General features: G+C 67.5%; 106 protein-coding genes, 4 tRNA genes and 8 pseudogenes (2 of these 118 cut by a window edge). 82 read left to right on the top strand and 36 right to left on the bottom strand.

Annotated elements, in window-relative coordinates; all coding sequences use genetic code 11:
• The 3 genes in view from K9U37_RS15660 to K9U37_RS20235 are tightly spaced (at most 36 nt apart) and all read left to right on the top strand, a layout consistent with a single transcriptional unit that may run on beyond the window.
• A protein-coding gene (locus K9U37_RS15660) for a hypothetical protein (protein ID WP_243072462.1) crosses the window boundary here: on the top strand, positions 1–243 show its 3' portion. 126 nt of this gene lie to the left of the window's left edge; 243 of the gene's 369 nt are visible here — the last part of the coding sequence; the start codon falls outside the window, past its left edge; it ends in the stop codon at positions 241–243.
• Between the two features lie 36 nt (positions 244–279).
• The gene (locus tag K9U37_RS20240; RefSeq protein ID WP_308197432.1) at positions 280–528 is read left to right on the top strand and encodes an EAL domain-containing protein; all 249 of its coding nucleotides are present in this window, start codon (positions 280–282) and stop codon (positions 526–528) included.
• Positions 489–689 carry an EAL domain-containing protein gene (locus K9U37_RS20235; RefSeq protein WP_308197393.1) on the top strand — a complete coding sequence of 67 codons (201 nt, stop codon included), beginning with the start codon at positions 489–491 and terminating at the stop codon, positions 687–689. The genes K9U37_RS20240 and K9U37_RS20235 overlap by 40 nt, the downstream gene beginning before the upstream one ends.
• Here the strand turns inward: K9U37_RS20235 and msrB are convergent.
• From msrB to K9U37_RS15635, 4 genes are read right to left on the bottom strand one after another with little or no spacing between them, the layout of a single operon-like run.
• A complete protein-coding gene (msrB, locus tag K9U37_RS15650; protein WP_243073406.1) occupies positions 652–1,059 on the bottom strand; it encodes a peptide-methionine (R)-S-oxide reductase MsrB in 408 nt (135 codons plus the stop codon). The two genes, K9U37_RS20235 and msrB, sit on opposite strands and share 38 nt — an antisense overlap.
• Before the next feature lie 5 nt (positions 1,060–1,064).
• Positions 1,065–2,360 carry an arabinofuranan 3-O-arabinosyltransferase gene (gene aftC / locus K9U37_RS15645; RefSeq protein WP_243072461.1) on the bottom strand — a complete coding sequence of 432 codons (1,296 nt, stop codon included), beginning with the start codon at positions 2,358–2,360 and terminating at the stop codon, positions 1,065–1,067.
• Positions 2,361–2,380: 20 nt separating this feature from the next.
• The gene (locus tag K9U37_RS15640) at positions 2,381–3,949 is read right to left on the bottom strand and encodes an alpha/beta fold hydrolase (RefSeq protein WP_243072460.1); all 1,569 of its coding nucleotides are present in this window, start codon (positions 3,947–3,949) and stop codon (positions 2,381–2,383) included.
• A 37-nt stretch (positions 3,950–3,986) separates the two neighbouring features.
• A complete protein-coding gene (locus K9U37_RS15635; protein WP_243072459.1) occupies positions 3,987–4,769 on the bottom strand; it encodes a pyrimidine reductase family protein in 783 nt (260 codons plus the stop codon).
• On the opposite strand from K9U37_RS15635, the gene zapE reads away from it, so the two are divergent.
• Positions 4,768–5,880 carry a cell division protein ZapE gene (gene zapE, locus K9U37_RS15630; RefSeq protein WP_243073405.1) on the top strand — a complete coding sequence of 371 codons (1,113 nt, stop codon included), beginning with the start codon at positions 4,768–4,770 and terminating at the stop codon, positions 5,878–5,880. The genes K9U37_RS15635 and zapE overlap by 2 nt on opposite strands.
• Here the strand turns inward: zapE and K9U37_RS15625 are convergent.
• Positions 5,844–6,101, bottom strand: a pseudogene (locus K9U37_RS15625) (Clp protease N-terminal domain-containing protein); the annotation flags it as partial. The gene zapE and the pseudogene K9U37_RS15625 sit on opposite strands and share 37 nt — an antisense overlap.
• A gap of 133 nt (positions 6,102–6,234) precedes the next feature.
• On the opposite strand from K9U37_RS15625, the gene K9U37_RS15620 reads away from it, so the two are divergent.
• Both K9U37_RS15620 and K9U37_RS15615 read left to right on the top strand, forming a co-directional pair.
• On the top strand, positions 6,235–6,492 hold the full coding sequence (locus tag K9U37_RS15620; protein WP_243072458.1) for a hypothetical protein: 258 nt from the start codon (positions 6,235–6,237) through the stop codon (positions 6,490–6,492).
• Positions 6,493–6,643: 151 nt separating this feature from the next.
• The gene (locus K9U37_RS15615; RefSeq protein ID WP_243072457.1) at positions 6,644–8,482 is read left to right on the top strand and encodes an AMP-dependent synthetase/ligase; all 1,839 of its coding nucleotides are present in this window, start codon (positions 6,644–6,646) and stop codon (positions 8,480–8,482) included.
• On the opposite strand, the gene K9U37_RS20085 is transcribed toward K9U37_RS15615, so the two are convergent.
• Entirely contained in the window at positions 8,479–8,607 is a 129-nt protein-coding gene (locus K9U37_RS20085) for a hypothetical protein (protein ID WP_272888049.1), read from the bottom strand. The two genes, K9U37_RS15615 and K9U37_RS20085, sit on opposite strands and share 4 nt — an antisense overlap.
• Before the next feature lie 145 nt (positions 8,608–8,752).
• Between K9U37_RS20085 and K9U37_RS15610 the strand changes: the two genes are divergently transcribed.
• Positions 8,753–9,229 (top strand): hypothetical protein, encoded by a 477-nt coding sequence (locus K9U37_RS15610; RefSeq protein WP_243072456.1) that lies wholly within the window; start codon positions 8,753–8,755, stop codon positions 9,227–9,229.
• A 102-nt stretch (positions 9,230–9,331) separates the two neighbouring features.
• Here the strand turns inward: K9U37_RS15610 and K9U37_RS15605 are convergent.
• The 3 genes from K9U37_RS15605 to K9U37_RS15595 all read right to left on the bottom strand — a co-directional run bounded on the left by K9U37_RS15605 (position 9,332) and on the right by K9U37_RS15595 (position 9,600).
• Positions 9,332–9,406, bottom strand: a tRNA-Val gene (locus K9U37_RS15605).
• A 22-nt stretch (positions 9,407–9,428) separates the two neighbouring features.
• Positions 9,429–9,499, bottom strand: a tRNA-Cys gene (locus K9U37_RS15600).
• A gap of 28 nt (positions 9,500–9,527) precedes the next feature.
• Positions 9,528–9,600: transfer RNA gene (locus K9U37_RS15595), tRNA-Gly, on the bottom strand.
• Between the two features lie 174 nt (positions 9,601–9,774).
• On the opposite strand from K9U37_RS15595, the gene K9U37_RS15590 reads away from it, so the two are divergent.
• Positions 9,775–9,849 (top strand) — tRNA-Val (locus K9U37_RS15590).
• A 302-nt stretch (positions 9,850–10,151) separates the two neighbouring features.
• Here K9U37_RS15590 and K9U37_RS20595 read toward each other — a convergent pair.
• A complete protein-coding gene (locus tag K9U37_RS20595; RefSeq protein ID WP_243072455.1) occupies positions 10,152–10,391 on the bottom strand; it encodes a hypothetical protein in 240 nt (79 codons plus the stop codon).
• The gene (locus K9U37_RS15580) at positions 10,388–10,660 is read right to left on the bottom strand and encodes a hypothetical protein (RefSeq protein ID WP_243072454.1); all 273 of its coding nucleotides are present in this window, start codon (positions 10,658–10,660) and stop codon (positions 10,388–10,390) included. The genes K9U37_RS20595 and K9U37_RS15580 overlap by 4 nt, the downstream gene beginning before the upstream one ends.
• Here K9U37_RS15580 and K9U37_RS20590 point away from each other — a divergent pair.
• On the top strand, positions 10,553–10,777 hold the full coding sequence (locus tag K9U37_RS20590; RefSeq protein ID WP_372489527.1) for an acyl-CoA dehydrogenase family protein: 225 nt from the start codon (positions 10,553–10,555) through the stop codon (positions 10,775–10,777). The two genes, K9U37_RS15580 and K9U37_RS20590, sit on opposite strands and share 108 nt — an antisense overlap.
• Positions 10,778–10,939: 162 nt before the next feature.
• Here K9U37_RS20590 and K9U37_RS15575 read toward each other — a convergent pair whose 3' ends face one another.
• The gene (locus K9U37_RS15575) at positions 10,940–12,496 is read right to left on the bottom strand and encodes an acyl-CoA synthetase (protein ID WP_243072453.1); all 1,557 of its coding nucleotides are present in this window, start codon (positions 12,494–12,496) and stop codon (positions 10,940–10,942) included.
• A 185-nt stretch (positions 12,497–12,681) separates the two neighbouring features.
• Here K9U37_RS15575 and K9U37_RS15570 point away from each other — a divergent pair.
• The 7 genes and pseudogenes from K9U37_RS15570 to K9U37_RS15535 all read left to right on the top strand — a co-directional run.
• A pseudogene (locus K9U37_RS15570) lies at positions 12,682–12,833 on the top strand (IS110 family transposase); the annotation flags it as partial.
• Between the two features lie 369 nt (positions 12,834–13,202).
• Complete coding sequence (locus K9U37_RS15565) at positions 13,203–14,966, top strand: transposase (RefSeq protein ID WP_243070538.1); 1,764 nt, start codon at positions 13,203–13,205, stop codon at positions 14,964–14,966.
• A gap of 168 nt (positions 14,967–15,134) precedes the next feature.
• Positions 15,135–16,226 (top strand): acyl-CoA dehydrogenase family protein, encoded by a 1,092-nt coding sequence (locus K9U37_RS15560; protein ID WP_243072452.1) that lies wholly within the window; start codon positions 15,135–15,137, stop codon positions 16,224–16,226.
• Positions 16,227–16,399: 173 nt separating this feature from the next.
• Positions 16,400–17,440 (top strand): annotated as a pseudogene (locus K9U37_RS15555) (BtrH N-terminal domain-containing protein); the annotation flags it as partial.
• Positions 17,441–17,689: 249 nt separating this feature from the next.
• Positions 17,690–18,634 (top strand): class I SAM-dependent methyltransferase, encoded by a 945-nt coding sequence (locus tag K9U37_RS15550; protein ID WP_243072451.1) that lies wholly within the window; start codon positions 17,690–17,692, stop codon positions 18,632–18,634.
• 597 nt (positions 18,635–19,231) lie between these two features.
• Positions 19,232–19,939, top strand: a complete 708-nt coding sequence (locus tag K9U37_RS15540; protein ID WP_243072450.1) for a hypothetical protein — start codon at positions 19,232–19,234, stop codon at positions 19,937–19,939.
• A 72-nt stretch (positions 19,940–20,011) separates the two neighbouring features.
• Entirely contained in the window at positions 20,012–20,824 is an 813-nt protein-coding gene (locus K9U37_RS15535) for a site-specific integrase (RefSeq protein ID WP_243072449.1), read from the top strand.
• Here K9U37_RS15535 and K9U37_RS15530 read toward each other — a convergent pair.
• The 6 genes and pseudogenes from K9U37_RS15530 to K9U37_RS15505 form a co-directional block, all read right to left on the bottom strand.
• Positions 20,818–21,258 carry a transposase family protein gene (locus K9U37_RS15530; protein WP_308197391.1) on the bottom strand — a complete coding sequence of 147 codons (441 nt, stop codon included), beginning with the start codon at positions 21,256–21,258 and terminating at the stop codon, positions 20,818–20,820. The genes K9U37_RS15535 and K9U37_RS15530 overlap by 7 nt on opposite strands.
• A 161-nt stretch (positions 21,259–21,419) precedes the next feature.
• A complete protein-coding gene (locus tag K9U37_RS15525) occupies positions 21,420–22,394 on the bottom strand; it encodes a transposase (protein WP_243072448.1) in 975 nt (324 codons plus the stop codon).
• Between the two features lie 92 nt (positions 22,395–22,486).
• A pseudogene (locus tag K9U37_RS15520) lies at positions 22,487–23,437 on the bottom strand (ISAs1 family transposase); the annotation flags it as partial.
• Positions 23,438–23,585: 148 nt separating this feature from the next.
• Complete coding sequence (locus K9U37_RS15515) at positions 23,586–24,884, bottom strand: DUF2786 domain-containing protein (protein ID WP_243072447.1); 1,299 nt, start codon at positions 24,882–24,884, stop codon at positions 23,586–23,588.
• A 133-nt stretch (positions 24,885–25,017) separates the two neighbouring features.
• Complete coding sequence (locus tag K9U37_RS15510; RefSeq protein ID WP_243072446.1) at positions 25,018–25,341, bottom strand: transposase family protein; 324 nt, start codon at positions 25,339–25,341, stop codon at positions 25,018–25,020.
• A gap of 92 nt (positions 25,342–25,433) precedes the next feature.
• Positions 25,434–26,393 carry a tyrosine-type recombinase/integrase gene (locus K9U37_RS15505; RefSeq protein ID WP_243072445.1) on the bottom strand — a complete coding sequence of 320 codons (960 nt, stop codon included), beginning with the start codon at positions 26,391–26,393 and terminating at the stop codon, positions 25,434–25,436.
• Between the two features lie 272 nt (positions 26,394–26,665).
• On the opposite strand from K9U37_RS15505, the gene K9U37_RS15500 reads away from it, so the two are divergent.
• Positions 26,666–27,466: a transposase family protein gene (locus K9U37_RS15500; RefSeq protein ID WP_243072444.1), complete on the top strand. Its 801-nt coding sequence runs from the start codon at positions 26,666–26,668 to the stop codon at positions 27,464–27,466.
• A 7-nt stretch (positions 27,467–27,473) separates the two neighbouring features.
• Here the strand turns inward: K9U37_RS15500 and K9U37_RS15495 are convergent, their stop codons facing one another.
• Complete coding sequence (locus K9U37_RS15495; RefSeq protein ID WP_243072443.1) at positions 27,474–27,854, bottom strand: type II toxin-antitoxin system death-on-curing family toxin; 381 nt, start codon at positions 27,852–27,854, stop codon at positions 27,474–27,476.
• On the bottom strand, positions 27,851–28,048 hold the full coding sequence (locus K9U37_RS15490) for an antitoxin Phd (protein WP_243072442.1): 198 nt from the start codon (positions 28,046–28,048) through the stop codon (positions 27,851–27,853). The genes K9U37_RS15495 and K9U37_RS15490 overlap by 4 nt, the downstream gene beginning before the upstream one ends.
• Before the next feature lie 495 nt (positions 28,049–28,543).
• Between K9U37_RS15490 and K9U37_RS15485 the strand changes: the two genes are divergently transcribed.
• The 14 genes from K9U37_RS15485 to K9U37_RS15420 all read left to right on the top strand — a co-directional run bounded on the left by K9U37_RS15485 (position 28,544) and on the right by K9U37_RS15420 (position 41,167).
• Positions 28,544–29,797, top strand: a complete 1,254-nt coding sequence (locus K9U37_RS15485; RefSeq protein WP_243072441.1) for an MFS transporter — start codon at positions 28,544–28,546, stop codon at positions 29,795–29,797.
• The gene (locus tag K9U37_RS15480; protein WP_243072440.1) at positions 29,790–30,452 is read left to right on the top strand and encodes an ArsR/SmtB family transcription factor; all 663 of its coding nucleotides are present in this window, start codon (positions 29,790–29,792) and stop codon (positions 30,450–30,452) included. Before K9U37_RS15485 ends, K9U37_RS15480 begins: the two co-directional genes overlap by 8 nt.
• Before the next feature lie 228 nt (positions 30,453–30,680).
• Positions 30,681–31,103 (top strand): TIGR02611 family protein, encoded by a 423-nt coding sequence (locus K9U37_RS15475; protein ID WP_243072439.1) that lies wholly within the window; start codon positions 30,681–30,683, stop codon positions 31,101–31,103.
• A gap of 86 nt (positions 31,104–31,189) precedes the next feature.
• Positions 31,190–33,241, top strand: a complete 2,052-nt coding sequence (thrS, locus tag K9U37_RS15470; RefSeq protein WP_243072438.1) for a threonine--tRNA ligase — start codon at positions 31,190–31,192, stop codon at positions 33,239–33,241.
• A complete protein-coding gene (locus K9U37_RS15465; protein ID WP_243072437.1) occupies positions 33,234–33,788 on the top strand; it encodes an ATP adenylyltransferase in 555 nt (184 codons plus the stop codon). The genes thrS and K9U37_RS15465 overlap by 8 nt, the downstream gene beginning before the upstream one ends.
• Positions 33,785–34,459 (top strand): phosphatidylinositol phosphate synthase, encoded by a 675-nt coding sequence (gene pgsA, locus K9U37_RS15460; RefSeq protein WP_308197390.1) that lies wholly within the window; start codon positions 33,785–33,787, stop codon positions 34,457–34,459. The genes K9U37_RS15465 and pgsA overlap by 4 nt, the downstream gene beginning before the upstream one ends.
• A complete protein-coding gene (locus tag K9U37_RS15455) occupies positions 34,456–35,415 on the top strand; it encodes a phosphatidylinositol mannoside acyltransferase (protein WP_372489526.1) in 960 nt (319 codons plus the stop codon). The genes pgsA and K9U37_RS15455 overlap by 4 nt, the downstream gene beginning before the upstream one ends.
• Positions 35,415–36,539 carry a glycosyltransferase family 4 protein gene (locus K9U37_RS15450; RefSeq protein WP_243072436.1) on the top strand — a complete coding sequence of 375 codons (1,125 nt, stop codon included), beginning with the start codon at positions 35,415–35,417 and terminating at the stop codon, positions 36,537–36,539. Before K9U37_RS15455 ends, K9U37_RS15450 begins: the two co-directional genes overlap by 1 nt.
• The gene (locus tag K9U37_RS15445) at positions 36,539–37,576 is read left to right on the top strand and encodes an NUDIX hydrolase (RefSeq protein ID WP_243072435.1); all 1,038 of its coding nucleotides are present in this window, start codon (positions 36,539–36,541) and stop codon (positions 37,574–37,576) included. Before K9U37_RS15450 ends, K9U37_RS15445 begins: the two co-directional genes overlap by 1 nt.
• Positions 37,577–37,633: 57 nt before the next feature.
• Positions 37,634–38,554 (top strand): pyridoxal 5'-phosphate synthase lyase subunit PdxS, encoded by a 921-nt coding sequence (gene pdxS, locus K9U37_RS15440; protein WP_243072434.1) that lies wholly within the window; start codon positions 37,634–37,636, stop codon positions 38,552–38,554.
• Between the two features lie 9 nt (positions 38,555–38,563).
• Positions 38,564–39,409 carry an acyl-CoA thioesterase II gene (gene tesB / locus K9U37_RS15435; protein ID WP_243072433.1) on the top strand — a complete coding sequence of 282 codons (846 nt, stop codon included), beginning with the start codon at positions 38,564–38,566 and terminating at the stop codon, positions 39,407–39,409.
• A complete protein-coding gene (gene pdxT, locus K9U37_RS15430) occupies positions 39,406–39,999 on the top strand; it encodes a pyridoxal 5'-phosphate synthase glutaminase subunit PdxT (protein ID WP_243072432.1) in 594 nt (197 codons plus the stop codon). The genes tesB and pdxT overlap by 4 nt, the downstream gene beginning before the upstream one ends.
• Positions 40,000–40,077: 78 nt before the next feature.
• Positions 40,078–40,833, top strand: a complete 756-nt coding sequence (locus K9U37_RS15425) for a YebC/PmpR family DNA-binding transcriptional regulator (protein ID WP_243072431.1) — start codon at positions 40,078–40,080, stop codon at positions 40,831–40,833.
• 1 nt (position 40,834) lies between these two features.
• Positions 40,835–41,167, top strand: a complete 333-nt coding sequence (locus tag K9U37_RS15420) for a hypothetical protein (protein ID WP_243072430.1) — start codon at positions 40,835–40,837, stop codon at positions 41,165–41,167.
• Between the two features lie 105 nt (positions 41,168–41,272).
• Here the strand turns inward: K9U37_RS15420 and K9U37_RS15415 are convergent, their stop codons facing one another.
• Both K9U37_RS15415 and K9U37_RS15410 read right to left on the bottom strand, forming a co-directional pair.
• Positions 41,273–43,402 carry an amylo-alpha-1,6-glucosidase gene (locus tag K9U37_RS15415; protein WP_243072429.1) on the bottom strand — a complete coding sequence of 710 codons (2,130 nt, stop codon included), beginning with the start codon at positions 43,400–43,402 and terminating at the stop codon, positions 41,273–41,275.
• A complete protein-coding gene (locus K9U37_RS15410) occupies positions 43,399–44,577 on the bottom strand; it encodes a glycosyltransferase family 4 protein (RefSeq protein ID WP_372489525.1) in 1,179 nt (392 codons plus the stop codon). Before K9U37_RS15410 ends, K9U37_RS15415 begins: the two co-directional genes overlap by 4 nt.
• Before the next feature lie 382 nt (positions 44,578–44,959).
• On the opposite strand from K9U37_RS15410, the gene ruvC reads away from it, so the two are divergent.
• From ruvC to K9U37_RS15390, 4 genes are read left to right on the top strand one after another with little or no spacing between them, the layout of a single operon-like run.
• Positions 44,960–45,514: a crossover junction endodeoxyribonuclease RuvC gene (ruvC, locus tag K9U37_RS15405; protein WP_243072428.1), complete on the top strand. Its 555-nt coding sequence runs from the start codon at positions 44,960–44,962 to the stop codon at positions 45,512–45,514.
• On the top strand, positions 45,511–46,104 hold the full coding sequence (gene ruvA, locus K9U37_RS15400) for a Holliday junction branch migration protein RuvA (protein ID WP_243072427.1): 594 nt from the start codon (positions 45,511–45,513) through the stop codon (positions 46,102–46,104). The genes ruvC and ruvA overlap by 4 nt, the downstream gene beginning before the upstream one ends.
• Positions 46,101–47,168 (top strand): Holliday junction branch migration DNA helicase RuvB, encoded by a 1,068-nt coding sequence (ruvB, locus tag K9U37_RS15395; protein ID WP_243072426.1) that lies wholly within the window; start codon positions 46,101–46,103, stop codon positions 47,166–47,168. The genes ruvA and ruvB overlap by 4 nt, the downstream gene beginning before the upstream one ends.
• A gap of 22 nt (positions 47,169–47,190) precedes the next feature.
• The gene (locus K9U37_RS15390) at positions 47,191–47,574 is read left to right on the top strand and encodes a DUF1304 domain-containing protein (protein WP_243072425.1); all 384 of its coding nucleotides are present in this window, start codon (positions 47,191–47,193) and stop codon (positions 47,572–47,574) included.
• A gap of 79 nt (positions 47,575–47,653) precedes the next feature.
• On the opposite strand, the gene K9U37_RS15385 is transcribed toward K9U37_RS15390, so the two are convergent.
• Complete coding sequence (locus K9U37_RS15385; protein ID WP_243072424.1) at positions 47,654–49,090, bottom strand: aminobutyraldehyde dehydrogenase; 1,437 nt, start codon at positions 49,088–49,090, stop codon at positions 47,654–47,656.
• Positions 49,091–49,100: 10 nt separating this feature from the next.
• A complete protein-coding gene (gene gabT / locus K9U37_RS15380; protein ID WP_243072423.1) occupies positions 49,101–50,444 on the bottom strand; it encodes a 4-aminobutyrate--2-oxoglutarate transaminase in 1,344 nt (447 codons plus the stop codon).
• 41 nt (positions 50,445–50,485) lie between these two features.
• On the opposite strand from gabT, the pseudogene K9U37_RS20585 reads away from it, so the two are divergent.
• The 9 genes and pseudogenes from K9U37_RS20585 to K9U37_RS15345 all read left to right on the top strand — a co-directional run.
• Positions 50,486–50,860: pseudogene (locus K9U37_RS20585) on the top strand (transposase); the annotation flags it as partial.
• 909 nt (positions 50,861–51,769) lie between these two features.
• Positions 51,770–51,949: pseudogene (locus K9U37_RS20700) on the top strand (IS5/IS1182 family transposase); the annotation flags it as partial.
• A gap of 3 nt (positions 51,950–51,952) precedes the next feature.
• Positions 51,953–52,309 carry a transposase gene (locus K9U37_RS20695; protein WP_243071381.1) on the top strand — a complete coding sequence of 119 codons (357 nt, stop codon included), beginning with the start codon at positions 51,953–51,955 and terminating at the stop codon, positions 52,307–52,309.
• Between the two features lie 437 nt (positions 52,310–52,746).
• Entirely contained in the window at positions 52,747–53,097 is a 351-nt protein-coding gene (gene yajC / locus K9U37_RS15370) for a preprotein translocase subunit YajC (protein ID WP_243072421.1), read from the top strand.
• Between the two features lie 96 nt (positions 53,098–53,193).
• Complete coding sequence (gene secD / locus K9U37_RS15365) at positions 53,194–55,023, top strand: protein translocase subunit SecD (RefSeq protein ID WP_243072420.1); 1,830 nt, start codon at positions 53,194–53,196, stop codon at positions 55,021–55,023.
• Between the two features lie 4 nt (positions 55,024–55,027).
• The gene (secF, locus tag K9U37_RS15360; RefSeq protein WP_243072419.1) at positions 55,028–56,302 is read left to right on the top strand and encodes a protein translocase subunit SecF; all 1,275 of its coding nucleotides are present in this window, start codon (positions 55,028–55,030) and stop codon (positions 56,300–56,302) included.
• 6 nt (positions 56,303–56,308) lie between these two features.
• Entirely contained in the window at positions 56,309–57,961 is a 1,653-nt protein-coding gene (locus tag K9U37_RS15355; protein WP_243072418.1) for an ABC transporter substrate-binding protein, read from the top strand.
• Positions 57,958–58,491, top strand: coding sequence for an adenine phosphoribosyltransferase (locus K9U37_RS15350; RefSeq protein ID WP_243072417.1), 534 nt, complete (start codon positions 57,958–57,960; stop codon positions 58,489–58,491). The genes K9U37_RS15355 and K9U37_RS15350 overlap by 4 nt, the downstream gene beginning before the upstream one ends.
• Positions 58,492–58,539: 48 nt before the next feature.
• Positions 58,540–60,894: a RelA/SpoT family protein gene (locus tag K9U37_RS15345; RefSeq protein ID WP_243072416.1), complete on the top strand. Its 2,355-nt coding sequence runs from the start codon at positions 58,540–58,542 to the stop codon at positions 60,892–60,894.
• Positions 60,895–60,948: 54 nt separating this feature from the next.
• Here the strand turns inward: K9U37_RS15345 and K9U37_RS15340 are convergent, their stop codons facing one another.
• Positions 60,949–61,953: a peptidylprolyl isomerase gene (locus K9U37_RS15340; protein WP_243072415.1), complete on the bottom strand. Its 1,005-nt coding sequence runs from the start codon at positions 61,951–61,953 to the stop codon at positions 60,949–60,951.
• A gap of 6 nt (positions 61,954–61,959) precedes the next feature.
• Complete coding sequence (locus K9U37_RS15335) at positions 61,960–62,847, bottom strand: peptidylprolyl isomerase (protein WP_243072414.1); 888 nt, start codon at positions 62,845–62,847, stop codon at positions 61,960–61,962.
• A gap of 116 nt (positions 62,848–62,963) precedes the next feature.
• Here K9U37_RS15335 and K9U37_RS15330 point away from each other — a divergent pair, with 116 nt between their 5' ends.
• Positions 62,964–63,617, top strand: coding sequence for an MBL fold metallo-hydrolase (locus K9U37_RS15330; RefSeq protein ID WP_243072413.1), 654 nt, complete (start codon positions 62,964–62,966; stop codon positions 63,615–63,617).
• Positions 63,614–64,873 (top strand): histidine--tRNA ligase, encoded by a 1,260-nt coding sequence (gene hisS / locus K9U37_RS15325; protein ID WP_243072412.1) that lies wholly within the window; start codon positions 63,614–63,616, stop codon positions 64,871–64,873. Before K9U37_RS15330 ends, hisS begins: the two co-directional genes overlap by 4 nt.
• An 81-nt stretch (positions 64,874–64,954) precedes the next feature.
• On the opposite strand, the pseudogene K9U37_RS15320 reads toward hisS, so the two are convergent.
• Positions 64,955–65,059: pseudogene (locus tag K9U37_RS15320) on the bottom strand (urea ABC transporter permease subunit UrtB); the annotation flags it as partial.
• A gap of 80 nt (positions 65,060–65,139) precedes the next feature.
• On the opposite strand from K9U37_RS15320, the gene K9U37_RS15315 reads away from it, so the two are divergent.
• Entirely contained in the window at positions 65,140–65,562 is a 423-nt protein-coding gene (locus K9U37_RS15315; protein WP_243072411.1) for an Rv2576c family protein, read from the top strand.
• A gap of 15 nt (positions 65,563–65,577) precedes the next feature.
• Here the strand turns inward: K9U37_RS15315 and K9U37_RS15310 are convergent, their stop codons facing one another.
• A complete protein-coding gene (locus K9U37_RS15310; RefSeq protein WP_243072410.1) occupies positions 65,578–65,937 on the bottom strand; it encodes a gamma-glutamylcyclotransferase family protein in 360 nt (119 codons plus the stop codon).
• Positions 65,938–65,967: 30 nt separating this feature from the next.
• Between K9U37_RS15310 and K9U37_RS15305 the strand changes: the two genes are divergently transcribed.
• Both K9U37_RS15305 and K9U37_RS15300 read left to right on the top strand, forming a co-directional pair.
• Complete coding sequence (locus K9U37_RS15305) at positions 65,968–66,630, top strand: hypothetical protein (protein ID WP_243072409.1); 663 nt, start codon at positions 65,968–65,970, stop codon at positions 66,628–66,630.
• Positions 66,631–66,672: 42 nt separating this feature from the next.
• The gene (locus K9U37_RS15300; protein WP_372489575.1) at positions 66,673–67,686 is read left to right on the top strand and encodes an Rv2578c family radical SAM protein; all 1,014 of its coding nucleotides are present in this window, start codon (positions 66,673–66,675) and stop codon (positions 67,684–67,686) included.
• A gap of 112 nt (positions 67,687–67,798) precedes the next feature.
• Here K9U37_RS15300 and ypfJ read toward each other — a convergent pair whose 3' ends face one another.
• Positions 67,799–68,680, bottom strand: a complete 882-nt coding sequence (gene ypfJ, locus K9U37_RS15295; protein WP_243072407.1) for a KPN_02809 family neutral zinc metallopeptidase — start codon at positions 68,678–68,680, stop codon at positions 67,799–67,801.
• 71 nt (positions 68,681–68,751) lie between these two features.
• Between ypfJ and K9U37_RS15290 the strand changes: the two genes are divergently transcribed.
• The 3 genes from K9U37_RS15290 to K9U37_RS15280 all read left to right on the top strand — a co-directional run bounded on the left by K9U37_RS15290 (position 68,752) and on the right by K9U37_RS15280 (position 72,539).
• Positions 68,752–70,233, top strand: coding sequence for a carboxylesterase/lipase family protein (locus K9U37_RS15290; protein WP_243072406.1), 1,482 nt, complete (start codon positions 68,752–68,754; stop codon positions 70,231–70,233).
• A 63-nt stretch (positions 70,234–70,296) separates the two neighbouring features.
• Positions 70,297–72,111 carry an aspartate--tRNA ligase gene (gene aspS / locus K9U37_RS15285; RefSeq protein ID WP_243072405.1) on the top strand — a complete coding sequence of 605 codons (1,815 nt, stop codon included), beginning with the start codon at positions 70,297–70,299 and terminating at the stop codon, positions 72,109–72,111.
• The gene (locus tag K9U37_RS15280; protein WP_243072404.1) at positions 72,108–72,539 is read left to right on the top strand and encodes a nitroreductase family deazaflavin-dependent oxidoreductase; all 432 of its coding nucleotides are present in this window, start codon (positions 72,108–72,110) and stop codon (positions 72,537–72,539) included. The genes aspS and K9U37_RS15280 overlap by 4 nt, the downstream gene beginning before the upstream one ends.
• 196 nt (positions 72,540–72,735) lie before the next feature.
• On the opposite strand, the gene K9U37_RS15275 is transcribed toward K9U37_RS15280, so the two are convergent.
• Positions 72,736–73,782, bottom strand: a complete 1,047-nt coding sequence (locus K9U37_RS15275) for a zinc-dependent alcohol dehydrogenase family protein (protein ID WP_243072403.1) — start codon at positions 73,780–73,782, stop codon at positions 72,736–72,738.
• Positions 73,783–74,157: 375 nt separating this feature from the next.
• Between K9U37_RS15275 and K9U37_RS15270 the strand changes: the two genes are divergently transcribed.
• Positions 74,158–75,789: an AMP-binding protein gene (locus K9U37_RS15270; protein ID WP_243072402.1), complete on the top strand. Its 1,632-nt coding sequence runs from the start codon at positions 74,158–74,160 to the stop codon at positions 75,787–75,789.
• 99 nt (positions 75,790–75,888) lie between these two features.
• Positions 75,889–77,025, top strand: coding sequence for a GAF domain-containing sensor histidine kinase (locus tag K9U37_RS15265; protein ID WP_243072401.1), 1,137 nt, complete (start codon positions 75,889–75,891; stop codon positions 77,023–77,025).
• Here K9U37_RS15265 and K9U37_RS15260 read toward each other — a convergent pair.
• Positions 76,997–77,578, bottom strand: a complete 582-nt coding sequence (locus tag K9U37_RS15260) for a response regulator transcription factor (RefSeq protein ID WP_243073401.1) — start codon at positions 77,576–77,578, stop codon at positions 76,997–76,999. The genes K9U37_RS15265 and K9U37_RS15260 overlap by 29 nt on opposite strands.
• Positions 77,579–77,847: 269 nt before the next feature.
• Between K9U37_RS15260 and K9U37_RS15255 the strand changes: the two genes are divergently transcribed.
• The 7 genes from K9U37_RS15255 to groL all read left to right on the top strand — a co-directional run bounded on the left by K9U37_RS15255 (position 77,848) and on the right by groL (position 86,434).
• Positions 77,848–79,389 carry an aromatic/alkene/methane monooxygenase hydroxylase/oxygenase subunit alpha gene (locus tag K9U37_RS15255; protein ID WP_243072400.1) on the top strand — a complete coding sequence of 514 codons (1,542 nt, stop codon included), beginning with the start codon at positions 77,848–77,850 and terminating at the stop codon, positions 79,387–79,389.
• Entirely contained in the window at positions 79,389–80,480 is a 1,092-nt protein-coding gene (locus tag K9U37_RS15250; protein ID WP_243072399.1) for an aromatic/alkene monooxygenase hydroxylase subunit beta, read from the top strand. The genes K9U37_RS15255 and K9U37_RS15250 overlap by 1 nt, the downstream gene beginning before the upstream one ends.
• Positions 80,477–80,794, top strand: coding sequence for an MmoB/DmpM family protein (locus K9U37_RS15245; protein WP_243072398.1), 318 nt, complete (start codon positions 80,477–80,479; stop codon positions 80,792–80,794). The genes K9U37_RS15250 and K9U37_RS15245 overlap by 4 nt, the downstream gene beginning before the upstream one ends.
• 11 nt (positions 80,795–80,805) lie before the next feature.
• On the top strand, positions 80,806–81,837 hold the full coding sequence (locus K9U37_RS15240; RefSeq protein WP_243072397.1) for a 2Fe-2S iron-sulfur cluster-binding protein: 1,032 nt from the start codon (positions 80,806–80,808) through the stop codon (positions 81,835–81,837).
• A gap of 109 nt (positions 81,838–81,946) precedes the next feature.
• Positions 81,947–83,446: an aldehyde dehydrogenase family protein gene (locus K9U37_RS15235; protein WP_243072396.1), complete on the top strand. Its 1,500-nt coding sequence runs from the start codon at positions 81,947–81,949 to the stop codon at positions 83,444–83,446.
• 28 nt (positions 83,447–83,474) lie between these two features.
• Positions 83,475–84,584, top strand: coding sequence for an NDMA-dependent alcohol dehydrogenase (locus K9U37_RS15230; RefSeq protein WP_243072395.1), 1,110 nt, complete (start codon positions 83,475–83,477; stop codon positions 84,582–84,584).
• Between the two features lie 248 nt (positions 84,585–84,832).
• Positions 84,833–86,434: a chaperonin GroEL gene (gene groL, locus K9U37_RS15225; RefSeq protein ID WP_243072394.1), complete on the top strand. Its 1,602-nt coding sequence runs from the start codon at positions 84,833–84,835 to the stop codon at positions 86,432–86,434.
• 23 nt (positions 86,435–86,457) lie between these two features.
• On the opposite strand, the gene K9U37_RS19885 is transcribed toward groL, so the two are convergent.
• Both K9U37_RS19885 and K9U37_RS20570 read right to left on the bottom strand, forming a co-directional pair.
• The gene (locus tag K9U37_RS19885) at positions 86,458–86,706 is read right to left on the bottom strand and encodes a transposase family protein (RefSeq protein ID WP_243072393.1); all 249 of its coding nucleotides are present in this window, start codon (positions 86,704–86,706) and stop codon (positions 86,458–86,460) included.
• Positions 86,707–86,909: 203 nt separating this feature from the next.
• Positions 86,910–87,026: pseudogene (locus tag K9U37_RS20570) on the bottom strand (hypothetical protein); the annotation flags it as partial.
• On the opposite strand from K9U37_RS20570, the gene K9U37_RS15210 reads away from it, so the two are divergent.
• From K9U37_RS15210 to K9U37_RS15195, 4 genes are all read left to right on the top strand, one after another.
• Complete coding sequence (locus tag K9U37_RS15210) at positions 87,009–87,383, top strand: winged helix-turn-helix transcriptional regulator (RefSeq protein WP_372489524.1); 375 nt, start codon at positions 87,009–87,011, stop codon at positions 87,381–87,383. The pseudogene K9U37_RS20570 and the gene K9U37_RS15210 overlap by 18 nt on opposite strands.
• 26 nt (positions 87,384–87,409) lie before the next feature.
• Entirely contained in the window at positions 87,410–88,750 is a 1,341-nt protein-coding gene (locus K9U37_RS15205; RefSeq protein WP_243072392.1) for a condensation domain-containing protein, read from the top strand.
• A 267-nt stretch (positions 88,751–89,017) separates the two neighbouring features.
• The gene (locus K9U37_RS15200) at positions 89,018–89,446 is read left to right on the top strand and encodes an MmpS family transport accessory protein (RefSeq protein ID WP_243073399.1); all 429 of its coding nucleotides are present in this window, start codon (positions 89,018–89,020) and stop codon (positions 89,444–89,446) included.
• Positions 89,443–92,346, top strand: a complete 2,904-nt coding sequence (locus K9U37_RS15195; RefSeq protein ID WP_243072391.1) for an MMPL/RND family transporter — start codon at positions 89,443–89,445, stop codon at positions 92,344–92,346. Before K9U37_RS15200 ends, K9U37_RS15195 begins: the two co-directional genes overlap by 4 nt.
• A 64-nt stretch (positions 92,347–92,410) precedes the next feature.
• On the opposite strand, the gene K9U37_RS15190 is transcribed toward K9U37_RS15195, so the two are convergent.
• Positions 92,411–92,719, bottom strand: a complete 309-nt coding sequence (locus tag K9U37_RS15190) for a hypothetical protein (protein ID WP_243072390.1) — start codon at positions 92,717–92,719, stop codon at positions 92,411–92,413.
• Between the two features lie 108 nt (positions 92,720–92,827).
• Here K9U37_RS15190 and K9U37_RS15185 point away from each other — a divergent pair, with 108 nt between their 5' ends.
• The 7 genes from K9U37_RS15185 (at position 92,828) to K9U37_RS15155 (ending at position 103,875) form a co-directional block, all read left to right on the top strand.
• Entirely contained in the window at positions 92,828–93,358 is a 531-nt protein-coding gene (locus K9U37_RS15185) for a hypothetical protein (protein ID WP_308197388.1), read from the top strand.
• Between the two features lie 4 nt (positions 93,359–93,362).
• Entirely contained in the window at positions 93,363–93,722 is a 360-nt protein-coding gene (locus K9U37_RS15180) for a hypothetical protein (protein ID WP_243072389.1), read from the top strand.
• Between the two features lie 1,068 nt (positions 93,723–94,790).
• Entirely contained in the window at positions 94,791–98,105 is a 3,315-nt protein-coding gene (locus K9U37_RS15175) for a transglutaminase family protein (RefSeq protein WP_243072388.1), read from the top strand.
• Between the two features lie 85 nt (positions 98,106–98,190).
• A complete protein-coding gene (locus tag K9U37_RS15170) occupies positions 98,191–100,860 on the top strand; it encodes a circularly permuted type 2 ATP-grasp protein (protein ID WP_243073397.1) in 2,670 nt (889 codons plus the stop codon).
• 31 nt (positions 100,861–100,891) lie between these two features.
• The gene (locus K9U37_RS15165; RefSeq protein WP_243072387.1) at positions 100,892–101,788 is read left to right on the top strand and encodes a transglutaminase family protein; all 897 of its coding nucleotides are present in this window, start codon (positions 100,892–100,894) and stop codon (positions 101,786–101,788) included.
• Entirely contained in the window at positions 101,781–102,848 is a 1,068-nt protein-coding gene (locus K9U37_RS15160; RefSeq protein ID WP_243072386.1) for a zinc-binding metallopeptidase family protein, read from the top strand. Before K9U37_RS15165 ends, K9U37_RS15160 begins: the two co-directional genes overlap by 8 nt.
• 187 nt (positions 102,849–103,035) lie before the next feature.
• Positions 103,036–103,875: a DUF3097 domain-containing protein gene (locus K9U37_RS15155; RefSeq protein ID WP_243072385.1), complete on the top strand. Its 840-nt coding sequence runs from the start codon at positions 103,036–103,038 to the stop codon at positions 103,873–103,875.
• Between the two features lie 23 nt (positions 103,876–103,898).
• Here K9U37_RS15155 and K9U37_RS15150 read toward each other — a convergent pair whose 3' ends face one another.
• Positions 103,899–104,402: a DMT family transporter gene (locus K9U37_RS15150; protein ID WP_243072384.1), complete on the bottom strand. Its 504-nt coding sequence runs from the start codon at positions 104,400–104,402 to the stop codon at positions 103,899–103,901.
• Between the two features lie 35 nt (positions 104,403–104,437).
• Here K9U37_RS15150 and K9U37_RS15145 point away from each other — a divergent pair, with 35 nt between their 5' ends.
• Complete coding sequence (locus K9U37_RS15145) at positions 104,438–105,763, top strand: replication-associated recombination protein A (RefSeq protein ID WP_243072383.1); 1,326 nt, start codon at positions 104,438–104,440, stop codon at positions 105,761–105,763.
• A gap of 102 nt (positions 105,764–105,865) precedes the next feature.
• On the opposite strand, the gene K9U37_RS15140 is transcribed toward K9U37_RS15145, so the two are convergent.
• On the bottom strand, positions 105,866–106,534 hold the full coding sequence (locus tag K9U37_RS15140) for a hypothetical protein (RefSeq protein WP_243072382.1): 669 nt from the start codon (positions 106,532–106,534) through the stop codon (positions 105,866–105,868).
• 164 nt (positions 106,535–106,698) lie between these two features.
• Here K9U37_RS15140 and K9U37_RS15135 point away from each other — a divergent pair, with 164 nt between their 5' ends.
• The 9 genes from K9U37_RS15135 to aroB all read left to right on the top strand — a co-directional run.
• Positions 106,699–106,884 carry a YjbQ family protein gene (locus tag K9U37_RS15135; RefSeq protein ID WP_243072381.1) on the top strand — a complete coding sequence of 62 codons (186 nt, stop codon included), beginning with the start codon at positions 106,699–106,701 and terminating at the stop codon, positions 106,882–106,884.
• 53 nt (positions 106,885–106,937) lie between these two features.
• The gene (alaS, locus tag K9U37_RS15130; RefSeq protein WP_243072380.1) at positions 106,938–109,685 is read left to right on the top strand and encodes an alanine--tRNA ligase; all 2,748 of its coding nucleotides are present in this window, start codon (positions 106,938–106,940) and stop codon (positions 109,683–109,685) included.
• Between the two features lie 5 nt (positions 109,686–109,690).
• On the top strand, positions 109,691–110,197 hold the full coding sequence (gene ruvX / locus K9U37_RS15125; RefSeq protein WP_243072379.1) for a Holliday junction resolvase RuvX: 507 nt from the start codon (positions 109,691–109,693) through the stop codon (positions 110,195–110,197).
• On the top strand, positions 110,190–111,422 hold the full coding sequence (locus K9U37_RS15120) for an endolytic transglycosylase MltG (RefSeq protein ID WP_243072378.1): 1,233 nt from the start codon (positions 110,190–110,192) through the stop codon (positions 111,420–111,422). The genes ruvX and K9U37_RS15120 overlap by 8 nt, the downstream gene beginning before the upstream one ends.
• The gene (locus tag K9U37_RS15115; protein ID WP_243072377.1) at positions 111,419–112,252 is read left to right on the top strand and encodes a shikimate dehydrogenase; all 834 of its coding nucleotides are present in this window, start codon (positions 111,419–111,421) and stop codon (positions 112,250–112,252) included. The genes K9U37_RS15120 and K9U37_RS15115 overlap by 4 nt, the downstream gene beginning before the upstream one ends.
• Positions 112,253–112,262: 10 nt before the next feature.
• The gene (locus tag K9U37_RS15110) at positions 112,263–112,679 is read left to right on the top strand and encodes a prepilin peptidase (protein ID WP_243072376.1); all 417 of its coding nucleotides are present in this window, start codon (positions 112,263–112,265) and stop codon (positions 112,677–112,679) included.
• Positions 112,680–112,776: 97 nt separating this feature from the next.
• Positions 112,777–113,985 carry a chorismate synthase gene (gene aroC, locus K9U37_RS15105; RefSeq protein WP_243072375.1) on the top strand — a complete coding sequence of 403 codons (1,209 nt, stop codon included), beginning with the start codon at positions 112,777–112,779 and terminating at the stop codon, positions 113,983–113,985.
• Positions 113,986–113,990: 5 nt separating this feature from the next.
• Positions 113,991–114,662, top strand: coding sequence for a shikimate kinase (locus tag K9U37_RS15100; RefSeq protein ID WP_243072374.1), 672 nt, complete (start codon positions 113,991–113,993; stop codon positions 114,660–114,662).
• Positions 114,659–115,343, top strand: the 5' portion of a protein-coding gene (aroB, locus tag K9U37_RS15095) for a 3-dehydroquinate synthase (RefSeq protein WP_243072373.1). Its footprint extends 404 nt past the window's final position; 685 of the gene's 1,089 nt are visible here — the first part of the coding sequence; the start codon lies at positions 114,659–114,661; the stop codon falls past the right edge of the window. The genes K9U37_RS15100 and aroB overlap by 4 nt, the downstream gene beginning before the upstream one ends.

Below are 115,343 nucleotides of genomic sequence, written 5' to 3'. Positions count from 1 at the left end.
GATGCGCACGTCTGGTACGACAGCGCCAAGAAGGACAACTTCACCAGCTACAAGCTGCTGATCGCCGATGTCATCGACGGACAGTTGCGCGCCGTTCCCCGAGGGGTCATGGCCGCCGGCGCCGTCATGCAGGGCTCCCGCGGTGGTGTCGACCTGCCGGATGACGACATCGATCGGGTGAAAAGCCACCTCGCCAAGTACTACGCGAAGATGGGCGACAGTCCGCCGTGGGACAAGGACTGAGCGCTCAGCTACGTTCGCTGCGCGCCTCGGCGCCCGATTCCTCGGCGTCGAGGTCGTCGTCCCCGCTGGCCCCCCAGCACGGTCCTGCAGGACTCGCGGCGGACCGGCATTCGCGTCGCCATCGACGACTTCGGCAGCGGCTATTCGGCGTTGTCCTACCTGCATGACCCGCCGATCGACGAGGTGAAACTGGACCGCACACCTTCATCGAGCCCATCCCGGTCGACAAGCGGGCCGACGCCGTGGTGCGCGCCGTGGTGGGCCTGTGCCATGCGCTGGGCCTGACCACCGTCGTCGAGGGCATCGAGGACGCCGAGACTGCCACACGGGTGCGCGAGTACGGATGCGACGTGGGGCAGGGCTTGTACTTCAGCCCACCGGTCAACTCCGAGCAGCTGCTCGAGCTGCTCAGGCGTCCGGTACCAGTTTCAGGGAAATCGAGTTGATGCAGTAGCGCTGATCGGTCGGGGTGGGGTAGCCCTCACCGCTGAACACGTGGCCCAGGTGACTGTGGCAGTTGGCGCACAGCACCTCGACCCGGCGCATGCCCACGGAGTCGTCGGGGCGCAGGATCACCGCATCGGAGTGAGACGGGTCGAAGAATGACGGCCAGCCGCAGTGCGACTCGAATTTCTCTGTGCTGCGGAACAATTCGGCGCCGCAGGCCCGGCACTGGTAGACGCCCTCGGCCTTGGTGTCGGTGTACTCGCCGGTGAACGGACGTTCGGTGCCGGCCTGGCGCAGTACGTGGTACTCCTGCGGCGAGAGCCGCTTTCGCCACTCGTCGTCGGTGAGTTCCAGCTTCGGGGCGGGAATCGAACTCATGCCTCCACGCTACCGCGCGGGGGCATGAGTTCGAGTTCGCCCATCCACGCCGGATCGATGCCGTCGTCGAGCCGGCCCCCGGCCTTGGCGTCGGAATAGCGGAAGTACAGCACCGTGAAGACCACGACCAGCATCAGCGACCAGCCGTAGGTGATCTTCATGTACTCCAGGAACCGCCCGGTGGTCGGCCAGCGCCACATCAGCCAGCGGTCCATCGTCAGGAAGCCGTAGGTGGCCAGCCACGCCGGCCAGTTGCGGATCACCGAGTTGGGCAGCACCACCGTCATCAGGAACGGGAAGAGCATCATCGAGTAGTAGCCCTGCGCCAGCGAGAGCACCAGCCACGACGAGATCAGCAGCACGCCTGAGGATGTCAGCATCCAGAACAGCGGGTCGCGCTGGTAGTAGTAGCGGTACAGCAGCCACAGGCTGGCCACCGCGAGCGCCAGGAACAGCACCCGCAGCGCCAGGATCAGCCACATCGGCAGGCCGTAGTAGACGCCGTTGCCCAGCACCGAGCTGTTGAAGTAGTCGCGGGTGGAGAAGATGTAGGGCAGCGTGCGCCGCACGAAGTCCATCGGGTCGGCCACCAGCGGCCACGCCGCGACATTGAATGCCAAGGGCACCAGGAACGCCGTCACCAGGGCGCGCCACTGCCGGTTGAGCAGCGGCAGCAGCAGCAACACCGCGAGCACGGGTTTGACCACCAGGGACAGCCCGATCGCCGCACCGGCCCACCACTGGTGGGACACCCGCCCGTCGAGCAGCCACCGGAAGAACAGGACCTCGGCGAGCAGGATGCAGCCGTTGATGTTGGTGAACACCAGCGTGTTGGTCACCGACTCGGTGCAGAACATCGCCAGCAGCAGGGCAGGCAGGGCCACCGAGGTCAGTGAGAACTTGAACAGCCGGACCAACAGACAGGCGGCGACGATCATCGCCACCGTGTTGAAGAACACGAACCAGTTGTGCGAGGCGAACACCGGCACGTACCCGAACGGGGCCATCAGCAGCGTGCCGCCCGGCGGGTAGAGGTAGTGCGGGTCGACGTGGTCGAAGTGTTCGTTGTAGATGTCCACGCCGCGACGGAAGTTCGACACCGCGCGGAACACCGGGCCGAAGTCGTCGGTGATGGAGCCGTTGGAGGACAGCACGTAGCTGCGATGGATGATCGACATGATCGCGAAAGGCCACAGGGCCGAGCGTAAAACCGTCGCCGCGCTGGCCGGTCCGGTTCGGGGACGAAACGCCTTCAGAACATATTCCGCTACCGCCACGACCGCACCGTACACCGGCCGGATACGTCAGCGGATCAGGCGGGGCAGTAGGTGTCGGTGGGCGGCATCTTGCCGCTGTCGAGGTAGCTGATCATCGGCGGCAGCGTGCACGCCGAATAGATGCTGGCGCCGTGTCCGATGCCGTGCCACATCACCCGCTTGCTGGCCGCTCCGGCGTTGATGACGGTGGCCGCCGACGCGGGCACGCCCTGGCCGCCGGCGATCGGGTCGCTCTGCACGCCCATCAACAACACGTTGACCTTCAGGTTCTTCGGATCCTTGGGTGCCGCGCCGCTGGGCCAGTTCAGGCACTTCACCAGGTTCAGCGCCCCGACCGTGCCGAACTGCGGGTAGAGCTTGCCCCAGGCGACCACCAGTTCGCGCACCCGGTCGGGCGTCGGGCGGTTCAGGGCGTCGCTGCAGGAGTTGACGAACTGGCCGTCGCTGTCGCGCATCGCCTCGGCCCGGTTGATCAGGTTGTTCAGCGGGTTCGTGTCGCCGTTGCGGGCCGCGGCCAGGACGTTGGCCAGGCTGACCGTGCTGCCGATCCGGTCGCCGCTGGGGTAGCCCAGCGCGGTGACGATGGCGTTGGCCAGCACCGCCAGCGAGAGGCCACCGGGTCCATTGCCGGCCCGTGCCGCCGCGAGCAGCGAGTCGACGGCCCCCTTGGGATCGGGGCCGAGGGCGCAGTTGACCGCGACGCACTGCGCAGCGAACGCGTCGAGCGCGACCTGCTGGCCCTTGACCTGTTCTTCGGCCGCCGCTTCGGCGCTGACACCGGGCGGGACGGGGGAGTCGAGCACCAGCCGGGCCACCTTGTCCGGGTGCGAGCCGGCATACGCCAGGGCGATCTGGGCGCCGTTGCCCACGCCGACCAGGGCGAGCGCCGGCACATCCCAGGTGCTGCGCAGCCGCTCGATGTCCTCGGCGGCGCGGGCGTTGTCGTAGGCCGAGTCGCCGGGGGCGATCGTGTCGGTGCACCCCGTGGTCGCGGTCATGGTGATCGCGCCGAGGTTGGCCACCGGGTCGTCCCCGGACTCGAACTGGGCCTGGTCGCGCATCTCCTGGCGGTCGAAGGCGTCGCGGCAGTCCACCGGGCTCGACATCCCGATGCCGCGGCGGTCCACCGAGACGATCGGGTGGCTCTTGAGCACGTCGGCTCCCGACCGCGACAGCCACACCGGCAGTTGCAGCGAGGACGGGACGTCGGTGCCGGTGGTGAACACCAGCGGCCCGGCGTCGGGCGGGGTCTGCACCGAGCGGGCCCGCACCACGCCGATGCTGATCGTGCCGGTGGCACCGGCGATCGGGTCGAGGTCGGCGTCGTAGTTGGCGCACTCCAGGATGACTCCGGGCGCGGCGGGCGCGCCGGCGTTGCCGAACACCTTCGACGTGCAGTCCTTCCACGCCAGGTCGTTCTTGGGGACGGCGATGTCCGGCGCGCCGCCGGCCGGCTTGGCGGTAGCCGGGGCGCCGCCGGGGTTGTGCGCCGAATCGCTGGCGAAGTGGGGGTTTGCCGCCAGCCACGGGGCACACCCGGTCAGCGAGGCGGTCAGCGCCGCGGTTGCGACGCTGACCGCGGACAACACCCGGCGATCGCGCATGCCCACCACAGTAGCGACACGTTGCACGCCGGCCCGTTCAGCTCACGCACGTGTAGCGGCCGTAGAGGTAGCCCTCGTCGTCGGAGATCAGGTGCCCGCGCTGCATCCGGGACAGCACCTGGCCGCCTCCGGCGGTGATCCGCGGCGCCGACCCGCCGACCAGCACCGGTGCCGTGGTCAGGCACATCTCGTCGAGCAGGCCCGCCGCCAGGAAGGTGCCCATCAGGCTCGGGCCGCCCTCGCAGAGCATGCGGGGCAGTCCGCGCTCGGCCAGCGCCGCCACCGCCGTGGCGGGGTCGACGTGTGCGGAGTCCTCGGCGGAGCAGTCCAGCACCTCGGCCGCCGCACCCAGCTGGGTGCGCGCCTGCGCCGCGGCGTCGGCGCAGGTCAGCACCAGCGGCGGCACCTCGGTGCGGGTCAGCACCGCAAGGTCGCGGTCGAGCCGCCCGGAGCGGGTCACCAGGGCGATGGGTGGAATCTCGCTCTGGCCGCGGCGCTGGCGGTTGCGGCGCTGGGCGACGGTCATCTGCGCGCCGGAGTAGTTCTCGGCGCGCGCGGTGCCCGCGCCGACGACGATCACGTCGGCCAGCTCACGAAGGATCCGGAACAGGCGGCGGTCGCCGAGGCCACCGAGCCCGCCGGAGGTCCCGTCGGTGGTCGCGCCGCCGTCCAGAGAGATGATGGCGTTGGCGCGCACCCAGCGCGGCGCGTCGGGCGGATAGGCGTAGAGCGTGTAGAGGCCGTCGTCATCGACTGGGCGGCTGTGGCCCAGCAGTGTGAAATGCGTCCCATCCGGGTCGCCGTGACTTGGGCTGGCCATACGGACGATTGCAGCACGTCGTTACAGTTCCCGGATGGACCGCCGCGCGACTGAACGCAACTTGCGTCCCAAGCGTGACCGTCTCGTCGACCGGCATCCCACGGTGTCGCCGGAACGGCTCATCGCCCAGCTGGTTCCGCCGCCCACGTTCGCCGATGTCAGCTTCGACACCTACCGGCCGGATCCGGCGGAGCCCACGCAGGCCGCCGCGGTCGCGGCGTGCCGGCAGTTATGCGAGGAGGCGCTGCGCCGGCGCGCGGGCCGCAGGAAGCTGTTCGGCCGGCGCGAAACACTGCCCGGTGTCGGGCTCTACCTCGACGGCGGGTTCGGCGTGGGCAAGACCCACCTGCTGGCGTCGGCCTACCGGCAACTGCCGGACTCACCTGAACATCCCAGGGCCTTCGCGACTTTCGGTGAGCTGACCCAGCTGGCCGGGGTGTTCGGCTTCACCGAGTGCATCGAGCTGCTGGCCGACTACGTGGTGGTCTGCATCGACGAATTCGAACTCGACGACCCCGGCAACACCACCCTGATCTCGCGGTTGATCTCCCAGTTGGTCGAGCGCGGGGTCTCCATCGCCGCGACCTCGAACACGCTGCCCGAGCAGCTCGGCGAGGGCCGCTTCGCCGCACAGGACTTCCTGCGTGAAATCAACACGCTGGCAAGCATTTTCACCACCGCCCGGGTCGAGGGTCCGGACTATCGGCACCGCGGTCTGCCGCCGGCACCGGTCCCGCCGTCCGACGACGAGGTCGCCGAGCGCGCCGGAGCCACCGCCGGAGCCACCCTGGACGACTTCGGTGAGCTGTGCGCACACCTGGCGACGATGCATCCCTCGCGGTACCTGACCCTGATCGAGAGTGTGTCGGCGGTGTTCATCACCGGCGTTCACCGCATCGACGACCAGAACGTCGCGCTGCGGCTGGTCTCACTGACCGATCGTCTCTACGACGCCGGCATTCCGGTGGTGGCCTCGGGCGCCGAACTCGACACCATCTTCTCCGAGGAGATGCTGGCCGGCGGCTACCGCAAGAAGTATCTGCGGGCCACCTCCCGCCTGCTCGCGCTGACCAGCGCCGCGCAGTCAGGATCGGTGCTGCGGGGCAGGTAGGCGTCGTCGGCTCTGAGATTCGAGATCTTTGGCACGAACCGCTTCTGGGCCGCCTGCTTGGTGACGCCCATGCGCTTTCCGATGTCGCTCCAGGACGCGCCGGAACGGCGGGCTTGGTCGACGAAGTGACCGATCAGGTGGTCGGCGACGTCGCCGAGGTGCTCGGCGGCCAGTGCCGCGTCGAGGCGGACGGGGTGGGCGATGCGGGAGGGATGCTTCATGCGCCACGCCCAGGTGTTGACGCACCAGTGTTCGTCAACGGGAGTTGACGATCGACGCGCCAAGGCTCATTACCTGGCCGTCCCGGCTCGCGGCGATAGGCTCTGCTGGGCTGAGGGGGCAGCAGTGAATTCGATGAGCATCCGGCTGGTGACGGCCGTCGCGGCCGCTGCTGCTCTGATCGCGGGCGCCGGGCCCGCGCCGCAGCTGCGAGCGCAGGACAGCTGCCCCGTCGGCCAGGGCCCTGACGACCAGGACCGCTGGCAGTGCGTGCACGAGTGCCCCTCGGGCCTGTTGTACGACGGCCAGAGCGGCCTGTGCGTTGCCCCGCCCGGCGTGCCACCGCCGACGCTGCCGCAGACGCCGCAGATCCCTCAGATCCCGCAGATCTGACACGCCGCGTGTGATCCCCCGGGCGCCGGGGTACACCCCGCGGTGATACCGACAGACGGGGAGATCAATGCCGACGAGCGTCCGACCAATCGCATCCCCCCGGCTTGCCCATTCCGCCACCGCCGGGGTCGCGGGTTCATAAACTCGCGCCATGGCAGGCCTGCACAAATCCCAAGAACAACTCGACATCAGCAAGATCGAGGACCGGGCGCCGTCGGTGCCGCGGATGTTCTTTGATCGTGTCGCGGCCACGCCTAACGCCGAAGCGTTCCGTTATCCCGACAATGGCGGGTGGACCAGCGTCACCTGGCAACAGGTCGGTGATCGCGCCGAACTGATCGCCGCGGGGCTGGTGTCGCTCGGCATCAATCCCGAGGACCGGGTGGCACTGGCCTCGGCGACCCGCTACGAGTGGGTTGTCGTCGACTTCGGCGTCCTGTCCGCCGGTGCGGCCACCACCACGGTGTACCCGACCACCAACGCCGAGGACGTGGCCTTCATCGTGGCCAACTCGGGCAGCCGGGTGGTCGTCGCGGAGGACCAGACCCAGGTGGACAAGCTGGTGCAGCACCGCGCGGAGCTGCCCACCGTCGAGAAGGTGGTGATCATCGACGGCACGGGTGACGGCGGCTGGGTGATCACCCTCGAGGAACTCGAGCGGCTGGGCCAGCAGCTTCTGGCCGACCAGCCCACCGCGGTGACCGAACGGGTCGACGCGATCCAGCCCGAGCAGCTCGCGACGCTGATCTACACCTCGGGTACCACCGGAAAACCCAAGGGCGTCAGGCTTACTCACCAGGCGTGGACCTACACTGCCGCGGCTCTGGACTCGCTGGGTGTTCTGACCGACAAGGATTTGAACTACCTGTGGCTGCCGCTGGCGCATTCGTTCGGCAAGGTGATGCTGGCGCTACCGCTGGTGATCGGCTTCCCGACGGTGATCGACGGGCGGGTCGACAAGATCGTGGAGAACCTCGCCATCATCCGGCCCACCATCGTGGGCGCGGTGCCGCGCATCTTCGAAAAGGTGCATGGCCGGATCACCGAGATGATCGCCGAAGAGGGCGGCATCAAGAAGCGGCTGTTTGATTGGGCGATCGACGTGGGCCTTCAGGTTTCCCGGGCCAAGCAGGCCGGCCACCGGGTGGGGCCGCTATTGGCGGTGCAGCACAAACTCGCCGACCGGTTGGTGTTCTCGACGATCCGCCAACGCTTCGGTGGCCGGCTGCGGTTCTTCATCTCGGGTTCGGCAGCGCTGGACCGCGACGTCGCCCAGTGGTTCGACGCGGTGGGCGTCGTCGTGCTCGAGGGCTACGGCCTGACCGAGACGTCGGCGGCGTCGTCGCTGAACCGCCCGCACGCCTACCGGTTCGGAACGGTCGGCTGGACGTTCCCCGACACCGAGGTCAAGATCGCCGACGACGGCGAGGTGCTGCTCAAGGGCCCGGGCGTGATGAGCGGCTACCACGATCTGCCTGAGGCCACCGCCGAGGCGATCGACGCCGACGGCTGGTTCCACACCGGGGACATCGGCGAGCTCGATGCCGAGGGCTTCCTGCGGATCACCGACCGCAAGAAGGACATGTTCAAGACCTCGCAGGGCAAGTACGTTGCCCCGTCGGCAATTGCGGCCACCTTCAAGGGCTTGTGCCCGTTCGCCAGCGAGATCATCGTCTACGGCGAGAGCGAGCCTTACTGCGTGGCACTGGTCAGTCTCGACGGCGAGGCGATCCGGGAGTGGGCGGATCGCAACGGCCTGGAGGGCAAGTCATTCTCCGAGATCGCTCGTGACGAGAAGACCAAGGAGCTGATCGGCGGCTACATCGACACGCTGAACAAGCACCTCAACCGCTGGGAGCAGGTGAAGCGCTTCTCGATCATCGACCGCGAATTGACGGTCGAGGCAGGCGATTTGACGCCGAGCCTCAAGCTCAAGCGCAAGGTTGTCGTGGAGAACTTCCACGACAACCTCGATAAGCTCTACGCCTAGCGGGATTCGGAGTTCGCGCGGTGCGCCTTGCGGCGCACCAGGTTGGCGACCACACCGATCTCCACACGCAGCAGGGTGTCCCTGGCGACGATCAGGAACATGATCCACGGCGCGAAGGAGAACAAGCAGCTTCACGAACGACACGATGCCCCCACCATTCGGTTGTGGGCTGGCATCGTAGCCCGTGAAGGTTGCACCGGACGTAACCTTGGAGTGCGCCGACGCGATGGTGAGGGAGTGAAGCCGATGAAATGCCGTGTGGTGGTGCTCATGGCGGCCGCCGCGTTGGTCAGCCCTGGGGTTGCGCACGCTGACTGTCCTGTTCCGCAGGCCGGCGCGGCCTGTGGCGAACGGCTCGCCGACGCGATGACGCAGCGTCCTGGCGGCAGCGAGTTCCTGGTGTGCCGCACCTTGCCGGACGGCTCCCGCGCCTGGGCCGAGGCGCCCGTTCCGTTCGACCCGAGCGACAAATGGTTCAGCTACGGGCCGGGGATCACCCTGCACGGTCAGGGTTTCCGCAATCCCAACCTGTCCTCTGGAAGCTGGACTGCCACGCCGCTGAACCCCGACACGGTCTGCGGCGCAGAGCAGGTCGCCGTGGTGAGTGCGGGAGTCCTTGCAGCACCGCAGAATTCGCAAGGCGAGCCCGGACAGCCGGTGTCGGTGGAGATGCTGCCCAGGCTTTTCACCGTCACGATGACGGGCGACTGCCTGTGGTCCAGAAACCAGACGTTGTTCGACTGGTAGCGCACGGCGTCAAGCGGTTGGGCGGGACCTCGCCGAGGTGGCGTACCAGGGCGCGCGCTGAGCGCGTCGAACTCGATAGCGATTGTGCACTGCATAAAATACTGGTGCGCGATACTGGGATTGAACCAGTGACCTCTTCCGTGTCAGGGAAGCGCTCTCCCGCTGAGCTAATCGCGCGGGGAGATCCGTAGATCCTCGGAGGTGGAGACGGGAATCGAACCCGTGTGCACGGCTTTGCAGGCCGTTGCCTCACCACTCGGCCACTCCACCGTTGGGTTTGATGCCAGTTGCACCTTCGAGCGGATGACGGGATTCGAACCCGCGACCCTCACCTTGGCAAGGTGATGCGCTACCAACTGCGCTACATCCGCACGCCACGGGCGAGATCGTCACCCGGTGCGAAGCAAGACAATAGCCGACGCCATGGAAGCCACACAAATCCCGATGGTCACGTCCGGTGTGACGAGCGCATTCCGGGCCGAACGATCCATCGTGCTAGTGTTCCTCTTCGGCGCAGTTGCCAGTCGACGGTCTGTTCGCCACTTGGTCTCGTAGCTCAGCGGGAGAGCGTCCGCCTCACACGCGGAAGGTCGCTGGTTCGATCCCAGCCGGGACCACCAAGAAAGGCCAGGTAGATGGCAGTTTCTGAACCGTTCCGCCGCGTGGGGAGTCGCAGAGGTGACACAAGTTGACACATCAGCTTCTTTATCCGCCCGATGGGGTGGCCAGTTGGCGGCGTGGATTGTTTGCTGGATACAGGACCGGAATACTCCTGCGGCGGGCTCCACGCTCAACTGGCGAGCATCACCGAGCGCCTCAGCTGTGTTCGGCGGCGGCGAGTCGAATTTTTGATGTCAGCGACGCGACGGGGGTTGCGACACACAACGCGCGAGCGGTGCGGCCGGGACGAACCGGCCCCCGGTTACTTCCCCGGCGAAGCACCGCCACCGGCGACGACTCTGCCCAGCACCGCGGCGGCGTCGGACAGTGCGGTGTCGGTGGAGTGCGTGTAAACCGCCAGCGTGAACCTCGCATCAGTGTGCCCGAGCCACGCGGCGATCACCGCCTCCTCCTCAAGAGTCCCGAAGGCCATCCCGAGACCGGTGCGCCTGGTGGCGCCGATCGGGTGGCCGCGCGCCAGCAGTCCGCCGGACACGTTCACCGGACTCGTGCCGCGCCGACCCCGGCTTCCGGCCCCTGAGCCGGGTCGGGCTGAGCTTCGACGACACGTTCGTCCCGGCCGACCACGAGATCACCGATGGCGGCAGCGGCCTGGCCGCGCAACTGGCCGACTTCGACCTCACGCGGGCGTTGCTGGGTCTGATGGTGCTCGGAGCCGCCCACCGCGCCATGACGACCACCATCGAGTGGGCGCGCCAGCGGGAGGCGTTCGGTGCGCCGATCGCCACCTACCAAGGGGGTGTCGTTCACGCTCGCCGAGTGGGACACCCAGCGCGCCACAGCAGGAGATCGGCCATCGCAGGCTCGCCCGACGATCTGCTCGCGGAGCGACTGATCCGTCCTTCACGGGGGGCGCGGTCGGCGTGATCACCCCCCGGTAGGTGGACACGAAGAGTCCCTCGCCCCGGGCGATTCATCGACTCTGACTCGCCTGCGATGCACGCAGTCGTCCCCGAGGTCGTCGGCGACGAGTTCACCCCCGCGGTCACGCCGGGCTGGAAGCTCGACGTGGATTCTGCCGGAGATGCCTCAGCGCTGGACGACGCCGCCCTCGACACCGGTGAACCGCTTGCGCAGCTCCGTCTTGAGGAGCTTGCCGGTGGCGTTGCGGGGCAGCTCGGGAAGCAGGTGCACCTCGCGCGGACACTTGAAATGCGCCAACCGCTCGCGGCACCACGCGATCAGTTCGTCGGCGCCGGGTTCCTGCTCGGCGGCTGGGTCGGCCACCACCACCGCGACGACGCGCTCACCCCATTTCTCGTCCGGACCGCCGACTACCGCGGCGTCCAGCACGCCGGGGTGACGGAACAGCACCTGCTCCACCTCGATCGGGTACACATTCTCCCCGCCCGAGATGATCATGTCCTTCTTGCGGTCGACCAGCGTGATGTAGCCGTCTGCATCGATCCGACCGAGGTCGCCGGTGTGGAACCAGCCGCCCCGGAAGGCCTCGGCGGTCGCCGCCGGCTTCATCCAGTACCCCACGAACACGTTGGGTCCGCGCACCAGGAGCTCGCCGACGGTGTCGACCGGAACGTCCCGGTCGTCGGCGTCCACGATCCGGGCATCGACGTGCATGGCGACCCGGCCGATCGACCCGGCCCGCATGGTGATGTTGGCGGCGTCCAAGACCGAGACCATGGGTGCGGTCTCGGTCATCCCGAATCCCTCGGTGAAGGGGACGCCGCGTTGATGCATGAAGTCGATGACGGTCAGCGGCACCGGCGCGCCGCCGCCCATGGCCAAACGCAGCGCCGAGAGATCGTAGGAGTCGAAGTCGGGCACCTGAGTCAGCGCCGACCACATCGCCGGCACCATGAACTGGACGGTGGCCCGGCAATCGGCCATCGCCTTGAGCGTGGCCACCGGGTCGAACGACGGAAGGATCACGCTGGTCCCGCCGACGTAGAGTAACGGCAGCGTATGCACCCCCAGCCCGCCGATGTGGAACATCGGGGCCACGGCCACGGTCACGTCGCTGCCGTGCAGGCCCTGGTCGGTGCCCAGCACGTTGACGGCGTTCCACAGCAGGTTGTCGTGGGTGAGGATGGCGCCCTTCGGGCGGCCGGTGGTGCCCGAGGTGTACATGATGAACGCGGGGTCGCGGCCGTCGACGTCGCTGTCGAGAGGTCCGGGGGCACCGCCGGAGAGCAGGTCGGTGTAGGCGATCTCGCCGTCGGCCGCGGCGCCCCCGGTCCGGACGGTGTGTCGGACCCGGACCCCCGGCTCGGCCAGCGCGCTGACCGCCGCCGCCGCGAGCGGCTCGTGGAAGACGAACACGTCGGCGCCGGCGTCGGCGAGGATGTAGCCGATCTCCGGGCTGGCGAGCCGGACGTTGATCGGGATGGTGATGGCGCCGATCTTCGCGCAGCCGAGTAGGACCTCCATGAACTCGACCGAGTTCACCAGGAGCGCGGCCACCCGGTCCCCCTTGCGGACGCCGAGACGCAGGAGGCTCGAGGCGACCTGGTTGGTGCGCCGTTCGAGGTCGGAGTAAGTGAAGCTGGTGTCACCGCAGACGAACGCCGTGCGCTGCCCGTTGAGGAAGGCCCGTTTAGTGACCCACTGACCGATACCGCGATCCATGGCGTACTCCTCCGCCGCCGCGTCGGCGGCTCCTCGTGGTTGAGAATTGCTCGGTGAGGCAGCCGTCCGCCCATGTCCTCCGAAACGGACACGAACGGACGCAGGATGTTCGGTACGACCGTGGCAGGTTCAGGCTGTGCTGCGCCACATAGTTGAGGATCATCTCCCGGCTGATCGGCGCGGTGCGCACCCGCCGCGCCGCCGGAGACTGGAACCACCAGGCCCAAACGACACCTGTTCAACAATTTCCTCGGCCAACTCCACCATTGCCTGCAAACCGGCCAGCCCTATAACGAACACCGTGCATTTCCACCTCACCCTTCCACTGGCGGCTTGACTTTTGACTTCGTGAGATGTCTGACACGTTACGGTAGCGGCTACTACTAACGCCGATTTTCGCGGAGCGGTGATTATCTGATCGTGGGTTCGCGCAGATCGTAGCTGATGGCGTCGCCAGGTTTGGATGGGTTGCGTAGCAAGGCGATTCGGTGCGCGGTGATGTGATCGCGGCGCGACATAGTGAAGGCATATCGCTGACTGATCAGTTAATACCCGGCTGGCACTGAGCCCATCCGGTCGAAGGACCCGAATGTCAACCGACGGCAACTGGAACTACATTGCTGCTATTTCAAGGGTTCTGGCGCGATCAACCCCCGAGTCGGGCGACACGCGTTCGCAGGTCCTTGATCGCCGTGACCGAGCACGGTTGACTATCAGTATCGACCAGTCAGCGAATGCCCCGCAAGCAGCCCGGGTGGGTGGCGAGTTCTTCGCCGTCCCCGCCGTGGGCCCGCAGACCCGCTACGAGGCATTGCGGGCCTATCTGCTCGACGGTGAACCCGCCGCGGCCGTAGCCGAGCGGTTCGGCTACACCACCGCCGGGCTGCACTCGGCGGTGGCCGACTTCCGCGCCGGGGCGAAGAACTTCTTCCTCGATGCCCGTCCCGGCCCCAAGACCGCACCCGGCAAAGACGCCGCCCGGACCCGGATCATCGCCCTGCGCGCGCAGGGGTACTCCATCGATGAGATCGCCGCCGAGCTGGCCGCCGAGGGCATCGGGTTGAACCGCACCGGGATCAGCGAGGTCATCAACGAGGCCGGCCTACCCCGGATCTGGCGCCGGCCCGACGCCGCCCGCGGCGGCCCCCGGCGCCAAGACCTGCCCCGGGCCCGCGCACTGGCCGCCGACGACTACGCCCAGCTGCCCACCGACGCGCCCACCCGGATGGCCGGGCTGCTGCTCGTGCTGCCCGACCTGCTCGCCGTGGACCTGCCCGCACTGGTCACCGCCGCCGGCTACCCCGGCACCCGCGACATCCCCGCGATCAACTACCTGCTCGCTCTGCTGGCGGTCAAGCTCACCGGCACCCGCCGTGTCTCCCACGTGCACGATCTGGCCGCCGACCCCGGCGCCGCGCTGTTCACCGGGCTCACCGCCCTGCCCAAGACGACCGCGCTGACCACGTACTCCTACCGCCTGCAACACGCCAAGCAGAAGAAGTTCCTGACCGCGTTGGACAAGGCTTCCGTCGCCGCGGGCCTGGCCACCGGCGAGGTGCTGAACCTGGACTTCCATGCCGTCATGCACTGGGGTGAGGACGCCGCGCTGGAAAAACACTACGTGCCCTCACGCTCGCAACGCACCCGCAGCGTGTTGACCTTCTTCGCCGAAGACGCCGACTCCCACGCCCTGCTCTACGCCAACGCCGACCTCGTCAAAGCCACCCAGAACAACGAGGTCCTCGACTTCGCCGAGCACTGGAAAACCGTCACCGGCACCCACCCCGCCCTGCTCGTCATGGACTCCAAGGTCACCACCCAAACCCAGCTCGGCGAACTGACCCAGCGCGGCATCGGCTTCATCACCCTGCGCGCCCGCACCCCCAAACTCACCGCCCACCTGCACGCGCTACCCACCAGCGCCTGGACGAAGCTGACCGTGGCCCGCGCCGGCGGCCGAACCCGCCGCGTCCAGATGATCGAAGACCCCGCCGCGCGACTATCGACCTACCCCGGCACGCTGCGTCAACTCGCCGTCGCCGGCCTGGGCCACGACGAGCCCACCATCCTGATCACCAACCAGCACTCGATGCCCGCCAAACAGGTCATCGAGACCTACTCCCGCAGAATGAACATCGAGCAACGCCTCGCCGAAGCGATCCGCTCCTTCCACCTGGACTCCCTCACCGGAGCCGTCCCCCTCAACATCGACCTCGACGTCGTGCTCACCGTCCTTGCCCACACCCTTTGCGCCGCCCTGCGCCGCCGCATCCCCGGCTACGCAACCGCCACCCCCGACACCCTGCAACGCCGGTTCCTGTCCACCGGCGGGCACATCCTCAACCACGGCAACCAGATCGTGGTCCGCCTCGACCGGCGCACCTACTCACCCGTACTGCGCCAAGCCAACCTGCCCACCACCTCCGTCCCCTGGCTCGGCGGCCGCACCGTGCGCTACGAGTTCGCATGAGCAGGCATCAAAATGAGGGTCAATTCGCTGAGTGAAAATCGGCGCTAACATCCGATGACAACGGGTTCGGCGCGGCAGGTCGTGCCGCCCCTCCCCGAACGGTTACAGCAGGAGCGCCCACATGACTCAGCCGGATCAGCGCGAGGTGGGGTCGGCCGCAGCGGACCCGTGGATCACGCCCGAGCGCGTCTCGTCCCCCACCTGCAGGACTGGGAAGACGCCGGCGAGCTGCCCCGGGAGCTGCACCGCCGTGCAGCCGCCGCGGGCCTGCTGGGCATCGGTTTCGCGGAAGAGGTCGGTGGCTCCGGCGGCGACCTGCGCGACTTGGTGCTGCTCACCGAAGCCGTGATAGAGGCCGGCGGCTCGTCGGGCGTGCTGGCCAGCCTGCTCACCCACCACATCGCCGTGCCGCACATGGCCGCGCAGGGCGATCCCGAGCAGATCCGCAAGTTCGTGGCGCCGACACTGGCCGGGGAGAAGATCGGCAGCCTCGGCATCACCGAGCCCGACACCGGTTCCGACGTCGCCGCCATCCGGACCACCGCACGCCGCGACGGCGACCAGTACGTGGTCAACGGCGCGAAGCTGTTCATCACCTCGGCGGTCCGGGCCGATTTTGTCACCACCGCCGTGCGCACCGGCGGCCCGGGCTCGTCGGGAATCTCACTGCTGGTGGTGGAGCGCGGTACCGCGGGTTTCGCGGTCTCGCGCACCCTGAAGAAGATGGGCTGGCTGTGCTCCGACACCGCCGAACTCGGCTTCTCCGACGTGCGCGTGCCGGTGGCCAACCTGGTCGGCCCCGCGGGCAGCGGCTTCCTGCAGATCATGCAACAGTTCCAGGTCGAGCGTGCCTTCATCGCCGTGCAGTGCTATGCCACGGCCCAGCGCTGCCTCGACCTGACGCTGGAGTGGGTGAAGCAGCGCGAAACCTTCGGCCGGCCGCTGTCCACCCGGCAGGTGGTGCGGCACAAGATCGTCGACATGGCCACGGCCGTGGATGTGGCCCGTACCTACACCCGCGCCGCCGTGGACCGCATCGTCGCGGGTGACACCGATGTGCGGATGGTCGCGATGGCGAAGAACCAGTCTGTGGAGGCCTGTGCGCTCGCCGTCGACACCGCCGTGCAGCTCTACGGTGGCATGGGCTACCTGCGCGAGACCGAGGTCGAGCGGCACTATCGCGACTCGCGCATCCTTGGTATCGGTGGCGGCACCACCGAGATCATGAAGGAGATTATCGCCAAGCGGATCGGCCTCTGAGCGAGAGCCACCCTTCGACGAGAACGGCCAAGGACATCCTGGTGGCCAGCCTGGATCCCGCCGCACCGGATCCCGGTTTCCACACCTACGATCCGCGGGGGAACCCGCGTGGCGAAACGGATTGTCCTTCCGAGGCTTAACAGCTCTGCCATTGGATACGCAAGGAGGCGGCGATGACCAGGGTGCAGATTCCCTACCGGCATAGGAACGGAGGGCATTGCGGTTCGGGCGCGCTTCGCGACCTCACTGAATGGGCCGAACTCGGTTGGGGAACAGGAGGACCCAGTGAAGGATTGGTCTTCGCCCTCGGTGGCGCCTTGGACTTCTCCTACGTCCGCTCTCCGCAGTTGTCTCCGCAGGCCTACCTGGTGGGGCGGGGAAACGACCTGGAGGACGACTACCTCACCCGGATTGGCGCAAAGTTCGTCGTGCAATCGACCGATGACCCAGACGCGGGATGGGCATTTGTGACCGACGAAGTCGACAAGGGTCGACCGGTCATGGTGTGGGCTGACATCGGCGAACTTCCCTATCTGCGCGTCCGGCTGCATATGAGTCGCCACGACATCGTCATCATCGGATACGATGACGAGCAACGGGTGGCCTATGTCGTCGACAATGACCGCGACACCACCCAACTGGTTCCCTATGATGATCTGCGACGAGCACGGTCCTCAGTTGGGTTCCCTACGCCTACCCGGCACACCACGTATCAAGTCGACTGGCCGGACCGAGTTCCCGACCTTCGCCCCATTGCGGGTGCCGCACTGGCTGCGAGCGCAGCATTCATGCGCGGCGACGCCGTGGGTGCGCCGTCCCTGCGCGTCGAGGCGGCTGAGGTCGAATCCTCGGGTTTGAAGGGTGTGCAGGACTTCGCCGATGACTTACGTTGTTGGCCAACACTGTTCGACGACGATGCACTGACCGCGGCATTGTTCGGGCTCGGGGCGTTCATCGAGAAGGCTGGCACCGGGGGTGGGCTGTTTCGCACGTTGCAGGCACAGGGTTGCCAGGACATCGCCGACCTCCTACATGACGCCGCCACCGCCGAGGCGGCGGCGGCGGCCAGAGACGCTTCCAAGGCGTGGTCTGCGCTTGCGGCCGCAGCCACCAATGTCGGCACATCGCTGCTGAGCCGAAGCCTAGCTGCGGCCGATGTTGCCGCGATGATCCCGGAGGCCGAGATGCGTCTCGTCGAAGCCCTCGAGGACGCCAGTCGATCCGTTGGCACCGTCGATATCGACGTCGAGTCCCACCTGAAAACCTCGAACTCCCACACCACACAGGAGGTCATCCACAATCACGTAAGTAGAGCCGAAAATACAACGGCGCAGGGGGTCGAGCACGTTGGACCACAGAGAGCGCGACCGTGCGCTGACAGTGTCGCGTGCCGCCCAATCAACGGCGCCCCTTCGAGGGTGTAGACAACTAACTAATCGACCTGCGGGCTGGAAGGGAATGCGATGTCGCGGACTGACAATGACTCCTGGGATATCACGCATAGCGTCGGAGCGACCGCACTCGGTGTCGCCGCGGCGCGCGCCGCGGGGACCGAGAGCGAGAATCCCCTCATCAGCGACCCCTTCGCGCGCGTCTTCGTCGATGCCGCGGGCGAGGGGATTTGGAGCATCTATTCCGATCCCAAGCTCCTGGCTGAGGCGATCGAGATGGAACCCGCGGTGCGAACGCGGATCCAGCTGATGATCGACTTCATGGCCACGCGCACCGCGTTCTTCGACGAGTTCTTCCTGAACGCGGTCGACTCCGGGGTGCGCCAGGTGATCATCCTGGCGGCCGGGCTCGACGCGCGCACCTGGCGGCTGCCTTGGCCCGACGGCACCGTCGTCTATGAACTCGACCAGCCCAAGGTGCTGGATTTCAAGTCGAAGACGCTGCGCGAGCACGGCGCGCAACCGGCGGCGCGACTCGTCAATGTGCCGATCGACCTGCGCCAGGACTGGCCAAAGGCGTTGCGGGAGGCAGGTTATGATGCGACACAACCAGCCGTCTGGTCGGCCGAGGGGCTGGTGCGTTACCTGCCGGCGCAAGCTCAGGACCTGCTGTTCGAACGCATCCATTCCCTCAGCGCCGAGGGCAGTTGGCTCGCCTCCAACGTGCCCGGCGCAGGTTTCACTGATCCCGACAAGCTTCGCAGGCAACGCGAGGACATGCAGCGCATGCGGGCCGCGGCCGCCAAGCTGGTCAACGCCGAGGTCACCGACTTCGATGACCTCTGGTACCCCGAGGAGCGCACGCCCGTGGACCGCTGGCTGCGTGAACACGGTTGGGATGTGTCGGCGGCAACGTTCCCAGAGCTGATGGCTCGCTACGGCCGCAGCATCCCGCAGGATGCACAGGATTCAATGCCCCCGACCGTGTGCGTGTCCGCACAGCGACGCTCGGGCTGATTCTCGTCTGTTTGCTCCTTCATTTGGGCGTGAGTACAACGAATGGGGTTGCAATTCGTTACGGCTGGCAAGCGGCCTGCTCGACGCTGCCGACGCGTTCGATGGCCGGCTTCGCGAACTGTTCTGCGGATTTGCCGCTCGCAGTTTCACGCCCCGGCGCCCAATCCCACCGCATGCGCACCGCAAACGCGCGCTGGCGCCGCGCCGCTGCTGGTGGTGCCGTCGCGACTTGGGCCGGCGCCAAACGTGTCCCAGCCGAACCTCGCCGTCGCTTCGAGGCTGCCGAAGCACTGGGCAGGGGTCTGTCGACCGCCACCGTGATGGGACCACTTTGACCAGGGTTTAGCCAGCTTCATTGGACCACCCGTTTGCCAGTGATGGGACCACCAGCGTGTCGCGCCGGTGGTCGCTCGATTACAGGGTCGGATCACTTCATGTCGATCGATGTGAAGGAGGTCCGCTGAATGTATCGGGAGGTTTCGGTGATCGAGGTACGTGAGCTGTTGCGGGTGTGGATGACGGGGGTCGGCTTGCGCCGGGTGGCTTCATTGGCCGGGGTGGACCGCAAAGACCGCACGCGACTATACGAATGCGGCGGTGTTGGCGGGGCTGGACCGAGGCGGTGATCTGGACCAGCTCACCGACGAGCTGATCGGCGCGGTGATCGAGGCGGTGCGTCCGGGCCGGCCGGATGGCCACGGTGCGGCATGGGAGTTGTTGCGCGCCAACCACGATCAGATCGTCGAATGGGTCGGCAAGGACTTGACAGTGGTCAAGATCGGTGACCTGCTGGCACGTCGCGGCATGATCGTGCCGCAGCGGACCCTGCACCGGTACTGCACGCAGCACACCGACTACCGGGGTCGCGGCAGCGTTGGCACGGTGCCGGTGGCCGACGGTGAACCCGGGGTGGAATGCCAGATCGACTTCGGCAAGATGGGCAAGATCTTCGATCCCGAATCTGGGCGCAACCGGGTGGTGCACGCGTTGATCTTCACCGCGGTCTACTCGCGGCACATGTTCGTGTGGCTGACGTTCAACCAGACCCTGGAGGTGATCATCGCCGGCTGCGAGGCGGCCTGGCGATTCTTCGACGGTGTCTTCAAGGTGTTGATCCCCGACAACATGACACCGATTGTGCCCAAGGCTGATTCGGCCGATCCGCAGTTCAGTGTGGGTTGGACGGAGTACTCGCAAGCCCGGGGATTTTTCACCGACCCGGCCAGGTGGCCCACCCGTGCGACTATCCCGAGGATTTGGTTATCCGGAGTGTCCGGCGTTGATGGAGGTCGAAGGCGTCTGTAGTCCTGATTCCTCGGGATAACGATGGGTGCCTACGCTGCTCGTCTCTGTCGTGTATCTCGAGAGGAGCAGCAAATGCGTGGATCTGTGGGCGGGGTGGTCGGGCGGGCAGGCGACGTGGTTGCTGGGCTGGGGCATGCGCCGTCGACGTTGTGGCAGTACCGGTGGGCGTGGTCGCAGTTCGAGTCGTTCTGTTCACGTGAAGGCGCGGACCAGGTCACGGACGAGGTCGTCGCGTCGTTCTTGCGGTTCGTGGCCGAGGAGCACCGGCAGGGGCGGATCAAGGATTGGAAACGCAAGCTGCTACGCAAGTCGGCGTTGGTGCTGGCCGAGGTGGCGGTGACGGGTTCGTACCGGTGGCGGCAGTCGCGCCGGTCGCACCCCAATGACGTGCTGAACGTTGCGTTCCGGCCGGTTCAGGAGCAGTTCGAGGCGTGGCTCGATCATCGCAGGCTGGCGGTGGCGACGCGGGAGCTGTATGCGACGGTGTCCCGCACGGTGCTGGCCTGGCTGCCCGAGCGTGGTGTGTCCGCCATCGAGGGCCTCTCGCGCGCGGACGTATCGGCTGCGGTGGTGTTTCTCGCCAGTCGCTACCAGGCGGGGAGTATGCGGACCGTGGTGTCGGCGTTGCGGGTGCTGTGCCGCTTCTTGGAGGATGCCGGCTGCCGCGCGGGACTGTCCGCGGCGGTGCCAGCGACGTTCGCTCGGCGTCGCAGGTCGGTGGCGGTGCTGGCCGCTGATCGGATCGAGCAGCTGGTCAACTCCCGGATCCGACCACGGGGCAAGGGCTTCGCGACCGGGCGTTGCTGCTGTTGGCGGCCAGGACGGGTCTGCGCCCCGTCGACATCGTGGGTCTGCGCCTGGGTGATATTGAGGTTTTCTCAGTAGTTTCCCCTCTGGAGAGTTGATAGGACGATTGCGGCAGCAACAATCTGGCCAATTCTGGTTGGGCACCGTCTGATTCGCCGAAGACACCGCCAGCGTTCTTTGAGTTCGGCATTGGCGCGTTCCCCGATCGCCCGAATCGCGGTCAGCAGCGTGTTGTAGCTGCGATTGGCGACATCGAGGTCACGGCCTTTGACCGGGCTGTGCACCCCGATCCCGGCGCCCTCATATCCCTTGTCCGCCAACGTCGGTAGCCCGTCGGCGGCGGCCTCGTACAGTGCGCCCAGACAGTGTGCGCGGGCAGCGGTGATGTCATGCACGCTGCCCGGTTCGACCTCGCTGGACCACACCGGGAACCCGGCCGGGTCGGCGAGGATCTGCACGTTGCCGCCCTGGGTCTTGTGCTCGCCCGAGTACCACAGGCCTCGAAATTTCACGGTAGGCCGGGTTGGCCCGTGACGGGCGGCGGTTCGGCCGTTTCGGTCGTGATTCTGGGGTAGCGGATAAGCGGCGGCGCCGCGTGTCGTGCGGTGGCGCCGGGTTCCACGTTCCCGGTGGGGGTACTCCTTCCTGGGTTGCTCGGGCAAGGTGGCTGTGGTCAGGGGATAGCGCGGACGCGGTTGAACGCGTCGGCGAAATCTTCTGCCCAGGGCCAGGGTTCGGGGATGCGGAGGATCAGCATGCGGGCATGGGAGACGAGGCGGGCAGCGGCGTGCAGCAGCCGGTAGCGCAGGGTGGCGGGCTCGGCCTTGGCGAGGGCGCCGTCGAGCAGCAGCAGCCGCGTCCAGCACAGCAGGTCGATCGCGATCGCGGCCGCGGTGATCCAGGCGGTGTTGATCGCGAACGACCCGGATGGCCATTTGGCCAGGCCGGTCGCTTTGCCGCAGCGGATGAACCCCTCCACGCGGGCGTGTACCCGGTGTCGAGCCTCCAATCGTTGGGCCTGCCCGCCGGCGGCGGCGGTGGCCAGCGGCTGGTAGCGGTAGCCGTTGGCCTGCTCGAACAGCGATAGCTGCGCGCCGGTCTCGATCTCCTCCCGTCGCACCAGGATCCGCATCCCGTCCGGCCAGGTGTCGAGCCGATCGCCGCCGGTACTGTGCCGCAGCAGCCCGGTCACCTCGGCGACCTGCGCGTCCCCGCGCGCCTTGCCGGCGGCGTCGAGCGCGGCCTCCCACACCTGCTCGGGGGTCTGCCCGATCGCGGTGCGGACCCGCTCGTCTAGGTCGAATCCGACCGAGTACTGCACCGACCAGCCCGGCCGGGCGTTCAGCGCGGTGAGGTGCTCGACCACGGCGTGGCTGGATCCGGCGCCGTCGATGCTGACCAGCAGGTTGCGCCGCCACCGCGCGGGTACCGCGGCGATCGCGGCGTCGATGATCGCGATGTGATCGGCGGCCGTGTTCGACCCCGCGTTCCCGCTGCGTGCGATGACCGCCAGCAGCTCCCCGGTATTGTCGCACCACGCCGTAAGCGGGTGAAATCCATAGCCGCCCTTGAAGTTTCCCGCCGCGCATTCCTGACCGAGCTCGGCAAAAACCGGCTGGCGCGGCGGGCCACTAGCAGCCGAGACCACCCATGCGTTTCTGGCCAGGACTGGCGCGAAAGATCGCCGGGTCTGGTTGACGAGCAGAAAGCAAAGCCGAGGCACCTCGTGCCCCAGTGGCCTTGCACCCAGGTGGCGAGTCGCTGCGGCGGCGCGGCGGTGTGACGTGCGGAGGTGATCAGGTAGACGACCTCGACGGTTTTGGTTTCTTTGTCGGTGACGGTGCGGCGAAGTTGGGCGACCTGGGCTGCGCCGGAAAAGTCGATCCAGTCGGGAACATCGGCGACCTTGATTGTGCGGGTGACCCGCCGGCCACGGTCGGTGGCCCTGGCCGTGTGGGCGGGGATGTCCTTCCACGGCAGCTTGTTGAGCTTGTGGTGCAGGGTGGGCATGTTCGCCTTCACCGTGAACACGTAGTCGCCGCCGGCTGCGGTGATGGCTGTAGCGGTATCGGTCTGGGTGTGCATCGCATCGAGAGTCACCACCGCGCCGTCAAGTTCGAGAGATCCCAATAGTGTTCGGGCGGCGGGGATTTCGTTACTTTTCACATCGACAGCGACCTGTCCGAGGACGACGCCGGCATCATGGTCGAATGCGGCGACGAGGTGCGGCGCCTTACCGTCAGGGCGGGTACGCGCGCCTCGGACCGTCTTGCCGTCCAAGGCAATCACCCGGCGCCGATCAACGGTGAAGGTCCGCGTCCACATCCACAGGCCCAGCGCCCGGTCGAGGGCGTCGGCATCGAGGCGGGCGAACAGTTTCCTCAATGTCGACTCGTCGGGAGCGCTACCGCTGGGGAGTCCGAAGGAGGCCAGCTTGTCGGCTGCGGTCTCTGCGGCCCACTGACCGATCGCCGCGAACGAGCGGCACCCGGCCATGGTGGCGGTGACTGCGAGCGCAAGCACCCCGGCCAACGGGTAACGCACCCCACGCCGGTCGCGTGGGTCGGGCACTGTCTGCAGGGCTGCCAACAGTCGTTGGTGGCGCGTCGTGTTCGTATCGGCGGGCAGTGTCGGGGAAGATGGCACGCGGGTGTGACCTCGAGTTCGGATGGATGGCTTCGCAACCTGCATCCAAACCCGTTGGTCACACCCGCCACAGCAGCCACGCCGATCACACGGCGATAAATCCCAAGGTCAAAGAGCCGCGCACCAACCTTTCCGGCACCCTGACTTTTCCACCGGTCCCGATAGGATTGTCTTCGCCGAACCTCCTCGGACGCTACCCTGCGATCGAGGCGTGCACGTCGAGCAGAGCCAGGTCCGCCGCTGCCCGCCCGGCACCCCAGCCCGCTCGGTTGGACACCGATACCGGGCGATGCCGCATTGACGGGAAGAGTCGGTCCGTGAGCTCATCAGCCGCCCGGCTGCGTGCCGCCAGCACGGGAAGTAGCCGGCAGTCGGCTATCTCGGCCGTGACCGTCGCATTCGTGGTGTCGAGTCGCTCGCCGATGCGAGTGGCGTATGCGACGAGGAACGATTGGCGAAACGATCTCGTCCGTGAATGGCCACGGCTGCTGAGCTGGCTGCCCGCAGCCAGCATCGCCCGGTTGGCCTGCACCAGCAGCGACGTGGTGAGCAGTTCGACGAGGTTGATCTCGGTTTCGGCTCCGACAACCGTGACGAACCCGAGGTTTTCCGTCCACACCGTACGACAACGGTTGGCCGTGGCCACGGCCTGCACGAGCAATGCCTTGGCCCCGGCGTAGGGGCTATCGATCCATATCCGGCGCCCGGCTGCCACCGGTTCCCGATTGTGGTCGTGGTCAGCAACGCATCGATGCAACGAGTACCTGCTCATCAGTTCCTGGGCCTTGGCTGAGAGCGCTTCGGCCTCTTCGGGGAAATTGGTTGCCTCGGCCTTGGCCAGCAGGGCGCGCACCCTGGCGAGACCCTTCTCGTCGAGCTCGCCCGCCGTGGTGGGGGTGTGTTGGCGCGCGCCCGGCAGCGGCAGCAGCGGTTCGAGCACAACAAGTGTCCCCAGCAGGGCCAGCACCTTCAGTACAACGGTCAGCGCCGCGCAGCGGTCGGTGCCGTTCAGAGTTGCCCAGCGCCACATCTGCGGTGTCTGTGTATTCGGGTCGATCCCGGCTGAAAGGACGACGAGGTCGGCGTGCCATCTCGGGTGCAGCGTGGCGACCGCGTACCGCTTGGACTCGCGGACTATTGCCTCGGCTAGGTATCCGGCGGCCGATGGTTCGAGCTTGCGACGGGCGAACTCGTGAAGGTCGGACGGCAACCAGCCCGCCTCCCACGCCGCCCGGATAGCGTCGGCTACAGCGGTGTCGGCCGCCAGGTCGAGATCCCGCTCCGAGGCGGGTAACTCCGCGAGCAATTCAGTGGCGTGCAATTCCGCGTCGTCGTTGGAGCACATCGCCGCGTGACGCAAGGCTTCGATCAGGAGTTCTTGCCAGAGCACTTGGTCGGGCGCAGGGTCGAATCTCATGCGCTCTTGCTCGGAGGGGCCTCGCCGCCGGTTCTTCTGCTTTGCGGCCCGCTTCTCCCGGTTGCGTCTGCTCATGCACCGAAGTCTGGCAGAAGGGTCGACACGTTGTTGGCAGACGCGCCGCCACAGCGCAGCGAGGCGCTGACGCATCTGACCCACCAGGTCACCAGCAGTCCCCGGAGGGACCCCTGCGCTGACACCGACCCGCTTAAGTCATTGGCGTGAACATCGAGTCAGGCTCGGTCCATGGGATCCCGACCTGACTCACTCCGTGGTCAGGGCAAGCTACCCGTGGCGGACTGACATGCAGAAAGATGGGAACGGACACCGGGTTGACATGTCGCCACGTCTGCTCGGCCGAGTGGTCATAAACCGGCAGCGACGCATCGCAGTGTGGACAAACGAAATGGGCTCGCGCCATATGTTTAACCCAGATGTTTACCCCGCCGGTGGTCGCTGATGGCTTGATCCGTGCAATCTTCCACGGGGCTTCCAGTCCCAGCAGATGGCGGAAAATCTCGGTGTCGCGCATGTGGCAGATGATCTCATCCCCGCGCTGACACCTCCTCAACCGGCTTTCGGCCGTATCCCGCTCGAACTCGTTGTTCGGGTGCCCAGCCTCGGCTACCTGCCCAGTTGGGTGTCACGTCGGAGGCGGGCGGCGCGGATCTCGTCGTCGGCGATCTTGTCTGCGAGCAGGGTGTAGATCTGGGTGGTCTCGGTGGAGGCGTGACCGAGGCGTTTGCGCACCACCTCGATCCCGACCCCGGAGTTGATCAGTTCCGTGGCGTGGCTGTGGCGCAGTTGATGGATATCTATCGCGACTTCGGCTGCGGCGCAGTAGGATTGCCAGCGGTTGTGGGCGGCCGAGTACGACAGTGGGCCGCCCTTTCCGTTGATGCTGGCGCGGAACATCGGCCCGCACGTGTACCCAACTCGCGCCAGGTACAGCTTCACCAACGCGACGTAGCAGCGGTCGTCGAGCAGCACGGTGCGCACCGTGCCGCCCTTGCCGTGCACGCGCACGTGCTCGTCGTCCACAGTGAGGTCGAAATCCTCGACATACAGCCCGCACGCCTCCGAGGCGCGTAGGCCGCACTGGTAGGCGGTCTCGAACAGCACCCGGTCCCGCAGCACATCGGTGGTGATGTCCTTGCGGGGGCGCCGCGAGCAGATCGCGTTGAGGACTTTGAAGATGTCGGCTGCGGGTGCCGGCCGTGGCAGGGTCTTCGGCACGCTGATGGTGTCCACCTTGTCCAGGGGGTTGGCAGGTATCCGGTCGTGGCGCACCGCCCACCGGCAAAACGCGGACACCGCGGCCCGCGTGCGTTTGCGAGTGGCCGGGGCTTGTCCGGCGATCGATGACAGGAAAGCCCGGATCGGGTCGACACCCATCGTGGTCAGGTCGCCGTCGTAGTGCTCGGCGAAGGCGGTCAGGTCTCCGCGGTAGGCGCGGATAGTGTTCGCTGATGTGTTCGCGTTGCGGAGGTCTTCGAGGAACGTCTCGATGTGCATCGCGAGCGGAACGACTACCTCCGGTTCGCCGGTGGCCACCGCTGCGGTGTCGGTCGTGCCGGTCGCCATCGGCCCATCCTCGAAGTTGCCCGATAACCAGGAAACCAACCCTGCGGCCAGCGGGCGGTTGCCACCCACGGATATGTCACAAGAGCCCAATAGAGCCCGAAAATTGAATCCTCCCCGGCTAAAGCCGGGAGGATTCAATGAGGTTTTCTCACTTGGGGCGTGTGAGGTTGGTGTGACTGGAGTTTCCAGCGTGTCGTGAGAGCAGGACGTGGGGTTCCTGCTCAAGGATCGGTTTCGACCAAGAAAGCCGTTCCGCCGCAAGAGGACCCCACGTGTTCACCTACTCTGCCATCTGCGACGTCCCCGAGGAAACCCTGCTTCATGTGACCGCGTTGCTGCGCGCGCACCGGCGCGAGATCGGCACCCGCGCCGGGCGACGCGCGGGCACGGTGCGCACGCAGGCCAAGCTGGTGCTGCGCTGGTTCGGCGACGACGCCCCGATCCGGCTGCTGGCCTTCGAGGCCGGGCTGCCGATCTCCACCTGCTACCGGTATCTGCACGAGGCGATCGACGTGATCGCCGAGCAGGCACCCGACCTGCACGACGTGCTCGACCGGGCGAAGCGGGAAGGCTGGTCGCACGTCACGCTGGACGGGACGCTCATCGAGATCGACCGGGTGAACGAGCGCACCGAGGCCGGCCATCACCTGTGGTACTCGGGTAAGCACAAGACCCAGGGCGGCAACGTGCAGATCCTCGCCGACCCGGCCGGGTTCCCGGTGTGGTCCAGCGAGGTCGAACCGGGCAGCGTGCATGACATCACCGCTGCCCGCGCACACTGTCTGGGCGCGCTGTACAAGGCCGCCGCCGACGGTCTGCCGACGTTGGCGGACAAGGGCTACCAAGGTTCCGGGATCGGGGTGCACAGCCCGGTCAAAGGCCGTGACCTCGCCGTTGACAATCGCAGCTACAACGCGCTGCTGACCGCGATTCGGGCGATCGGGGAACGCGCCAATGCCGAACTCAAAGAACGCTGGCGGTGTCTTCGGCGAATCAGACTGTGCCCAACCAGAATTGGCCAGATTGTTGCTGCCGCAATCGTCCTGTCAACTCTCCAGAGGGGAAACTACTGAGAAAACCTCAATCCGCGGCGAGGGCTTGGAGCCCGCCAGCAATTTTGGGCCAGTCGATTTCACCCAATGCCGCCGTGAGTACCAACTGCTCGGCGTGGTCGACGTCGTACACGTCAGGCAGGTCAACACCATTCAGTCGAAGAAACGCCCACGCGGACGCCCAGGCGGTCCTCTTGTTGCCGTCTACGAAGGCGTGATTGCGTGCCAGTGAGTGCAGCAACGCGGCGGCCTTGTCCCGGAGCGTCGGGTATGCGTCGTCGCCGAAGGCGCTTGTTTGTGGCCGGGCTACCGCTGATTGCAATAGCCCCTCGTCGGTGACGAGGAGGGGGAATCCGCAAGCGATTCCACCACCAGCAACGATGTCGTCGCGCTCAAGGTAGACGGTCATGCGAGGCGGCGGTTTAGCTCGCTTGATCGGGCCGTCACGTACTCGAACGCCTCGGTGACGCGGCTAGCGCGGTTGTCGGCGGCTGCCATGATCGCGTCGTGCGCGAACAGCTTCAATGAGCTACCGCTGCGGCTAGCCGCTGTGCGAACGCGCGCCAGCTCATCGTCCGTGAATTGAACATTCAGCGCGGGCATCTGCTCCACCCCTTCCGATCAGGTACCATGATGGTACCTGATTACGCGGGAGCTATCCATTCGCAATCTTGAATCCTCCCCGCCCACACCGATCAATCTTCTCTGCGAGACGCGGGTGCGCAGCCCACGGTGCGCGGTACTCCTCCGCACACCACCCCCGGGCGGAAACGGTCCATGGCTCACCCTCCTCTGCACGCGACATTTGCTGGCTCCGGGGGCCGGAAAGGGCCATGGTGACACAAAGGTGACACATCCCAGGAAATGGAGTTCCGTCTCTGCCGGCCGTTTAGGCTGGTCAGGAAGCTGAGCCAGACGCCAGTGCCGTGGATAATCGGTTCACCAGCCGCCTCACACGCGGAAGGTCGCTGGTTCGATCCCAGCCGGGACCACCACCACAATTCTGGTCTCGATCCTCCGCCGAGACACCTCTCGAAAACCAGCATGTGCTCGCGCACGGCTGGCACTCCATCCATCATTCCATGTAATCATGGAATGATGGATGGAGCCGTGGCGCTGGGCCTTCGCCAGAACGCCGCCCAGTTCAGCCTGCTTGTGGCGGTCAACGCCCTGGTGGGCGGCATGCTGGGCCAGGAACGCACCGTGCTGCCCCTGCTCGGCGAGCGGGTGTTCGGCCTGCGGGCCTACACCGCCGGGTTGTCCTTCGTTCTGGTGTTCGGTCTCGCCAAGGCTGCGACCAACTACTTCGCCGGCACCCTGTCCGACCGCTGCGGCCGCAAGCCCGTCCTGATCGCCGGTTGGCTGGTCGCCGTCCCGATCTCGCCGCTGCTCATCTGGGCGCCCGCCTGGGCGTGGGTCATCGCCGCCAACGTGCTGCTCGGCATCGGTCAGGGGCTGACCTGGTCGACCACCGTGGTCATGAAGATCGATCTGGTCGGTCCGTCCCGTCGCGGCCTGGCCATGGGTCTCAACGAGGCGGCCGGCTACGGCGCGGTCGCCCTGACGGCGATGGTGACCGGTTACCTCGCCCAGTACCACGGGCTTCGCCCCGCGCCCTTCCTGCTCGGGATCGCCTTTGCCGCAATCGGATTGGGCTTGTCCGCGCGGTTCGTCAAGGAGACCCACGGCCACGCCAAATTCGAAGCCGCCTGCCACGAAACCCGCGCCGATCTCCACGGGCAGCTGACAAACCGGGATGTGTTCCTGCAAACCAGTTTTCGCGAGCCGGCGCTGTCCTCAGCCAGCCAGGCCGGCTTGGTGAACAATCTCAACGACGGGCTCGCGTGGGGGCTGTTTCCTCTTCTGTTCGCCGGTGCCGGACTTCCCGTCGGTCGTATCGGCGTGCTCGCGGCGCTGTATCCCGCGGTGTGGGGAGCGGGCCAGTTGTTCACCGGCGCACTGTCAGACCGGTGGGGCCGCAAGTGGATGATCGCATTCGGAATGTGGCTGCAGGCAATGGCATTGGCGGGTATCGCGATGAGTCACTCGTTTGCCGCGTGGGCGGCGGCGGCCGCAGCCCTCGGTGCCGGAACCGCCATGGTCTACCCGACGCTACTGGCCGCCATCGGCGACGTCGCGCACCCCACGTGGCGGGCCCGAGCGGTGGGCACCTATCGCCTCTGGCGCGACGGCGGTTTCGCCGTCGGCGCGCTGGTCGCGGGTCTGGTCGCCGACCTGCTCGGTGTCCGCGCCGCCATCTGGGCGGTAGCTGCACTGACGGCCGCCTCGGGACTGGTGGTCGCGGTCCGTATGTATGAACCACACCGGCCGAAGGAGCATGCCCATGGGTGACCGCGCCGCCAAGGACGCCCTGTTCGACGAATTCGCAGCGGTGGGCAAGGCGCTTGCCAACCCCAAGCGGCTCGAACTGCTCGACCTGCTAGCGCAGGGACGGCGCAGCGTCGACGATGTGGCGGGTGCCGCAGGACTGGGTCTCAGCACGTGTTCGGCCCATCTGCAGGCGCTGCGGGAAGCCGGCCTGGTCACGTCGCAGCGGGACGGCAAACGCATCTTCTACGCGCTGTCGGGCAACGACGTCGCCGAACTCTGGGACCTCCTGAGGCGGGTCGCCCAACGGCATCGACCGCACACCGAGGTCGCCCGCCGGGCCTATCTGGGATCCGACGACATCGAGGCGGTGGCCACCGAGGATCTGCTGCGCCGCGCCCGGCAGGGTGAGGTGGTCATTCTCGACGTCCGCCCGGCACCGGAATACCGTGCCGCACATCTGCCCGGGGCCATTCACATACCCCTCGACGAACTCGGCGCGCGTTTTGCCGAACTGCCGGCCGGCCGAGAGGTCGTCGCCTATTGCCGTGGGCGATACTGCGTGCTCGCCCACGACGCGGTGCGCCTTCTCGAGCGGCATGGCTTCAACGCTCGACGGGCCGCCGAGGGAATGCTTGAGTGGAGAATCACCGGCGTCGCGGTCGAGTCCGCCGCATGATTCGGCGAAAATCTGGCCGGCCAGGTCGCTCAGCTTCGCCGGTCTACCATGCCACCGCGACACGTACCTTCGTTGTCAAGGACCTGCAGCCGGCGGCATACGGTAACCAGGTGGCAGAGGACATGACGGTGATCGGCGCGACCCTTGCCGGGTGGTCCGGCTCTGCGGCGGCGACACCCTGCTGGCCGACAGGGAAGGACTGTTCGTGAAGCTCAAGGAGGGTCAGCCGTGAGCCGGCGCCGGGAATGGCTCCACGCGTGGGCGCACCGGCGTGACCGTCTGCATGAGCGGCCGGTCGCCGATTTCGCCTACCGGGTCGCCGTCGGGGTGGTCGGACTCGCCGTGCTGGTTGTCGGCATCGTCGCGATTCCCTACCCGGGACCCGGCTGGGCGATCCTGTTCCTTGGCCTGGCCATCCTGGCCACCGAGTTCTACTGGGCGCATCGCACCCTGACGTTCACCCGCGGCCGCTACAACAGCACCATGGCGTGGTTCCGCAGGCAGGGCCGGTGGGTGCAGGCGCTCGGGGTGGTGTTCACCGCGGCGGCGGTGGTGGCCACCCTCTGGCTGGTCGGCGCGGTGGGCTGGTCGGCAAGCCTGCTGGGGCTGGATCACCCGACCTTGCAGAGCCCCGTCGGCCTCGGCGCCTGATCAGCACCCCGATAGCATGGTCGCGATTGACCGCGAGACGTCGCGGCGGTCCGCAGTGTCCTGAGTCAACCGAAAGAGATCCCGTGATGAGCGCCCCCGCGACCACCGCCCCAGCAGCCCCGATCCGGGTTCTTGCCGGGACTACCGCGGGCTCCGCCGTGCGCGACGCGGGCCTGCCGGGGCGCGGCGAACCCGACGCCATCGTGGTGGTGCGCGACGGCGACGGCAAACTGCGCGACCTCAACTGGACCCCGGACACCGACGCCGAGGTGGTTCCGGTGGCCGCCAACACCGACGAGGGCCGCAGCGTCATCCGCCACTCCGCGGCCCATGTGTTGGCCCAGGCCGTGCAGGAGCTCTTCCCGCAGGCCAAGCTCGGCATCGGTCCGCCCATCACCGACGGCTTCTACTACGACTTCGACGTGCCCGAGGCATTCACTCCCGAGGATCTGGAGAAGCTCGAGAAGCGGATGCGCGCCATCGTCAAGGAAGGCCAGCTGTTCTCCCGGCGGGTCTACGAGTCCAAGGACGAAGCGCGCCGCGAACTGGCCGCTGAGCCATACAAGCTCGAGCTCGTCGACGACAAGTCCGGCGACGCCGACATCATGGAGGTCGGCGGTGATGAGCTGACCGCCTACGACAACCTCAATCCCCGTACGCGGGAACGGGTTTGGGGCGATCTGTGCCGTGGGCCGCACATCCCCACCACCAAGTACATTCCCGCGTTCAAGCTGACCCGAAGCTCGGCGGCCTACTGGCGCGGTGACCAGAACAACGCCAGCCTGCAGCGCATCTACGGCACGGCGTGGGAGTCCCAGGGGGCCTTGGACCGTCACCTCGAGCTGCTGGAGGAGGCGCAGCGTCGCGACCACCGCAAGCTCGGTGTGGAACTCGACCTATTCAGCTTCCCCGACGAACTCGGTTCGGGCCTACCGGTTTTCCACCCCAAGGGTGGCATCGTGCGCCGCGAGCTGGAGGAGTATTCGCGGCGTAAGCACATCGAGGCCGGCTACGAGTTCGTCAACACCCCGCACGTCACCAAGGAGCAGCTGTACATCACCTCCGGTCACCTGGAGTGGTACGCCGACGGCATGTTCCCGCCCATGCACATCGACGCCGAGTTCGACGAGAACGGCGCGCTGCGCAAGCCAGGGCAGGACTACTACCTCAAGCCGATGAACTGCCCGATGCACCATCTGATCTTCCGGTCGCGGGGGCGTTCGTATCGCGAACTTCCGTTGCGGCTCTTCGAGTTCGGCACGGTGTACCGCTACGAGAAGTCCGGCGTCGTCCACGGCCTGACGCGGGTGCGCGGTATGACCCAGGACGACTCGCACATCTACTGCACCCGTGAGCAGATGCGCGACGAGCTGGCCTCGCTGCTGCGGTTCGTGCTACACCTGCTGTCCGACTACGGCCTCGACGACTTCTATCTGGAGCTCTCGACCAAGGACCCGGACAAGTACGTCGGCTCCGACGAGGTGTGGGAGGAGGCCACCGAGACGCTGCGGGAGGTCGCCGAGGCCTCCGGCCTGCATCTGGTGCCCGACCCGGGCGGGGCGGCGTTCTACGGGCCGAAGATCTCGGTTCAGGTGCGCGACGCGCTCGGCCGTAGCTGGCAGATGTCGACGATCCAGCTCGACTTCAACATGCCCGACCGTTTCGAGCTGGAGTACACCGCCGCCGACGGCACCCGCATGCGGCCGGTGCTGATCCACCGCGCGCTGTTCGGGTCCATCGAGCGGTTCTTCGGCATCCTGACCGAGCACTACGCCGGCGCCTTCCCGGCGTGGCTGGCCCCGGTGCAGGTGGTGGGCATCCCGGTCGCCGACGGCCACGTGCCTTACCTGCATGACCTCGCCGCCGAGCTCAGATCGCACGGCGTGCGGGTGGAGGTCGACGCCAGCGACGACCGGATGGCCAAGAAGATCGTCAACCACACCAACCAGAAGGTGCCGTTCATGGTGCTCGCGGGCGACCGCGACGTGGAGGCGGGGGCCGTGTCGTTCCGCTTCGGTGACCGCGGCCAGATCAACGGTGTACCCCGTCAGCAGGCGGTGGCCACAATCCTCAAGTGGATCGCCGACCGCCAGAATGCCGTCCCCTCGACGGAAGTGGTGAAGGTCGACGGTGACTGACGAACGGGACTCCTTGACCGACCGGGGAGTGGGGGACCCGGACCGGCTGCAGCGGTTGTGGACCCCGCACCGCATGAGCTACATCGTCGAGGTCCCCGCACAGAAGAAGTCGTCGGTGCCGTCACGGCCCTTCACCGACATCCCCACCCTGCCCGATGAGGACGGCCTGGTGGTCGCCCGCGGCGAGCAGGTGTACGCGGTGCTCAACCTCTACCCATACAACCCCGGTCATCTCATGGTGGTGCCCTACCGGCAGGTCTCGGAGTTGGAGGACCTCACCGAGGCCGAGAGCTCCGAGCTGATGGCGTTCGTCCAGAAGGCGATTCGGGTGATCAAGGCCGTCTCGAACCCCGACGGTTTCAATGTGGGGCTCAACCTCGGTAAGTCGGCCGGTGGCTCGCTGGCCGAGCATCTGCACATGCACGTGGTGCCGCGGTGGTCCGGTGACGCCAACTTCATCACCATCGTCGGTGAAACCAAGGTCATTCCGCAGCTGCTGCGTGACACCCGCAAGCTGCTCTCCGGCGAGTGGGTCAACCAGCCGTGAGTGATTTCTACCTGATGACCCGCGCGGCGTACACCAAACTCAGCACGCCGGTTGCCAAGGCCGCGCTCAAGATCGGGTTGACCCCGGACATCGTCACCATCGTCGGTACCGCGGGCTCGGTGCTGGCCGCACTGACGCTGTTCCCGATCGGGCAGCTGTGGTGGGGCGCGGTGGCGGTCTGTTTCTTCGTGCTCGCCGACATGCTCGACGGGGCGATGGCGCGCCAGCGCGGCGGTGGCACCCGGTTCGGTGCGGTACTCGACGCCACCTGCGACCGGATCAGCGACGGGGCGGTGTTCTGCGGCCTGCTGTGGTGGGCGGCATTCGGTCTGCACAGCTCGTCGTTGATGGTGGCCACGCTGATCTGTCTGGTGACCTCGCAGGTGATCTCCTACATCAAGGCCCGTGCCGAGGCCAGTGGCCTGGAAGGCGGCGGCGGGCTCATCGAGCGTCCGGAGCGGCTGACCATCGTGCTGGTCGGCGCCGGGTTCTCGGACCTGCCGTTCTTCTCCCTGCCGATCCTGCTGCACATCGCGATGTGGTTGCTCGCGGTGGCGAGCCTGGTCACCGTGGGTCAGCGGGTGCACAACGTGCGCAGTTCGCCGGGCGCGACGGACAAGATCGACCCGGCCGGCCAGCCTGCGGCCGATCAGGGGAGTGCCGGGCAGTGATCGCCGCTCCAGCGGGACTGTTGGCGGCGGGCCGCAAGCGGTTTCCGTCCAGGGACAGCCTCGCCGACCTGAGCTACGCCGTGGGCTGGCGCCTGGTCCGGGCCATGCCGGAGTTCTTGGCGCGCAACGCTTTCGGTGCCGGTGCTCGCTTCGCGGCGCTGGGTGGCGGTCCCGAGCAGCTGCGCAAGAACCTGGCCCGGGTGATCGCCACTACGCCCGCCGAGGTGCCGGACTCACTGATTCGCGCTTCGCTGGCCTCTTACGCGCGATATTGGCGGGAGGCGTTCCGGTTGCCGACGCTCGATCTGCAAGCTCTCGCGCGCCGCCTCGACGAGGTGATCATCGGCAAGGAGAACGTCGACGCCGCCTACGCGGCGGGCCGGGGCGTCATCCTGGCCCTTCCGCACAGCGGCAACTGGGACATGGCCGGGGTGTGGCTGGTCCACCACAGCGGCACCTTCACCACCGTCGCCGAGCGCCTTAAGCCGGAGTCCCTCTACCGTCGGTTCCTGGACTACCGCGAAAGCCTCGGGTTCGAGGTGCTGCCGCTCAACGGAGGCGAGCGGCCGCCGATAGAGGTGCTCGCCGAGCGGCTGCGTGCCAACCGGGCGGTGTGTCTGATGGCCGAGCGTGATCTCACGAAATCCGGTGTGCAAGTGGACCTTTTCGGGCAGCCGACGAGAATGCCGGCCGGCCCGGCCAGGCTGGCGATCGAGACCGGCGCCGCGCTGTTGCCCGCGCACGTCTACTACCGCGGTGAAGACTGCGTCGTGCGCCTGTTCCCGGCGCTGGACTGCTCGAGCGGCGACGTCGGCGTCATCACACAGGCGCTGGCCGACCAGTTCGGAAAGAACATCGCGGCCCACCCCGAGGACTGGCACATGCTCCAGCCGCAGTGGCTGGCCGACTTGTCCGAGGAGCGGCGCGCACGAATACAGGGGGATGGCACCCGCTGATGCGGATCGGCATGGTGTGCCCGTATTCGTTCGACGTGCCCGGCGGGGTGCAGTCGCACGTGTTGCAACTCGCCGAGGTGATGCGGGAGCGCGGGCACGAGGTCAGCGTGCTCGCGCCGGCCTCCCCGCACGTCGAACTACCCGACTACGTCGTCTCCGGCGGCAGGGCCGTACCGATCCCGTACAACGGCTCGGTGGCCCGGCTGCGGTTCGGGCCGGCCACCCACCGCAAGGTCAAGAAATGGCTGGCGCAGGGCGAGTTCGACGTCCTGCACCTGCACGAGCCCAATGCGCCCAGCCTGTCGATGCTGGCGTTGCAGGCAGCCGAGGGCCCGATCGTCGCGACGTTTCACACCTCGACCACGAAGTCGTTGACACTCAGCGTGTTTCAGGGCATTCTGCGCCCCTACCACGAGAAGATCGTCGGCCGCATCGCCGTGTCCGACCTGGCGCGCCGCTGGCAGATGGAGGCGCTGGGATCAGACGCTGTCGAGATTCCCAATGGAGTCGACGTGGCCTCGTTCGCCGAGGCGCCCCGCCTCGACGGTTATCCCCGGCCCGGCCGGTCGGTGCTGTTCCTCGGCCGCTACGACGAACCGCGCAAGGGGATGGCGGTGCTGCTGGGTGCGCTGCCTGCGCTGGTGAAGCGGTTCGCCGACATCGAGATCCTGATCGTCGGCCGCGGCGACGAGCAGGAGCTTCGGGAGAAGGCCGGCGCGCTGGCCGGCCATCTGCGCTTCCTGGGGCAGGTCGACGACGCCACGAAGGCCTCGGCCATGCGCAGCGCCGACGTGTACTGCGCCCCGAACATCGGCGGCGAGAGCTTCGGCATCGTGCTGGTGGAGGCGATGGCTGCGGGCACCCCGGTGGTCGCCAGCGATCTCGACGCGTTCCGCCGGGTGCTGCTCGACGGCAGGGCCGGGCGGCTGGTGCCCGTTGACGACTCGGACGCACTCGCCGAGGCTTTGGTCGCCGTTCTCGACGACGACAAGCTGCGCACCCGCTACGTCGAGGCCGCCAAAGTTGCCGTGCGCCGGTATGACTGGTCGGTGGTGGCCGACCAGATGATGCGGGTTTACGAGACGGTCGCCGGGGCCGGCGTCAAGGTTCAGGTGGCCAGCTAATGTCGGGTCCGTTGTACTGGTCTCTGACCGGGGTTCTGGTCGTCGTCCTGCTGTTGATCGGCTTCTGGGCCTACCAGACAGCCACCCGGCTGGATCGTCTCCACGTCCGCTATGACCTGTCCTGGCAGGCACTCGACGGGGCGCTGGCCCGCCGTGCGGTGGTGGCCCGCGCGGTGGCGGCCGACGCCTACCGGGACCGCCCGGAGGGCAGAAGGCTGGTGGCGCTGGCCGACGCCGCCGAGCGTGCGCCGAGGGCCAACCGTGAAGCCGCCGAGAACGAGCTGTCGGCTGCGCTGGCGCGGGTGGATCCCAACGCGATCCCGGTGGCCCTGGCGGCAGAGTTGGCCGACGCGGAAGCCCGCGTGCTGCTGGCCCGCCGGTTCCACAACGACGCGGTGCGCGACACCTTGGCATTGCGGGACCGGCGTCCGGTGCGCTGGCTGCGCCTGGGCGGAACCGCGCCACTGCCAAGTTATTTCGAGATCGCCGAACGCGCCGATCCTGCGGTGGCACCCACCGACGAGGGTCTGGTGGACCGCCGAACCTCCGCGCGGGTGGTGCTGCTCGACGACGACGGTGCGGTGTTGCTGTTCTGCGGATCCGACCCGGCCGTCACCGACGGCAACGCGCCGCGGTGGTGGTTCACCGTGGGCGGGCAGGCCCACCCGGGTGAGCGGCTCGTCGACACGGCGGTGCGCGAGATCGCCGAGGAGACCGGCCTGCGGGTGGGACCGGCCCAGATGGTGGGTCCGGTGTGGCGGCGCGACTCGGTCATCGACTTCAACGGCACCGTCATCCAGAGCCAGGAGTTCTACTTCATCCACCGCACCGGCAGGTTCGAGCCGACGGCGGATGGCCGAACCGAGTTGGAACTTCGCTACATTCACGGCCACCGCTGGTGTGACGCGGCCACCATCGCCGAACTGGCCGACGCCGGCGAGACGGTGTATCCCCTCCAACTCGGCGAGCTTCTCGCCGAGGCCAAATCAATGGCTGACGGCGGGGTCCGGCGCGCCGAGCTGCATCCGATCCGCTGACGGGGGTCTCGGGAGCTCCCCATTACACTGGATCCGTATCAATAGAAGGGACCGACAGTGGAAACCGCAGCTGAACGTAACGGCTCGGCCAGCCCCGCGCAGACCGGTACGGTCCGGGTCAAGCGCGGCATGGCCGAGATGCTCAAGGGCGGCGTGATCATGGACGTCGTCACCCCCGAACAGGCGCGCATCGCTGAAGGTGCCGGCGCCGTCGCCGTCATGGCCCTCGAGCGCGTCCCCGCCGACATTCGCGCCCAGGGCGGCGTGGCGCGGATGAGCGATCCCGACCTGATCGAGGGCATCATCGAGGCGGTCACCATCCCGGTGATGGCAAAGGCCCGCATCGGCCACTTCGTGGAGGCGCAGATCCTGCAGAGCCTGGGCGTCGACTACGTCGACGAGTCCGAGGTGCTCACCCCCGCCGACTACACCCACCACATCGACAAGTGGAAGTTCACCGTGCCGTTCGTGTGCGGCGCCACCAACCTCGGCGAGGCCCTGCGCCGGATCACCGAAGGCGCGGCCATGATCCGCTCCAAGGGTGAGGCCGGCACCGGCGACGTGTCCAACGCCACCACCCACATGCGCACCATCGCCGGCGAGATCCGGCGGTTGTCCTCGCTGTCGGAGGACGAGCTCTACGTCGCGGCCAAGGAACTGCAGGCGCCTTACGACCTGGTGGTCGAGGTGGCCCGGGCCGGCAAGCTGCCGGTCACACTGTTCACCGCCGGCGGCATCGCGACCCCGGCCGACGCCGCGATGATGATGCAGCTCGGCGCCGAGGGTGTGTTCGTCGGCTCCGGGATCTTCAAGTCCGGCAGCCCCGCGCAGCGCGCGGCCGCCATCGTCAAGGCCACCACCTTCTACGACGATCCCGATGCACTGGCGAAGGTGTCGCGGGGGCTGGGTGAACCCATGGTCGGAATCAACGTGGAGGAGATCGCGCAGCCGCACCGACTCGCTGAACGCGGCTGGTAGGCATACCTGGTGGCGATCGAAGAGATACTTGACCTCGAGCAGCTCGAGGTCAACATCTACCGCGGTGGAGTCTTCAGCCCCGAATCCGGTTTCCTGCAGCGTACTTTCGGCGGTCACGTCGCAGGCCAATCGCTGGTGTCGGCGGTGCGCACCGTGGAGCCCAAGTTCCAAGTGCACTCCCTGCACGGCTACTTCCTGCGCCCCGGCGACGCCACCAAGCCCACCGTCTACCTCGTCGAGCGACTGCGCGACGGTGGGTCGTTCGTCACCCGCCGGGTCGACGCGATCCAACACGGTGAGACGATCTTCTCGATGTCGGCATCGTTTCAGACCGACCAGAGCGGTATCGAGCACCAGGACGAGATGCCCGATGCGCCCCCGCCCGACAACCTGCCGGGTTTCATCTCCAAGGGAGGGGTGTTCGACGACGCCGGGTTCGCTCAGTTCGAAGAGTGGGATGTCCGCATCGTCCCGCGTGATCAGGTGACGATCACTCCGGGTAAGGCCTCCCAGCAGCAGGTGTGGTTCAAGCACAAGGACCCGCTGCCCGACGACCACGTGCTGCACATCTGTGCGCTGGCGTACATGAGTGATCTGACCCTGCTCGGCTCAGCGCAGGTGAATCACGCCGAGGTGCGCCAACACCTCGATGTCGCCTCGCTGGATCACGCGATGTGGTTCATGCGGCCGTTGCGCGCCGACGAATGGCTGCTCTACGACCAGTCCTCGCCGTCGGCGTGCGGCGGCCGCGCGCTGACCCACGGCCGGATCTTCAACCGATGCGGCGAGATGGTGGCGACCGTCATGCAGGAGGGACTGACCCGCTACCGGCGCGGCTGTCCCGCGACGCCATGAGTGTCCGGGTCGGTGTGCTGGCCCTGCAGGGCGACACCCGCGAGCACCTGGCCGCTTTGCGCGAGGCCGGTGCCGAGGCGCCGACGGTGCGCCGGCGCAGTGAGCTCGAGGCCGTCGATGCGCTGGTGATCCCCGGCGGGGAGTCGACGACCATGAGCCACCTGCTGCGCGAGTTCGACCTGCTCGAACCCCTGCGTGAACGCCTGGCCGGCGGTATGCCCGCCTACGGTTCGTGTGCCGGCATGATCCTGCTGGCCAGCGAGATTCTCGACGCGGGCGCTCCCGGCCGCGAGGCCGTGTCGCTGCGCGCCATCGATATGACCGTGCGGCGCAACGCTTTCGGCCGCCAGGTCGACTCGTTCGAGGGCGATATCGAGTTCGAAGGGCTCGACGGGCCCGCACACGCGGTCTTCATCCGTGCACCGTGGGTCGAGCGGGTGGGGCCGGACGTGCAGGTACTGGCCCGCGCCGGCGACCATATCGTCGCGGTGCGCCACGGCGCCGTGCTGGCCACTGCGTTCCACCCCGAGATGACCGGCGACCGTCGCGTGCACGCGCTTTTCGTCGACATCGTCACCGGCTCGGCCTGACCCCAGTTCCCCAGCACGTAGACTCGTCGGGTCACGACGCTTCGGCGCGGTATTCGGCAAGGAAGAGGAAGTACCACGATGAGCGGCCATTCCAAATGGGCCACCACCAAGCACAAGAAGGCCGTCGTCGACGCGAAGCGCGGCAAGATGTTCGCCAAGTTGATCAAGAACATCGAGGTCGCGGCCCGCGTCGGCGGCGGCGACCCCGGCGGCAACCCGACTCTCTACGACGCCATCCAGAAGGCAAAGAAGTCCTCGGTGCCCAACGACAACATCGAGCGCGCCCGCAAGCGCGGCGCCGGTGAGGAAGCCGGCGGCGCCGACTGGCAGAACATCACCTACGAGGGCTACGGCCCCAATGGGGTGGCGGTGCTGGTGGAGTGCCTGACCGACAACCGCAACCGCGCCGCCGGCGAGGTCCGTGTCGCGATGACCCGCAACGGCGGCAACATGGCCGACCCCGGCTCGGTGGCCTACCTGTTCTCCCGCAAGGGTGTGGTCACGCTGGAGAAGAACGGCCTCACCGAGGACGACGTGCTGCTGGCCGTCCTGGAGGCCGGTGCCGAGGAGGTCAACGACCTCGGCGACAGCTTCGAGATCGTCTCCGAGCCCGGTGACCTGGTGGCGGTGCGCACCGCCCTGCAGGATGCCGGCATGGACTACGACTCCGCCGAGGCCAGCTTCCAGCCGTCGGTGACTGTGCCGGTCGACCTCGAGGGGGCCCGCAAGGTGCTCAAGCTGGTCGACGCACTGGAGGACAGTGACGACGTCCAGGATGTCTTCACCAACATCGACATCCCCGACGACGTCGCGGGGCAACTCGACGAGGACTGACGTGGCGTCGGTCCGCGACGCCACCAACGTCCGGTGGACCGTGCGCCGGGTGTGGTGGCCGTTCGGCACCTTGCTGCTGGATCTGCCGGAGTGGGGCGGCCTGTTCGCGATCGGAATGCTGCTCACACTGCCACTGGTGGTGATCTGGCCGTTCTGGGTGCTGGCCCACTTCCTCGGCGCGCCGTGGACGCTGGTCGTACGGCGCCAGGGCAAGGAGATTCGCCGGGAAAAGGTGAAGGGCTGGTACGAGTCTCGGCAGCGGATGGCCGGGATCCTCGACGAGGCACGCCGGCAGGGCAGCCCAGAAGCCGAATCCGGCGCGACGGTCTACTGACCCGGCGCGATGGTCACCGGCAGTCCCGAATAGCGGGTCATCCCGGTCGGCGGATCGACGTCGATGCGGTCGCCGAGGACGGTCAGCTGCGAGTCGAGGTGGGTTTCATCCTGCCGAGCTGAGCAGCTGCCAATCATCGGGCATGCGATGGATTTTGACGGTGTCGCCCTCGGCTTCCAAGTCGACGCTGGCGTTACCGAGTCGTAGGTCGCTCAGCGTGACGCGCCCCCAGGCGTCGGGCAGATGCGGCGATACCGCTACCTGGCGGTGCGGTGCGTGCGGATCCAGTCCCAGGAACGATCTCAGCAGCAGGACCGGCGCGGCGCAGGACCAGGCTTGCGGTGAGCACGACGTGGGGTATGGGACCGGTGCGCGGAATTGTGACCGGGGAAACCCGCAGTACAGCTCGGGCAGCCGGGTGCCGAACGCGTCGGCGGCATCCAGCAGGCCGCTAGCCAACCGTTGGGCAAGGACTTGGGCTCCGGGCACGTGCTGGTAGCGCAGCAGGCCAGCGACCGCGATCGCGGTGTCGTGCGGCCACACGGCGCCGTTGTGGTAACTCATCGGGTTGTAGGCGCCCATCGTGGTGGCCAAGGTGCGCAGGCCGAACCCGGAGTCCATCTGATCGGTTGCCAGGCGTTCCACCAGCGTTGCGGCGTGCTCGTCAGTCGCGATGCCTGTCCACAGGCAGTGCGCGGCGTTGCTGGTCAGCGCGTCGATGGGATTCTTGTGCCCATCCAAGGCCACGGCGTACCAGCCGTGCTGGGGCAGCCAGAACGTCTCGAGGAACTGGTCTCGCAACGCCTGTGCTTGGTCGCGCAGCTGCACCGCGCGGGTGGTGTCGTCGAATTCCTCGGCGAGCTCAGCGCGTGCGAGCAGGGCCGCGTAGTGATAGCCCTGCACCTCGCAGAGCGCGATCGGCGGCTCGCCGGTACGGCCGGCGGCGTCGTTGATGCCGTCGAAGCTGTCCTTCCAGCCCTGGTTGATCAGGCCACGGTCGGTGGCGCGCTGGTATTCGATGAACCCGTCGCCGTCACGATCGCCATAACGCTGGGCCCAAGACAGTGCCGCGTCGGCGGCCGGCAGCAAGGCGCTCACCGCCGATGGGTCGGCACCCCACCGCCACGATTCGGCCAGCAGCATCACAAACAGCACGGTGGCGTCGACCGACCCGTAGTAGATGGCGCCGCCGACCGCGTCGGTGCTGGCCGGGCCGCGGCGAATCTCATGCATGATCCGGCCCGGCTCTTCCTCGGTGATCGGATCGACACGTCGGCCCTGCACCGCGGCCAGCTGCTGCAGCGTGCCGATCGACAATCCGACATCCAGCGGCAACGCCATCCACGCGGTCAGCAGGCTGTCACGGCCGAACAACGTCATAAACCACGGCGCCCCAGCGGCCACGAACGACCGGCCCTGACCCGTCTCGTCGTGCATCAGCAGCGCGCCCAGGTCGCTTTCGGTTTGCCGCAGCACCTCGGTGAGCACGCGATGACCGGCCTCAACGGTGGTCGCCGTATCCCGCCAGGCTTCCAATTTGCGCGCCGGGGCGCTGGACTCCACGTTCTCGCCGCGGCGGAACCGGGTCCGGACGGTCTTGTTGGCCCACGTCGGCTCGGCGAGGATCTCGGTGTGCCAGCGCTGGCCCGCCGGTACCACTATCCGCCAGGTCAGCCGCCCCGCCGCCACGACCGGGTCGCCCGAGGCCGTCACCCGCAAGCCCCGGATACGATCACCCCACTCGAGCAGCATCAGTTCGCCGTCGACGGCGGCCACCTCGGCGCCGCCGCGCGCCGCCCGCCCTTCCTTGACCGAGAACAGGTCAGCGAAGTCGGCCTCGACGTGTAACTCCAGGACCACCACGGTGGGTTCGCGGTCGAGATTTTCCACCGAGATAGTCTCCCGCAACCCATCACCCACCAACCGCTCCCGAACCAGCAGAAGGGTGCTGTCGACATGCCCGGCGCGCGGCGCGCGGCGCACAACGAACTGCGCGCCGAACGCCGCCGACAGCTGCACCGACAACGGCTCGGGCGACTGGCCGTCGACTCTGAGCTCCCATCGCGACACCACCCGTGCGTCACGGAAGAACAACCCGTGCGCGCGGCCTGCCACCACGTCGCCTCGACAATCAGACAGGCAGAACGTCGCGCCTTCCACCAGCGTGACGGTGTCAGCGCCGGCCCCGATCCGAGCCGGCGCGCTGGTGTTGAACGCCATCGGCGATACGGTCATGCAGTGACTTTCGCACCCGGTGACTCAAACCGCCGGGGTATGGGGCTGCTCGCCGCGCGGGTAGTCTCGCCCTTGTTCAGCAGCCGGTGATAGATCAGTTCGTATCCCGAACCCAACTGGCCCACACCGAAATTCGCGGCCACGTGGCGGCGGCAGGCGTGCGGGTCAAGGCTGGCTGCCCGCTCGATCGCAGCCGGCAGCTCGTCCGGCTGCTCACAGATCACCCCGGTGACCCCATCGACAACCACCTCAGGCACCGCGCCGCCACGCAACGCCACCACCGGTGTGCCGCAAGCCATCGCCTCGATCATCACGACCCCAAACGGTTCCTCCCACTGGATCGGAAACAGCAAACACCGCGCACCGGCCAGCAGCTTGCGCTTGCTGACCGCGTCGGCCTCGCCGAACACGTAATCACTGTCGGTCAGCAGCGGACGCACCCACTCATCGAAGTAGGCCTTCTCCGGCGCCTCGTTGCACTTGCCCGCCAACACCAGCGGCACGCCCGCCTCATGCGCGGCGCGCAGTGCCAGATGCGCACCTTTGTAGGGAGCGAAGCGGCCCAAGAACAACGCGTAGTCGCCCTTGTCGGCGTGAAACGGCCACTGCTCGACGGCCAGCGCATTATGCACACGCCCAACCCAATTCAGGTCCGGGGCCAATTCGCGTTGTCGATCACTGATAGCCACCAACGCCACATCCGCGCCCAGCCCGCGATAATACGGGTACAGGTCCTCATCAATCGGACCATGCACCGTCACCACCGTCGACAGCCCCAGCCCCCGGTAGACGGGAACGTTGAGCACACCGGCGAAGGTGTGATCGTGGACGATATCGATCCCCTGAGTCGCCGCCATACCGGTAATCGCGTTGCGCACCTTGAGGGCATGCATGACCTCCGGGTACGGCTCGCCAAGCCGATCGGGAATCGGACGATCCCACAACGGCACAAACCGCGCCACGGTGCCCGACTCACCAGCCCCCAACACGGTCACATCGTGCCCACGAGCGACCAGCGCATCAGCAAGATCAGCCAGCACCGCCTCCACGCCCCCATAACCTTTGGGCGGAACGTCGAAATACGGCGGCGCGACCTGCACAATGCGCAACCGCCGGGTAAGGCCATCGGGCCGAGAATCCGTCGCCACACCCTGCTCGAAATCGATGCTGCGCACTGGATTTCCCTCCTTTCCCCACATCCACACGCGTTAGCACGCTGATTCCTTGAGTGCTAATTATGGCCCGCCGCGTACCCACCCGCCACCGGCAAATCCCGGCGCGAACCGGGCGCGGCGCGCAGGACCGTTGCAGAGGTGTCGTACTCGACCGGGGATCCCGCGGCGTGGTGATGCGGCGACCGTCCGGTATGACCGCCGGGGCTTGGCCGTGCGACACCACGGGATTGCTGCCGACGCAGAGCAGGAACTCGGCACCTGACGCGGCAAGCCAAAGCGAGGCAGGCTAAGCAAAATCTGCGAGGTATGTCGCTGCACCGCGCTGTCGCCGACAGCCGCTAAGGTATCGAACAGCTGTTCTACGACCGGTGAGAGGCGAGCTGTGCGGGTGATGGGAGTCGACCCAGGGTTGACGCGCTGCGGTCTCTCGGTGATCGAGAGCGGCCGCGGCCGCCATGTGATTGCCCTCGACGTCGACGTCGTGCGCACTCCCGCTGACGAGCTGCTGCAGCGCCGGCTGCTGACCATCAGCGACGCCGTCGAGCACTGGATGGACACCCACCATCCCGATGTCATCGCAATCGAGCGGGTGTTCTCCAACCAGAACGCGAACACCGCCATGGGCACCGCGCAGGCCGGCGGGGTGATCGCGCTGGCCGCCGCCCGGCGCGACATCGACGTCCACTACCACACCCCCAGCGAGGTCAAGGCCGCCGTCACCGGGAACGGCCGAGCAGACAAGGCACAGGTCACCGCGATGGTCACCAGAATCCTGCAACTGCAGCAGAAACCCACCCCGGCCGACGCCGCTGACGCGCTCGCCCTGGCCATCTGCCACTGCTGGCGCGCGCCGATGATCGCGCGGATGGCCCAGGCTGAGGCGATGGCCGCCGAACAGAAACGTGCGTATCAGGCCCGGCTGAAGGCGGCGAGATGATCGCCTCGGTGCACGGTGAAGTGCTCGACATCGCACTCGACCACGTCGTGATCGAGGCGGCCGGCGTCGGCTACAAGGTGATGGCCACCCCCGCCACGCTGGCCACGCTGCGCCGCGGGACCGAAGCGCGCCTCGTCACCGCCATGATCGTGCGTGAGGACTCGCAGACCCTGTACGGCTTCGCCGACGCCGACGCCCGCGACCTGTTCTCGACGCTGCTCGGGGTGTCGGGGGTGGGGCCGAAGATCGCGTTGGCCACCCTTGCGGTCTACGACGCGACCGCGCTGCGTCAGGCGCTGGCCGACGGTGACGTCACCGCGCTGACCCGAGTGCCCGGGATCGGCAAGCGCGGCGCCGAGCGCATGGTGCTCGAGCTGCGCGACAAGATCGGCGCGGTGACCAGTGCGGCCGGGGCGCCGGCGGCCTCCGGGCGCGCCGTCCGCGGGCCCGTCGTGGAAGCCCTTGTCGGACTTGGTTTTGCGGTCAAACAAGCCGAGGAGGCCACTGACAAGGTGCTGGGCGGCGATCCGGACGCCACCACGTCGAGCGCGCTGCGGGCGGCGCTGTCGCTGTTGGGCAAGACCAAATGAGCCGGTTCGAGGACGACGACGTCGACGACGTCTCCGAGCGGGACGTCTCGCCGATGCTCAGCGTCGGCGAAGGCGATATCGACGCCGGCCTGCGGCCCCGCACGCTGAGGGAGTTCATCGGCCAGCCGCGGGTGCGCGAACAGCTGCAGCTGGTCATCGAGGGCGCCAGGAACCGCGGCGGCACACCGGATCACATCCTGCTCTCCGGTCCGCCCGGGCTGGGCAAGACGTCGCTGGCCATGATCATCGCCGCCGAACTGGGGTCGTCGCTGCGGGTCACCTCGGGCCCGGCTCTGGAGCGCGCCGGTGACCTCGCGGCGATGCTGTCCAACCTCGTCGAGCACGACGTGTTGTTCATCGACGAGATCCACCGGATCGCCCGGCCCGCCGAGGAGATGCTGTACCTGGCGATGGAGGACTTCCGGGTCGACGTGGTGGTGGGCAAAGGCCCAGGGGCGACGTCGATTCCGTTGGAGGTCGCACCGTTCACGCTCGTCGGCGCCACCACCCGGTCGGGAGCGCTGACCGGTCCGCTGCGCGACCGGTTCGGCTTCACCGCGCACATGGACTTCTACGAGCCTGCCGAGCTGGAGCGGGTGCTGACCCGCTCGGCGGGCATCCTCGGCATCGAGCTGGACACTGAGGCCGGCGCCGAGATCGCCCGTCGCTCGCGGGGAACGCCGCGCATCGCCAACCGGCTGCTGCGCCGGGTTCGTGACTACGCGGAGGTGCGCGCCGACGGCGTGATCACCCGCGACATCGCCAAGGCCGCGCTGGCGGTCTACGACGTCGACGAGCTCGGCCTGGACCGGCTGGACCGCGCGGTGCTCACGGCGCTCACCAAGAGTTTCGGCGGCGGACCGGTGGGTGTGTCCACCCTGGCAGTCGCGGTCGGGGAGGAGGCCGCCACCGTCGAGGAGGTGTGTGAGCCGTTCCTGGTGCGCGCCGGCATGATCGCGCGAACCCCGCGCGGCCGGGTCGCCACACCACTAGCCTGGACGCACCTCGGGAAGGTGCCGCCGCCGCGCGCCAGCGGGCTCGGCCAGGCCGGGCTCTTCGAGTGAACCGTGACGAACGGAGCGCCACATGACCATCGCCGCACTGGTTTTCGCCGGCCTCGCCGCGCTGCTGCACGCCTATATCTTCGTCATGGAGTCACTCACCTGGACCATGCCGCGGACCCGCGCGGTGTTCGGCACCAGCGCTGAAGAAGCCCAGACCACCAAGGTTCTGGCGTTCAACCAGGGCTTCTACAACCTGTTCCTGGCGATTGTGTCGGCCGTCGGCATCATCGCTGTGGCCATGGGCCACAAAGGTGTTGGCGCGGCGTTGGTGTTCGCTGGCGTCGGCTCGATGCTCGCCGCCGCGGTGGTGCTGCTGGCCTCGTCACCGGACAAGGCCCGTGCGGCCATCATCCAGGGTGCCTTTCCGCTGATCGCCGTCGTCTTGCTGGTGATCGCGCTCGTCTAAACCGGTCCCTGGCGAGCAGACACAAAAGTCCCCGACACGCCGAGTGTTTGGGGACTTTTGTGTCTGCTCGCCAGGGGGCTCAGCCGCCCGTGTAGGCCATCACGTGCTTGATGCGGGTGTAGTCCTCGAGTCCGTACATCGACAGGTCCTTGCCATGACCGGAGGACTTGTATCCACCGTGTGGCATCTCGGCGACCAGTGGGATATGGGTGTTGATCCACACGCAGCCGAAGTCCAGCGCGGCCGACACCCGCAACGCCCGCGAGACGTCCTTGGTCCACACCGACGAGGCGAGGCCGTATTCGACGCCATTGGCCCACGCGATGGCCTCGTCCTCGTCGGCGAAGGACTGCACGGTGATCACCGGGCCGAAGATCTCCTCCTGGATGTGGCGATCGTTCTGCAGCAGACCGCCGATCACGGTGGGTTCGATGTAGAAACCCTTGTCGCCCTGGCGGTTTCCGCCTGCGGCGACGGTCGCGTGCGACGGCACGTCGGCCAGGAAGCCGAGCACGCGCTCGAGCTGGTTGGGGTTGTTGACCGGCGGCACCCAGGCGTCCTCGTCGTCGGCGGCGCGACCGAAGGTGGTGGCCGCACCCTTGGCCTGCTCGGCCAGCGCGGCGGTCAGTTCCTCGGCGACGCCGGCGCGGGCCAGCACCCGGGTCGCCGCGGTGCAGTCCTGACCGGCGTTGAAGTAACCGGCGACCGCGATACCCTCTGCGGCGGCGGCGATGTCGGCGTCGTCGAAGACGATGACCGGCGCCTTGCCGCCGAGTTCGAGATGGGTGCGCTTGAGGTTGCCGCCCGCGCTGACCGCGACGGCACGACCGGCGGCCACCGAACCGGTGATCGACACCATCTGCGGAGTCGGATGGGCCACCACCGAAGCGCCGGTGACCCGGTCGCCGCACACCACGTTGAGCACGCCCGGCGGGAAGTGTCTGGCGGCGATCTCGGCCAGCATCACGGTGGAAACCGGGGTGGTGTCGCTGGGCTTGAGCACCACGGTGTTTCCCGCGGCGATGGCCGGACAGAACTTCCAGATTGCCATCATCATCGGGTAGTTCCACGGCGCCACCTGGCCGACCACGCCGACAGGCTCGCGACGGATCCACGAGGTGTGGTTCTCCATGTACTCGCCGGCGGACTTGCCCTCGAGAATGCGTGCCGCGCCGGCGAAGAACCGGATCTGGTCGACCATCGGGGGGATCTCTTCGGCCAGCGTGACGTGGTTGGGCTTGCCGGTGTTGCGTCCTTCGGCGGCCACCAGGTCGGCGGCGGCCTTCTCCACGTCGTCGGCGAACCCCAGCAGCGCCTTCTGTCGCTGCGACGGCGTGGTGCGCTTCCAGTCGGCGAACGCCTTGGCCGCGGCTGCGTAGGCGTTGTCGATGTCCTGTTCGTTGGAAATCGGTGCGGTGCCGTACTTCTCACCGGTGGACGGGTCGACGATCGGCATGGTGGCCCCGCTGACGGAGTCTACGAGTTCGCCGCCGATGAAGTTCTTCACAGTTGTCATGCGAATCTCCTTACTTGATCTCGGCGAGGAGCCCGGCCAGCACGTCGAGGCCTTCCAGCAGCAGGTCGTCGCTGATGGTCAGCGGCGGCAGGAAGCGCAGGATGTTGCCGAATGTGCCACAGGTGAGTACCAGCACACCCTGCGAATGAGCTTTGGCGGCAAGGGTTTTGGTCAGGTCGGGATCGGGGTCGGCGCTACCTGACTTCACCAGCTCGACGGCGATCATGGCACCACGGCCGCGGACGTCACCGATGCGGTCGTCGTCGGCCTGCATCCGGCCGAGCTTGTCCTTCATCAGCGCCTCGATGTGCTTGGCCCGGTCGAGCAGCCCGTCGAGCTCGATGGTCTCGATGGTGGCCAGCGCCGCCGCGCACGCCACCGGATTACCGCCGTAGGTGCCGCCGAGCCCGCTCACGTGCGGGGCGTCCATGATCTCGGCGCGGCCGGTCACTGCGGCCAGCGGCAGCCCGTCGGCGATGCCCTTCGCGGTGACGATCAGGTCCGGCTCGATGCCCTCGTCCTCGCAGGCGAACATCGCACCGGTGCGGGCGAATCCGGACTGCACCTCATCGGCGATGAACACCACGTCGTTGTCCGCGCACCACGCGCGCAGCGTCGGCAGGAAGCCGGGCGCCGGAACGATGAACCCGCCCTCGCCCTGGATGGGTTCGATGATGACCGCGGCCAGGTTGGCGGCGCCGATCTGTTTGTCGATGACGCTCAGCGCCCGCTCGGCAGCCAGTTCGCCGTCGGTGGCCCACTCCTTGTCGATCAGGCCGTCGCGGTAGGGGTAGGACATCGGGGCGCGGTAGACCTCCGGCGCGAACGGACCGAAGCCGCTCTTGTAGGGCATCGACTTGGCGGTCAGCGCCATGGTGAGGTTGGTCCGGCCGTGGTAGGCGTGGTCGAAGGCCACCACCGCGGTCTTACGGGTGTAGGCCCGGGCGATCTTGATCGCGTTCTCCACCGCCTCGGCGCCGGAATTGAACAATGCCGAGCGCTTCTCGTACGAACCAGGCGTGAGCCGGTTGAGGTGCTCGGCGACGGCGATGTACTGCTCGTAGGGCGTCACCATGAAACACGTGTGGGTGAAGTCGGCAACCTGCGCGCGCACCGCGTCGATGACCCGGGGTGAGGAGTTGCCGATCGTCGTCACCGCGATGCCGGAGCCCAGATCGATGAGCCGGTTCCCGTCGACGTCCTCGATGATGCCGCCGCCGGCCCGCCCCGCAAAGACCGGCATCGTGACACCCACAGCGTGCGATACCGCCGCGACGCGGCGCTTGGCCAGTTCGACGGACCCTGGTCCGGGGATCTCGGTGACGAGTTTGCGGCTCTGCTCGACGGTGGTCACGACAGTTCCCCTAGGAGGGCACTGAATAACCCCTCCGGTGGGTGGCGTGTCTGACGGCCGTGGGTGGTGTGTCGTGTGATGATGTTGTGGTGCAAGGGATTACGCGGTCGGAGCGGGAGTTGTTGGACGCGCAGGCGCTGGTCGGGGAGCTGGTGCCGGAGGGGAGCGTGTTCGCGTTTCTGGCTGAGCACCGGGCGGAGTTGTTTCCGGATGAGTTCATCGCCGACCTGTTCCCCTCGGCGACGGGGCGGCCGTCGCTGCCGGCGGATCTGGTCGGGTCGGTGCTGGTGCTCAAGGAGCTCTACGACCTATCCGATCCGCAGACCGCGGAGGCGTTGCGGTTCGACATCCGGTGGAAGGTGGCGTGTGGACGGTCGTTGAGCCAGACCTCGTTCGATCCGTCGACGCTGGTGTACTGGCGCAAGCGGATCGCAAGGTCGGATCGCCCGGACCGGGTGTTCGACGCGGTCGCGCGGGTGATCGCCGACACCGGGGTACTGACCGGGCGGCGTAAGCGGTGCGTGGATTCGACGGTGTTCGACGACGCGGTCGCCACCCAGGACACGGTGACCCAGCTGGTGGCGGCGATGCGGAAGGCGGCGCGGCTGGTGCCCGGCGCGGCCGCGGTGATAGCGCGGGTCGCGAAGCTGGACTACGCGAAACCCGGCAAGCCGGACATCGATTGGGACGACCCTGCTGCCAAACAGGAGCTGGTGTCGGTGCTGGTGTGTGACGCGTTGGCGGTGCTGGCCGAGCTGACCGGACCGGACGCGCCGCAGCGGGAGGCGACCGCGGCGGACGCGTTGGGTTTGTTGGCGTTGGTCGCCGGGCAGGACGTGGAACCCGCCGACGGCTCCGACGGCACCGACGGGCGGTGGCGTATCGCCCGCAAAGTCGCCCACGACCGGGTGATCTCGACGGTGGACACCGAGGCCCGGCACACCCGCAAGTCGAAGTCAAACCGTAAGGACGGATTCCGCGGGCACGTCGCGACCGAACCGGAGACCGGGTTGATCACCGACACCGAGCTGACCAGGGCCGCCGGCGAGGAGGGCAGCGACGCCGTGGTCGGAGAGCAGATGATCGCCCGCGACAGCTACCACGGCACCGGCGCCGACGACGCGGGCCCGGACGCGGCCCCGCCCACCGCCGACACGCCGCCCGCCGCCGACACACCGGGCGGCACCGATGACGGTGCGACGCAACCGGATCCGGCCCGAAGCCGGCACACGGGCGAGGACTCCTCCTCATCCTCCTGGGTTGGTGCGGTTGTCGATGGGGTGGCCGCCGGGACCGCCGAGAACGGGCGCCGGTCGGGGCTCGAGGTGTACGGCGACTCCGCGTACGGCACCGGCGAGGCCCGCGCGAAGTACCGCGACGGCGGGCACGACACGGTGATCAAACCGAAGCCGCTGTGCCCGGCCGTGCCCGGCGGGTTCACCCTCGACGACTTCACCATCGACGGGCAGGCGCGCACCGTCACCTGCCCGGGCGGGCACACCCGGGTCATGAGCCCTAAACGCAGCGTCACCTTCGGCAAGCTGTGTGCCGGTTGCCCGCTGCGCGACCAATGCACCACCGCCGCCGACGGCCGGTCGATGAGCATCCACGAGCACCAGGCCCTGCTGCGCGCGGCCCGCGCGCAGGCCCGCACCCCTGAGTTCGAACGGGACTACCCGACCCGGTCCAGCGTGGAACGCATCATCGCCTGGGTCGCCACCCAGCGTGGGCGCCGGGTCAAGCTGCGCTACCTCGGTGTCACCAAGAACCACGCCTGGCTGCGCAACCGGGCCGCCGCGATCAACCTGCGCACCCTGGTCAACGCCGGCCTCACCCACCGCGACGGGGCCTGGGCCCTGACCTGACCGCCAGCGCCTCCGGACCGACCCAGTTCACCACCAGCCACCAAGTCACCGTGACGTCGGCCCCAGTTCCCACCAACGCATTTCGGGAAATCCCGGACCACCGCCGCCACGCCGGCCAAGATCCGACCCACCCGTTGTTCAGTGCCCTCCTAGGCGAAGGCGGCGCTGGACGAAGCGGTCGATCAGAGCCTATCGGGGAGAACGCGCGACGCAACTGAAAACGTGGTGAGCGGGGGGAGATTTAATGGCTTGCGTCGTTGAGAGACTGATTTTCGACGGAATCGGTTGTCGTCAGCCGGGAAATGGTGCCCCGTCGACCCGGTCGACGGTGGTGCGACCGATGGCCTGCACCGCCAATGGCACACTGGTCACTTAGGAAGCCCGTGGCCGGCCGGTCACGCGGCCGTTGTCCCCGCACCCGATCTGAAAGTGCTGTCATGGATCTAGTCATCTTCCTGCCCCTGATCATCATCATGGGCGCGTTCATGTGGTTCGCCTCGCGCCGGCAGCGCAAGGCCATGCAGGCCACCATCGACCTGCACGAGTCGCTGCGCGTCGGCGACCGCGTGCACACCACCTCCGGCCTGCAGGCCACCATCACCGGCATCACCGACGACACCGTCGACCTGGAGATCGCCCCGGGTGTAGTGACCACCTGGATGAAGCTGGCCGTCCGCGACCGCGTCGAGCCGGAGACCCCCGAGATCGACGAATCGGCGCCCGCTTCGTCGGCGTCGACCGCGGCCGAGATCACCGAAAGCGACGCGGACCGCCTGACCAAAGACTGATCGCCAGTCTCGCCCCGTACCCTCTAGCGAGAACCGACGCATCTCGCACGCACCTTGCCGAGCGGATCGCGGCACACACCTAGGAGAGACAACAACGTGGCATCGTCTTCGGCGCCGGTGCATCCGTACCGCTACCTGGCGCTGTTCCTGGTCCTGCTCATCGGCGTCTACCTGCTCGTTTTCCTCACCGGCGACAAGCACGCCAAGCCCAAACTGGGCATCGACCTGCAGGGTGGCACCCGTGTCACGCTGACCGCGCGCACCCCGGACGGCTCCAAGCCCACCCGCGATGCCCTCAACCAGGCGCAGCAGATCATCGGCGCGCGTGTGAACGGTCTGGGCGTCTCGGGCTCGGAGGTGGTGATCGACGGCGACAACCTGGTGATCACCGTTCCCGGTAACGACGGCAACGAGGCCCGCAACCTCGGGCAGACCGCGCGGCTGTTCATCCGGCCGGTGATCGGCCAGCCCATCCCGGTCGAGGCGATCAAGCAGCAGACCCAGCAAGCCGCGGGTCAGCCCGGCGGCCCCGGCGGCCCGCCGCCCGGCGCACCTCCGGTCGAACCACCGCCGGCTGCACCGGCGGTGGAGAACCCGGCTGCGCCGGCGGTGGAGAACCCGGCTGCGCCGGCGCCGCAGCCGCGGCCGTATCCGCTGGAGCCCACGCCCAGCCCGGGGGAGCCCACCCCTGGTGCGCCGGCCCCGTCGACGGCGCCGGGCCCGGGTGACCAGGCCCCGCCGGCCGCGGCCCCCGCACCGGGCCAGCCGGCGCCGCCGCCCGGTCCGCCGGACCCGCGCAAGGACCTCGCCGCGCGGATCAAGTTCGAGAAGGAACTGCGGCAGAGCACCAACCAGAACCTGCTCCTGCTGGCCGTGCAGTACATGGCAGGCAAGTGCGACCAGGAGGACGTGCTCGCCGGTAACGACGACCCCGACCTGCCGCTGGTGACCTGCTCGCAGGACCACAAATACATCTACGTACTGGACAAGTCGATCATCAGCGGCGACCAGATCAAGAACGCGTCCTCGGGCTTAGACCAGCAGAGCGGCGCCTACGTCGTCGATGTGGAGTTCAAGGACAAGGCCGCCACCACGTGGGCCGACTTCACCGCCGCCAACATCGGCACCCAGACGGCGTTCACCCTGGACTCCCAGGTGGTCAGCGCCCCGCAGATCCGGGAGGCCATTCCGGGCGGGCGCACCCAGATCAGCGGCGGCAACCCGCCGTTCACCGCCGACACCGCCAAGCAGTTGGCCAACGTGCTCAAGTACGGTTCGCTGCCGCTGTCGTTCGAGTCGTCGGAGGCCGAAACAGTCTCGGCGACACTGGGATTGACATCGCTTCGGGCCGGCCTGATCGCCGGTGCCATCGGCCTGGCCCTGGTGCTGGTGTACTCGCTGATCTACTACCGCGTGCTCGGGTTGCTGACGGCGCTGTCGCTGGTGGCGTCCGGCGCCATGGTGTTCGGCATCCTTGTGCTGCTCGGCAGATACATCAACTACACGCTGGACCTCGCCGGTATCGCCGGTCTGATCATCGGTATCGGAACCACGGCCGACTCGTTCGTGGTGTTCTTCGAACGCATCAAGGACGAGATCCGAGAGGGCCGCTCGTTCCGTTCGGCGGTGCCGCGCGGTTGGGCGCGGGCGCGCAAGACGATTCTGTCGGGCAACGCCGTGAGCTTCCTGGCCGCCGCCGTGCTGTACTTCCTGGCCGTCGGCCAGGTGAAGGGCTTCGCGTTCACCCTCGGCCTGACCACCATTCTCGACGTCGTCGTGGTGTTCTTGGTCACCTGGCCGCTGGTGTACCTGGCGTCGAAGTCGACGACGCTGTCCAAGCCGGCCTTCAACGGGCTGGGCGCAGTGCAGCAGATCGCCCGGGAACGCCGGGCCGCTACTACTACGGTCTCGACGGGACGTGGGTAAGGCCATGGCTGACACCACTGACACCACCGACACCAACGACACCACTGACATCACCGAGGACGGCGACACCGTGACCGAGGCGACCGAACCGGAGTCCACCGCGGTCGAGGCCGTCGAATCGCAGCTGCCGCGCCACAGCTTCTTCACCCGCCTGTACACGGGCACCGGCGCCTTCGAGGTGGTCGGACGCCGCAAGCTGTGGTTCGCCATCAGCGGTCTGATCATCGCGATCGCGGTGGCCAGCATCGTGCTGAGGGGCTTCACCTTCGGCATCGACTTCCAGGGCGGCACCAAGGTGTCGTTCCCGCGTGGCGATGCCACCGTCAGCCAGGTCGAGGAGACCTTCCGGCAGGCGATCGGCAAGGACGCCGAGGCGGTGGTCGTGGTCGGCAACGGCTCGGCCGCCACCATGCAGATCCGCTCGGAGACGCTCAACAGCGACCAGACCGCGGAGCTGCGCGACGCGCTGTTCCAGAAGTTCCAGCCCAAGGGGCCCGACGGCAAGGCCAGCCCGACGGCCATCAGCGACTCGGCGGTCTCGGAGACCTGGGGTGACCAGATCACCAGGAAGGCGCTCATCGCGCTGGCGGTGTTCCTCGTGCTGGTCGGTATCTACATCACCATCCGCTACGAGAAGTACATGGCGGTCTCGGCGCTGGCCGCGCTGGGCTTCGACCTGACCGCGACCGCGGGCGTCTACTCGCTGGTGGGCTTCGAGGTCAGTCCCGCCACCGTCATCGGTCTGCTGACCATCCTGGGCTTCTCGCTCTACGATACGGTCATCGTGTTCGACAAGGTCGAGGAGAACACCCACGGCTTCGAGCACACCACCCGGCGCACCTTCGCCGAGCAGGCGAACCTGGCCATCAACCAGACCTTCATGCGGTCGATCAACACCAGCCTCATCTCGATCCTGCCGGTGCTGGCGCTGATCGTGGTCGCGGTTTGGCTGCTTGGCGTCGGCACCCTGAAGGACCTGGCGCTGGTCCAGCTGGTCGGCATCATCGTCGGCACCTACTCGTCGATCTTCTTCGCCACGCCGCTGCTCGTAACCCTGCGGGAGCGCACCGACAAGGTACGCACCCACACCCGCCGGGTGGTCAACCGGCGCAAGCCGGCCGCCGCGAGCTCGGGTGCCACCGAGACCACCGAGGCCGCTGCCACCGAGGCGGTTGCGGTCGCGGCCGGCAACAAGCCGGCTCCGGGCGCACGCCCGGTCCGTCCGTCCGGTTCGCGCGCGGGCCGACCAACGGGCAAGCGCAGCACTCGAGGGCGTTAACGCGACATGGCTGTAAGGCGCCGGCGCGCCGCCGCTGTCGCAGTGGCGGCTGTCCTGACCGTCCTCGCACCGGCGGCGTTGACGGGCTGCACGGGTAGCGCCGCCGACCAGATCAACTACGCCGTCGACGGAACACTGGTCACCTACAACACCAACACGGTGGTGGGGGCGGCCTCGGCGGGCCCGCAGGCCTTCGCGCGGGTGCTCACCGGCTTCACCTTCCATGGACCCGACGGGCAGGCACTGGCCGACCACGACTTCGGCTCGGTGGCAGTGGTCGGCCGGGACCCGCTGGTGCTCGACTACCAGATCGCCGACAACGCGGTGTACTCCGACGGCAAGCCGGTGACCTGTGACGACATGGTGCTGGCCTGGGCCGCGCAGTCCGGGCGGTATCCGGCGTTCGCGTCGGCCACCTACGGCGGCTACGTGGACATCGCAGGCATCGACTGTCAGCCGGGGCAGAAGAAGGCCCGGGTGACCTACGCGCCGGGCCGCGCCGTCACCGACCACATGCAGATGTTCACCGCGACGTCGCTGATGCCGTCGCACGTGCTGGCCGACGAACTCGGCATCGACGTGACCCAAGCCCTGCAATCCGGTGATCCGCCGGCCGTCGACCGCATCGCACAGGCCTGGAACACCACCTGGGACCTCAAGCCCGGGATCGATCTGAAGAAATTCCCGTCGTCGGGCCCGTACAAGATCGACTCGGTGCTGCCCCAGGGCGGGGTGGTGCTCACCGCCAACGACCGTTGGTGGGGGGCCAAGCCCGTCACCAAGCGCATCACGGTCTGGCCGCGCGGCGTCGACGTCCAGGACCGCCTCAACAACGGCACGTTCCAGGTGGTCGACGTGGCCACCGGCTCGGCGGGCACCCTGACCACACCGGACGGCTACCAGCGCTCCGAGCTCCCGTCCGGCGGCGTGGAGCAGCTGATCTTCGCCGCGCAGGGTCCGCTGGCGGCGACGCCCGCGCGGCGCGCGGTGGCGCTGTGCACGCCGCGCGATCTGATCGCGCTGAACGCCGAGACGCCGATCTCCGACGTGCGCCTCAACTCGGCGAGCGACGACGCGTTCAGCGGCATCGAAGGTGTCGGCACCGGCGGGCAGTTCGGCGCGGCCAACCCCGACGCGGCCCGGGCCTCGCTCGACAACCAGCCGCTGACGGTCCGGATCGGCTACCAGGCGCCCAACCCGCGGCTGGCCGCCACCGTCGGGTCGATCATCAAGGGCTGCGCGCCGGCAGGCATCACGGTGGTCGATGCGACGTCGGACTCCACCGGCCCGCAGACACTGCGCGATGGCCAGATCGACGCGCTGCTGGCCAGCACCGGCGGCGCGACCGGCAGCGGATCGACCGGATCTTCGGTGATGGACGCCTACGCGCTGCACACCGGCAACGGCAACAACCTGCCCGGCTACTCCAACCCGCAGATCGACGGGATCATCGCCGCGCTGGCGGTCACCACCGATCCCAAGGAACAGGCCCGGCTGCTCGGCGACAGCTCGCCGATCCTCTGGGGCGAGATGCCGACGCTGCCGCTGTACCGTCAGCAGCGCACGGTGATCGCCTCGAAGAAGATGTATGCCGTGGAAGGCAATCCGACCAAGTGGGGCGCGGCCTGGAACATGGACCGATGGGTGTACGAACGATGAGTTCCACCGGGTCGGTCGCCGACGTCATCGCCTCGCTGACCCGCGAGGTGTCCGACTTTCCCGAGCCGGGCATCCAGTTCAAGGACCTCACCCCGGTGCTGGCCGACACCCACGGCTTCGCCGTGGTCACCGGCGCGCTGGCCGAGATCGCCGAGGGTGCCGACCTGGTGGCCGGTATCGACGCCCGGGGTTTCCTGCTCGGCGGCGCGGTGGCCCACCGGCTCGGTATCGGTGTGCTGGCCGTCCGTAAGGGCGGCAAGCTGCCGCCACCGGTGCACCGGCGGACCTACGACCTGGAATACGGCACGGCGACGCTGGAGATCCCGGCCCACGGCATCGATCTGACCGGGCGCCGGGTCGTCATCGTCGATGACGTCCTGGCCACCGGCGGCACCGTGGCCGCCGCCCGCGACCTGCTGGTCACTGCCGGCGCCAAGGTGCCCGTGGCGGCGGTGGTGCTGGAGCTGTCCGCCCTCGGCGGGCGCGCCAAGGTGGCCCCGCTGCCGGTGAGCAGCCTGCACGCCGTCTAGAGGCGATATCCTCGCTCTACGAGGGCGTGCGCATGCGAGGAGGTGACCATGGCGGACGAACCGGGCAGCGGCGCGGCGGTCCAGCCCCTGCCGGTCGCCGAGATCCCGCCGGTCGAGCCGCGTGCGGAAACCCCGAGGACCTCCAGCAGCGCGTCGCGGCGGGTCCGCGCCCGGCTGGCACGCCGGATGACCGCCCAGCGCAGCACCGTCAACCCAGTACTCGAGCCGCTGGTCGCCGTGCACCGCGAGATCTATCCGAAGGCCGACCTGGCGATCCTGCAGCGCGCCTACGAGGTGGCCGAGCTCAAGCACGCCGACCAACTTCGCCGCTCCGGTGACCCCTACATCACCCATCCGCTGGCCGTGGCCAACATCCTGGCCGAACTCGGCATGGACACCACCACGCTGGTGGCCGCGCTGCTGCACGACACCGTCGAGGACACCGGCTACACGCTCGACGCGCTGACCGCCGACTTCGGGGAGGAAGTAGGCCACCTCGTCGACGGCGTCACCAAACTGGACAAGGTGGTGCTGGGCAGCGCCGCCGAGGGCGAGACCATCCGCAAGATGATCATCGCGATGGCCCGCGACCCCCGGGTGCTCGTCATCAAGGTGGCCGACCGACTGCACAACATGCGCACCATGCGTTTCCTGCCGCCCGAGAAGCAGGCCCGCAAGGCCCGCGAGACGCTGGAAGTCATTGCGCCCCTTGCGCATCGACTGGGGATGGCCACGGTCAAGTGGGAGCTGGAGGACTTGTCCTTCGCGATCCTGCATCCCAAGCGCTACGACGAGATCGTCCGCCTGGTCGCCGACCGGGCGCCCTCGCGCGACACCTACCTCGCCAAGGTGCGCGCCGAGATCAACGCCGCGCTGAGCGGGATGAAGATCAACGCGGCCGTCGAGGGCAGGCCCAAGCACTACTGGTCGATCTACCAGAAGATGATCGTCAAGGGCCGCGACTTCGACGACATCCACGACCTGGTCGGTGTGCGCATCCTGTGTGACGAGATCCGCGACTGCTATGCCGCCGTGGGCGTTGTTCATTCGCTATGGCAGCCGATGCCCGGCCGGTTCAAGGACTACATCGCCCAGCCCCGCTACGGCGTCTACCAGTCGCTGCACACCACGGTGGTCGGCCCGGAGGGCAAGCCGCTGGAGGTGCAGATCCGCACCCGCGAAATGCACCGCACCGCCGAATACGGCATCGCCGCGCACTGGCGCTACAAGGAAGCCAAGGGCCGCAACGGTGTTCCGCATCCTCATGCCGCGGCCGAGATCGACGACATGGCCTGGATGCGCCAGCTGCTCGACTGGCAGCGGGAGGCCGCCGACCCCGGCGAGTTCCTCGAGTCGCTGCGCTACGACCTCGCGGTCCGGGAGATCTTCGTGTTCACCCCCAAGGGCGACGTGATCACCCTTCCGGCCGGGTCGACCCCGGTGGACTTCGCCTACGCCGTGCACACCGAGGTCGGCCACCGCTGCATCGGCGCCCGGGTCAACGGCCGGCTGGTTGCTCTGGAGCGCAAGCTCGAAAACGGGGAAGTGGTCGAGGTTTTCACCTCTAAGGCGCCCAACGCCGGACCCTCACGGGACTGGCAGGGCTTCGTGGTGTCCCCGCGCGCCAAGGCCAAGATCCGGCAGTGGTTCGCCAAGGAACGCCGCGAGGAGGCACTCGAAGCAGGCAAGGACTCCATCGCCCGCGAGGTGCGCCGCGGCGGACTTCCGTTGCAGCGCCTGGTCAACGGTGAGGCGATGTCGGCGCTCGCGCATGAACTACGCTACGCCGACGTGTCGTCCCTCTACACCGCCGTGGGGGAGGGCCACGTCTCGCCGCGGCACGTGGTGCAGCGGCTGCTGGCCCAGCTCGGCGGCACCGACAGCGCCGAAGATGAACTGGCCGAACGGTATACGCCCGCCACCACGCCGGTGCGCCAGCGGAGCATCGATGACACCGGTGTCGCGGTGCCGGGCGCTCCGGGAGTATTGACCAAACTGGCCAAGTGCTGCACGCCGGTTCCCGGCGACAACATCATGGGGTTCGTCACCCGCGGCGGCGGGGTCAGCGTGCACCGCACCGATTGCACCAACGCCGCATCGCTGCAACAGCAGTCCGAACGCATCATCGAGGTCACCTGGGCACCGTCGCCGACATCGGTGTTCCTGGTCGCCATCCAGGTCGAGGCACTCGACCGGCACCGGTTGCTGTCCGACGTAACCCGGGTCCTTGCCGACGAACGGGTGAACATCCTCTCGGCGTCGGTGACCACCTCCAACGACCGGGTGGCCATCAGCCGGTTCACCTTCGAGATGGGCGACCCCAAGCACCTCGGGCACGTCCTCAACGCCGTCCGTAACGTCGAGGGTGTGTACGACGTCTACCGCGTGACAAGCGCGGCCTGAACCGAGGCGACACTGATCACCGGCGCGGCGGCGGGGCTGGGCGCCGAACTGCGCTCAATCCAGCCGGACCGAGGTGACGGTCACCGCTTTCTTGGGTTTCTCGTCGTCAGGGTCTCCGGTGATGCCGGCCTCGGCGATGTTGTCGACAGTGGCCAGGCCGGTGCTGTCGACCGTGCCGAACACCGTGTACGTCGGCGGCAGCATCGAGTCGCGGTAGACGATGAAGAACTGGCTGCCGTTGGAATCCGGTCCGGCATTGGCCATCGCCAGCGAGCCTCGCGGATACCGCACAGCCTGCTGCAGTGCCGGGTCGAACGGCCGGTACTGGTTGGTGGGGTACTCGTTGGCGAAGCGGTAGCCCGGCCCACCGCGACCGGTGCCCGTCGGGTCACCGCACTGCAGCACCGCCAGCGCCGCCGACGCGGTGAGCCGGTGGCACGGGGTGTTGTCGAAGTAGCCCTGCTGGGCGAGGCTGACGAAACTGTTGACGGTGCACGGTGCCCTGGCGTTGTCCAGTTGCAGGCCGATCGCCCCGTCGTTGGTGGTCATGGTGGCGTTCACGGTCGCCGGGGCGGTGGGGACCTTGCCCGTACGCGGCGGCTTGGCGGGTTTGTCGGCCGGTGTGATGGTCGCCGGGTAGGTGCAGTTGGCGCCGAGGCCGGCCGGCGGGTTGAACGCCGGCAGCCGGTCCCCGCCGGGGACCCGGGGGCTGCTCGGAATGCCCGCACCGTCGTTGCGTGCGGCCTCCTCCCTGAGGACTCGGGCCATCCACGAGAACAGCGCCACGCCGAGCACCAGGGCCACGATCGTCAACGCGGTCACCAGATAGCTGATCACCAGCCCGGCCATCGCGAGGCCGCGGCCCTCCTCGCCGGTGCGCTTGATCTGTGACAGCGAGATGTGCCCGAACACGATGCCCAGCGGTGCGAACACGAACGCGCACACCAGCGAGGCGATCGCCATGCCATTGGTCTGCGGCGGTGCCGGATACGGGTAGGGGCCCGGGCCGTACGGCGCACCGTAGGGCGGCGGTGGCGGGGAGTACGGCGGTTGGGTCATCGCCGGTCAGTCAAGGAGCACCGACTTGATCTGGACGTCGGTCGTCGGCTTGCCGTCCCGGCCGCCGCCGGCCACACCGCCCGCGGCGATCTTGTCCAGGGTCGCCAGACCGGTCGCGTCGATGGTGCCGAACGCCGTGTAGTTCGGCGGGAGCTGCGAGTCCTTGTAGACCAGGAAGAACTGGCTGCCGTTGGTGTCCGGGCCGGCGTTGGCCATGGCCAGCGTGCCGCGCGGGTAGGTCACCGGCTGCTGCAGACCGGGATCACCCTTGGGGTACTGGTCGGTGGGGTACTCATTGGCGAACTGGTAGCCCGGGCCGCCCGAACCGCTGCCGGTGGGGTCGCCGCACTGCAGCACCGACAGCGACGGCGAGGTGGTCAGCCGGTGGCACGGGGTGTCGGTGAAGAAGCCCTTCTGGGCCAGGCTGGCGAAGCTGTTGACGGTGCACGGCGCCTTGGCGTTGTCCAGGATCAACCCGATGTTGCCCTGGTTGGTGGTCATGCTGATGCTCACCGTGGCCGGGTCGGTGGGCACCTTGCCGCTGTTGGGCGGGGCGACCTGCTTGCTGGCCGGCTCCGGCGATGCCGGGTACTGGCAGTTGGCGCCCAGGTCGGCCGAGGCCGTGAACGGCGGCAGCTGCCCGTTGGCCGGCGGGGCCGACGTCGGACCGCCGGAGGCCGAGGGGGCTGCACTGCCGGCCGACGACACGGTGCTACCCGACTTGTCCTTGTCGGTCAGGACGAACGTGGCCACCAGCGCGACGGCGGCGGCGATCACCAAGATGCCGCCGATGATGGCCATCAGGCGACGTCGCTTGGCCTGTTGGTCGCGGCGCTCCAGCTGCCGCTCGAGTTTGCGCTTGGCCGTCGCACGTCGCTGTTCGTTGGTGGGCACCGCGGTGAGCCTCCGAGTCCTGCAGTCGGTGGGGATAAGTCGGCACCGAGTGTGCCAGCTAATCCTGAGCCGAGGGGGCGCGACCCACACGAACCGGGGATGGGAGACTGGACAACGTGTTGCTCACCGGGTTCCCGGCCGGCATGTTGGCGTGCAACTGCTACGTGCTGGCCCCGCGCAAGGGGTCGGACGCCGTCGTCGTCGACCCCGGTCAGCGCGCGATGGGGACGTTGCGGCGCATCCTCGACGAGAACCGGCTGACCCCGGCGGCGGTGCTGTTGACCCACGGCCACATCGACCACATCTGGTCGGCGCAGAAGGTGGCCGACACCTACGGCTGCCCCGCGTTCATCCACCCCGAGGACCGCCACATGCTCTCGGACCCGATTCGTGGCTTCGGCCCGCGCGTGGGCCAGATGGCACTGAGCGCGCTGTTCCGCGAGCCCCAGCGGGTGGTCGAACTCGACCGCGACGGCGCGGTCCTCGATTTCGGCGACGTCGCTGTCACCGTCGACCACACGCCCGGGCACACCCGAGGGTCGGTGGTGTTCCGGGTGGAGAACCATGCGTTCACCGGTGACACCCTGTTCAAGCAGTCGGTCGGCCGCACCGACCTCCCCGGCGGCAGCGGCAACGCACTGCTGGGCTCGATCGTCGAAAAACTGCTGGTGCTCGACGACGACACCCTGGTATTACCGGGACACGGTGAATCGACCACCATCGGTCTCGAGCGCCGCACCAACCCGTTCCTCGAAGGTCTGACCCTGTGAGCGAATTTCAGGCACCCAAGGGTGTCCCCGATTACCTGCCGCCCGAGTCCGCGGAGTTCGTCGCCGTCCGCGACGGTCTGCTGACCGCCGCGCGCCGCGCCGGCTACGGCGACATCGAGCTGCCGATCTTCGAGGACACCGCGCTGTTCGCCCGTGGTGTGGGCGAGTCCACCGACGTGGTGTCCAAGGAGATGTACACCTTCGCCGACCGCGGCGACCGGTCGGTGACGCTGCGGCCCGAGGGTACCGCGGGCGTCGTGCGCGCGGTCATCGAGCACGGACTGGACCGCGGCGCCCTGCCGGTCAAGTTGTGCTACGCCGGCCCGTTCTTCCGCTACGAGCGCCCGCAGGCAGGCCGCTACCGGCAGCTGCAGCAGGTCGGGGTGGAGGCGATCGGTGTCGACGATCCGGCGCTGGACGCCGAGGTGATCGCCGTCGCCGACGCGGGGTACCGCTCGCTGGGACTCGACGGCTTCCGGCTGGAGATCACCTCGCTGGGCGACGACACCTGCCGGCCGCAGTACCGCGAGCTGCTGCAGAACTTCCTGTTCAAGCTGGATCTGGACAACGAAACCCGGCGGCGCGCCGAGATCAACCCGCTCCGGGTCCTCGATGACAAGCGCCCGCACATGCGGGAGATGATGGCTGATGCGCCGGTGATGCTCGACCACCTTTCCGATGCCGCCAAGCAGCACTTCGCGACGGTGCTGGCCCACCTTGACGCGCTCGGGGTGCCCTACGTCATCAACCCGCGGATGGTGCGCGGCCTGGACTACTACACCAAGACCACCTTCGAGTTCGTCCACGACGGCCTCGGCGCGCAGTCCGGGATCGGGGGCGGGGGCCGCTACGACGGGCTGATGAGTGAGCTCGGCGGCCAGGACCTGTCGGGCATCGGCTTCGGTCTGGGCGTGGACCGCACGATGCTGGCGCTGCGGGCCGAGGGCAAGACGGTGGGCACCACCACTCGCTGCGAGGTATTCGGTGTTCCGCTGGGCGAGCAGGCCAAGCTCGAGCTCGCCAAGGTGGCCGCGAGCCTTCGGTGGGCCGGGGTGCGCGTCGACCTGGCCTACGGCGACCGAGGGATCAAGGGCGCCATGCGGGCGGCCGACCGCTCGGGCGCCCGCATCGCACTGGTTGCCGGGGACCGCGACATCGATGCGGGCACCATCGGCATCAAGGACCTGTCCACCGGCGAACAGGTCGACGTGCCCGCGGATTCGGTTGTGGCCGAAGTGCTTTCAAAACTGGGCTGAGAACGCACCGCCGGGTCACCGCCCGCACCGGGGCGCCGGTCAGCATTCCGGCGGCGAGCGCGGGAGCCGCGATCACACGACCAGCGGCCGGTCATACATCGGTTGGATCAGCGTGACTTCCAGCAGAACTCCGAGCAGGCCGCCAACGGCGAACCCCATCGCCAGCGAAACCAGCAGGGAGGCACCGGCATTAACCTGCCGTTCGCTGGACGGATCCGGTGGCCGGGATCGGTAACGCGGTCGGTAGCGTGGTCGATATGGCTGACATGCGAACAGTGACAGCAAGGGTTGGGGCGGCGCTGGTGATGGCGGCCGCCGGTGTGGCGGCCACGCACGCCATTTCGAGCGCGGATCCGACTGCTCCGGGCCAGGTGACCTATACCCTCTCGACGGCCGGTCCCGCGGAATTCACCGTGACCTATCTGACCGCCCAGCCGCCGAGCAAGGACGCCTTCAACGCCGACTCGTATTCCTTCATGAAGCGCGAGACCATCACCGTCACGCCGGATGCGCCGTGGACGTTCTCGACCACCTTCGCCGACCCGCAGTGGGCATTCTTGCAGGTCAGCAGCACCACCCGCGGTGGTCAGGCGGCCCCGAACGCGCACTGCGAGATCAACGTCGACGGCCAGGTCGCCATCGCCCAGGATGCCCCCTACAGCCCGCAGTGCTTGCTGTCCAAGTGGTGACGGCCCGGCACTGAGCTACTCGTCGGCGAACACGTACACCCACGCCGTGCGCCCGGAGCGCAGCGGCACCGCGATGCGCACGTAGTCGTCGACCTCGTAATCGTCGGCGGCGGCCAGTTCCTCCCGGGTGATCGCGAAGACGGTGCCCTCGACGGCCCCCGTTCCGGGCTTGAGGATCGGGTGGCGGTCGCTGCCGCTGGTCGCGATGACATGCGGGTCGGTGATCGTGACGTAGTCGAGCTCGAAGCCGACGATCGCGTCCGGACGGCCGTCGAGCGCACGGCCGAACGTGGTCAGCTGCACCTCGCGCTGGCGCAGCGTTCCGTAGGAGAAGAGCAGCTCGGTCGCGGAGGTGACGGCCATGACGGCAATCATGCCAACACCGCGTGGTGGCATCCTGACGGTGTGGGCATGATCTTCCGGCTGGTCGAGCTGCTGCTCGTGCTCGTGCCGTTGGCCGGCGCCATCTACGCCGCCGTGAGGGGTATCTCGGCCGTCTCCAGGCGTCAGGGGGAGACCCGGACCGAACCCGTCGTCGAGCCGATCCGTCGCGACGGCCCGAAAAGCCAAGCAGCGCAGTGGCGCACGATCACCCGGGTGCTCGACGAACACAGCCGCACCGACTCCCGCTGGCTGGACTACGAGCTCGACGCCGCCAAACTGCTGGACTTCCCGGTGATGACCGACATGCGCGATCCGTCGACGGTGGCCTTCCACCGGGCCAAGCTGCGCGCCGATTTGCTGCGCCCGGCCAAAGCCGAGGACCTGCTCGACGATCCCGCGGCGGCGAGGCATTACCTCGACGCAGTCGAGGCCTATGTAACGGCGTTCAACGCCGCCGAGACCGAGGCGGTGCGCCGCCGGCGCGGCGATTTCAGCCGCGAGGAGCAGCAGCGGGTGGCTCGTGCCCAGAGCCTGCTGCGGGTGGCCTCGGATCGCGGCGCCACCCCGCAGGAGCGCGAACATGCCTACGACCTGGCCTGCGGGGAACTCGACGGCCTGATCGTGCTGCCGGATCGCACCCGCGGCGCGTTGGAACGGGGTATCGCCGGGGAACTCGACGACTGACGGACCGTTGACAAGCCATCGAATATGAGTTCGAATAGCGGTGTGCGATGGTCGGACCAGGGGATCAGGGTCGACGACGGCGCCCTGCCCGGTCTGCAGCGCATCGGTTTCGTACGGGCCGTGCGCACCCCGCAGTTCGAGGGCATCACCTTCCACGAGGTGTTGTGCAAGTCGGCGCTGAACAAGATCCCCGCCGCCGCGATGCTGCCCTTCCAGTACACCGTCAACGGCTACCGCGGCTGTGCGCACGCCTGCCGGTACTGCTTCGCCCGTCCCACCCACGAATACCTGGAGTTCGATGCGGGCGGTGACTTCGACAGCCAGATCGTCGTCAAGACCAACATCGTCGACGTCCTGCGCCGCGAACTCGCCCGGCCGTCCTGGCGCCGCGACACCGTCGCGCTGGGCACCAACACCGATCCGTACCAGCGGGCCGAGGGCCGCTACGAACTGATGCCCGGCATCGTCACGGCGCTCGCCGGATCCGGGACACCGTTGTCGATCCTGACCAAGGGCACGTTGCTGCGCCGCGATCTGCCGCTGATTTCCGATGCAGCACAACAGGTTCCGGCCTCCGTCGCGATCTCGCTGGCCGTCGGCGACGCCGACCTGCACCGCGACGTCGAGCCGGGGACCCCGTCACCGCAGGCCCGGCTGAGCCTGATCACCGCCGTTCGCGACGCCGGGCTGGACTGTCATGTCATGGTGGCGCCCGTGCTTCCGCACCTGACCGACTCCGTCGAGCACCTCGACCACCTGCTCGGTCAGATCGCCGCGGCCGGCGCCACCGGGGTGACCGTGTTCGGTCTTCACCTGCGCGGTTCTACCAGGGGCTGGTTCATGAGCTGGCTGGCCCGCTCGCATCCCGCACTCGTCGCCGACTACCGCCGGTTGTACAGCCGCAGCGCCGACCCCGCCGACTACCGCGAGATGCTGCGCCGCCGCGCTGCTCCGCTGATCGCCAAGTACCGGCTGGCCGGCGACCACCGGCCGTTCGCGTCGGCGGCACCCGTGCCGCAGCCGCGCGTCGCCGAACGGCAGCTCAGCCTGTTCTAGTGCCGGCTCCCCACGGCCGCGTTTGACCTCGTTGAACGGTACGAGCGCGACTCGATGTCGACGGAGCGTCGTTAGGCGATCGCCAGTCCCAAGTCGAGGCCCGCCTGTTGCCTCAGCCCAGATCGCGCGCTTTGAAGGTGTCGCACTGGTTCGCGTCACCGGTCTGGTATCCGACGGTGAACCACTTCTGCCGCTCGGCTGACGAGCCGTGCGTCCACTGCTCGGGGTTGATCCGCCCGGTGGCCTGCTTCTGGATGCGGTCATCGCCCACCGATGCCGCCGCGGACAATGCATCGGCAATGTCCTTGTCGCTCAGCGGTTCCAGATAGGTCACGTCGGTGCCGGGCTGTTTGGTGATCGCCGCGTAGTGCGCCCACACGCCGGCGTAGCAGTCGGCTTGCAGTTCGGTGCGCACGCCGTTGCCGGTGGCGCCCTGCGCGCCCTGCTGTGCCCTGCCGAGCACGCCGAGCAGGTTCTGGACGTGGTGGCCGTACTCGTGGGCGACCACGTACTCTTGCGCCAACGGCCCACCGCTGGAACCGAATTGGTTCTTCAGGACGTCGAAGAAGTCGGTGTCGAAGTAGGCGGTGCGGTCGACGGGGCAGTAGAACGGGCCGACGTCGCTGGTGGCCGGGCCGCAGCCGGTCTGGACCGAGCCCTTGAACAGCTTCATCTTCGGGCGGCTGTAGCCGCGCAGCAGCTGCTCCCACACGCCGTCCACGGAGTTGCCGGTGGCCACCACGCGGCACTCAACGTACTTGTTGGCGTCGGCGCCCGTCTTGCACTTGCTCAGGTCGTAGCTTGACTGCTCGGCGCCGGGTGGCAGCGCCGGTTGCTGGCTGACCACCTGGCCGGGATCGACGCCGAGGAACAGGGCCAGAAGCACGATGACCAGACCACCGACGCCGCCGCCGATGGCGATGCCGCGACCGGAACCGCCGCCACCGGTCGAGGTGGTGCTCGTGTCGATCTGCATACCTTCGTTGAAGGTCATCACCGCTCCTCGAGATTGACCCTTCATGTGGGCAAACAGCCGCGTTCAGCTTGCCACACTACGATTCGCTCGTGTCCGTCGTAGTCGATCCGTCGACCGTGGCTCACACGACGCTAGGTGCGCTGCGCGGCGCCACCGACGGCGGTGTGCGGGTCTGGCGAGGGGTGCCCTACGCCGAGCAGCCGGTCGGTGATCGCCGATTCCAGGCGCCCGCGCCGCTGCAACCGTGGGACGGGGTGCGCGACGCGATCGAGCACGGGCCGGTGCCGCCGCAGGGCCGGTCCTTCGTCGGCGGCGGCCGCGACGACCCGAAGATTCGCGACGAGGCCTGCCTGACCGTCACCGTGTGGTCGCCGCGCCGCGAGCCGGGAACGTTGCTGCCGGTGATGGTCTGGATTCCCGGCGGCGCGTTCGTATACGGCGCCGGCCAGCTGCAGCTCTACAACGGCTCTCGGCTGGCCGCCAACGGCGACGTCGTGGTGGTCAACGTGACCTATCGGCTGGGTGTGTTCGGCGGGTTCGAACTCGGTGATCTGGGCCCGCGATTCGCCGACAACCTGTGCCTCCGCGACCAGCTCGCCGCGCTGGGGTGGGTACGTGACAACATCGCCGCCTTCGGCGGAGACCCGGCCCGTGTCACCATCTTCGGCGAGTCGGCCGGTGCGACCTCGGTGCTGGCGTTGCTGGCCAGTCCGGCCGCCGACGGTCTCTTCGCCCGGGCGATCGCGCAGAGCCCGGCACTTCCGCTGATCGCCGACCGCGAAACCCGCGCGCGGCGGGCGCGCGAGTTCGTCGACCTGGTCGGGGTGCCGCCCGCCGAGCTGGCCGGCCTGCCGCAGCGCACGTTGCGTCGCGCGGCTGGGGAGATCCAGCGCCGCAGCGCGGCGACCTCGCCGACGCTGGCCTACGGGCTGACCTACGGTGTCGACCTGCTCCCGCGCCACCCCATCGAGGCGGCCCGCGCCGGTGCGGTGAACGCGGTCCCGCTGATCGTGGGCACCAACACTCACGAGGCGTCGATGTTCGCCTTCTCCAAGCCGCCGATGCTGCCGACCACCGTCGCCGGAATCGACGATTTCTTCGAGCGAATTGCCCCCGAGGCGCGCGGGCGGGTGCTGGCCGCCTACCCGGACTATCCGCGGCGGCGGGCTCTGATCGCGATCGGCTCCGACGTCATGTTCGGCGCGCCGACATGGGCCTTCGCCGATGCGTACAGCGCGCACGCACCCACTCACGTCTACCGCTTCGACCACGCCGCCTGGCATCTGCGCGCGCTCGGACTAGGCGCCACCCACGGCAGCGAGATCGTGCACATCCAGCACAGCTACGGCTCCTTCGTCGGCCGCAAGCTGCATCCGCTGGGCCAGCGCGTGCTGCCGTCGGTGGGTCGCCGCATGCAGCGCACCTGGCTCGACTTCGCCACCACCGAACTCGACGACTGGCCGCGCTACGACAGCGGCAGCCGCACCACGCGCGTCATCGGCTCGGCCCGCGACGTGTCTGTGCGCGACCCGGATTCGGCCCGCCGTTCGGCGTGGGCGGGCCTGTACTGATCAGGCGAAGCGCCGACCTCATAGACTGAGCGTCCCCAATTCTTCAATCCCAGGAGTCATCCAGTGCTGCGCAGTCATGCCGCCGGTTCGTTGCGTACCACCGACGCCGGGCAGCGGGTCACCCTGGCCGGCTGGGTCGCGCGGCGCCGTGACCACGGCGGCGTGATCTTCATCGACCTACGGGATGGCGCCGGAGGGCAGGAGCACAGCGACCCGGGAAGTGGTCCGAGCGTGGCACAGGTGGTGTTCCGCGAGTCCGACGTCCTGGCCCAGGCGCACCGGTTGCGCGCGGAATTCTGCGTCGCCGTCGAAGGTGTGGTCGAGATCCGCCCGGAGGGCAACGCCAACGCCGAGATCCCCACCGGCGAGATCGAGGTCAACGCCACGTCGCTGACAGTGCTGGGCGAAAGCGCGCCGCTGCCGTTCCAGCTCGACGAGCCGGCCGGCGAGGAAGCCCGCCTGAAGTACCGCTACCTCGACATGCGGCGCGAGGGCGGTCCCGGTGACGCGATCCGGTTGCGCTCGAAGGTCAACGCGGCGGCCCGCTCGGTGCTGGCCGGCCACGACTTCGTCGAGATCGAGACGCCGACGCTGACCCGCTCCACACCGGAGGGCGCGCGCGACTTCCTGGTGCCCGCTCGGTTGCAGCCCGGCTCGTTCTACGCGCTGCCGCAGAGCCCTCAGCTGTTCAAGCAGCTGCTGATGGTGGCCGGCATGGAGCGCTACTACCAGATCGCGCGCTGCTATCGCGACGAGGACTTCCGCGCCGACCGCCAGCCCGAGTTCACCCAGCTCGACATGGAGATGAGCTTCGTCAGCTCCGACGACGTGATCGCGGTCGCCGAGGAGATCTTGGCCGCGCTGTGGGCGCTGATCGGCTACGACCTGCCGCGGCCGATCCCGCGGATGACCTACGCCGACTCGATGCGCCGGTTCGGTTCGGACAAGCCGGATCTGCGCTTCGGCCTGGAACTCGTCGAGTGCACCGAGTACTTCGCCGACACCTCGTTCCGGGTGTTCCAGGCGCCCTACGTCGGGGCCGTGGTGATGCCCGGCGGCGCCTCGCAGCCGCGCCGCACGCTCGACGGCTGGCAGGAGTGGGCCAAGCAGCGCGGCCATCGGGGTCTGGCCTACGTCCTGGTCGGGGAGGACGGCGCGCTGTCCGGGCCGGTCGCCAAGAATCTTTCCGACGCCGAGCGTGAGGGGCTGGCCGCCCAGGTCGGCGCCAAGCCGGGGGACTGCGTGTTCTTCTCGGCCGGTCCGGCGAAGACGTCACGTGCCCTGCTGGGCGCGGCCCGCGGTGAGATCGCCAAGCGGTTGGACATGATCGATCCGACGGCGTGGGCCTTCACGTGGATCGTCGACCCGCCGCTGTTCGAACCGGCCGGCGATGCGACCGCCGCCGGCGACATGGCGGTCGGGTCGGGTGCGTGGACCGCGGTGCACCACGCGTTCACCTCGCCCAAGCCCGAGTTCCAGGGTTCGGTCGACACCGACCCGGGTGCGGTGCTGGCCGACGCCTACGACATCGTCTGCAACGGCCACGAGATCGGTGGCGGTTCGATCCGTATCCATCGCCGCGACGTTCAGGAGAAGGTGTTCGCGGTGATGGGTATCGATCACGCCGAGGCGCAGGAGAAGTTCGGATTCCTGTTGGACGCGTTCACCTTTGGCGCACCGCCGCACGGCGGCATCGCCTTCGGCTGGGACCGGATCACCGCGCTGCTGTTCGGCGCGGACTCGATCCGCGACGTGATCGCCTTCCCGAAGTCCGGCGGCGGCGTCGACCCGCTGACCGACGCGCCCGCGCCGATCACCGCCCAGCAGCGCAAGGAGTCCGGAATAGACGCCAAGCCGGAGAAGCTTGAGAAGGCATGACCGATTTCACCGACAAGGCCAGCCTGGACGCATTCAACAACGTCATCATCGAGGAGTTCCGCGCCAACAGCGGCGTCGTGGGCGGCCCGTTCGAGGGTGCGACCCTGCTGCTGCTCACCACGACGGGCGCTAAGTCCGGCCAGCCGCGGCTGAGCCCGCTGGCCTACCTGACGATCGACGGCAAGATGATCATCGTCGGCTCCAAGGCCGGAGCCGACACCAACCCGCACTGGGTGCACAACCTGCGGGCCAACCCGCGGGCCCACGTCGAGGTCGGTACCGATTCCTATGACGTGGTGGCCCGTGAGCTGCCCGCCGACGAGCGCGATGCGACCTATCCGAAGCTCGTCGAGCTTGCCCCGACCTTCGGTGACTACCAGGCCAACACCAGCCGGGTCATCCCGCTGTTCGAGCTGCAGCGCGCCTGAACTCCGCGATTTCGGCGCGCTCGTCACCGCTGTGCGAACGTAAGCGCGCCGAAATCACCGCCGTTCGGCCATCCCGCCGCCTTCGTACATCGGCTGCAGGCCGTAGCGCGCGCCGCGCTGTTCCATCCGTGTCGCCGGTCTGCGCAGCATCACAACAGTTCGGCCAGGGAACTAGACCGCAGTTGGACAGGTGTTGTCAGCTCGACGCGGTGAGCAGCACCTTCAGCGCTGCGGTGTCCGCGGGCCGGGCGAATACGTCATAGGCGGTGTCGAACTCGTCGAGGACGAACCGGTGGGTGATCATCGAAGCGGTGTCGAGTCGGCCACTAGCGACTAGTTCGACCAAGGTTGGTGTGGAGAACGTATCGACCAGTCCGGTGGTGATGGTGAGATTCTTGATCCAGATGTCTTCCAGGTGCAGCGTTGCTGGTTGGCCGTGCACGCCGAGGTTGGCGACGTGGCCGCCGGGGCGGACCAACGTCACGGCCTGCTCGAAGGTCTGCGGCTGGCCGACCGCCTCCATCACGACGTCGGCACCCAGCCCGCCGGTCAGCCCGGCGATGACCTCTGCGGGGTCATCGACGCTGCTGTTGACCGCCACGTCGGCTCCGAACTCGAGCGCGGCCTTCAACCGGGAGTCGGCCAGGTCGATCGCCACGATCCGGCTGGGACTGAACAACTTCGCGGTCATGATCGCGGCCAATCCGATCGGGCCGGAGCCGATGATGGCCACCACGTCGGCTGGTTGGACCCCGCCGTTCAGGACCCCGACCTCGTAGGCGGTGGGCAGGATATCGGCGAGCACGATCATCTGCTCGTCGCTGACCCCGTCGGGCACCTTATGGGTGGAGTTGTCGGCGAACGGCACCCGCACGTACTCGGCCTGCGTGCCGTTGACCAGGTGACCCAGGATCCAGCCGCCCCCGCCCAGACATTGCCCGTAGCTGCCGTGGCGGCAATACCGGCAGCTACCACACGAGCTAATGCAAGACACCAACACCCGATCGCCAACAGCAAGGGTTTGCACGCCCGACCCGATCGCGGTGACGGTGCCCACCGCCTCGTGACCGAGGATTGTGCCGGGCGCTACGTCGGGAACATCGCCGCCCAAGATGTGCAGATCGGTGCCACATATCGTGACCGCATCCACCCGTAGCACCGCATCGGTCGGCTTGTCGATGGTGGGGTCGGGAACTGATTCCCACGACCTCACGCCCGGCCCGTGATACACCAACGCCTTCATCGCACCCCTTCTCTGCTATCCGGTACCAGACCAGACTATCCAGTTCCACCGTTAACTTGACAGTCTCCAGCGCAACGGTGCCTCATTCAGGTGGGCAGGTTCCGTTGGGCCAGTGAAATGCAGTTTCTTGGGGTCGGCCGCTCAGTTCGTGAGAAACTGCTGCCAACTGTTTACAACCTAGGTGGTGGAAGGCTGGACGGTAAGATGTCGGTTCCGGTGGATCGGCAGTCGTTGCCGAATGGATGTCGGAATTTGGGGTTGCCATGGTGTTTGCACGGACGGGGGCTGAGGGCAGCGGGGTTGGCCAAGTGAGTCTGATCAGATGCGTTGCCGCGGGTTTGTACCATTCCGATCTGCATCTGACCGAGGGTGACCATGACGGATGAGCTCAGTTATGCCTCGGGCGACTCGGATGTCCCCTTGCTGCGCGAGACGATCGGCGAAAACCTAGAACGCACGGCGCGGTTGTTCGGCGACCGCGATGCCTTGGTCGAATGCTGGACCGGCAGGCGCTGGACCTACCACGAGTTCGCGCGGCAAGTCGATTTGGTCGCATCAGCCTTGTTGGAGACTGGAATCGCCAAGGGAGACCGGGTGGGTATCTTCGCGCCCAACTGCGCGGAGTGGACCTTCCTTCAGTACGCGACGGCCAAGGTCGGAGCGATACTTGTCAACATCAATCCCGCGTACCGCGCTCACGAACTGGAGTATGTCCTCAACCAATCCGGCGTCAGCCTGCTGGTCGCGGCAGACCGGTTCAAGTCTTCGGATTACTCCGCCATGATCAACGAGTTGCGGCCCCGATGCGATGCGCTCCAACACGTTGTCCTGCTTGGGGGTGAGGATTGGGACGCGCTGCTCGAGCTCGGCCGGAAGGCCGATCCTCGTCGGCTGTTGATGGCGGCGGAATTACTCAGCGCCGACGACCCGATCAATATTCAATACACGTCGGGCACCACTGGCTTTCCCAAAGGGGCCACCCTGAGCCACCGAAACATCCTGAACAACGGCTTTTTCGTCGGTGAGCTCTGCGGCTATTCCGAGGCGGACCGGATCTGCATACCGGTGCCCTTTTATCATTGTTTCGGCATGGTTATGGGCAACCTCGCTGCAACGAGCCACGGAGCCTGCATGGTCATCCCAGCACCCTCCTTCGAATCGCGAACCACCCTGCAAGCCGTCGCCACCGAGCGTTGCACCTCCTTGTACGGTGTCCCGACTATGTTCATCGCGGAATTGGCCGAATCTGGGTTCGGGGACTTCGACCTGACCAGCCTGCGGACCGGCATCATGGCTGGCTCCCCTTGCCCCGTGGAGGTGATGAGACAAGTCCTCGACCGGATGGGCATAACCGAAATAACGATCTGTTACGGCATGACCGAGACGTCACCGGTGTCCACCCAGACCAGAGCCGACGATACGATCGAGCGCCGAGTGTCGACGGTCGGAACCGTACATCCACATTTGGAAGTCAAGATTGTGGACCCGGAGACGGGAGCAACCGTGTTGCGGGGGAGCCCGGGCGAGCTCTGTACTCGCGGGTACTCGGTCATGCTTGGCTATTGGGAACGACCGGACTGGACGAGCGGGGCGATCGATGATGCTCGCTGGATGCATACCGGGGACCTGGCGGTCATGGACGACGACGGCTACGTGAGCATCATCGGCCGGAACAAGGACATGGTGATCCGAGGCGGGGAGAACATCTACCCGCGTGAGATCGAGGAATTCCTCCACACGCATCCGGAAATTCTTGATGCGCAGGTGATCGGTGTGCCAGACCTGAAGTACGGCGAAGAGCTCATGGCTTGGATCCGCATGAAAGACGGGGCCCAACCGTTGACCAGCGAGGACCTTCGCGGTTTCTGCACGGGGAAGCTAGCGCATTACAAGATCCCGCGGTATGCGCATGTTGTCGATGAGTTTCCGATGACGGTCACGGGTAAGGTTCGCAAAGTCGAGATGCGAGACACGGCAATCAAGCTGTTGAAGCTGCCGGTCCAGTAGTCGCGATCCCTATCGAGGACACGGACCGTCCCCCCGGGGAGGTTCGAGGCGCTACCGTGATGGTTGCTGGCTACCCGCCGTTTGAGAGGGGGTGTCGACGTGGCTGTCTTGGGTATCGACGGTGAGTTCAGCGCGGTGCTCTCGCTGCTCGACAGAACAGCGGCGCTGCGACGCGGCGCGGAGATCGTTTACCGTGTGCTCGGCGCGGACTTGGCGGTCGGAGCGAATCGGATCGCCGAGGACGACATGATGGAAGTCGTCGCCGTGGTGGGCGGGCGTACTGAGTTGCTCAATGGGCTGGTGATCGGGCCGCAGGAAGGCCTCGGTGGTCAGGCAGCGGTGTTGCGTCGGACCGCGGCGGTCGACGACTACTGCTTGAGCAGGGCGATTACGCACGACTTCGACCACGGAGTTCGGGCGGAGGGTTTACATGCGGTGATGGCCGCCCCGATCGTGCGCGCCCACCGGCTCTACGGGCTGCTCTACGCGGCCCGTCGGTCTGCAGTTCCGTGGACCGACGGCGACCGGACCGCTCTGCTGGGCTTGGCGCGGCAGACCGCGGTGGCGATGGAAGTCGCCGACAGCGCCCGCGAGATGGCAGAGGTCGCGGTCTTCAGTGAACGGCAACGCCTCGCGATACAGCTGCATGATTCGGTTGGCGCGACGTTATTCAGCCTCCGGGTGGCGTTGACGTCGGCGCGCGCAGCGGCGGAGGCGCGGGCCGATGCCACGCTGGAACTGCTGACCGATGCCTTGGCCTTGACCGAACGGGCAACCTCGGAGCTGCGGGCTCAGACGTACTCGCTTCATCAAGCACCCGAGGACAAGGCACTCGCAGTCGCCTTGCAGGGGGAATGTCGTGACTTCTCCGAGCGAACTGGTGTCGCAGCGGAATTGGTAGTACTGGGCGATCTTCCGCTGCTGGACAGGGGCCGAACCGACGTGTTGCGGCGGACCGCCCGCGAGGCCCTGCTCAATGTGGAGAAGCACGCTGGCGCTCACTCCGTGGTCGTGAGCCTCTACACCTCCCAGGAGGGTGTTGGCATGGCCGTGGCCGACGACGGAACGGCCGGCGACATCACGCTGCAAGACGAGCGCGGCTTGGGTCTTCGGGCAATGGCTGAGCGCATCGAGCGGGTCGGAGGCCAGTTGACGTGCGTTGGCAACGACGAAGGCGGCGGCACGGTGCGGGCGTGGGTTCCGGTAGCTAGAGCATTCCGGCCTGTTGCGCCTTGACCACCGCGTCCAACCGGTTGCGGGCGTCGAGGTGGGCCAGTAGCGATTGGACGTAGGATTTCACGGTGTTCGGCGCTAGACGCAGCTGCTGAGCAATCTCGGCGTTGCTCTCCCCCATGGCCAGCCGCTCCAGTACCTGATACTCGCGCCGCGAGAGTGCCAGCGGATCCCCCGAGCTGATGACGGGGTCGCAGTAGCGTCGTCCGGCGGCGACTTCGGTGATTGCTGTGATGAGTACTGCGCAGGCGTTGTCCTTGTGGACCACCGCATCCACCCCGACCAGTCCCGCGGTCTGCCCGACCGAGCGTTTGCTGTCCCCTGTGAACAGCACCAGCCTCACTCCGGGGCATGCCCCGCGGAGTGCGGCGGCGGCGTCCGGCAAAGCCATGTCCGGGAGATGCAGATCCAGCAAAACGACGTCGGGTCGTTCCGATGCAGCCACTGCGACGCCCTCGGTTGCGGTTCGCGCCCCCCGGCACATTTGCACGCTCGTCGCTTCCTCGACCAAACGTTCCACGCCCAGGTGCACGATCGGATGATCATCGACGACCATCACCCGCACCACCCCGCCACTGGCACCCACCACCTGTGTGGTGGCGGGGTGTGGGTGTGGGTTGGTGTGACCTCGCCGGTGAGGTGGCATGTTTCCACAGTAGCTTCTGTAGTTGTTCGTGTTCGTGTTCGTGTTCGCTGTCAGCTGCGTGGTGGACCTCCGATCGGAGGTAGTCGACTGTGGGGTTGTGTGTGATGCTGGTCTCAACGCGGCGGTGGTTGGCGCCGTTGTCACAGTCGGTGGAAGCGATGGATGAAAGGGAGCGATTGATGACCGCATCGATCACGACGCAGCACGAGAAGATCAAGTCCTTCGATTGGGAGCCGAGTTATTTTCGGCGTGATGCGTTGTATCCGACGAAGTATAAGATCCCGCCGAAGACTAAGGATCCGTTCCGTACCTTGGTCCGGGATTATGTCGGGATGGAGGAGGAGAAGGACGATCGGCAGTATGGTGCGCTCGAGGATGCGTTGAGTCGGATGAACAATTCCGGCCAGGCTGAGCCCCGTTTTATGGAGATCCTGAAGCCGGTGTTGTCGTTGGTCGATTTTGGTGAGTATGCGGCGATGAAGTGCACTGCGATGCTTGTCGATACGGTGGAGAATCCGGAGCTGCGTCAGGGTTTTCTGGCGCAGATGATCGATGAGGTGCGCCATGTCAATCAAGAGGCGTACTTGATGCGGTATTTCGCTAAGCATGCTCCGGATCCGGCTGGGTTCAACTCGGGGTTTCAGACGCGTGCTTCCGATCCGATTGGGCGGCCGGGTCGGGCGGTGTTTGAGGCGTTTATGAATGATGATCCGATCACTAATGCCCTGAATCTGCAGGTTGTGACCGAGACTGCGTATACCAATCCGTTGTTTGTGGCGGTGACTGAGGTGGCGGCTGCGAATGGGGATCAGGCGACGCCGTCGGTGTTTTTGTCGGTGCAGTCTGATGAGGCTCGGCACATGGCCAACGGGTATTCGACGCTTGCGGCTGTGTTGAGCGAGCCGGAGAACCTGCCGATGCTTCAGGAGGACTTCGACACGGCGTTTTGGCGTCAGCATGCTTTTCTGGATAATTTCCAGGGGGCGGTTTACGACTATTTTTCGAAGGTTCGGTTGAAGTCGTATAAGGAGTATTGGGATCAGTGGCTCTGGGACGACTGGGCGGGTAGTTACATTGAGCGGTTGGAGCCGTTCGGTTTGAAGGTGCCGCGCTGGATTCATGATGCGAAGCGGCATGTGGAGTGGGGCGGGCATTCCGCGGCGATGGTGTCTGCGGCGTTGTGGCCGGTGCATGCTTGGCGGTCGGATTACATGACTGATGAGGATTTCGCTTATCTTGAGGAAAAGTATCCGGGGTGGGAAGGGCATTTCGGCCCGTTCTGGACGGCGTACCGTGAGATGGGCGATCCGCGCAAGGGTCATTTGGCGTTGGAGTTGTTCTCTGAGATGCCGCCGATTTGTCGGGTTTGCCAGATGCCGTGCGTGTTCCCGCGTCCGGATATCAATGAGGTCCGGTTGTCGGTTGATGCGGCCGGCCAGCGGCATGCTTTCTGCTCGGAGGCGTGCCAGCACATCTTCCGGCAGGCGCCGCAGCGTCATACGGGTATGACGTGGTGGGAGGTCAATGATGGTGTCGAGTTGGCCCGCTACGTTGAGGATAACGGCTTGTTGCGCGCGGATGGTCGGACCTTGATGGGTCAGCCTCATGTGCACACCGATGACCGGTGGTTGTGGACGATCGAGGATATCCGGCGGACCGGATTTGTCATTCAGGATCCGCTCAAGGCACTGCCTGCTGATGCATTCGCGGCGGATATCTGATGAGCGCGGAACTGATTTCGGAGGGTGTGGAGGCTGAGACGGTGGGTGAGGGTTTTTATTCGGCCCGGGATTTGACTTATATTCGTCCGCAGAAGCGTCGGCTCTCTGAGTATGAGGGGGTCATCTGCAATACGCAGCCGGATTTGGGCCAGTTTGATTCTGGTGGCTGGTATCTGTTGAGGCCGGATGGTTTGGGTTGTCAGGATGCCCGGACCACCGCGTTGGTGCATCCGAACTGGTTTGAGTATCGCGATCCGTCTGGTTTGTGGCAGCGTCCGTACATCAAGTTGCAGGCCCAGCAGGAGCGGTCTATCCAGGGGGCGATCACCTCGGCGAAGGCCAATGGCGCGTTGGCCGAGATTGAGCCGGAGTGGCTTGATCTGGTGTCGCGCTATTACGAAGCGTTGGCGTCGTTTGAGTGGGGGATGTTCAAGGCGCATGCCTTTGTCACCCGGGAAGCGTTGTCGGACACTTTGTCGATGGCCTATACGTTCAGTGGGATGGATCGGTTGCGTCATCAGCAGGACATCGCGTTGTACAGCTTGGATCTCCATGAGCAGGCACCGGGTTACACCGAGGGCCTCGGTGCGGGGGTCTGGCTCGGTGATCCGGCGTGTCAGGGGGCGCGTCGGCTGGTGGAGAGGCTGCTGTCGTTGCGTGATTGGGGTGAAATGGTTGTGATGACGAACCTGGTGGTGGAGCCGTTGTGTACCACTGTGATCGGTAGCGAGTTCTTTCGGCGTTTCGCTCCGCTGCATGGGGATGTGGTGATCCCGGTGATCGAGATGACCGCGGAGGCCGATCGGCGTCGCAACCGGGCCGCCACCCAGGCTTTGGTCAAGATGCTCACCGCTGATAGCGATCGTTCCGGTCGGCCGGTGCCGGCTGCGGGTAATCGTGAGTTGATGCAGGGTTGGGTTGATTCTTGGTATCCGGATGCGTTGGCGGCTGTTGATGCGTTCTTGCCGGTCTTTGATGCTGTTCGTGCGGGATCGGGGTTCGCAGAACGGGCCCGACAGCAGGTTGTCGGCACGACCGCTGACATCTTGGCGACGGCCGGTCTGCAGGTTCCCGCGGGGGTGAGGTCATGAGCGGCACCCAGGAACACGGGCGTAGGACGATCGGGCTTGTCTTGATGAAAAGTGAGGAGGCGCAGGCGACTGTGCATTATGTGAGTGAGGAGTGCCCCGGGATTCGGGTGCAGGATCGGGGTACGTTTTTCCTGCTGGAGACGGAGGGGACGATCCGTATCCCGCTGGCTGAGGTGGAGGAGTATCTGGGTAAGCCGTTGACGATGTCACGGTTTTTGGTGTGCATGTCCAGTTATTACGGGCGGGCGCATGTCGAAGATGATGCGTTTGTGGTCACTGCCGACATGTCGCAACTTGAACCGGCGAAGATCTGATCGGATAGTTGATGGCACGTGTCACCCTGGTACCGACGGGGGAGGAGTTCCCCGTCGGTGAGGGCGAAGATATCCTCACCGCCGCGCTGCATCACGGCGTCAATTTGCAGTATGGGTGTCGGCATGGGAACTGTTCCTCGTGTAAGCACTGGTTGCTTGAGGGTGACGTCGATGATTCGGCGGCGTCGGTGTATGCGATCCCGCGTGATGAACGTGAGGATGGGGCGATCTTGCTGTGCTGCACGTTCGCCAAGAGTGATCTGGTGATCGAGATTGACCAGCATGGCGGTGTGGAGACACTTCCGCCGATGACACCGCCCAGTCCGCGGCGGGCCACGGTGTTGGGGTTGCGTTCGCTGACACCGGGGTTGGTTGAGTTGCGGGTGGCTTTGGATGAGCCGTTGAGTTTTCGGGCGGGCCAGTACGCGGAGTTCACTCTCGATGGTGGGGAACGTCGTTCGTACTCGCTGCTGAGTCCGCCGAGTTCGGGAAGTGAGCTGACGTTTTGTGTCAAACGGGTGCCCAATGGGGTGTTCAGCGCCGTGCTCGACGGGCTCGAGCTGGGGTCTGAGCTGCACCTGGAGGCCCCGTTTGGCACGATGTTCCTGCGTGAGAGCGGTCGCCCGGTGATCGCGGTCGGGATCGGCTCGGGGATCGCGCCGCTGTTGTCGATGTTGTCTGATGCGGCCGATCAGAATTGCGAGGTCCCGATCCGCTTCTACTATGGCGCTCGTAGCAGCGGTGATCTGGTGTATGTCGAGGAGTTGGCTGAACTGGCGACGCGGTTGAAGGATTTCCAGTTCATCCCGTGTCTGTCGCAGGGCACCGCCGAGGCGTTGCCGCCGAATGGCCGCACGGGCCGGGTTACCCGGGCGATCGCCGAAGATATTCGGGATGCCTCGCTGTATGACGCCTACCTGTGCGGGGCACCCGAAATGTGTGACGCGGTCGGGCGTCTGCTGGAAGCCAAGGGTCTGCCGGGGGCGCGTATTCACGCCGATAAGTTCTATCCGGCCGTCGAGTCGGCCCCGGTGTCGGCGTGAGTGGGTGTCGGTGTGAGTGGGTGTCGGCCCCGGTGTCGGTGTGCCAGTCGGCGTTCGATGCGCTGCTGCCGTGAGGTTCGAGACAGGTATTACTGTCAAGGAGATTGCTGTGACAGCTGTGACAGAGCACCCGGTGCTGCCGGAGGTTCGCGGGTTTCTGCGTGGCAGCAAGAAGCTGTTGATTGGCGGCCGGTGGGTGGACGCGGCGTCGGGTGAGACGTTCCCCACCATCGACCCGGCTACCGGGGCGGTACTGACCGAGGTCGCCCATGGGCAGGCTGAGGACGTCGATCGGGCGGTCCGCGCTGCCCGGGAGGCGTTCGACACCGGTGCGTGGCCGGCGATGAAACCCAACCAACGTGAACGTTTGTTGTGGCGGGTGGGCGACATTCTCAGTGACCGTGCAGCGGAGTTCGGCCAGCTTGAGGCACTCGACAACGGCAAGTCGGCGGGGATCGCCACCGCGGTCGACGTCGCGTGGTCGGCCGATGTGTTCCGTTATTACGCCGGCTGGGCTACCAAGATCGAGGGTTCCACCGTCACTGTCTCGATGCCGTTTTCTCCCGGTGGGGAGTTTCACGCTTACACGCTGCGTGAGCCGGTCGGTGTGTGCGGGCTCATCGTGCCGTGGAATTTCCCGTTGTTGATGGCGGCGTGGAAGCTGGCCCCTGCCCTGGCCGCCGGGAACACGGTGATCCTCAAACCCGCCGAGCAGACGCCGCTGACCGCATTGCTTCTTGGCGAGGTGTTCCAGGAAGCTGGGTTCCCCCCCGGGGTGGTCAACATCGTCACCGGGTTCGGGGATGCGGGTGCGGCGCTGTCCGGGCACGGTGCTGTCGACAAGATCGCGTTCACCGGCTCGACGGAGGTCGGTAAGAAGATCGTCGATGCGGCCAAAGGCAACTTGAAGAAGGTTTCGTTGGAACTGGGCGGCAAGAGCGCCAACGTGGTCTTCGCTGACGCCGACTTCGAGTTGGCCGTGGAGGGTTCGCTGAACGCCTGGTTGTTCAACCACGGGCAGTGCTGTGTCGCGGGTACGCGGCTCTACGTGGAGGACACGATCTTCGGTGAGTTCACCGGGGCGGTGGCCGAAGCGGCGAGCAAGGTCAAGATCGGTCCGGGGATGGATCCGTCGACCGAACTTGGTCCGCTGATTTCGCAGGAGCAGTTCGACAAGGTCACGGGCTATCTGAGGCAGGGGCTGGCCGATGGCGCGCGGGCGCTGACCGGTGGTAAACGGTGGGGCGAGACCGGGTTTTTCGTCGAGCCGACGGTGTTTGTTGACGTCGAACCCGAGTTCAGTGTGGTCCGCGAAGAAATCTTCGGCCCGGTGGTGACGGCGCTGCCATTCGAGGCGGACAACGGTGTCATAGCCGCGGCCAACAACAGCATCTACGGTCTGGCCGCTGGCATTTGGACCAAGGACATCTCCAAGGCGCACCGGACTGCCAAGAAACTCAAGGCGGGTTCGGTGTGGATCAACCAGTACAACGGTTTCGATACCGCGATGCCGTTCGGCGGCTACAAGCAGTCCGGCTGGGGCCGTGAACTCGGCGGTGCTGCGCTGGATCTGTACACGCAGGTCAAATCCGTCAACATCGCCCTGTGAGGGGCTCTGTACCGATGAGGAGTAGCAGGTGAAGACCACCGCGGCAGTGTTGCTGGAGCCGGGGAAACCGTTCGAGATCATGGAGCTCGACCTCGATGGTCCCGGTGTTGGCGAGGTGCTGATCAAGTACACCGCCGCCGGGTTGTGCCATTCGGACCTGCACTTGACCGACGGTGATCTGCCGCCGCGGTATCCCATTGTCGGGGGCCATGAGGGGGCGGGCATCATCGAGGACGTCGGGCCCGGGGTCACCAAGGTCAAGCCGGGTGATCACGTCGTGTGCAGCTTCATCCCGAACTGTGGAACCTGCCGGTACTGCGCGACGGGACGGTCCAGCCTGTGCGACATGGGCGCCACCATCCTCGAAGGGTGCATGCCCGACGGCAGTTTCCGGTTGCACCGCGACGGGCTGGATTTCGGGGCGATGTGCATGCTGGGCACATTTTCTGAACGCGCGACTGTCTCCGAGCATTCGGTGGTCAAGATCGATGACTGGCTGCCGCTTGAGACGGCGGTGGTGGTGGGTTGCGGTGTTCCGACCGGCTGGGGCACTTCGGTGTACGCCGGCGGGGTGCGCTCTGGTGATACCACCGTCATCTATGGTGTCGGTGGGCTGGGTATCAACGCTGTCCAAGGTGCGGTCAGTGCGGGCGCGAAGTACGTCGTGGTCGTCGATCCGGTGGCGTTCAAACGTGACACCGCCATGAAATTCGGTGCCACCCATGCCTTCGCCGACGCCGCTACCGCGGCGGCCAAGGTCAAGGAGCTCACCTGGGGGCAGGGGGCCGACCAGGCGCTGATCTTGGTTGGCACCGTCGATGAGGAGGTGGTGAGCGCGGCGACTGCGGTGATCGGTAAGGGCGGCACCGTGGTCATCACCGGGCTGGCGGACCCGGCGAAACTCACCGTGCACGTCTCGGGTTGCGATCTGACTCTCAATGAGAAGACGATCAGGGGCACACTGTTCGGCTCGTCCAACCCGCAGTACGACATCGTACGGTTGCTCCGTCTCTACGACGCCGGCCAACTCAAACTCGACGAGTTGATCACCACCCGATACACCCTCGACCAGGTCAACGAGGGCTATCAGGACCTGCGAGACGGCAAGAACATCCGCGGTGTGATCATCCACGCCTGACCGGGTCACTGCGGTAGCCGTACGCCGGCCCGCCGCAGTGATAGCCCCGGCGGGCTGGTTTTCAGCCGGGCAGCGTCGCCTCGTGAGGTGGGTAGCTGGCGGCACGCCCCGACCCGCAACGGTGCCCCGCACAACCAGGCGCCGGCACAACCAGGTACCAGGTGCCCGCACGACCAGCGCGATGCGCGATGTCCTCGGTCACCACCCGGGGCGACAGCTTCACACCGAAGAGAAAAGAGCGCATGAGCGTGGCTAAGACAATCGCCTTCGACGAGGATGCCCGGCGGGCTTTGGAGCGTGGGGTGGACAAACTCGCGGACGCCGTCAAGGTCACCCTGGGCCCCAAGGGCCGCAATGTCGTGCTCGGTCGTCACCTGGCGAAACCGCTTGTGACCAACGACGGCGTCACCGTTGCGCGCGGTATCCAACTCGGCGACCCCTACGAAAAGATGGGCGCCGAACTGGTCAAAGAGGTCGCCAAGAAGACCGACGACGTCGCCGGTGATGGTACGACCACCGCCACCGTGCTGGCCCAGGCCATGGTGCACGAAGGGCTGCGCAACATCGCCGCCGGCGCCAACCCGATGGCGATCAGGCGGGGCATCACCGCTGGGTTGGCCAATGTCATCCGGGCGATCGGCGAGGCTGCTCGACCAGTCGAAACCACCGAACAGATCGCCGCGACCGCCACGATCTCCTCGGGCGACCCGGCTATCGGGAACCTTGTTGCCGCGGCGTTGGACAAGGTCGGTACGCACGGCATCATCACCGCGGAGGCATCGGACACGATCGGCCTGACCCTTGAGCTCGTCGAGGGTGTGCGATTCGAGAAGGGCTACCTCAGTCCGTACTTCGTGACCGACTTCGAACGGCTCGAGGTCGTCCTGGACAACCCGTACATTCTTTTCGTCTCATCGGTGATCAGCTCGGTGCGGCAGCTGATGCCGATCGTGGAAAAGGTGATGAAATCCGGTCGTCCGCTGGTCATCGTGGCCGAAGACGTCACCGACGATGCGCTGGCGACCTTGGTCGTCAACAACGTGCGCGGCACGTTCACCTCAGCGGCGGTGAAGTCGCCCGGTTTCGGCGACCGGCGTGAGTTGATGCTGCGCGACATGGCCATCCTCACCGGTGGCGAAGTCATCTCCGAGGCCATCGGAGTGACCGTCGAGGCCGCGAGCCTCGACTTGCTCGGAACCGCCCGTCGGGTGCTGATCACCAAAAACGACACCTCCATCATCGGCGGCGCCGGCGACCCCGCCGCGATCGCCGGGCGGATCAAGGAAATCACCACCGCGATCGAGGCCTCGACCGACGATTACGACACCGACAAACTCCGGGAACGCCTGGCCAAGCTCAGCGCCGCGGCGGCGGTGATCCGGATCGGCGCCGCAACCGAGATCGAACTCAAAGAACGCAAACATCGGGTCGAGGACGCCGTGCGCAACGCGAGGGCCGCAACCGAGGAAGGCGTCGTGGCCGGCGGGGGTGTCGCATTGCTGCAAGCATCCACGACCGCCTTCGACACACTCGACCTCACCGGCGACGAGGCGACCGGCGCCCACGTCTTACGGATTGCTCTGCAGGCACCGCTGAAACAGATCGCCATCAACGCCGGACTAGAAGGAGGCGTTGTCATCGACAAGGTCAGACGCCTACCAATCGGGCACGGCCTAAACGCCGCAACCGGACACTACGGCGACATGATCGCCGCCGGAATCATAGACCCACTCAAGGTAACCCGACTAGCACTGGAAAACGCGGCGTCCATCGCAGCGATATTCCTGACCGCCGAAGTACTCATCGCCGACAAACCCCAAATCCCGCTATCAGAAATGCCCCCACTCTAAAACGACCGCCGCATTCCGGCGGCCTAGGTGAACCCCGATCCCGGCCGCGCGAACGGCACTGACTCGGCCAGGACACCGTGCTCGGGGCAGCGCAACCGACGTCGCCGCAGTTTGAGCACACATACCCGCCCACTTAGGTCCAGGTGCCGCCACGCCGAATCCACCATCGGTGTGTCGTAGCGGTGCCGGGTACGGAAATCGCAATGCGGACAGGCGCCGACCATGGTCTTCGGCAGGTCGAGGACACGGTTGAGTAAAGTGGTCGCGCGCACGGGCAAGCTCCTTGGTACGAGGTGTAGGAGCTTTCGAACCTATGAGCTACCCGTGCGCCCAGACCGCTCCGCCCACGCGAGACATAGCACACCCCACCCGACCCACATTCATGGCAACAGAGCCCTTTTTCCCGGTCAACGGGGTTGTGCACCCGCGTGTATCCGGCATGTTGGTGCAGGTAATCCAGGGCGGCTCGGACCGCTCGCACGTGCGCCTCAGTGACGACTTTTCTTGTCATCTCGCCGGTCAGCGTCCGCACCAGCGACACACTCTCGGCGGCTGCGAACATGAGGTCGAAACCGTGTACGGATTCCTCCATAAAGGCCCCGCCCGACCGCGCCGCGTCGGGATCACCAAGGCGGCGACCTCGGCGCGGCTGGGCGAACTCGTCGACGCCGGGCTGCTCGTCCGTCGCCCGTACCGGGAGCCGGGGCAGCGGGTGCGTGACGAGTACGTGCTGACCGAGGCGGGCACGGAGTTGATGTCGGTGGTGTGGTCGATGTTCGAGTGGGGTCGTCGCCACCTGGCCGACGATTCTCGGCTGCGGTTGACCCATCTGGGCTGCCGCGCCGACGCCACCGTCGAAATCCGCTGCGCCGAAGGTCATCCCGTTCCCCCGGAAGAGCTGGGTGTCGCGCTCCGGCGGCGCGGCACAGCGACGCCCGAACCGGAGTAGGCGCCGGAGCCGCCTACCATACGCGTGTGGACAACACGTTGGCCTACATCGATCAGGGTTCGTTTCTGGGTTTGCGGGCTCTCGGCAGGGGTCCGTTGCCGCAGTTCATCTGGATCTACGAGCACCCCGTCGACCTCGAGGGGCTGCGCCGATTCCACCGCAATCTCGGCTCCGGCCTACTGGGCCGGCGTGTCGAGAGGTCGCCCCTGCCCTTCGGAAGGCATCACTGGGTAACCTGGCGTGGCCCCGCCGACATCGAGTTGTCCGCTAAGATGCGGCCCCGCAGCGAGGTGTTCGCCTGGGCCGACGAGCAATTGCGGTTGCCCATCGACCCGGAGTACGGGCCGTCGTGGCGTCTGGCGGTGCAGCTGCTGACCGGCGGCGGCGCGGCGGTCTCGCTGGTGACATCCCACACCGTCAGCGACGGGCTGGCGTTCACCCAGGCGGTGGCCGAGGCGGCCGGCGGCCTCACCCGGGATCTGGGCTATCCGGAGCCGGCGTCTCGTCCCCGCAGCCAGGCGCTGCGCGAGGACGGCCTTCAGATGGCGCGTGCCGTCCCGGAGATGGCCAAGGCCGCCGCCGCGGCGGTGCGACTGGCACGCAACAACAAGGGCGAGCTCAACACGTCGGCCGTCCGTTCTGCGCCGGCGGCCAAAGTCGACGACACCAAACTGGTCGCCGCACCCATGGTGGCCGTCTTCATCGACGAACGGCTCTGGCTGGAACGCGTGGAAGCCCTTGGCGGAACGAGCAATTCGTTGTTCGCCGGGATCGCCGCACGGATCGGCCAGCTCGTCGGCCGGGTCGACGGCAACGGCATGGTCAAGCTGTCGATGCCGGTCAGCGAGCGGACCGAGGGCGACACCCGCGGCAATGCCCTGACCGGCATGATGGTCACCGTCGACCCCCGCGGTGTCGCGACGAGCCTCAGCGGTATCAGGGCCGAGCTGAAGAAGAACCTGGCCGACCTGTCCGAGAACGGCCTGGACCTGCTGGGTCCGCTGGCCCTGACCCCGCTGGTCCCGGTCCGGCTCGCCCGCCGACTCGAGGGCATGGCCCTCGGGTCCGACGCCCCGGTCGGCTGCTCGAATCTGGGTCAGGTGCCCGCCCCGGTCAACCGGCCGGACGGCACCGACGCCGAGTTCATGATCGCACGGCAGGGGGAGTCGCGCATCACCGCCGAGATCCTCGATCGGCTGGGTGGCATGTTGTTCCTGGCGTCCCTGCGGGCCAACGGCAAGGTGTCGCTCTCGGTGACGTCCTGGAAAGCCGGTGGTCCCAACACCCGAGACGAACTGGCGACGTGGGTGCGCACCGCCCTCGACGACTTCGGATTGCCGGCCGTCTTCGAGCCCGCGTCGCGGTGACGCCGGTGAGCCACTTACCAACCCATGACGCGTCTCACAGGCGTTAGGATGAAACAACCGTTAGTCGTACTATGTAGCGGTGCTAACTGCAGCGGCGGCAATTCGACAGGCTGACCCGCTCAATGCGAAGGGAGGACGGTCGTGACTTTGGAGAGCCAGACCTATTCCGCCGCTTCGCCCGGGGCCGAGCCGACCGCGCCGACGCCGCCAGCCGAGCACGAAGCGCAACCAGCCACCAAACCTCGCAAGAAGAGGCGTGGCGGCCCCATGCGCCTGCTGCGCAAGTTGTGGCTGCCGCTCGTCATCCTCATCGTCATCGTGGTCGCCGCGTTCGCCGTCAACCGGCTGCACGGGTTCTTCGGCAAAGCCGAACTCACCCGCGAGGGCAGCGGACTGGCCAACGACCCCAAGCCGTTCAACCCCAAGACCGTGGTCTACGAGATCTACGGCCCACCGGGAACCGTCGCGACCATCAACTACCTCGACCTGGACGCGACCCCACAGATCGCCCGCGACGTGACCCTGCCCTGGTCGCTGACTCTGACCACCACCGCACCCGCCGCCTCGGCCAACATTGTCGCGCAGGGTGACAGCGACACCATCGGCTGCCGCATCACCGTCAACGGCGAGCTAAAGGACGAGAAGACCTCCACCGGGGTCAACGCGCAGACCTTCTGCCTGGTCAAGTCCGCATGATCGCCCTCAACAAGGGCGAGCGGCCCCGGGTCGACGAACACGGCAACCGGCCGCACATCGCGCACTGGATCCGCTGGTTGTCGGTGCCGATCATCCTCGGCTGGCTGGCACTGACGATCTTCACCAACGTCGCCGTGCCTCAGATCGAGGTGGTCGGACAGGCACAGTCGACGCCGATGGCGGCCAGCGACGCGCCGTCGACCATCGCCATGAACACGATCGGCAAGACGTTCCAGGAGTTCGACTCCAACACGTCGGTGATGATCGTGCTGGAGAGCGACCAGCCACTCGGCGACGCCGCCCACCAGTACTACAACGAGATCATCAGCAGGCTCGACGCCGACCGCAAGCACGTCGAGCACGTCCAGGACTTCTGGAGCGACCCGCTGACCGCGGCCGGCTCGCAGAGCGCCGACGGCAAGTCGGCCTATGTGCAGGCCTACCTCGCCGGCAACATGGGCGAGGGGCTGGCCAACGAGTCGGTGGAGGCGGTCAAGAAGGTCGTCGAGAGCGTCCCTGCGCCACCCGGGATCAAGGCCTACGTCACCGGCCCGTCCGCGCTGATCGCCGACACCCACATCGCCGGTGACCGAAGCCTGCGCCTGATCACCGGTCTGACCTTCGGCGTCATCACACTGATGCTGCTGTTCGTCTACCGGTCTATCATCACCGTGGTCCTGGCGCTGATCATGGTGTTCCTGGAGTTGGGGGTGGCGCGCGGTGTGGTGGCGTTCCTCGGCCACTACCACCTGATCGGCCTGTCCACCTTCGCGGTCAACCTGCTCGTCATGCTGGCCATCGCTGCCGGCACCGACTACGTCATCTTCCTCTTCGGGCGCTATCAGGAGGGCCGCTCGAAAGGCAAGGACAAAGAGTCCGCCTACTACGAGATGTATCACGGGACCGGCCACGTGATCCTCGGCTCCGGCCTGACCATCGCCGGCGCGATGTTCTGCTTGCACTTCACCCGCAGCCCGATGTTCAACTCGCTGGGCATCCCACTGGCCATCGGCATGCTGGTCGTGGTGGCAGCCGCGATGACGCTGGGGCCCGCGGTCGTGACGGTGGCCAGCCACTTCAACCTGCTGGAGCCCAAACGCGCCACCCGGGAACGGTTCTGGCGCCGCATCGGTGCCGCGGTGGTCCGCTGGCCCGGACCGATCCTCGTCTCGACGGTGGCATTGTGTCTGATCGGTCTCATTGCGCTGCCCAGCTACCGGACCGATTACAACGACCGGCACTACCTCCCGCCCGACATCCCCGCCAGCGAGGGATTCGCCGCCGCGGAACGGCATTTCCCGGCGGCCCGGCTGAGCCCTGAGCTGCTGATGGTCGAGAGCGATCACGATCTGCGCAACTCCGCGGATTTCCTGGTGATCGACCGGGTCGCCAAGGCGATGTTCCACACGCCCGGCGTCGGCCGGGTCCAGACCATCACCCGGCCCCTGGGCACCCCGATCGAGCACAGCTCGATCCCGTTCATGCTCGGCATGCAGGGCACGACGCAGACGATGAATCAGTCGTACCTGCAGGACCGCATGAAGGACATGCTGAAGATGGGCGACGACATGAACGTCTCCATCGCCACCATGACGCAGATGTACAACCTGATGGGCGACCTCAACGCCGTCACCCACGACATGGTCGGCAAGATGGACCTGACCCTGGCCGACATTCAGACATTGCGTGACCACATCTCGGACTTCGACGACTTCTTCCGTCCGATTCGCAACTACTTCTACTGGGAACCGCACTGCTTCGACATCCCGGTGTGCTGGTCGATCCGCTCGGTGTTCGACACCCTCGACGGCATCGACACCATGACCGACGACTTCCAGCAGCTGGTACCCAGCCTGCATCAGCTCGACATGCTGACCGCGCAGATGCGCGCGACCATGCCGCCGATGATCGAGACGATGAAGTCGATGCGGACCATGCAGCTCACCATGCAGAGCACGCAGTCCGGCATGTACGACCAGATCGCGGCCATGCAGGAGAACCAGAGCGCGATGGGCAAGGCGTTCGACGACGCCAAGAACGACGACTCGTTCTATCTGCCGCCCGAGGCCTTCGACAACCCCGACTTCAAACGCGGGATGAAGATGTTCCTGTCACCGGACGGAAAAGCGGTGCGGTTCATCATCTCTCACGAGGGTGATCCGATGTCTCCCGAAGGCATCTCGCACATCGACCCGATCAAGAACGCCGCGTTCGAGGCGATCAAGGGCACCCCGCTGGAGGGCTCCAAGATCTACCTGGCCGGCACGGCCGCCAGCTACAAGGACATGCAGGAGAGCGCGAACTACGACCTGATGATCGCCGGGATCGCGGCGCTGTGCCTGATCTTTATCATCATGCTGGTCCTGACCCGGGCCGTGGTGGCCGCCGCGTCGATCGTGGGTACGGTGCTGCTCTCGCTGGGCACGTCGTTCGGCATGTCGGTGTTGATCTGGCAGCACCTGATCGGCCGTCCCCTGCACTGGATGGTCCTGGTGATGTCGGTCATCATCCTGCTGGCGGTCGGCTCGGACTACAACCTGCTGTTGGTCTCCCGACTCAAGGAGGAGATCGGCGCCGGCCTGAACACCGGAGTCATCCGGGCCATGGGCGGCAGCGGCTCGGTGGTCACCTCCGCGGGCCTGGTGTTCGCGGTGACCATGGCGGCGATGGCGTTCTCCGACCTGACGATCCTGGCTCAGGTGGGCACTACCATCGGTATGGGCCTGCTGGTCGACACCCTGGTGATCCGTTCGTTCATGACGCCGTCGATCGCCGCACTGCTCGGCCGCTGGTTCTGGTGGCCGCAACGGGTTCGGCAGCGTCCGGAACCGAACCCGTGGCCGCAGCCGCGCACGGAGCTGACGGAGGCTGTCGCCGCCCCGGCACGGCGCGATGTGTGAGCACTTGCGGGCGATAGGGGGCGTGGACCGAGCCCAGATGCTGGGCACCACAACGCAATAGCGGTCACTTCATCGCGTTGTGCGCACCGTCGATACAGCCGTGCTCGAACTTGCCCGGGTTCTGCTGTCCGCCGGCCGTTCCGCGGCAGTATGCGGTGATCGACTGCTCGTGGGCCTGATACCCGCCCTCGTGCACCCACCGCTGACCGTCGGCGTAGCCCGCCCAGTACGACGAGTCCTTGCGTTCGGAGACCAGCATGAAGATACCCGCGAGTGCCGCGAACACCGCCACCACCAACAGCGCCTTGACCCACGGTTTGCGCAGCCCCGGCCGAAGTCGAGTCGGCACCCAACGCGGCCCGGCCTGATCCACCAGACGATTCTCGCACCCCGGTCGACGTAGTCGCCCGATTGTGTTGCATTTGCGGCTGACCACACCCGCGGGCACTTCGGCGACGCGCGAAAGCGCCGAGCACTTGGGGTGCCGGACGTCATCACAACCTCGACAAACTCTAACTTTAGAAGTACATTTAATGTTATGGAAACCGTGACGTTCTCGGACCTGCAACTGCGCGGTAAGGCCACCGTTGAGGGCTGGCTGCGCCGTTCGCAGAGCCGCGTTCTGCGGGTCCAGCGCCGCGACGCCGAAGACCTGGTGTTGACGACAGTCACGCGCGCTGCTCAAGCGCAGGAAGCGTCGTCGGTGACCGTGCGAATCTTCGCCGCGTTGATGCAGCGTGATCCGTATGTGCGCGAACTGGTCACCGAGATCGTGCCCGACATATTTCCGTGGGTGGTGTTTTTGTCCCGCGATGAGGTGCGGGAGTTCGTGGCGGAGCTGGTGTCGACGATGCGAGCGGCTGACGCGATCGATAATCCGGCGCCGGTGGTGCAAGTGATTGATAGCTGGCGACATACCGCGGAGGTGTTGGCTGATCCCGAGTTGACCGCAGTATTGATCGAGCCCAGCGACGGCGACTTCGGACCAGTTCCCCAGCCCAGCCGCGGGTAACGGATTGGCGCCCAAACGTGGTGATCGAGTCGCACCGCCGGCCGGCACAGCCGCCGAGTGGGAGCTGCGATTCGCCACCAATGAAGCGGTGAAGGGCTGGGAGGCGCTATGCCAGCAGGCCCCAGCCAATACCGCGGTGGCGTGGCAAGAACTGCGTTCCCGGCCGGACAATCCGATGGCGACCGGCCGACACCACCGACTCAAGGGCCGCCTCGCCAGCGGCGTGCACCGCGGCGTCGAAATGGAGCAATGGCAATACGAGGTCACCAGCGGCGGACGGCTCTGGTATCTCGTCGACGCCGAGAAACGCACATTGTGGCTGCGGAACGCTGGTCCCGGCCACCCGCCGCTACGGATTAGTTAGGACTCGGGTGCCGCTGTATGGACAGGCAGGACCGCGTTCACCCTCGCATGACCAGCGAATTCCCCGGTACGGCGCAGACGCCTGTGCTTCCTGATGTTCTTGTGCCTGGGGTGCATGATCGGCCGCGGCCTTCGTGCTCGGCGGTGCGGCGCAGGCACGTCTCCCGGCCCCGTGAGCGCGGAGATCGGCCGTCCGCGCTGCACTTCGTGTGGAGGAAGTGCCGGGTCGACGGCGGCGACGAAAGACAACCGGCTAAGGTCTAGCCCCTGTGGGGTGGATGACGGGGAGCGCGGAGTTGAAGGAACGGGTATCACTTCGCGGGATCGTGATGACGGCGTTGACTGTCGTGGTCGCCGGTATGGCGATCGCGACGTTGCGCTACCAACCGAGCGCGCCCGACGAAAGTCCTAACTACCGCACGCCGACGAGCACCCCAGTCTCGTCGGTTGCGCCGCCGCCGGCCCCCGCGTCCCCGATCGCGCCGCCGCCGGCCCCACCGCGGAGCCGCCGACGGCTCAACCGACGACGGCGAAGCCCCCGTCGCTACCCAGACCTTCAGCCCCACCCAGACCTTCATCCCCACCGAGACCGCCAGCCCCGATGAGACCGCCAGCCCCGATGAGACCGCCAGCCCCGATGAGCCGCCCAGTTCGACTCAGATCCCCAGCCCGACTCCTGCGCCCGCTTCCAGGGCGCCGTCCACCGGCACTCGGCACACGAACCCCACTGTGCTTCCAAACGGCGGCCGCCGATTCGGGACTGTCCAGCAGTGACGGTGCCGGCTCACTGATCGCATCGCCGACGGCCCAGTCCTCGGGAAGGGTCTGCGCGGGTTGGCTGATGGCCTTCAGGCCCTCGGATGGTGGTGGCCGGCCAGGCCCAGTGCCGCTGCAGGACGCGAACGCCTCGCGGCGCTGATCACCGTCGGGGGCCGGGGCGGGGCGTGCTCTTGATGAACAACGAGCGGGGCGGATCGGCGTCTTCGCCGGCCGGCCTTCCCCGGCCGGAGGCCACCGGCGTACCCGTGCGGACTGCGCAGCCCTTTTTCTTGTGGTGGGATTGCGGCCTATGGGTATCAAAGTGGCGCTGGAACACCGCACCAGCTATATGTTCGATCGGCTGGTCGAGGTGCACCCGCACGTCGTGCGGCTGCGGCCGGCACCGCATTGCCGCACGCCCATCGAGGCGTACTCACTGGAGGTCGAGCCCGCCGACCACTTCGTCAACTGGCAGCAGGACGCGTTCGGCAACTTCCTGGCCAGGCTGGTGTTTCCCAGCCGCACGCGCGAGCTGACCATCAAGGTCGGCCTGATCGCCGACCTGAAGGTGATCAACCCGTTCGACTTCTTCATCGAGGACTCCGCCGAAACCGTCCCGTTCACCTATTCCAAGGCGCTCAAGGACGACCTCGAGCCCTATCTGCGGCCCGTCGACGAGGGCGAGGAGGGCTCGGGGCCCGGCGAGTTGGTGACGTCCTGGGTACGCGACTTCAGTGTCGCGCCGGGCACCCGCACGATCGACTTCCTGGTCGCCCTCAACCGGGCGGTCAACGCCGACGTCGGCTACAGCGTGCGCATGGAGCCGGGTGTGCAGACTCCCGACCACACGCTGCAGAGCGCGATCGGATCGTGCCGTGACTCGGCGTGGCTGCTGGTGTCGATCCTGCGCCGGCTCGGGCTGGCGGCGCGGTTCGTCTCGGGCTACCTGGTGCAGCTGTCCTCCGACGTCAAGGCCCTCGACGGGCCCTCCGGCCCGGCGGCCGACTTCACCGACCTGCACGCCTGGACCGAGGTCTACATCCCGGGGGCCGGCTGGATCGGGCTGGACCCGACGTCGGGGCTGTTCGCCGGCGAGGGGCACATCCCGCTGGCCGCCACGCCGCACCCGTCGTCTGCCGCGCCCATCACCGGCGCCACCGGCGTCGCCGAGACGTCGCTGGACTTCTCCAACACCGTCACCCGGGTGCACGAGGATCCGCGCGTCACGCTGCCCTACACCGAAGGGGCATGGAAGGCCATCAACGCCCTCGGCAGCCGGGTCGACCGGCGCCTGGCCGACGCCGACGTCCGGCTGACCGTCGGAGGTGAACCGACCTTCGTATCGGTGGACAACCAAGTCGACGAGGAGTGGACGACGGCGGCCGACGGCCCGCACAAGCGGGAGCGGGCCTCCGTGCTGGCCGCGAGGCTCAAGGCGCTGTGGGCGCCGCAGGGGCTGGTGCAACGCAGCCAGGGCAAGTGGTATCCGGGAGAGCCGTTGCCGCGCTGGCAGATTGCGCTGTACTGGCGCCGCGACGGCCAGCCGCTGTGGACCGACGGCTCCCTTCTGGCCGACCCGTGGAGCGGTGAGCGTTCCGAAACCGACCCGCAGGCCGCGCAGCAGCTGCTGTCGGTAATCGCCGCGGGCCTGGGCCTGCCCGCCGGGCAGGTGCGACCGGCCTTCGAGGATCCCCTGACCCGGCTGGCCGACGCGGTGCGGCAACCGGCCGGTGAGGCCGTCGATCCCGACGACGACCTGGCCGCCGACACCCCGGCGGTCCGCGCCGCACTGCTGGCCCGGCTCGAGGAGCCGGTGGGCGAGCCGGCCGCCTACGTTCTGCCGATCCATCGCCGCGAGGACGACACCGGCTGGGCGAGCGCGGACTGGCGGCTGCGCCGCGGGCGCATCGTGCTACTGGAAGGCGACTCACCGGCCGGGCTGCGGCTGCCGCTGAGCTCGATCAGCTGGCGCCCGCCGCGGGCGACGTTCCCCCGCGATCCGCTGGCCGGCGGGGGTGACCGGCTTCCCGTCGACCCCGAGGACCCCGACGCGGTCCTGGAGGATTCCGAGACCGCACCCACCACGGCCATGGTCGCCGAGATCCGCGACGGCCTGCTGTACGTCTTCATGCCGCCGACCGACGCGCTGGAAGACTTCGTCGACCTTGTCGGCCGGTTGGAGGCCGCGGCGGCGAAAGTCGGCTGCGCGGTGGTGGTCGAGGGCTACGGGCCGCCGCCCGACGCCCGGCTGGAGTCGATGTCCATCACGCCCGACCCGGGCGTCCTCGAGGTCAACGTGGCGCCCAGCGCCGGCTTCGTCGAACAGCGCGAGCAGTTGCAGACGCTCTATGAGGAGGCGCGCCAGGCCCGGCTGTCCACCGAGTCCTTCGATTTCGACGGCACCCACGGCGGGACCGGCGGCGGCAACCACATCACGCTGGGCGGGCTCACGCCGGCGGACTCCCCGCTGCTGCGCCGGCCCGACCTGCTGGTCTCGCTGCTGACCTACTGGCAGCGCCACCCGGCGCTGTCCTACCTGTTTGCGGGACGTTTCATCGGCACCACATCGCAGGCGCCGCGAGTCGACGAGGGCCGCCCAGAGGCGCTTTACGAGTTGGAGATCGCTTTCGCCGAGATCGCGCGCCTGACCGCCTCGGGGGCGCCGCAGCCGTGGGTCACCGACCGGGCACTGCGCCACCTGCTCACCGACATCACCGGCAACACCCACCGCGCCGAGTTCTGCATCGACAAGCTCTACAGCCCGGACAGCCCACGCGGCCGGCTGGGCATCCTGGAACTGCGCGGCTTCGAGATGCCGCCGCACTTCCAGATGGCGATGGTGCAGTCACTTCTGGTGCGCTCGCTGGTGGCCTGGTTCTGGGACGAACCGCTGCGGGCACCGCTGATCCGCCACGGCCTGAACCTGCATGGCCGATACCTGTTGCCGCACTTCATTATTCACGACATCGCCGACGTCGCCGCCGACCTGCGGGCGCACGGCATCGACTTCGACACCAGCTGGCTGGACCCTTTCACCGAGTTCCGCTTCCCCAGGGTGGGTACCGCGGTGTTCGACCACGTCGAGATCGAGCTGCGCGGCGCGATCGAACCGTGGAACACCCTGGGCGAGGAGTCCACCGGCACCGGCACCGCCCGCTACGTCGACTCCTCGGTGGAGCGCATCCAGGTGCGCGCCATCGGCGCCGACCGGCAGCGCCATGTCGTCACCTGCAACGGATATCCGGTCCCGATGCTGGCCACCGACAACCCCGACGTCCAGGTGGGCGGGGTGCGCTACCGGGCCTGGCAGCCGCCCAGCGCCCTGCACCCGACGATCACCGTCGACGGGCCGCTGCGCTTCGAGCTGGTCGACATTGCCACCGGTACCTCCCGCGGCGGGTGCACGTACCACGTCTCCCACCCCGGCGGACGCGCCTACGACACCCCGCCGGTCAACGCCGTGGAGGCCGAGTCCCGCCGCGGCCGGCGCTTCGAGGCCACCGGCTTCACCCCGGGCAAGGTCGACGTCGCCGACATCCGGGAGAAACAGGCTCGCCAGTCCACCGATGTCGGCGCGCCGGGAATCCTCGATCTGCGCCGGGTGCGTACCGTGCTGCAGAACTGACGGGGTCTCCGACCCGGGTGCCGTCCGGGCCGGAGACGCTCGTAGGTTTGCAGGTGTCGTCAGTCAGGAGGTGGGGCCGTTGTCGCTGTCGGCTGCCGGTTCTGACCTGCGGCCCGCCCGTGATCCCGACCGGCTGCTGGCCGGCTACCGGTCCGCGCGGGCACAGGACACGCTGTTCGACCTGCGCGGCGAAGGCCCGGGATCGGGGACTTTCGGGGGCACCGGGTACGACGAGTTCGTCGACGCCACCGGCACCATCCGCCCGTCCTGGCAGGACCTCGGCGACCTCATCGGCGAACGCGGCCGCGCCGGCCTGGAGCGGCTGCGCACCGTGGTGCGCGCCCTGGTGGACAACGACGGCATCACCTACATCGAGGTCGACCGGCACGGTGAGGCCGTCACCAACGGTCAGGGCATCTCGACGCCGGGCCCCTGGCATCTGGACGGCATCCCACTGCTGTTGTCGGCCGCAGACTGGGAGACGCTGGAAGCCGGTGTGGTGCAACGCTCCCGGCTGCTCGACGCCGTCCTGACCGACCTCTACGGACCACGCCGCGCGATCACCAGCGGCATACTGCCGCCCCAGTTGCTGTTCGCCCATCCGGGCTACATCCGGGCGTCGCGCGGAATCGAGAACCCCGGCCGCCATCAGCTGTTCATGCACGGCTGCGATCTGAGCCGGGCGGCCGATGGGCGGTTCCTGGTCAACGCCGACTGGACCCAGGCGCCGTCGGGCGCCGGCTATGCGCTGGCCGACCGCCGGGTGGTCGCCCACGCCGTCCCCGACGTCTACGAACGGGTCGGGCCGCGTCCGGCCTCGCCGTTCGCCCAGGCTCTGCGACTGGCGCTGATCGACGCCGCCCCGGAAGCCGCCGAGGACCCGGTCGTGGTGGTGCTCGGCCCGGGCATTCACTCCGAGACCGCCTTCGACCAGGCCTACCTGGCCTCCGTGCTGGGTTTCCCGCTCGTCGAGAGTGCCGATCTGGTGGTGCGCGACGGCCGGTTGTGGATGCGGTCGCTGGGCTCGCTCAAGCGGGTCGACGTGGTGCTGCGCCGCGTCGACGCCGAGTACGCCGATCCGCTGGACCTGCGGCCGGACTCGCGGCTCGGCGTGGTGGGCCTTGTCGAGGTGCAGCGCCGCGGTGCGGTGACGGTGGTCAATACGCTGGGCGCCGGGATTCTGGAAAGCCCTGGGCTGCAACGGTTTCTGCCGCAGCTGGCCGAGCGGCTGCTGGGGGAGAAGCCACTGCTCGACACCCCCCAGCTGTTCTGGGGCGGGTTCGACCGGGAACGCTCGCATCTGCTGTCGCGGCTGTCGTCGCTGTTGATCAAGTCGACGGTGGGCGGGGAGACACTGGTGGGACCGGCGCTGTCGGCGGCCGAACGTGACGAGCTGACCGCCCGCATCGAAGCGCAGCCGTGGCAGTGGGTCGGCCAGGAACTGCCGCAGTTCTCCTCGGCGCCCACCGACCGCTATCCGGGCACCTTGTCGGCGGCCAGTGTCGGCATGCGGTTGTTCACGGTGTCGCAGAGTGGCGGCTACGCCCCGATGGTCGGCGGCCTGGGCTATGTGCTGGTACCGGGCAATGCCGCCTACAAGTTGAACAGCGTTGCAGCCAAGGACATCTGGGTCCGCCCGCCGACCAGGGCCAGGGCCGAGACGCTGACCGTGCCGCCGGTGGAGCTGCCGAGCGGCGTGCGGTTCATCAGCTCGCCGCGCGTGCTGTCCGATCTGTTCTGGATGGGTCGCTACGCCGAGCGGGCCGAGCACCTGGCCCGCCTGCTGATCGTCACCCGGGAGCGCTACCACGAGTACCGCTACCGCCAGGACATGGAGGGCAGCGAGTGCGTGCCCGTGCTGCTGGGGGCGCTGGGTCAGCTGACCGGAGCCGATGCGGGCACCGCCGGTTCCTACGCCGAGACGGTGACCGGCGCGCAACGCACGCTGTGGGCATTGACGGTTGACCGGCAGCGGCCCGGCTCGCTGGCGCAGTCGATCGAGGGCCTCGGACTGGCCGCCCGCTCGGTGCGCGACCAGATGTCCAACGACACCTGGATGGTGCTCGGCGCGGTGGAACGTGCGCTGGCCCAGCAGGCCGGCTCACCGCCCACCGCACAACGCGGGTCGCGGGTGGCCGACGACACCCAACTGGCCGCGGCCCAGCAGCAGATGCTGGCCGGGATGCTGGCGCTGTCGGGAGTGGCCGCCGAGTCGATGGTGCACGACGCCGGCTGGACGGTGATGGACATCGGCAAGCGCATCGAACGCGGCTTGAGTCTGACCGCGCTGCTGCGGGCGACGTTGACCACCGAGCGCGGCCCCGGTGCCGAGCAGACCATCACCGAGTCCGCACTGGTGGTGTGTGAGTCCTCGGTCCTCTACCGGCGGCGCAACCTCGGCAAGGTCAGTGTGGCCGCCGTGGCCGACCTGGTGCTGTTCGACGGAGAGAACCCGAGATCGCTCGTCTTCCAACTGGAGCGGCTGCGCGCCGACCTGCGTGCCCTGCCGGGGGCTTCGGGGTCCACGCGGCCGGAGCGCCTGGTCGACGAGATCAGCACTCGGCTGCGCCGGCTGGATCTGGCCGAGCTGGAAGAGGTCGACGACGAGGGTCACCGCGTGGAGTTGGACGGCCTGCTCAAGGGTGTGGAAGTCGGGCTGCGCGAGCTGTCCGACATCATCACCCGCACCCAGCTCTCGCTGCCCGGTGGCATGCAGCCGCTGTGGGGACCCGATCAGCGGCGGGTGGTGCCGTGAGCCCTCAGCGAGGAGCGAAGGCGGATCGCGCATGAGCCGCATCTATCGCGTCACCCACCGCACCGAGTACAGCTACTCCGACGTGGTGACCAGTTCCTACGGGCGCGGGCACCTCACCCCGCGCGACACCGCGCAGCAGCGCTGCCTGACCAGCACGCTGGTCATCGACCCCGAGCCCGCCGACCGGTCCACCAGCCGCGACGCCTACGGCAACATCAGCTCGTACTTCCACGTCACCGAGCGCCACCACGCGCTGACGGTGACCAGCAGCTCCGTCGTCGAGGTCGACCCGCCGCCGGCCGAGCTCTACGACGGGGGTTCTGCGCTGGCGCCCTGGGAGTCGGCCCGGCCGGTGGGCCGCGACGGTGTGCTCGCCAGTGAGTTCGCCCTGGACCTGCGCCCGCCGGAGATCACCGACGCCGTGCGCCGGTACGCGGCCCCGAGCTTCGAGCCGGGCCGTCCGCTGGTCGAGGTGCTGCGCGAACTCAATGCGCGCATCTTTTCCGACTTCACCTACCGTTCGGGCTCGACGACGGTGTCGACCCAGGTGAATCAGGTTTTGGAAGCGCGAGAAGGGGTATGCCAGGACTTCGCCAGGCTGGTGATCGCGTGCCTGCGCGGCAACGGGTTGGCGGCGAGTTATGTGTCGGGATACCTCGCCACCGACCCGCCGCCGGGAAAGGAACGGATGTTCGGCGTCGACGCCACCCACGCCTGGGCCGCGGTGTGGACCCCGCAGAACCACTGGATCGGTCTGGACCCCACCAACGATCAGCTGATCGACGAGCGCTACATCGTCGTGGGCTGGGGCCGCGACTATGCCGACGTGCCGCCGCTGCGCGGCATCATCTACACCGACTCCGAGCGCAGCGTCATCGACGTGTCGGTGGATGTGGCCCCGTTCGAGGGCGGTGTGGTCCATGCGTGACTTCACCTGCCCCAACTGCGGTCAGCATCTGGCGTTCGAGAACTCGGTGTGCCTGTCATGCGGCCACTCGGTGGGATTCTCGCTGGAGGACATGTCCTTTCTGGTGATCGCTTCCGGTGAGGACAGCGAGCACGGCGGAGCCGTCGATGCCGCCGAGTATCAGCTGTGTGCGAATCTCTATCTGGCCGAATGTAATTGGCTGGTGAAGGTGCAGCCGGTGCGGGCGCTGTGCGCTTCGTGCCGGCTGACACGGACCAGGCCCGGTGACGACGACACCGCCGCCATGGCCGCCTTCGCGGTGGCCGAGCGGGCCAAGCGGCGGTTGATCGCCGAACTGCACGAACTGATGTTGCCGATCGTGGGCCGCGACGAGGATCCGGACTACGGGCTGGCATTCGACCTGCTGTCCTGCGCCAAGGAGAAAGTGTTCACCGGCCACGACAACGGGGTGATCACCCTGGATCTGGCCGAGGGCGACGACGTGCATCGCGAGCAGCTGCGCGTCGAGATGGACGAGCCCTACCGCACGCTGCTCGGTCACTTCCGCCACGAGGTGGGCCACTACTACTTCTACCGCCTGGTCGGCACGTCACCGTCGTACCTGGAGCGCTTCAACGAGCTCTTCGGCGACCCCGACGTCGACTACCAGCAGGCGCTAGACGGGCACTACCGTCAGGGACCGCCGGCCGACTGGGAGCAGACCTACGTCTCGTCGTATGCCAGCATGCATCCGGCCGAGGACTGGGCCGAGACGTTCGCCCACTATCTGCACATCAGGGACACCCTGGACACCTTGGCCTCGTTCGGGCTGGCACCGGCGAACGCCACCTACCAGCGAAAGATTCTGGGGCCCAGCGGGTTCGACACCATCATCCAGATGTGGCTGCCGCTGGCCTGGTCGCTGAACATGGTGAACCGCTCGATGGGCAAGGACGACCTCTATCCGTTCGTCCTCCCGGTGCCGGTGCTGGAGAAGATGCGCTTCATACACACCGTCATCGACGAGGTGACGTCCTCACCGGGCAAGCTGGAGATCGCCGCCGGCGGCCAGCAGCAGTAAGCGTTGACGGCCCTACTCGGTCGCCTCGGGCTCGATCGGCGGGAGTGCGCCCGGCACGGGCGGGCAGCAGACGCTCCCGATGTGCCGAGGACAGCGAAGAAGTGTGCGCTGTTGTACTCCTCACGTCCTCGGCGACGCGCCGGTTCGGTGTGGCCGTGGCGGGTGTGTGAATCCCTACGATCGCCTGGTGGCAGATCGCTATGGCGCCGACGTGCTCGCCAATGACCCGCACCGGTCCCGTCAGGTCCGCTCCACCGAGCAGCCCGCGGAGATGGGCTTGGTCGTCGAGGACCCGCAGTCGGGCTATGTCGGCGCCATCGTCGGGATCGAGGGCGGCCGCGTCGAGCTCGAGGACCGCCGGGGCGGCAGGCGGGTCTTTCCGCTGGGTCCCGGATTCCTCTTCGAGGGCCGGCCCGTCATCCTGACCGCCCCGCGCCGATCCGCCCCGGTCGGATCGCAGCGCACCAAGTCCGGTTCGGTGAAGGTGACCGACGCTCGTGCCCGCGTCGCGTTGGCCAGCCGGATCTACGTCGAGGGCCGCCACGACGCCGAGCTCGTCGAGCAGGTCTGGGGTGACGATCTGCGTGTCGAAGGCGTGGTGGTGGAGCATCTCGGGGGAGTCGACGACCTCGTCGACATCGTCTCCTCGTTCCGGCCCGGGCCGGGCAGACGGCTCGGGGTGCTCGTCGACCACCTCGTCGCGAGGTCGAAGGAGGCGCGGATTGCCGAGGCGGTCCGGCGCGGCCCCGGCGGCGAACACACTCTGGTGGTCGGGCATCCCTATGTCGACATCTGGCAGGCGGTCAAACCGGGCAGGCTCGGGCTGCCGGCGTGGCCGGACGTGCCGCGCAGCGTCGAATGGAAGCACGGCATCTGCGCAGCCCTGGGCTGGCCGCACCGCAACCAGGCCGACATCGCCAGGGCGTGGCAGCGGATCCGATCGTCGGTGCGCGACTGGACCGACCTGGAACCGGCGCTGATCGGTCGCGTCGAGGAGCTCATCGACTTCGTGACCCAGCCTGCCTGACGGCCCCCGGCGCCCAACCATCCTCACCCGGCCTCCCGGCACGGCCTCCGACCCGCCTGCGTCGCCAGCAACGACCCTGCCAGAATCAGTGCCAGGCCGGCGGTGTTCCACCACGTGAGCGGTTCGCGCAGGATGAGCACTCCGGCCAGCAGCGCCACCGCCGGGTTGACGTAGGCGAAGATCAACGCCCTGGTCGGACCGACCTCCCGGATCAGCGCGAAGAACAACACGAACGCCAGCAGACCGGTGAGTGAACTGGCGAGATGCCGTTCGGCGTCCGACAGCATCAGCCAAGCGGCGATCATCTCGAAGAAGGCGAATCCCGCCACGGCCTTCCAGTGCCGGAGCAGCAGCGCGCGTGTCTCTGCGGACAGCGCCAACGGCAGCAGCAGCGCCGCTCCCACCGCTGAGCGGGTGAAGATCAGCAGCGGGACCGAGACTTCGGCGACTGCCACCTTGATCATCAGGTACGGCACACCCCAGATGACGCTCATGGCTGCGAACAGGAGCCAGCCGCGCGCGCTCACAACGACCACATTACGAACGTGGTAAGCCTGTGGTCGTGGCAGACAGCCTGTTCGACGTCCCCGGCGATGACGACCGGCGCGGTCTGGACATGCCACCGTCTGCTCCGCTAGCGGTGCGGATGCGCCCTGCCACGCTCGACGAGGTGGTGGGCCAGGACAGCCTGCTGCGGCCCGGCTCGCCGCTGCGCCGGCTGATCGAGGGCTCGGGTGCGGCCTCGGTGATCCTGTACGGACCGCCGGGCACCGGCAAGACCACACTCGCGTCGCTGGTGTCGCAGGCCACCGGCCGGCGGTTCGAGGCGCTGTCGGCCCTGACCGCGGGCGTCAAGGAGGTCCGCGCGGTGATCGACAATGCCCGCCGCGCCGCCGCCTACGGCGAGCAGACGGTGCTGTTCATCGACGAGGTGCACCGCTTCTCCAAGACCCAGCAGGACGCCCTGCTGGCCGCCGTGGAGAACCGCATCGTGCTGCTGGTGGCCGCCACCACCGAGAACCCGTCGTTCTCGGTCGTCGCACCCCTGTTGTCGCGGTCCCTGATCCTGCAACTACAGCCGTTGAGCGCCAACAACATCCGTGCCGTCGTGCGGCGGGCCATCGAGGACCCCCGTGGCCTGGGCGCCAAAGTGACCGTCGACGACGACGCCGTGGACCTGCTGGTGCAGCTGTCCGCCGGCGACGCCCGCCGCGCGCTGACCGCCCTGGAGGTGGCGGCCGAGGCGGGAGAGCACGTCACCGTCGAGGTCGTCGAGCAGTCGCTGGACAAAGCCGCCGTGCGCTACGACCGCGACGGCGACCAGCACTACGACGTCATCAGCGCCTTCATCAAGTCCATCCGCGGATCCGACGTCGACGCCGCCCTGCACTACCTGGCGCGGATGCTGGTGGCGGGGGAGGACCCGCGGTTCGTGGCCCGCCGGCTGATGATCCTGGCCAGCGAGGACATCGGGATGGCAGACCCGTCCGCACTGCAGACCGCGGTGGCCGCGGCGCATACGGTCGCGCTCATCGGCATGCCCGAAGCGCAGTTGACGCTCGCCCACGCCACCGTGCACCTGGCCACCGCGCCGAAGTCCAATGCTGTGACCAATGCGCTGGGTGCGGCGATCGCCGACATCCGGGCGGGCAAGGCCGGGCTGGTGCCGCGTGACCTGCGGGACGGGCATTACTCCGGGGCGGCGAAGCTGGGTCACGCCCAGGGCTACCGCTACCCGCACGACGACCCGGACGGCGTTGTCCCGCAACAGTATCCGCCTGACGACCTGGCGGGCGTCGACTACTACAAGCCCACCACGCACGGCGCGGAGCGCGAGATCGCCGGCCGACTGGACAAATTGCGTGCCATCATCCGCCGCAAGCGCTGACAATCCTGCCGTAAGGCAATATTCTGACTGCGACGGACAACCGTTAGCAGCATCGCGCGGAATGTCCGAAAACGTCTGTTGGTCATCCAAACATATTGGTAATCAAAGACTTTGGTTGACCACGTGTGGTTTAGACCCGTCGGGTGGGGCGGCCGCCGCTCGGTCGCGAATGCCGCGCAGCATCCGGCGTTCCATCACAAAGTGCGGAATGTCGAAGCTGGTGATCCCGACCCAGCCGCCGGTGCCGCGGGCCAGCAGCCTGGTCCCGCCGTGGTATGGCCGCACGTAGAACGCCCAGGACCCGCTCGCCCGCTCGCCGCGTTGCACGCGGTCGAAATCGGCCGCCGACATGAGGACCAGATGAGACTTCGGCGCCACCGCCGCCACCACCTGGCTGGCATTCTGCCCGTAGCGGCGGGCCAGCCACACCGTGTCACCGACGCCCAGTTCCTGCCATTCCGGGTGGACGGCGTCGGCGTTGTGGATCCTCGCCCCGGCCAGACGCTCCAGCCAGTCGTAGCTGTAGAAGCCGCCGCGGTCCTCGCCGATCTGGGCAAGCCACGGCCACACCGCCTCCGGCGGCGCGTCGACGGTGACCGCCCGCGTGGTGCGCGGCGCGCCCGGCTCGACCAACTCGTCACCCGGCAACACCGCGGTGATCTCCTCGGCGGTGGCGCCCCAGTTGTACATCCGTGGCCGCACGACCCAGCGGTACAGGCCGACGACGCCGGCTACTGCCATAACCGTGGCCAGCGGTCTCTGCTTGCCCACAGCCGAAACGTAGTCCCGGCAGGATCCGTCGGGCGAGAGTCTTAAGTCACGTGCCTTCAGGCCATCTCCGGTGCCCGCGGTCGGGCGATCGTCCGCGCGCTACCGGCTCTTCCCACCTTCCTCAACCGGGTACGGCCTGGCAACGGTCGCTTAGGCTGGAAGTCGTGGACTCCGATGTGCTCGACGTCGACACCGCGCGGCGGCGGACCGTCGACCTCACCGATGCGGTCCGGTTGCTCGGAACGTGGCAGAGCGTCGTCCTGGTGGATCTCAACAGGGACAATCCGCGCCGTTCGGTGCGGCTCAGTTTCCTCGGCGGCCGAGCTAACCCAGGCGGACCGGTAATGTAGGGCGGTCGAAGCGACAGTCGAGCCGCAACCCAAAACGCAAGGACAGCAACCCAGTGCAGACACATGAGATCAGGAAGCGGTTCCTGGATCACTTCGTGAAGGCAGGCCACACCGAGGTGCCCAGCGCCTCGGTGATCCTCGACGACCCCAACCTGCTGTTCGTCAATGCCGGCATGGTGCAGTTCGTGCCCTACTTCCTGGGCCAGCGCACCCCGCCCTACCCGACGGCCACCAGCATCCAGAAGTGCATCCGCACGCCCGACATCGACGAGGTCGGTATCACCACCCGCCACAACACGTTCTTCCAGATGGCGGGCAACTTCTCCTTCGGCGACTACTTCAAACGCCGCGCCATCGAGTTGGCCTGGACCCTGCTGACCAACCCGGTCTCCGAGGGTGGCTACGGCTTCGACCCCGAACGGCTGTGGGCGACGGTCTTCTACGACGACGACGAGGCCGTCCAGTTGTGGCAGGAGGTCGCCGGGCTGCCGCCGGAGCGCATCCAACGCCGCGGCATGGCCGACAACTACTGGTCGATGGGCATCCCCGGGCCGTGCGGGCCCTGCTCGGAGATCTACTTCGACCGGGGGCCCGAGTACGGCATCGAGGGCGGCCCGGAGGCCAACGAGGACCGCTACATCGAGATCTGGAATCTCGTGTTCATGCAGAACGAGCGCGGTGAGGGCACCTCCAAGGAGGACTTCGAGATCCTCGGACCGCTGCCGCGCAAGAACATCGACACCGGCATGGGCGTGGAGCGGATCGCCTGCCTGCTGCAGGACGTGGAGAACGTCTACGAGACCGACCTGCTGCGCCCTGTGATCGACAAGGTGGCGCAGTACGCACCGCGCGGCTACGGCGCCGGCAACCCCACCGCAGGCGGGGGGCCGGCGACATCCAGCCCAGACGACGTCCGTTACCGGGTCATCGCCGACCACAGCCGGACCGCGGCGATCATCATCGCCGACGGCGTCACCCCGTCCAACGAGGGTCGCGGCTACGTCCTGCGCCGGCTGCTGCGCCGCATTATCCGAGCCGCCAAGCTGCTGGGTATCGACACCCCGATCGTCGGCGAGCTGATGGTCACCGTGCGTGACGCGATGGGTCCGGCCTACCCCGAGCTGGTCACCGACTTCGACCGGATCAACCGCATCGCGGTCGCCGAGGAGACGGCGTTCAACCGGACCCTGGCGTCGGGCTCCAAATTGTTCGAAGACGCCGCGGCCGCCACCAGGAAGGCCGGTAAGACGGCGCTCGGCGGTTCGGACGCGTTCACCCTGCACGACACCTACGGCTTCCCGATCGAGCTGACCCTCGAGATGGCCGCCGAGGCCGGCCTGACGGTCGACGAGCTCGGTTTCCGGGAGCTGATGGCCGAGCAGCGCCGCCGCGCCAAGGCCGACGCCGCCGCACGCAAGCACGCGCATGCCGACCTGTCGGCCTTCCGCGAGCTGGTCGATGCCGGTCCCACCGAGTTCACCGGGTTCGACGAGCTGACCTCCGAGGCGCGGATCCTCGGCATCTTCGTCGACGGCAAGCGGGTTCCGGTGGTCGGCCACCAGAAGCGGGTCCACGGCGAGGTTTCCGGCGACGCCATGCCCGAACGGGTTGAGATCGTGCTGGATCGCACCCCGCTCTACGCCGAGTCCGGCGGCCAGATCGCCGACGCCGGCTGGATCTCGGGCACCGGCGGCAGCGAGTCGGCCAGGGCCGCCGTCACCGACGTGCAGAAGATCGCCAAGACGCTGTGGGTGCACCGCGTCAACGTCGAGTCCGGCGAGTTCGTCGAGGGCGACACAGTGGTCGCCGCCGTCGATCCGAAGTGGCGCCACGGCGCCACGCAGGGCCACTCCGGCACCCACATGGTGCACGCCGCGCTGCGACAGGTGCTGGGGCCCAACGCTGTTCAGGCCGGTTCGCTGAACCGGCCCGGTTATCTGCGATTCGACTTCAACTGGCAGGGGCCGTTAACGGACACCCAGCGCTCCGAGGTTGAAGAGGTCACCAACGAGGCGGTCGAGGCCGACTTCGTGGTCAACACCTTCACCACCGGGCTGGAGAAGGCCAAGGCCATGGGCGCGATGGCGATGTTCGGCGAACAGTACCCCGACGAGGTGCGGGTGGTCGAGATCGGCGGCCCGTTCTCCCTGGAGCTCTGCGGTGGCACGCACGTGCACAACTCGGCTCGGATCGGACCGGTCACCATCCTCGGGGAGTCGTCGGTGGGCTCCGGGGTGCGCCGCGTCGAGGCCTACGTCGGACTGGACTCGTTCCGGCACCTCGCCAAGGAACGCGCATTGATGGCGGGGCTGGCGTCGTCGCTGAAGGTTCCCTCCGACGAGGTGCCCGCCCGGGTGGCGAACCTCGTCGAGCGGCTCAAAGCGGCCGAGAAGGAACTCGACCGCGCGCGGCTGGCCACGGCCCGCGCGGCGGCGGCCAATGCCGCCGCAGGCGCCGAGCAGATCGGTGAGGTCCGTCTGGTGGCGCAGCGGATGTCGGCGGGGATGACCGCCAACGACCTGCGCTCCCTGGTCGGCGACATCAAGGGCAAGATGGGCTCCGAGCCCGCGATCGTCGCTCTGGTCGCCGACGGGGACGAGGGCACGGTGCCGTTCGTCGTCGCGGCCAACCCGGCCGCCCAGGATGCGGGTCTGCGTGCCAACGACCTGATCAAGCAGATCGCGGCGGCCGTCGACGGCCGCGGCGGCGGCAAGGCCGACCTGGCCCAGGGCTCCGGGAAGAATGCGGGCGGGATCGACGCAGCGCTGGCCGCGGTACGCGCAGAGATCGCCCGGAGCTAGCCTCAGTGCTCCCCGCGCACAACCGCGTGCCCGACCGGCCCGGGGCCGATGATCCCGGGCGGGGCCGGCGTCTCGGTGTCGATGTGGGCACGGTTCGGATCGGGGTGGCGGTCAGCGATCCCGACGGCATTTTGGCAACGCCGGTGGAGACGGTTCGGCGCGAACGTACGGGCAAGCATCTGCGCCGACTCGCCGCGCTGGTCGAGGAGTTCGGCGTCGTCGAGGTGATCGTCGGGCTGCCGCGCACCCTGGCCGACCGGGCCGGCACGTCAGCCCAGGACGCCGTGGACGTCGCCGATGCGCTGGCCGGGCGGATCGCCCCGGTTCCGGTGCGGCTCGCCGACGAACGACTGACCACCGTTGCGGCGCAACGATCGTTGCGGGAAGCCGGTGTACGGGCCAAGGCCCAACGAGGAGTGATCGACCAGGCCGCCGCTGTGGGGATCCTCCAAGGCTGGCTCGACCAACGCCGCAACGCGGCGCCGACGCGTGCGGAGAACGACGATGTCTGACCCATACGAATCCGATCGGGCTGAGCCGGCGGCGGTCGGGGCGCCTCGGCACCGGATGAGCCGACTGGAACGAACTCGCGCCCGCCGCAGGCACACTCGGCGACGTATCGTCGCAGGCGCGGCCGTCGCGGTGCTGGCGGCCGTCGTAGTCGCGGTGATCTTCCTGGGCACCAGTATCTTCGACGGCGGCAGCGACTACTCCGGGGATGGCAAGGACGACATCGTCATCCGGGTCCACGACGGCGACTCGACCACCCAGATCGGTCAGACCCTGCGCGACCGGAACGTGGTCGCCAACGTCAAGTCGTTCGTCGATGCCTCTAAGGACAACGCCTCGATCTCGGCCATCCAGCCCGGCTACTACAAGATGCGCACCGAGATGTCGCCGTCGGCGGCCGTGCAGCGCCTCGCCGACCCCGGAACCCGGGTGGGCAAGCTGGTGATTCCCGAAGGCAGGCAGCTCGACGACGTCAAGGCCGTCGGCACGGACAAGACCACCGAGGGCATCTTCACCTTGATCTCCGACGCCAGCTGTGTCGAGCTGAACGGCCAGCGCAAGTGTGTTGCGGCCGACGACCTGCGCAGGGCGGCCGAGCAGGCCGAGCCGTCCGCGCTCAACGTTCCGGACTGGGCGGTCAAACCCATTGCCGCGCTGGGCAACAACCACCGTCGGCTTGAGGGGCTGATCGCACCTGGCGCCTGGAACGTCGACCCGTCGGGGTCAGCGCAGCGGATCCTGGCCACGCTGGTCGCCGAAAGTGCCGACCACTACGTCGAGGGTGGCCTGCTGGACACCGCCAAGGCGATGAACATGTCGCCGTACGAGATCCTCATCGTCGGCTCCCTGGTGCAGCGCGAGGCCAAGCCGAACGACTTCGCCAGGGTCGCGCGCGTCATCTACAACCGGCTGGACGCCCCGCAGCACCTCGAGTTCGATTCGACGGTGAACTATCCGCTGGACCGTCAGGAAGTCGCCACCACCGACGCCGACCGCGCCCAGATCACCCCGTGGAACACCTATGCCTCCGGCGGCCTGCCCGCCACTCCGATCTGCTCGCCCGGGGACGAGGCGCTGGCCGCCGCCGAGCGTCCCGATCCGGGGGACTGGCTGTACTTCGTGACGGTGAACATGGACGGTACGACGTTGTTCACCAAGGACTATCAGCAGCATCTGGCGAATATCGAGCTGGCGCGAGGCAATGGTGTCCTCGATTCCGCGCGATGAACGAAGTGAAGAGCGCATCGGACTTCGGCGATAGCGCCCGTAAGGCGGCGGTGCTGGGTTCGCCTGTCGCGCACTCGAAGTCGCCTGTCCTTCATCTGGCTGCCTACCGGGCGTTGGGCCTGACCGACTGGACATACGACCGCATCGAGTGCACGGCCGAGCAGTTGCCGTCGCTGGTGGGAGGTTTCGGGCCAGAGTGGGTCGGGGTGTCGGTGACGATGCCCGGCAAGTTCGCGGCGCTGGAGTTCGCCTACGAGCGCACCGAACGCGCCGGACTGGTCGGCTCGGCCAACACCCTGGTTCGAACTCCGCACGGCTGGCGCGCCGACAACACCGACATCGACGGTGTGGCCGGCGCTCTGGGTCACCACCGGCACCTGCGTCACGCGATCGTGCTGGGATCCGGCGGCACCGCACCCGCCGCGGTCGTCGGCCTGGCCGAAATCGGCGTCACCAAGATCACCGTCGTCGCGCGCAATCGCGACAAGGCCGTCAGGCTGCTCGAACTCGGCGGGGCCGTCGGTGTCACCACCGGCTTCTGCGCACTGGATGCACCCGAGCTCCCCGCCGTCGTGGCGGCCGCCGACGTGATGGTCAGCACCATCCCCGCCGAAGCCGCCGCCGACCATGCGCGCGCCTTTGCGACCGTGCCCGTGTTGCTCGACGCGATCTACGACCCGTGGCCCACCCCGCTGGCCACGGCGGTCGCCGAGGCCGGCGGCGAGGTGATCAGCGGCCTGCAGATGCTGCTGCACCAGGCCTTCAGCCAAGTCGAACAATTCACAGGCCGACCTGCGCCGCGCAACGAGATGACGGCCGCGTTGGGTTAGCCTGCCGCGCATGCGCTTCGTCGCCTGCGCCGCCGTGCTCTTCTGGGCGACCGCCCTGACCGTCGTCGACATCCGGCAGCGACGCCTGCCCAACGCGCTGACGTTGCCGGGTGCCGCCCTGGTTGTGATGGTCGCCGTGGCGTACGGGCGCGGACCGGCGGCGCTGTACGGCGCGGTGGGCCTGACCGCGCTCTACCTCACCGTGCACCTCGTCGCGCCCGGCGGTCTGGGCGCCGGTGACGTCAAACTCGCCGTCGGCCTGGGCGCGCTCACCGGTGCATTCGGGCCCGACGTGTGGCTGCTAGGCGCGGTGGGTGCACCGGTGCTCACCGCGGTGTTCGGCGTGCTGGGCAGGACCAGGACGCTGCCGCACGGCCCGTCGATGTGCGTCGCCAGCCTGGCGGCCGCAGCGCTCGCGGTGTTCTGAGGATCAGATACTGTGGCGCTAACCGCCGGCCGTCGAGAACGTCGGCCGCCCCCGGCGCGATTGGGTCCGGCGTCACCGACGTGGGAAGATGGGACGCGTGTTGCGATGGACGACCGCTGGTGAATCACACGGCCGCGCGCTGGTAGCCGTGGTCGAGGGGATGGTCGCCGGCGTGCAGGTCACCACCGAGGACATCGCCGGCCAGCTGGCCCGCCGCCGGCTGGGCTACGGCCGGGGCGCCCGGATGAAGTTCGAGCAGGACCAGGTCACCATCCTGGCCGGGGTCCGGCACGGCGGCACCCTCGGTGGCCCGATCGCCATCGAGATCGGCAACACCGAGTGGCCCAAGTGGGAAACGGTGATGGCCTCCGACCCGGTGGACCCGGCCGAACTCGATGTCGCCCGCAACGCGCCGCTGACCCGGCCCCGTCCCGGTCACGCCGACTTCGCCGGGATGCTCAAGTACGGCTTCGACGACGCCCGGCCCGTTCTCGAACGCGCCAGCGCCCGAGAGACCGCCGCCCGCGTAGCCGCCGGAACCGTCGCCCGCGAGTTCCTGCGGCAGGCGCTCGGCGTCGAGGTGGTGTCCCACGTCGTCTCGATCGGCGCCTCGGAGCCCTACGACGGGCCGCCGCCCGGCGCTGCCGACCTCGCCGCTGTCGACGACAGCCCGGTGCGGGCCTTCGACAAGGTCGCCGAAGAGAACATGATCGCCGAGATCGAGGCCGCCAAGAAGGACGGCGACACCCTGGGTGGTGTCGTCGAGGTGGTCGCCCACGGCCTGCCCATCGGCCTGGGTTCGTTCACCAGCGGGGAGAACCGGCTCGACAGCCAGCTCGCCGCTGCGGTGATGGGTATCCAGGCCATCAAGGGCGTCGAGATCGGCGACGGGTTCACCACCGCCCGCCGCCGCGGCAGCCAGGCGCACGACGAGATGTATCCCGGCCCCGACGGCGTGGTGCGCTCCACCAACCGGGCCGGTGGCCTGGAGGGCGGCATGACCAACGGCCTGCCGCTGCGGGTGCGGGCGGCGATGAAGCCGATCTCCACCGTCCCGCGGGCGCTCGCCACGGTCGACATGACTACCGGCGACGAAGCCGTCGCGATCCACCAGCGCTCCGATGTGTGCGCGGTACCCGCCGCGGCCGTCGTCGTCGAGACCATGGTGGCGCTGGTGCTGGCGCGCGCCGTGCTGGAGAAGTTCGGTGGCGACTCGCTGGAGGAGACCCGGCGCAACATCGACGGGTATCTGCAGGCGGTGGCCCAGCGCGTGCCGTCCGGAACAGCCGTCCGGGCATCGGGGTAGCCGAGATGGCGCCCAAGGCCGTGCTGATCGGCTTGCCTGGCTCGGGAAAGTCCACCATCGGACGGCGCCTGGCCAAGGCGATGGGCCTCGCGCTGCTCGACACCGACGCCGCCGTCGAGGCGAAGACCGGCCGCACCGTCGCCGACATCTTCGCCAACGACGGCGAGCAGGCGTTCCGCCGTATCGAGGAGGACGTCATCCGCGATGCGCTGGCCACCCACGACGGCATCCTGTCGCTGGGCGGCGGCGCGGTGACCACCCCCGGCGTTCGCGAGGCGCTGGTCGGCCACACCGTGATCTTCCTGGAAATCAGCGCGGCCGAAGGGGTCCGGCGCACCGGCGGCAGCACGGTGCGCCCGCTGCTCGCCGGTCCCGACCATGCCGAGAAATACCGCAAACTGATGAACGACCGGATGCCGGTGTACCGCCGCGTCGCGACGATCCGGGTCAACACCAACCGGCGCAACCCGGGTGCGGTGGTGCGCCACATCGTCGGGAGGCTGGAGAATCCGCCGCGGCGGCGTCGCCCCCCGTGGCGCCGGTCCTCGCCGCCGCAGGACGAAAAGCGGCCCACCCCAACGCCATCCGGGCCGAAGCCCGCCCCGGTCGAATCCGTTCCGGTCACCCCCGCCACGCCGGCGGCGCTGGCCGCCCGTCGCGCTGGAGTCCGCAAATGATCAACGCCACCCCGACGACCATCGAGGTGGCCGTCGCCCCGCCCTACCCGGTGATCATCGGCGCCGGGCTGCTCGGCGAGGTGGGCGAGCTGCTGGGCTCGCGGCACAAGGTCGCGATCCTGCACCAGCCGGTGCTGGCGCAGACCGCCGAAGCCATCCGCGCCCACCTGGCCGACAAAGGTGTCGACGCACACCGCATCGAGATCCCCGACGCCGAAGCCGGCAAAGACCTCCCGGTCGTCGCCTACATCTGGGAAGTGCTGGGCCGCATCGGAATCGGACGCACGGACGCCGTCGTCAGCCTCGGTGGGGGAGCGGCCACCGACGTGGCGGGCTTCGCCGCGGCGACATGGCTGCGCGGCGTGGACATCGTGCACATCCCGACCACACTGCTGGCCATGGTCGACGCCGCCGTCGGCGGCAAGACCGCCATCAACACCGACGCCGGCAAGAACCTCGTCGGCGCCTTCCACCAACCGACGGCCGTACTGGTCGACCTGGCGATGCTGGAGACCCTGCCGTCCAACGAGCTCGTCGCCGGGATGGCCGAGATCGTCAAAGCCGGTTTCATCGCCGACCCGGTGATCCTCGACCTGATCGAGGCCGACCCGCAGGCCGCCGTCGATCCGGCCGGATCGGTGCTGCCGGAGCTGATCCGGCGCTCCATCGCCGTCAAGGCCG

This window comes from Candidatus Mycolicibacterium alkanivorans, from assembly GCF_022760805.1.
Taxonomy (GTDB): domain Bacteria; phylum Actinomycetota; class Actinomycetes; order Mycobacteriales; family Mycobacteriaceae; genus Mycobacterium; species Mycobacterium alkanivorans.
This window is presented reverse-complemented; position numbering and strand designations above follow the sequence as displayed.

What these genes read in the sequence shown, in the direction of transcription:
- K9U37_RS15640 (WP_243072460.1), bottom strand. Translation starts at nt 3,949, where the DNA reads ATGCGCGATCGCCGGGTGTTGTCCGCGGTCAGCGTCGCAACCGCGGCG.
- K9U37_RS15635 (WP_243072459.1), bottom strand. Translation starts at nt 4,769, where the DNA reads ATGGCCAGCCCAAGTCACGGCGACCCGGATGGGACGCATTTCACACTG.
- K9U37_RS15620 (WP_243072458.1), top strand. Translation starts at nt 6,235, where the DNA reads ATGAGCATCCGGCTGGTGACGGCCGTCGCGGCCGCTGCTGCTCTGATC.
- K9U37_RS15615 (WP_243072457.1), top strand. Translation starts at nt 6,644, where the DNA reads ATGGCAGGCCTGCACAAATCCCAAGAACAACTCGACATCAGCAAGATC.
- K9U37_RS15610 (WP_243072456.1), top strand. Translation starts at nt 8,753, where the DNA reads ATGGCGGCCGCCGCGTTGGTCAGCCCTGGGGTTGCGCACGCTGACTGT.
- K9U37_RS20590 (WP_372489527.1), top strand. Translation starts at nt 10,553, where the DNA reads ATGGTGCTCGGAGCCGCCCACCGCGCCATGACGACCACCATCGAGTGG.
- K9U37_RS15575 (WP_243072453.1), bottom strand. Translation starts at nt 12,496, where the DNA reads ATGGATCGCGGTATCGGTCAGTGGGTCACTAAACGGGCCTTCCTCAAC.
- K9U37_RS15550 (WP_243072451.1), top strand. Translation starts at nt 17,690, where the DNA reads ATGTCGCGGACTGACAATGACTCCTGGGATATCACGCATAGCGTCGGA.
- K9U37_RS15535 (WP_243072449.1), top strand. Translation starts at nt 20,012, where the DNA reads ATGCGTGGATCTGTGGGCGGGGTGGTCGGGCGGGCAGGCGACGTGGTT.
- K9U37_RS15515 (WP_243072447.1), bottom strand. Translation starts at nt 24,884, where the DNA reads ATGAGCAGACGCAACCGGGAGAAGCGGGCCGCAAAGCAGAAGAACCGG.
- K9U37_RS15510 (WP_243072446.1), bottom strand. Translation starts at nt 25,341, where the DNA reads ATGCGCGACACCGAGATTTTCCGCCATCTGCTGGGACTGGAAGCCCCG.
- K9U37_RS15505 (WP_243072445.1), bottom strand. Translation starts at nt 26,393, where the DNA reads ATGGCGACCGGCACGACCGACACCGCAGCGGTGGCCACCGGCGAACCG.
- K9U37_RS15495 (WP_243072443.1), bottom strand. Translation starts at nt 27,854, where the DNA reads ATGACCGTCTACCTTGAGCGCGACGACATCGTTGCTGGTGGTGGAATC.
- K9U37_RS15490 (WP_243072442.1), bottom strand. Translation starts at nt 28,048, where the DNA reads ATGCCCGCGCTGAATGTTCAATTCACGGACGATGAGCTGGCGCGCGTT.
- K9U37_RS15485 (WP_243072441.1), top strand. Translation starts at nt 28,544, where the DNA reads ATGGATGGAGCCGTGGCGCTGGGCCTTCGCCAGAACGCCGCCCAGTTC.
- K9U37_RS15480 (WP_243072440.1), top strand. Translation starts at nt 29,790, where the DNA reads ATGGGTGACCGCGCCGCCAAGGACGCCCTGTTCGACGAATTCGCAGCG.
- thrS (WP_243072438.1), top strand. Translation starts at nt 31,190, where the DNA reads ATGAGCGCCCCCGCGACCACCGCCCCAGCAGCCCCGATCCGGGTTCTT.
- K9U37_RS15450 (WP_243072436.1), top strand. Translation starts at nt 35,415, where the DNA reads ATGCGGATCGGCATGGTGTGCCCGTATTCGTTCGACGTGCCCGGCGGG.
- K9U37_RS15445 (WP_243072435.1), top strand. Translation starts at nt 36,539, where the DNA reads ATGTCGGGTCCGTTGTACTGGTCTCTGACCGGGGTTCTGGTCGTCGTC.
- pdxT (WP_243072432.1), top strand. Translation starts at nt 39,406, where the DNA reads ATGAGTGTCCGGGTCGGTGTGCTGGCCCTGCAGGGCGACACCCGCGAG.
- K9U37_RS15425 (WP_243072431.1), top strand. Translation starts at nt 40,078, where the DNA reads ATGAGCGGCCATTCCAAATGGGCCACCACCAAGCACAAGAAGGCCGTC.
- K9U37_RS15415 (WP_243072429.1), bottom strand. Translation starts at nt 43,402, where the DNA reads ATGACCGTATCGCCGATGGCGTTCAACACCAGCGCGCCGGCTCGGATC.
- ruvA (WP_243072427.1), top strand. Translation starts at nt 45,511, where the DNA reads ATGATCGCCTCGGTGCACGGTGAAGTGCTCGACATCGCACTCGACCAC.
- ruvB (WP_243072426.1), top strand. Translation starts at nt 46,101, where the DNA reads ATGAGCCGGTTCGAGGACGACGACGTCGACGACGTCTCCGAGCGGGAC.
- K9U37_RS15390 (WP_243072425.1), top strand. Translation starts at nt 47,191, where the DNA reads ATGACCATCGCCGCACTGGTTTTCGCCGGCCTCGCCGCGCTGCTGCAC.
- K9U37_RS15385 (WP_243072424.1), bottom strand. Translation starts at nt 49,090, where the DNA reads ATGACAACTGTGAAGAACTTCATCGGCGGCGAACTCGTAGACTCCGTC.
- K9U37_RS20695 (WP_243071381.1), top strand. Translation starts at nt 51,953, where the DNA reads ATGAGCCCTAAACGCAGCGTCACCTTCGGCAAGCTGTGTGCCGGTTGC.
- yajC (WP_243072421.1), top strand. Translation starts at nt 52,747, where the DNA reads ATGGATCTAGTCATCTTCCTGCCCCTGATCATCATCATGGGCGCGTTC.
- secF (WP_243072419.1), top strand. Translation starts at nt 55,028, where the DNA reads ATGGCTGACACCACTGACACCACCGACACCAACGACACCACTGACATC.
- K9U37_RS15355 (WP_243072418.1), top strand. Translation starts at nt 56,309, where the DNA reads ATGGCTGTAAGGCGCCGGCGCGCCGCCGCTGTCGCAGTGGCGGCTGTC.
- K9U37_RS15350 (WP_243072417.1), top strand. Translation starts at nt 57,958, where the DNA reads ATGAGTTCCACCGGGTCGGTCGCCGACGTCATCGCCTCGCTGACCCGC.
- K9U37_RS15345 (WP_243072416.1), top strand. Translation starts at nt 58,540, where the DNA reads ATGGCGGACGAACCGGGCAGCGGCGCGGCGGTCCAGCCCCTGCCGGTC.
- K9U37_RS15340 (WP_243072415.1), bottom strand. Translation starts at nt 61,953, where the DNA reads ATGACCCAACCGCCGTACTCCCCGCCACCGCCGCCCTACGGTGCGCCG.
- K9U37_RS15315 (WP_243072411.1), top strand. Translation starts at nt 65,140, where the DNA reads ATGCGAACAGTGACAGCAAGGGTTGGGGCGGCGCTGGTGATGGCGGCC.
- K9U37_RS15310 (WP_243072410.1), bottom strand. Translation starts at nt 65,937, where the DNA reads ATGATTGCCGTCATGGCCGTCACCTCCGCGACCGAGCTGCTCTTCTCC.
- ypfJ (WP_243072407.1), bottom strand. Translation starts at nt 68,680, where the DNA reads ATGACCTTCAACGAAGGTATGCAGATCGACACGAGCACCACCTCGACC.
- K9U37_RS15280 (WP_243072404.1), top strand. Translation starts at nt 72,108, where the DNA reads ATGACCGATTTCACCGACAAGGCCAGCCTGGACGCATTCAACAACGTC.
- K9U37_RS15275 (WP_243072403.1), bottom strand. Translation starts at nt 73,782, where the DNA reads ATGAAGGCGTTGGTGTATCACGGGCCGGGCGTGAGGTCGTGGGAATCA.
- K9U37_RS15270 (WP_243072402.1), top strand. Translation starts at nt 74,158, where the DNA reads ATGACGGATGAGCTCAGTTATGCCTCGGGCGACTCGGATGTCCCCTTG.
- K9U37_RS15260 (WP_243073401.1), bottom strand. Translation starts at nt 77,578, where the DNA reads ATGGTCGTCGATGATCATCCGATCGTGCACCTGGGCGTGGAACGTTTG.
- K9U37_RS15255 (WP_243072400.1), top strand. Translation starts at nt 77,848, where the DNA reads ATGACCGCATCGATCACGACGCAGCACGAGAAGATCAAGTCCTTCGAT.
- K9U37_RS15250 (WP_243072399.1), top strand. Translation starts at nt 79,389, where the DNA reads ATGAGCGCGGAACTGATTTCGGAGGGTGTGGAGGCTGAGACGGTGGGT.
- K9U37_RS15245 (WP_243072398.1), top strand. Translation starts at nt 80,477, where the DNA reads ATGAGCGGCACCCAGGAACACGGGCGTAGGACGATCGGGCTTGTCTTG.
- K9U37_RS15240 (WP_243072397.1), top strand. Translation starts at nt 80,806, where the DNA reads ATGGCACGTGTCACCCTGGTACCGACGGGGGAGGAGTTCCCCGTCGGT.
- K9U37_RS15200 (WP_243073399.1), top strand. Translation starts at nt 89,018, where the DNA reads ATGCGCCTGCTGCGCAAGTTGTGGCTGCCGCTCGTCATCCTCATCGTC.
- K9U37_RS15195 (WP_243072391.1), top strand. Translation starts at nt 89,443, where the DNA reads ATGATCGCCCTCAACAAGGGCGAGCGGCCCCGGGTCGACGAACACGGC.
- K9U37_RS15175 (WP_243072388.1), top strand. Translation starts at nt 94,791, where the DNA reads ATGGGTATCAAAGTGGCGCTGGAACACCGCACCAGCTATATGTTCGAT.
- K9U37_RS15165 (WP_243072387.1), top strand. Translation starts at nt 100,892, where the DNA reads ATGAGCCGCATCTATCGCGTCACCCACCGCACCGAGTACAGCTACTCC.
- K9U37_RS15160 (WP_243072386.1), top strand. Translation starts at nt 101,781, where the DNA reads ATGCGTGACTTCACCTGCCCCAACTGCGGTCAGCATCTGGCGTTCGAG.
- K9U37_RS15120 (WP_243072378.1), top strand. Translation starts at nt 110,190, where the DNA reads ATGTCTGACCCATACGAATCCGATCGGGCTGAGCCGGCGGCGGTCGGG.
- K9U37_RS15115 (WP_243072377.1), top strand. Translation starts at nt 111,419, where the DNA reads ATGAACGAAGTGAAGAGCGCATCGGACTTCGGCGATAGCGCCCGTAAG.
- K9U37_RS15110 (WP_243072376.1), top strand. Translation starts at nt 112,263, where the DNA reads ATGCGCTTCGTCGCCTGCGCCGCCGTGCTCTTCTGGGCGACCGCCCTG.
- K9U37_RS15100 (WP_243072374.1), top strand. Translation starts at nt 113,991, where the DNA reads ATGGCGCCCAAGGCCGTGCTGATCGGCTTGCCTGGCTCGGGAAAGTCC.